Source organism: Mesorhizobium prunaredense (assembly GCF_900156895.1).
GTDB classification, from domain to species: Bacteria; Pseudomonadota; Alphaproteobacteria; order Rhizobiales; family Rhizobiaceae; genus Mesorhizobium; species Mesorhizobium prunaredense.
The window spans coordinates 101,235-201,765 of record NZ_FTPD01000067.1; the positions used below are offsets into that span (position 1 = coordinate 101,235).

The 100,531-nt window shown below is 63.8% G+C and carries 104 protein-coding genes, 1 tRNA gene and 6 pseudogenes; 69 read left to right on the forward strand and 42 right to left on the reverse strand.

Annotated elements, in window-relative coordinates; all coding sequences use genetic code 11:
* Window positions 1-103 precede the first annotated feature (103 nt).
* The 3 genes from BQ8794_RS29695 (at window position 104) to BQ8794_RS36125 (ending at window position 1,296) form a co-directional block, all read left to right on the forward strand.
* Complete coding sequence (locus BQ8794_RS29695) at window positions 104-712, forward strand: DUF6456 domain-containing protein (RefSeq protein WP_077382557.1); 609 nt, start codon at window positions 104-106, stop codon at window positions 710-712.
* Window positions 713-849: 137 nt separating this feature from the next.
* Window positions 850-1,122: a DNA -binding domain-containing protein gene (locus BQ8794_RS29700; RefSeq protein ID WP_077382560.1), complete on the forward strand. Its 273-nt coding sequence runs from the start codon at window positions 850-852 to the stop codon at window positions 1,120-1,122.
* A 15-nt stretch (window positions 1,123-1,137) separates the two neighbouring features.
* On the forward strand, window positions 1,138-1,296 hold the full coding sequence (locus BQ8794_RS36125) for a hypothetical protein (protein ID WP_210189878.1): 159 nt from the start codon (window positions 1,138-1,140) through the stop codon (window positions 1,294-1,296).
* 112 nt (window positions 1,297-1,408) lie between these two features.
* Here BQ8794_RS36125 and efp read toward each other — a convergent pair whose 3' ends face one another.
* Window positions 1,409-1,975 carry an elongation factor P gene (efp, locus tag BQ8794_RS29705; protein ID WP_077382563.1) on the reverse strand — a complete coding sequence of 189 codons (567 nt, stop codon included), beginning with the start codon at window positions 1,973-1,975 and terminating at the stop codon, window positions 1,409-1,411.
* A gap of 129 nt (window positions 1,976-2,104) precedes the next feature.
* Between efp and epmA the strand changes: the two genes are divergently transcribed.
* Window positions 2,105-3,148, forward strand: a complete 1,044-nt coding sequence (gene epmA, locus BQ8794_RS29710; RefSeq protein WP_077382566.1) for an EF-P lysine aminoacylase EpmA — start codon at window positions 2,105-2,107, stop codon at window positions 3,146-3,148.
* A 269-nt stretch (window positions 3,149-3,417) separates the two neighbouring features.
* Here the strand turns inward: epmA and BQ8794_RS29720 are convergent, their stop codons facing one another.
* Window positions 3,418-4,032, reverse strand: a complete 615-nt coding sequence (locus BQ8794_RS29720) for a DUF922 domain-containing Zn-dependent protease (protein WP_244555156.1) — start codon at window positions 4,030-4,032, stop codon at window positions 3,418-3,420.
* A gap of 233 nt (window positions 4,033-4,265) precedes the next feature.
* Here BQ8794_RS29720 and msuE point away from each other — a divergent pair, with 233 nt between their 5' ends.
* The 5 genes from msuE to BQ8794_RS29745 all read left to right on the forward strand — a co-directional run bounded on the left by msuE (window position 4,266) and on the right by BQ8794_RS29745 (window position 8,983).
* On the forward strand, window positions 4,266-4,817 hold the full coding sequence (msuE, locus tag BQ8794_RS29725) for an FMN reductase (RefSeq protein ID WP_077382575.1): 552 nt from the start codon (window positions 4,266-4,268) through the stop codon (window positions 4,815-4,817).
* Between the two features lie 59 nt (window positions 4,818-4,876).
* A complete protein-coding gene (locus BQ8794_RS29730; protein ID WP_077382578.1) occupies window positions 4,877-6,241 on the forward strand; it encodes an LLM class flavin-dependent oxidoreductase in 1,365 nt (454 codons plus the stop codon).
* 27 nt (window positions 6,242-6,268) lie between these two features.
* On the forward strand, window positions 6,269-7,117 hold the full coding sequence (locus tag BQ8794_RS29735; RefSeq protein WP_077382581.1) for an ABC transporter permease: 849 nt from the start codon (window positions 6,269-6,271) through the stop codon (window positions 7,115-7,117).
* Between the two features lie 91 nt (window positions 7,118-7,208).
* A complete protein-coding gene (locus BQ8794_RS29740) occupies window positions 7,209-8,207 on the forward strand; it encodes an ABC transporter substrate-binding protein (protein WP_077382584.1) in 999 nt (332 codons plus the stop codon).
* Window positions 8,208-8,221: 14 nt separating this feature from the next.
* Window positions 8,222-8,983 carry an ABC transporter ATP-binding protein gene (locus BQ8794_RS29745; protein WP_077382587.1) on the forward strand — a complete coding sequence of 254 codons (762 nt, stop codon included), beginning with the start codon at window positions 8,222-8,224 and terminating at the stop codon, window positions 8,981-8,983.
* Between the two features lie 31 nt (window positions 8,984-9,014).
* Here BQ8794_RS29745 and BQ8794_RS29750 read toward each other — a convergent pair whose 3' ends face one another.
* From BQ8794_RS29750 to BQ8794_RS29780, 7 genes and pseudogenes are all read right to left on the reverse strand, one after another.
* The gene (locus BQ8794_RS29750) at window positions 9,015-10,994 is read right to left on the reverse strand and encodes an acyltransferase family protein (RefSeq protein WP_077382590.1); all 1,980 of its coding nucleotides are present in this window, start codon (window positions 10,992-10,994) and stop codon (window positions 9,015-9,017) included.
* Window positions 10,995-11,351: 357 nt separating this feature from the next.
* Window positions 11,352-11,561, reverse strand: a pseudogene (locus tag BQ8794_RS29755) (SPW repeat protein); the annotation flags it as partial.
* A 53-nt stretch (window positions 11,562-11,614) separates the two neighbouring features.
* Window positions 11,615-13,585: an acyltransferase family protein gene (locus tag BQ8794_RS29760; RefSeq protein WP_077382597.1), complete on the reverse strand. Its 1,971-nt coding sequence runs from the start codon at window positions 13,583-13,585 to the stop codon at window positions 11,615-11,617.
* A 344-nt stretch (window positions 13,586-13,929) separates the two neighbouring features.
* Window positions 13,930-14,292: an SPW repeat protein gene (locus BQ8794_RS29765; RefSeq protein WP_077382599.1), complete on the reverse strand. Its 363-nt coding sequence runs from the start codon at window positions 14,290-14,292 to the stop codon at window positions 13,930-13,932.
* A 180-nt stretch (window positions 14,293-14,472) separates the two neighbouring features.
* The gene (locus tag BQ8794_RS29770) at window positions 14,473-14,694 is read right to left on the reverse strand and encodes an alkylphosphonate utilization protein (RefSeq protein WP_077383465.1); all 222 of its coding nucleotides are present in this window, start codon (window positions 14,692-14,694) and stop codon (window positions 14,473-14,475) included.
* 344 nt (window positions 14,695-15,038) lie between these two features.
* Window positions 15,039-15,260 (reverse strand): hypothetical protein, encoded by a 222-nt coding sequence (locus BQ8794_RS29775; RefSeq protein WP_077382602.1) that lies wholly within the window; start codon window positions 15,258-15,260, stop codon window positions 15,039-15,041.
* A gap of 163 nt (window positions 15,261-15,423) precedes the next feature.
* Window positions 15,424-15,681: a hypothetical protein gene (locus tag BQ8794_RS29780; protein WP_077382605.1), complete on the reverse strand. Its 258-nt coding sequence runs from the start codon at window positions 15,679-15,681 to the stop codon at window positions 15,424-15,426.
* Window positions 15,682-15,995: 314 nt separating this feature from the next.
* Here BQ8794_RS29780 and BQ8794_RS29785 point away from each other — a divergent pair, with 314 nt between their 5' ends.
* Window positions 15,996-16,934, forward strand: coding sequence for a hypothetical protein (locus BQ8794_RS29785; RefSeq protein ID WP_077382608.1), 939 nt, complete (start codon window positions 15,996-15,998; stop codon window positions 16,932-16,934).
* A 167-nt stretch (window positions 16,935-17,101) separates the two neighbouring features.
* Entirely contained in the window at window positions 17,102-19,093 is a 1,992-nt protein-coding gene (locus BQ8794_RS29790) for an AI-2E family transporter (protein ID WP_167378897.1), read from the forward strand.
* Between the two features lie 14 nt (window positions 19,094-19,107).
* Here the strand turns inward: BQ8794_RS29790 and BQ8794_RS29795 are convergent, their stop codons facing one another.
* From BQ8794_RS29795 to BQ8794_RS36905, 8 genes and pseudogenes are all read right to left on the reverse strand, one after another.
* Window positions 19,108-20,037: a phosphatidate cytidylyltransferase gene (locus BQ8794_RS29795; protein ID WP_077382616.1), complete on the reverse strand. Its 930-nt coding sequence runs from the start codon at window positions 20,035-20,037 to the stop codon at window positions 19,108-19,110.
* Window positions 20,038-20,214: 177 nt separating this feature from the next.
* Window positions 20,215-20,874 (reverse strand): annotated as a pseudogene (locus BQ8794_RS29800) (lysophospholipid acyltransferase family protein); the annotation flags it as partial.
* Window positions 20,875-20,882: 8 nt separating this feature from the next.
* A complete protein-coding gene (locus tag BQ8794_RS29805; RefSeq protein WP_077382619.1) occupies window positions 20,883-21,311 on the reverse strand; it encodes a hypothetical protein in 429 nt (142 codons plus the stop codon).
* Complete coding sequence (locus BQ8794_RS29810) at window positions 21,308-22,639, reverse strand: phosphatase PAP2/dual specificity phosphatase family protein (RefSeq protein WP_077382622.1); 1,332 nt, start codon at window positions 22,637-22,639, stop codon at window positions 21,308-21,310. The genes BQ8794_RS29805 and BQ8794_RS29810 overlap by 4 nt, the downstream gene beginning before the upstream one ends.
* Before the next feature lie 2 nt (window positions 22,640-22,641).
* Window positions 22,642-24,423, reverse strand: coding sequence for a bifunctional alpha/beta hydrolase/class I SAM-dependent methyltransferase (locus BQ8794_RS29815; RefSeq protein WP_077382625.1), 1,782 nt, complete (start codon window positions 24,421-24,423; stop codon window positions 22,642-22,644).
* A gap of 30 nt (window positions 24,424-24,453) precedes the next feature.
* A complete protein-coding gene (locus tag BQ8794_RS29820; RefSeq protein WP_077382630.1) occupies window positions 24,454-25,056 on the reverse strand; it encodes a CDP-alcohol phosphatidyltransferase family protein in 603 nt (200 codons plus the stop codon).
* Window positions 25,057-25,324: 268 nt separating this feature from the next.
* Window positions 25,325-26,158, reverse strand: coding sequence for an alpha/beta fold hydrolase (locus BQ8794_RS29825; RefSeq protein ID WP_077383467.1), 834 nt, complete (start codon window positions 26,156-26,158; stop codon window positions 25,325-25,327).
* 138 nt (window positions 26,159-26,296) lie between these two features.
* Window positions 26,297-27,859, reverse strand: coding sequence for a bifunctional AfsR/SARP family transcriptional regulator/alpha/beta hydrolase (locus BQ8794_RS36905; protein ID WP_244555157.1), 1,563 nt, complete (start codon window positions 27,857-27,859; stop codon window positions 26,297-26,299).
* Between the two features lie 300 nt (window positions 27,860-28,159).
* Here BQ8794_RS36905 and BQ8794_RS29835 point away from each other — a divergent pair, with 300 nt between their 5' ends.
* The 11 genes from BQ8794_RS29835 (at window position 28,160) to BQ8794_RS29885 (ending at window position 37,456) form a co-directional block, all read left to right on the forward strand.
* Window positions 28,160-29,149, forward strand: a complete 990-nt coding sequence (locus BQ8794_RS29835) for a TIM barrel protein (protein ID WP_077383470.1) — start codon at window positions 28,160-28,162, stop codon at window positions 29,147-29,149.
* A gap of 39 nt (window positions 29,150-29,188) precedes the next feature.
* Window positions 29,189-30,247 (forward strand): sugar ABC transporter substrate-binding protein, encoded by a 1,059-nt coding sequence (locus BQ8794_RS29840; RefSeq protein ID WP_077382633.1) that lies wholly within the window; start codon window positions 29,189-29,191, stop codon window positions 30,245-30,247.
* 59 nt (window positions 30,248-30,306) lie between these two features.
* Window positions 30,307-31,836: a sugar ABC transporter ATP-binding protein gene (locus BQ8794_RS29845; protein ID WP_077382636.1), complete on the forward strand. Its 1,530-nt coding sequence runs from the start codon at window positions 30,307-30,309 to the stop codon at window positions 31,834-31,836.
* Between the two features lie 16 nt (window positions 31,837-31,852).
* A complete protein-coding gene (locus BQ8794_RS29850) occupies window positions 31,853-32,830 on the forward strand; it encodes an ABC transporter permease (RefSeq protein ID WP_023799047.1) in 978 nt (325 codons plus the stop codon).
* Window positions 32,827-33,705 (forward strand): MurR/RpiR family transcriptional regulator, encoded by an 879-nt coding sequence (locus tag BQ8794_RS29855; protein WP_077382639.1) that lies wholly within the window; start codon window positions 32,827-32,829, stop codon window positions 33,703-33,705. Before BQ8794_RS29850 ends, BQ8794_RS29855 begins: the two co-directional genes overlap by 4 nt.
* Before the next feature lie 13 nt (window positions 33,706-33,718).
* Entirely contained in the window at window positions 33,719-34,603 is an 885-nt protein-coding gene (locus BQ8794_RS29860) for a ribokinase (RefSeq protein ID WP_077382642.1), read from the forward strand.
* Between the two features lie 431 nt (window positions 34,604-35,034).
* Window positions 35,035-35,484: an EF-hand domain-containing protein gene (locus tag BQ8794_RS29865; RefSeq protein ID WP_077383471.1), complete on the forward strand. Its 450-nt coding sequence runs from the start codon at window positions 35,035-35,037 to the stop codon at window positions 35,482-35,484.
* Between the two features lie 68 nt (window positions 35,485-35,552).
* Window positions 35,553-35,936: a hypothetical protein gene (locus BQ8794_RS29870; protein WP_077382645.1), complete on the forward strand. Its 384-nt coding sequence runs from the start codon at window positions 35,553-35,555 to the stop codon at window positions 35,934-35,936.
* Between the two features lie 22 nt (window positions 35,937-35,958).
* The gene (locus BQ8794_RS29875; protein ID WP_077383472.1) at window positions 35,959-36,567 is read left to right on the forward strand and encodes an RNA polymerase sigma factor; all 609 of its coding nucleotides are present in this window, start codon (window positions 35,959-35,961) and stop codon (window positions 36,565-36,567) included.
* Window positions 36,564-37,055, forward strand: a complete 492-nt coding sequence (locus BQ8794_RS29880) for a hypothetical protein (protein WP_174654555.1) — start codon at window positions 36,564-36,566, stop codon at window positions 37,053-37,055. The genes BQ8794_RS29875 and BQ8794_RS29880 overlap by 4 nt, the downstream gene beginning before the upstream one ends.
* The gene (locus BQ8794_RS29885; protein WP_077382648.1) at window positions 37,052-37,456 is read left to right on the forward strand and encodes a periplasmic heavy metal sensor; all 405 of its coding nucleotides are present in this window, start codon (window positions 37,052-37,054) and stop codon (window positions 37,454-37,456) included. The genes BQ8794_RS29880 and BQ8794_RS29885 overlap by 4 nt, the downstream gene beginning before the upstream one ends.
* Window positions 37,457-37,584: 128 nt before the next feature.
* On the opposite strand, the gene BQ8794_RS29890 is transcribed toward BQ8794_RS29885, so the two are convergent.
* Together BQ8794_RS29890 and BQ8794_RS29895 are read right to left on the reverse strand one after the other, a co-directional pair.
* The gene (locus tag BQ8794_RS29890; RefSeq protein ID WP_077382651.1) at window positions 37,585-38,121 is read right to left on the reverse strand and encodes an Hsp20/alpha crystallin family protein; all 537 of its coding nucleotides are present in this window, start codon (window positions 38,119-38,121) and stop codon (window positions 37,585-37,587) included.
* A 58-nt stretch (window positions 38,122-38,179) separates the two neighbouring features.
* Window positions 38,180-38,644, reverse strand: coding sequence for an Hsp20 family protein (locus BQ8794_RS29895; RefSeq protein WP_077382653.1), 465 nt, complete (start codon window positions 38,642-38,644; stop codon window positions 38,180-38,182).
* A 240-nt stretch (window positions 38,645-38,884) separates the two neighbouring features.
* Between BQ8794_RS29895 and BQ8794_RS29900 the strand changes: the two genes are divergently transcribed.
* From BQ8794_RS29900 to groL, 4 genes are all read left to right on the forward strand, one after another.
* Window positions 38,885-39,103 carry a hypothetical protein gene (locus BQ8794_RS29900; protein WP_023799042.1) on the forward strand — a complete coding sequence of 73 codons (219 nt, stop codon included), beginning with the start codon at window positions 38,885-38,887 and terminating at the stop codon, window positions 39,101-39,103.
* 164 nt (window positions 39,104-39,267) lie between these two features.
* A complete protein-coding gene (locus BQ8794_RS29905) occupies window positions 39,268-39,540 on the forward strand; it encodes a DUF982 domain-containing protein (protein WP_077382659.1) in 273 nt (90 codons plus the stop codon).
* 358 nt (window positions 39,541-39,898) lie between these two features.
* Window positions 39,899-40,207, forward strand: coding sequence for a co-chaperone GroES (locus tag BQ8794_RS29910; RefSeq protein ID WP_077383473.1), 309 nt, complete (start codon window positions 39,899-39,901; stop codon window positions 40,205-40,207).
* Between the two features lie 58 nt (window positions 40,208-40,265).
* Window positions 40,266-41,897 (forward strand): chaperonin GroEL, encoded by a 1,632-nt coding sequence (groL, locus tag BQ8794_RS29915; RefSeq protein WP_077382661.1) that lies wholly within the window; start codon window positions 40,266-40,268, stop codon window positions 41,895-41,897.
* Window positions 41,898-42,150: 253 nt separating this feature from the next.
* Here the strand turns inward: groL and BQ8794_RS29920 are convergent, their stop codons facing one another.
* From BQ8794_RS29920 to BQ8794_RS35245, 5 genes are all read right to left on the reverse strand, one after another.
* Window positions 42,151-43,167 carry an ABC transporter permease gene (locus tag BQ8794_RS29920; protein WP_077382663.1) on the reverse strand — a complete coding sequence of 339 codons (1,017 nt, stop codon included), beginning with the start codon at window positions 43,165-43,167 and terminating at the stop codon, window positions 42,151-42,153.
* A complete protein-coding gene (locus BQ8794_RS29925; protein ID WP_077382666.1) occupies window positions 43,164-44,735 on the reverse strand; it encodes a sugar ABC transporter ATP-binding protein in 1,572 nt (523 codons plus the stop codon). The genes BQ8794_RS29920 and BQ8794_RS29925 overlap by 4 nt, the downstream gene beginning before the upstream one ends.
* A 240-nt stretch (window positions 44,736-44,975) precedes the next feature.
* On the reverse strand, window positions 44,976-45,926 hold the full coding sequence (locus tag BQ8794_RS29930) for a substrate-binding domain-containing protein (protein WP_077383475.1): 951 nt from the start codon (window positions 45,924-45,926) through the stop codon (window positions 44,976-44,978).
* 284 nt (window positions 45,927-46,210) lie between these two features.
* On the reverse strand, window positions 46,211-47,092 hold the full coding sequence (locus tag BQ8794_RS29935) for a DMT family transporter (protein ID WP_077382669.1): 882 nt from the start codon (window positions 47,090-47,092) through the stop codon (window positions 46,211-46,213).
* A 48-nt stretch (window positions 47,093-47,140) separates the two neighbouring features.
* Entirely contained in the window at window positions 47,141-47,590 is a 450-nt protein-coding gene (locus BQ8794_RS35245; protein WP_143744763.1) for a hypothetical protein, read from the reverse strand.
* On the opposite strand from BQ8794_RS35245, the gene BQ8794_RS29945 reads away from it, so the two are divergent.
* Window positions 47,580-49,019 (forward strand): LuxR C-terminal-related transcriptional regulator, encoded by a 1,440-nt coding sequence (locus tag BQ8794_RS29945; protein WP_077382675.1) that lies wholly within the window; start codon window positions 47,580-47,582, stop codon window positions 49,017-49,019. The two genes, BQ8794_RS35245 and BQ8794_RS29945, sit on opposite strands and share 11 nt — an antisense overlap.
* A 7-nt stretch (window positions 49,020-49,026) precedes the next feature.
* Here BQ8794_RS29945 and BQ8794_RS29950 read toward each other — a convergent pair whose 3' ends face one another.
* The gene (locus tag BQ8794_RS29950; protein ID WP_077382677.1) at window positions 49,027-50,034 is read right to left on the reverse strand and encodes an aldo/keto reductase; all 1,008 of its coding nucleotides are present in this window, start codon (window positions 50,032-50,034) and stop codon (window positions 49,027-49,029) included.
* A gap of 241 nt (window positions 50,035-50,275) precedes the next feature.
* Between BQ8794_RS29950 and BQ8794_RS29955 the strand changes: the two genes are divergently transcribed.
* From BQ8794_RS29955 to BQ8794_RS29990, 8 genes and pseudogenes are all read left to right on the forward strand, one after another.
* Window positions 50,276-50,500 carry a hypothetical protein gene (locus BQ8794_RS29955; protein ID WP_029351283.1) on the forward strand — a complete coding sequence of 75 codons (225 nt, stop codon included), beginning with the start codon at window positions 50,276-50,278 and terminating at the stop codon, window positions 50,498-50,500.
* Window positions 50,501-50,841: 341 nt separating this feature from the next.
* Window positions 50,842-53,328, forward strand: coding sequence for a DNA ligase D (gene ligD, locus BQ8794_RS29960; RefSeq protein WP_077382680.1), 2,487 nt, complete (start codon window positions 50,842-50,844; stop codon window positions 53,326-53,328).
* Window positions 53,329-53,417: 89 nt separating this feature from the next.
* Window positions 53,418-54,332, forward strand: coding sequence for a non-homologous end joining protein Ku (ku, locus tag BQ8794_RS29965; protein ID WP_077382682.1), 915 nt, complete (start codon window positions 53,418-53,420; stop codon window positions 54,330-54,332).
* Entirely contained in the window at window positions 54,329-55,435 is a 1,107-nt protein-coding gene (locus BQ8794_RS29970) for a tetratricopeptide repeat protein (RefSeq protein WP_077382685.1), read from the forward strand. The genes ku and BQ8794_RS29970 overlap by 4 nt, the downstream gene beginning before the upstream one ends.
* 102 nt (window positions 55,436-55,537) lie before the next feature.
* Window positions 55,538-56,185, forward strand: coding sequence for an alpha/beta hydrolase family protein (locus BQ8794_RS29975; protein ID WP_077382688.1), 648 nt, complete (start codon window positions 55,538-55,540; stop codon window positions 56,183-56,185).
* 9 nt (window positions 56,186-56,194) lie between these two features.
* A complete protein-coding gene (locus BQ8794_RS29980) occupies window positions 56,195-56,965 on the forward strand; it encodes an exodeoxyribonuclease III (protein WP_077382691.1) in 771 nt (256 codons plus the stop codon).
* A 190-nt stretch (window positions 56,966-57,155) separates the two neighbouring features.
* Window positions 57,156-57,538, forward strand: a pseudogene (locus tag BQ8794_RS29985) (endonuclease domain-containing protein).
* Between the two features lie 254 nt (window positions 57,539-57,792).
* Window positions 57,793-59,811 (forward strand): amidase, encoded by a 2,019-nt coding sequence (locus tag BQ8794_RS29990; RefSeq protein ID WP_077383476.1) that lies wholly within the window; start codon window positions 57,793-57,795, stop codon window positions 59,809-59,811.
* Between the two features lie 58 nt (window positions 59,812-59,869).
* Here BQ8794_RS29990 and BQ8794_RS29995 read toward each other — a convergent pair whose 3' ends face one another.
* Window positions 59,870-60,199, reverse strand: coding sequence for a hypothetical protein (locus BQ8794_RS29995; RefSeq protein ID WP_077382694.1), 330 nt, complete (start codon window positions 60,197-60,199; stop codon window positions 59,870-59,872).
* Between the two features lie 281 nt (window positions 60,200-60,480).
* Between BQ8794_RS29995 and BQ8794_RS30000 the strand changes: the two genes are divergently transcribed.
* Window positions 60,481-60,726: an exopolysaccharide production repressor protein gene (locus tag BQ8794_RS30000; protein WP_077382697.1), complete on the forward strand. Its 246-nt coding sequence runs from the start codon at window positions 60,481-60,483 to the stop codon at window positions 60,724-60,726.
* Window positions 60,727-60,927: 201 nt separating this feature from the next.
* Window positions 60,928-62,550 (forward strand): ABC-F family ATP-binding cassette domain-containing protein, encoded by a 1,623-nt coding sequence (locus tag BQ8794_RS30005; protein ID WP_077382700.1) that lies wholly within the window; start codon window positions 60,928-60,930, stop codon window positions 62,548-62,550.
* 64 nt (window positions 62,551-62,614) lie between these two features.
* Here the strand turns inward: BQ8794_RS30005 and BQ8794_RS30010 are convergent, their stop codons facing one another.
* Window positions 62,615-63,046, reverse strand: coding sequence for an SAM-dependent methyltransferase (locus BQ8794_RS30010; protein ID WP_077382703.1), 432 nt, complete (start codon window positions 63,044-63,046; stop codon window positions 62,615-62,617).
* Between the two features lie 554 nt (window positions 63,047-63,600).
* Between BQ8794_RS30010 and BQ8794_RS30015 the strand changes: the two genes are divergently transcribed.
* The 6 genes and pseudogenes from BQ8794_RS30015 to BQ8794_RS30035 all read left to right on the forward strand — a co-directional run.
* Complete coding sequence (locus tag BQ8794_RS30015; protein WP_077382706.1) at window positions 63,601-64,905, forward strand: mechanosensitive ion channel family protein; 1,305 nt, start codon at window positions 63,601-63,603, stop codon at window positions 64,903-64,905.
* A gap of 350 nt (window positions 64,906-65,255) precedes the next feature.
* Window positions 65,256-66,374, forward strand: a complete 1,119-nt coding sequence (locus BQ8794_RS30020; RefSeq protein WP_077382709.1) for a KamA family radical SAM protein — start codon at window positions 65,256-65,258, stop codon at window positions 66,372-66,374.
* 179 nt (window positions 66,375-66,553) lie between these two features.
* Complete coding sequence (locus BQ8794_RS30025; protein ID WP_077382712.1) at window positions 66,554-67,204, forward strand: BA14K family protein; 651 nt, start codon at window positions 66,554-66,556, stop codon at window positions 67,202-67,204.
* Between the two features lie 130 nt (window positions 67,205-67,334).
* Window positions 67,335-67,664 carry a DUF2934 domain-containing protein gene (locus tag BQ8794_RS30030; protein ID WP_077382715.1) on the forward strand — a complete coding sequence of 110 codons (330 nt, stop codon included), beginning with the start codon at window positions 67,335-67,337 and terminating at the stop codon, window positions 67,662-67,664.
* A gap of 4 nt (window positions 67,665-67,668) precedes the next feature.
* Window positions 67,669-67,818, forward strand: a complete 150-nt coding sequence (locus BQ8794_RS35250) for a hypothetical protein (RefSeq protein ID WP_023677295.1) — start codon at window positions 67,669-67,671, stop codon at window positions 67,816-67,818.
* A 392-nt stretch (window positions 67,819-68,210) separates the two neighbouring features.
* Window positions 68,211-68,318, forward strand: a pseudogene (locus tag BQ8794_RS30035) (BA14K family protein); the annotation flags it as partial.
* A 393-nt stretch (window positions 68,319-68,711) separates the two neighbouring features.
* Here BQ8794_RS30035 and BQ8794_RS36910 read toward each other — a convergent pair.
* Window positions 68,712-68,924, reverse strand: coding sequence for a hypothetical protein (locus tag BQ8794_RS36910; protein ID WP_244555158.1), 213 nt, complete (start codon window positions 68,922-68,924; stop codon window positions 68,712-68,714).
* The gene (locus BQ8794_RS30040; protein WP_244555159.1) at window positions 68,921-69,658 is read right to left on the reverse strand and encodes a hypothetical protein; all 738 of its coding nucleotides are present in this window, start codon (window positions 69,656-69,658) and stop codon (window positions 68,921-68,923) included. The genes BQ8794_RS36910 and BQ8794_RS30040 overlap by 4 nt, the downstream gene beginning before the upstream one ends.
* A gap of 575 nt (window positions 69,659-70,233) precedes the next feature.
* Between BQ8794_RS30040 and BQ8794_RS30045 the strand changes: the two genes are divergently transcribed.
* From BQ8794_RS30045 to BQ8794_RS30060, 4 genes are all read left to right on the forward strand, one after another.
* Entirely contained in the window at window positions 70,234-72,015 is a 1,782-nt protein-coding gene (locus BQ8794_RS30045) for a type I secretion system permease/ATPase (protein WP_077382718.1), read from the forward strand.
* A 59-nt stretch (window positions 72,016-72,074) separates the two neighbouring features.
* Complete coding sequence (locus BQ8794_RS30050; RefSeq protein ID WP_077382721.1) at window positions 72,075-73,427, forward strand: HlyD family type I secretion periplasmic adaptor subunit; 1,353 nt, start codon at window positions 72,075-72,077, stop codon at window positions 73,425-73,427.
* A gap of 371 nt (window positions 73,428-73,798) precedes the next feature.
* Window positions 73,799-75,514, forward strand: coding sequence for a hypothetical protein (locus BQ8794_RS30055; protein WP_077383478.1), 1,716 nt, complete (start codon window positions 73,799-73,801; stop codon window positions 75,512-75,514).
* Between the two features lie 106 nt (window positions 75,515-75,620).
* A complete protein-coding gene (locus BQ8794_RS30060; protein WP_077382724.1) occupies window positions 75,621-76,226 on the forward strand; it encodes a helix-turn-helix transcriptional regulator in 606 nt (201 codons plus the stop codon).
* Between the two features lie 376 nt (window positions 76,227-76,602).
* Here the strand turns inward: BQ8794_RS30060 and BQ8794_RS30065 are convergent, their stop codons facing one another.
* Window positions 76,603-76,782 (reverse strand): hypothetical protein, encoded by a 180-nt coding sequence (locus BQ8794_RS30065; RefSeq protein WP_077382727.1) that lies wholly within the window; start codon window positions 76,780-76,782, stop codon window positions 76,603-76,605.
* Between the two features lie 135 nt (window positions 76,783-76,917).
* On the opposite strand from BQ8794_RS30065, the gene BQ8794_RS30070 reads away from it, so the two are divergent.
* Both BQ8794_RS30070 and BQ8794_RS30075 read left to right on the forward strand, forming a co-directional pair.
* On the forward strand, window positions 76,918-77,178 hold the full coding sequence (locus BQ8794_RS30070) for a hypothetical protein (RefSeq protein ID WP_077382730.1): 261 nt from the start codon (window positions 76,918-76,920) through the stop codon (window positions 77,176-77,178).
* A 3-nt stretch (window positions 77,179-77,181) separates the two neighbouring features.
* Window positions 77,182-77,442 (forward strand): hypothetical protein, encoded by a 261-nt coding sequence (locus tag BQ8794_RS30075; protein ID WP_077382733.1) that lies wholly within the window; start codon window positions 77,182-77,184, stop codon window positions 77,440-77,442.
* Here the strand turns inward: BQ8794_RS30075 and BQ8794_RS30080 are convergent.
* Window positions 77,439-78,152, reverse strand: coding sequence for an SOS response-associated peptidase (locus BQ8794_RS30080; RefSeq protein ID WP_077382736.1), 714 nt, complete (start codon window positions 78,150-78,152; stop codon window positions 77,439-77,441). The two genes, BQ8794_RS30075 and BQ8794_RS30080, sit on opposite strands and share 4 nt — an antisense overlap.
* A gap of 282 nt (window positions 78,153-78,434) precedes the next feature.
* Here BQ8794_RS30080 and BQ8794_RS30085 point away from each other — a divergent pair, with 282 nt between their 5' ends.
* The 4 genes from BQ8794_RS30085 (at window position 78,435) to minE (ending at window position 81,013) form a co-directional block, all read left to right on the forward strand.
* Entirely contained in the window at window positions 78,435-78,872 is a 438-nt protein-coding gene (locus BQ8794_RS30085) for a hypothetical protein (RefSeq protein ID WP_077382739.1), read from the forward strand.
* Between the two features lie 167 nt (window positions 78,873-79,039).
* Entirely contained in the window at window positions 79,040-79,822 is a 783-nt protein-coding gene (gene minC / locus BQ8794_RS30090) for a septum site-determining protein MinC (RefSeq protein WP_077382742.1), read from the forward strand.
* A gap of 106 nt (window positions 79,823-79,928) precedes the next feature.
* Complete coding sequence (gene minD / locus BQ8794_RS30095; RefSeq protein ID WP_023803856.1) at window positions 79,929-80,744, forward strand: septum site-determining protein MinD; 816 nt, start codon at window positions 79,929-79,931, stop codon at window positions 80,742-80,744.
* On the forward strand, window positions 80,741-81,013 hold the full coding sequence (gene minE / locus BQ8794_RS30100) for a cell division topological specificity factor MinE (protein ID WP_023803855.1): 273 nt from the start codon (window positions 80,741-80,743) through the stop codon (window positions 81,011-81,013). Before minD ends, minE begins: the two co-directional genes overlap by 4 nt.
* A gap of 154 nt (window positions 81,014-81,167) precedes the next feature.
* Here minE and BQ8794_RS30105 read toward each other — a convergent pair whose 3' ends face one another.
* Window positions 81,168-81,908, reverse strand: coding sequence for a sulfotransferase family protein (locus BQ8794_RS30105; protein ID WP_077382745.1), 741 nt, complete (start codon window positions 81,906-81,908; stop codon window positions 81,168-81,170).
* A gap of 293 nt (window positions 81,909-82,201) precedes the next feature.
* Between BQ8794_RS30105 and BQ8794_RS30110 the strand changes: the two genes are divergently transcribed.
* Window positions 82,202-82,378 carry a hypothetical protein gene (locus BQ8794_RS30110; RefSeq protein ID WP_244555161.1) on the forward strand — a complete coding sequence of 59 codons (177 nt, stop codon included), beginning with the start codon at window positions 82,202-82,204 and terminating at the stop codon, window positions 82,376-82,378.
* 279 nt (window positions 82,379-82,657) lie between these two features.
* On the opposite strand, the gene yghU is transcribed toward BQ8794_RS30110, so the two are convergent.
* Window positions 82,658-83,524, reverse strand: a complete 867-nt coding sequence (yghU, locus tag BQ8794_RS30115) for a glutathione-dependent disulfide-bond oxidoreductase (protein WP_077383480.1) — start codon at window positions 83,522-83,524, stop codon at window positions 82,658-82,660.
* A gap of 224 nt (window positions 83,525-83,748) precedes the next feature.
* Here yghU and BQ8794_RS30120 point away from each other — a divergent pair, with 224 nt between their 5' ends.
* From BQ8794_RS30120 to BQ8794_RS30130, 3 genes are all read left to right on the forward strand, one after another.
* Window positions 83,749-84,651 (forward strand): S1C family serine protease, encoded by a 903-nt coding sequence (locus tag BQ8794_RS30120; protein ID WP_077382752.1) that lies wholly within the window; start codon window positions 83,749-83,751, stop codon window positions 84,649-84,651.
* A 186-nt stretch (window positions 84,652-84,837) separates the two neighbouring features.
* Entirely contained in the window at window positions 84,838-85,437 is a 600-nt protein-coding gene (locus tag BQ8794_RS30125) for a YdeI/OmpD-associated family protein (RefSeq protein WP_077383482.1), read from the forward strand.
* Window positions 85,438-85,601: 164 nt separating this feature from the next.
* Window positions 85,602-87,719 carry an EAL domain-containing protein gene (locus tag BQ8794_RS30130; protein WP_077383484.1) on the forward strand — a complete coding sequence of 706 codons (2,118 nt, stop codon included), beginning with the start codon at window positions 85,602-85,604 and terminating at the stop codon, window positions 87,717-87,719.
* A 69-nt stretch (window positions 87,720-87,788) separates the two neighbouring features.
* On the opposite strand, the gene BQ8794_RS30135 is transcribed toward BQ8794_RS30130, so the two are convergent.
* From BQ8794_RS30135 to BQ8794_RS35260, 3 genes are all read right to left on the reverse strand, one after another.
* Window positions 87,789-88,118, reverse strand: coding sequence for a GYD domain-containing protein (locus BQ8794_RS30135; protein WP_027155386.1), 330 nt, complete (start codon window positions 88,116-88,118; stop codon window positions 87,789-87,791).
* A 159-nt stretch (window positions 88,119-88,277) separates the two neighbouring features.
* Window positions 88,278-88,460 carry a DUF3606 domain-containing protein gene (locus tag BQ8794_RS30140; RefSeq protein WP_077383486.1) on the reverse strand — a complete coding sequence of 61 codons (183 nt, stop codon included), beginning with the start codon at window positions 88,458-88,460 and terminating at the stop codon, window positions 88,278-88,280.
* A gap of 462 nt (window positions 88,461-88,922) precedes the next feature.
* Entirely contained in the window at window positions 88,923-89,204 is a 282-nt protein-coding gene (locus tag BQ8794_RS35260) for a hypothetical protein (RefSeq protein WP_143744764.1), read from the reverse strand.
* 12 nt (window positions 89,205-89,216) lie between these two features.
* Here BQ8794_RS35260 and BQ8794_RS30150 point away from each other — a divergent pair, with 12 nt between their 5' ends.
* The gene (locus tag BQ8794_RS30150; protein WP_077382755.1) at window positions 89,217-89,510 is read left to right on the forward strand and encodes a hypothetical protein; all 294 of its coding nucleotides are present in this window, start codon (window positions 89,217-89,219) and stop codon (window positions 89,508-89,510) included.
* A gap of 542 nt (window positions 89,511-90,052) precedes the next feature.
* On the opposite strand, the gene BQ8794_RS30165 is transcribed toward BQ8794_RS30150, so the two are convergent.
* Window positions 90,053-90,126: transfer RNA gene (locus tag BQ8794_RS30165), tRNA-Gln, on the reverse strand.
* Between the two features lie 126 nt (window positions 90,127-90,252).
* Here BQ8794_RS30165 and BQ8794_RS30170 point away from each other — a divergent pair.
* Window positions 90,253-90,639: an ester cyclase gene (locus tag BQ8794_RS30170; RefSeq protein ID WP_077382764.1), complete on the forward strand. Its 387-nt coding sequence runs from the start codon at window positions 90,253-90,255 to the stop codon at window positions 90,637-90,639.
* A 99-nt stretch (window positions 90,640-90,738) separates the two neighbouring features.
* Window positions 90,739-90,900 (forward strand): hypothetical protein, encoded by a 162-nt coding sequence (locus tag BQ8794_RS35860; protein ID WP_167378899.1) that lies wholly within the window; start codon window positions 90,739-90,741, stop codon window positions 90,898-90,900.
* Here BQ8794_RS35860 and BQ8794_RS30175 read toward each other — a convergent pair.
* Window positions 90,897-91,370: an Lrp/AsnC family transcriptional regulator gene (locus BQ8794_RS30175; protein ID WP_077382767.1), complete on the reverse strand. Its 474-nt coding sequence runs from the start codon at window positions 91,368-91,370 to the stop codon at window positions 90,897-90,899. The two genes, BQ8794_RS35860 and BQ8794_RS30175, sit on opposite strands and share 4 nt — an antisense overlap.
* A gap of 280 nt (window positions 91,371-91,650) precedes the next feature.
* Between BQ8794_RS30175 and BQ8794_RS30180 the strand changes: the two genes are divergently transcribed.
* The gene (locus BQ8794_RS30180) at window positions 91,651-92,085 is read left to right on the forward strand and encodes a DoxX family protein (protein ID WP_077382770.1); all 435 of its coding nucleotides are present in this window, start codon (window positions 91,651-91,653) and stop codon (window positions 92,083-92,085) included.
* A 53-nt stretch (window positions 92,086-92,138) separates the two neighbouring features.
* Here the strand turns inward: BQ8794_RS30180 and BQ8794_RS30185 are convergent, their stop codons facing one another.
* Complete coding sequence (locus BQ8794_RS30185; protein ID WP_077382773.1) at window positions 92,139-92,444, reverse strand: hypothetical protein; 306 nt, start codon at window positions 92,442-92,444, stop codon at window positions 92,139-92,141.
* Window positions 92,445-92,915: 471 nt separating this feature from the next.
* On the opposite strand from BQ8794_RS30185, the gene BQ8794_RS36915 reads away from it, so the two are divergent.
* The 3 genes and pseudogenes from BQ8794_RS36915 (at window position 92,916) to BQ8794_RS30205 (ending at window position 95,040) form a co-directional block, all read left to right on the forward strand.
* Window positions 92,916-93,341, forward strand: coding sequence for a hypothetical protein (locus BQ8794_RS36915; RefSeq protein WP_244555162.1), 426 nt, complete (start codon window positions 92,916-92,918; stop codon window positions 93,339-93,341).
* Window positions 93,301-93,939, forward strand: a pseudogene (locus tag BQ8794_RS30200) (terminase large subunit domain-containing protein); the annotation flags it as partial. The gene BQ8794_RS36915 and the pseudogene BQ8794_RS30200, both read left to right, overlap by 41 nt.
* A gap of 345 nt (window positions 93,940-94,284) precedes the next feature.
* Window positions 94,285-95,040: a phage terminase large subunit family protein gene (locus tag BQ8794_RS30205; protein WP_077382780.1), complete on the forward strand. Its 756-nt coding sequence runs from the start codon at window positions 94,285-94,287 to the stop codon at window positions 95,038-95,040.
* A gap of 101 nt (window positions 95,041-95,141) precedes the next feature.
* On the opposite strand, the gene BQ8794_RS30210 is transcribed toward BQ8794_RS30205, so the two are convergent.
* Entirely contained in the window at window positions 95,142-95,735 is a 594-nt protein-coding gene (locus BQ8794_RS30210; protein ID WP_077382783.1) for a hypothetical protein, read from the reverse strand.
* Between the two features lie 130 nt (window positions 95,736-95,865).
* Between BQ8794_RS30210 and BQ8794_RS30215 the strand changes: the two genes are divergently transcribed.
* On the forward strand, window positions 95,866-96,381 hold the full coding sequence (locus BQ8794_RS30215; RefSeq protein WP_077382786.1) for a hypothetical protein: 516 nt from the start codon (window positions 95,866-95,868) through the stop codon (window positions 96,379-96,381).
* Window positions 96,382-96,623: 242 nt separating this feature from the next.
* On the opposite strand, the pseudogene BQ8794_RS37560 reads toward BQ8794_RS30215, so the two are convergent.
* Window positions 96,624-96,821, reverse strand: a pseudogene (locus tag BQ8794_RS37560) (IS1595 family transposase); the annotation flags it as partial.
* A gap of 162 nt (window positions 96,822-96,983) precedes the next feature.
* Between BQ8794_RS37560 and BQ8794_RS30225 the strand changes: the two are divergent.
* Together BQ8794_RS30225 and BQ8794_RS37125 are read left to right on the forward strand one after the other, a co-directional pair.
* Window positions 96,984-97,553: a hypothetical protein gene (locus BQ8794_RS30225; protein WP_077382789.1), complete on the forward strand. Its 570-nt coding sequence runs from the start codon at window positions 96,984-96,986 to the stop codon at window positions 97,551-97,553.
* Window positions 97,522-97,647 (forward strand): hypothetical protein, encoded by a 126-nt coding sequence (locus BQ8794_RS37125; protein WP_280174630.1) that lies wholly within the window; start codon window positions 97,522-97,524, stop codon window positions 97,645-97,647. The genes BQ8794_RS30225 and BQ8794_RS37125 overlap by 32 nt, the downstream gene beginning before the upstream one ends.
* A gap of 12 nt (window positions 97,648-97,659) precedes the next feature.
* Here BQ8794_RS37125 and BQ8794_RS30230 read toward each other — a convergent pair whose 3' ends face one another.
* Window positions 97,660-98,277, reverse strand: a complete 618-nt coding sequence (locus BQ8794_RS30230; RefSeq protein WP_077383488.1) for a methyltransferase domain-containing protein — start codon at window positions 98,275-98,277, stop codon at window positions 97,660-97,662.
* A 126-nt stretch (window positions 98,278-98,403) separates the two neighbouring features.
* On the opposite strand from BQ8794_RS30230, the gene BQ8794_RS30235 reads away from it, so the two are divergent.
* Window positions 98,404-100,128 (forward strand): portal protein, encoded by a 1,725-nt coding sequence (locus BQ8794_RS30235; protein ID WP_077382792.1) that lies wholly within the window; start codon window positions 98,404-98,406, stop codon window positions 100,126-100,128.
* Entirely contained in the window at window positions 100,125-100,448 is a 324-nt protein-coding gene (locus tag BQ8794_RS30240; protein WP_077382795.1) for a Bbp19 family protein, read from the forward strand. Before BQ8794_RS30235 ends, BQ8794_RS30240 begins: the two co-directional genes overlap by 4 nt.
* Window positions 100,449-100,531 lie beyond the last annotated feature (83 nt).

A 100,531-nucleotide genomic window follows, 5' to 3' on the forward strand; every position in this document is an offset into this window, starting at 1 on the left:
GCGACGAAATCGCCAACGTGCGGCGCGATAGCCCCTCTCCGTCTCGGCTGCGCCGAGCCACCCAGGTTCTGCGAAGGCAGCAAATCAAACGAGGAGACTGTCCATGAGCAAGAAGACCGCCCAAAAGGCCAAACCCAAGCCGCCCAAATTGCCCACGGGCGAGGCCGAGCAGGTGCGCATCCGCAAGCAGGTCGGCCATGATTTCGGGCTGAAGGACGATGCCTTCGGCCGCAAGCGGCTGGCGACCGGCACGCTGGAGGCGAGGCGCGTCTATGAGGTGTCCAATAACGGCCACACCGCGACCGGCGGCATCGTGCGCGTGCGCAACGTCGACCCGCTGACCGGCATCACCTCGCTGTCGCGCCAGCAGCGCGAGGCGGGCATGCGCTACCGCGAGGATTTTCGCGTTTCAGGACAGGACGGCGTCAAGCCGATGGCGCTGACCGAGCGCGTCGACGGCGGACGCATCGGCGGCGGCGTTGCCGACCGCATCCTGTCCGCCGGCCGCGCCTATGCCGACGCCACCAGAGCGCTTGCGCATTGGGAGGTGTCGGTCGTAGTGCAAAAAGTCTGCTGCGCCGGCGAAACGGTGAAGAGCCTCGCCGAACAGACCGGCGAGCCGCGGGATGTGCTGTCTAAGCTGCTCAAGATCGGGTTGGACTTGCTGGCGGTGCATTACGGAATGATGCTGATGCGGCGGCCGCGGAGGTAGGGCGCGAACGGACGGGCGTGGCGCCGCATCGATGGGTGATCAGGCTGGAGGCGAAGCTCGATCCGCCAGCATCCTCCGATTGAAGGGCGCGGGTTTCCCGACCGCCTGTTACGCTGCGCCATTGCTGGTAGATCACGATGCCAAAGATGCCGCAAAACGCTCATTTCGCAGATACGGCGCCGACGTCTTCGGCGCTGACCGCGTATGACGAGCACTGCATGCTGACTTACATGCGGCTGCTCGATGCTTCGGCGGACGGCGCCGATTGGCGTGAGGTCGCCCACAGCGTTCTGCACATTGATCCGGAGCAGGAGCCGGAACGGGCATTCAGGGCCTGGGCGACGCATCTGGCGCGTGCCCGCTGGATGACCGGGGTTCGTGTCGATCGGCATGATCGTGGCACGGAATGACGCCGGAGATTTTTCGTGGAACTGCCATCCCGGTCTGCCCGTTTAGATAAGAAATCAACTGGGAAGCGCCCGATGAACTTTTGGCAAATCAACACTTTGGAGGCCTGCTGCCTGCTTGCCGTTCCGCTGTCGATGATCCTTACAGTTCTGGTGGCGGGTTTTATCCTTGGCTGAGTCTGCACCGTTTCAGTGAAGGAGAGGGCACGCATCGCGGTCCCGGCGCGAGTTGCGCCTTGGCATTCATGGCGCGCGACGCCGGCAGCGACGACAAAAATGATCCTCCCTCTTAGTCCTTGGCGCGCTCCACATAGGCGCCATCGGCCGTCATCACCACCACGCGGGTGCCGGCGGTGATGTGCGGCGGCACCAGCGTGCGCACGCCGTTGGACAGCGTCGCCGGCTTATAGGACGAGGAGGCCGTCTGGCCCTTGGTCACCGGCTCGGTCTCGACCACCTCGAAGGTGGCTCGCTGCGGCAGCACCAGCGAGATGGCGATGCCGTTGTACTGGGAAATCTGTACAGCCATGCCTTCCTTGAGATAAGGCGCCGTCTCGCCGACCACGCTTTCCGGCACCGCGACCTGGTCGTAGCTTTCCGGGTTCATGAAATGATAGCCTTCGGCGTCGTGGTAGAGGAAGGTATGCTCGCGCTCCTCGACATAGGCGCGCTCGACCTGCTCAGTGGTGCGGTAGCGCTCCGAAACCTTTACCCCGTCGGAGATGCGGCGCATGTCGAGTTGGGTCACCGGCGTGCCCTTGCCCGGATGGATGTTTTCGGCAAAGAGGATCACATAGAGCTTGCCGTCCTTTTCGACGACATTGCCTTTGCGTAGGGAACTGGCGATGACCTTCACGGGCTTTATTCCTAACGGCGTTGACTGGCCTGGGAGCGCCGACCGGCGCAAATCGGCTGCGGGAGCCGTCCGGTGCGGCCTAGCGCATCTTGGCGGCAATCGCCAGTCCTCGATGCAAATCCTGTCGTCATGACCGCCGCCTCGCCCTGGTGGACGCCTGATGTGCACGCCGACCGGCGGCCGCGGCTGATCCTGCGCAATGCCATCACTGCGGCCCTGCGCGACTGGTTTGCCCGCCGCGACTTCGTCGAGGTCGAGACGGCGGCGCTGCAGGTCTCGCCCGGCAACGAGGCGCATCTGTCGGCCTTCGCCACCGAGGCGATTGGCCCGGATGGGCGGCACCTGCCGCTCTATCTGCACACCTCGCCGGAATTCGCCTGCAAGAAGCTGCTCGCCGCCGGCGAGAGGCGCATCTTCAGCCTGAGTGCCGTCTATCGCAACCGCGAGCGCGGCCCATTGCACCATCCGTCCTTCACCATGCTCGAATGGTACCGGGCCGATGAGACCTATGAGAGCCTGATGCGCGACTGCGCCGGGCTTGTCGCGCTGGCCGCCGAACGTGCCGGCACAAGACGCTTCGCCTTTCGCGGCCGCGAGGCCGATCCGTTCGCCGAGCCGGAACAGTTGAGCGTCGTCGAGGCTTTTATCCGCTATGCCGGCATCGATCTGCTGGCCACGGTCGCCGCCGACGGCAGCACCGATCGCGAGGCGCTGCACGCGGCTCTGGTCCAGGCGGGCTTGCGCACCGCGCCCGACGACAATTGGGCCGATCTGTTCAGCCGGGTGATGGTGGAAAAGATCGAGCCGGGGCTGGGGCAGGGGCGCGCCACCATTCTTTACGGCTATCCGATTTCGGAAGCCGCCCTTGCCCGGCCGAGCGCCGATGAACCGAGGACCGCCGAGCGCTTCGAGCTCTATTGCTGCGGCGTCGAACTGGCCAATGCGTTCGGCGAACTGACCGACGCCGCCGAGCAGCGCCGGCGCTTCATCCTCGAGATGGACGAGAAGCAGCGTATCTATGGCGAGCGCTATCCGATCGACGAGGATTTCCTCGCCGCACTGGCCATCATGCCGCAGGCGAGCGGCGCCGCGCTCGGCTTCGACCGGCTGGTGATGCTGGCGACGGGGGCGGGCAGGGTCGAGGATGTGATGTGGACGCCGGTGGCGGAGTGAGGCGAGGCCCGCGCTCTACGGCGCCCCCCTCTGTCCTGCCCTCCTTGCCAAAAAACTTGGCATCTCCCCACAAGTGGGGAGATGGGCAGTTCCGCCGACAGCGCCTCTTTTTTTGAGATTGGCGATTGGCGAAATCAAAGATGACGGCCAATCTCCCCCCTTGTGGGGGAGATGTCCGGCAGGACAGAGGGTGGCGCTGTCCAGAGCGCTGTCCCGCCCACCTTGCCTTAATTTCCAGCTCCACCTCACTGCTTCTCCTCTCGGTGAACCTACCGCCCCATCAGCAAAGCGACGATGAGCTGCTGCAGATTGCCGCGTGGGGCGAATTCTACCCGGTCGAAATCGCGGCTTGCCTGCCGCTGCGCCTGGGAGAGTTCGGCAAGCCGGCTGGTCATTTCGGTCCTGATCTTTTTGCAGCCGGGATCGTCGGGGACGGACAGGCCGATGGTCGCCGTCTCGATCTTGCGGACCATGTCGACGATGATGTCGCCATGCACCTTTTCGTGGGCGGCGAGGCCAGCGGCGAAAACGTCCCAGCTCTTCTGCACGACTGCCGGCGCCGGCCCGGATATTTTGGGCAAGGTGTAGGTTATGATGAGTTTTGGGCGCGCCGACACCAGCACGCAGGCATTGCCTTGCCGCTGATAGTCCCTGACCCAGGTCAGCTTGAAATTGGTATAGGCCATGGCACGGACCCTGCTTTTGCCGATCGTCGGCCCGCGCTCGCCCATCGAGGCATGGAGCTGGGGACCGGTCTGCCCTGAAACGGCGTAGGTCTCGACTTTTTCGACCGGCTTCCAGCCCGCCTTCGCCGGCGACGCCAGCAAAATGGCCAGGAGGAGGTACGTTAGAACGGCTGTTTTCATGCGAATCCCTGTTTTCATGCGAATCCCCGGGGCGATGCCTTTGGTGCGCTGAGATCATCAACGCATGGCCGGAATGCGGTCAAGGCGCCGTTGCCGAACTCGCCGTTCGCATTTCGCGTCGAAAGAACCAATCAACGGCGATGTGCCGCAAACTCAATCCGCTTGGCGGGCTCGTTTTGAAATCTTCTCTCTCATGAAACTCTATAAACTTAGTAGAGTTAACGCACACAAGCGTTTTGCGAGGAGCCCAAATGTCGAAAAATCTGGTGGTGGGGCTGTCGGGTAACCTGACCCGTCCGTCGAAGACCAAGGCGTTCATCAGCCACATCGTTGCGGAGGTGGCGAGCAGCACCGGTGCAGCCTCGACCGTTTTCGACATCGAGGATCTCGGTCGGTCCTTTCCGCTGGCAAGGCGTATTGGCGATCTGGATCCATTGGCCAGGAACATCGTCGAGCGATTGCTGGGCGCCGACGTCCTGGTGGTTGGCTCGCCGACTTTCAAAGGCAGCTACACCGGGCTTTTCAAGCATTTCTTCGACCTGCTCGACCCGTCATCCTTGCGGGGAAAGCCGGTCATCCTTGCTGCGACCGGCGGCGGCGATCGTCATTCGCTGGTGGTCGAACATCAGCTGCGGCCGCTGTTCGGCTTCTTCGAGGCGCTGACCCTGCCGACCGCGATCTATGCCTCCGACAAGGACTTCGCCAACGGCGTGCTGGTGTCCGAAGCCATCCATGCTCGCGCCAGCCAAGCGGTCGCCGAAGCATGCCGGGCGGTGCCACGCAGCGTCGGTCTTGCCGCCTGAACACGCCACCGGCCCCGTGTCCTCAATTCGCTTCCCGCACAGCTCAGAAGGAGCCCGCAATGACCAGACCCAGCAAGTCGAGGCAGATCAAGCTTGGTGCTTTCCTGCCCGGTGGCGGACAGCATATCGCAGCCTGGCGTCATCCTGACGCGCCGGCCGACGGCGCGACGAATTTCGAGTTCCACAGGCAGCTCGCGCTGACCGCCGAGCGCGGCCTGTTCGACGCCTATTTCCTCGCCGACAATCTGACCGTCGGCCTCGGCGCCCGCGAAGGCGGCAATGCCAAGATCGCCGGGTTCGAGCCGGTGACGCTGTTTGCCGCATTGGCGCCGCTCACCACGCATCTGGGCTTCATCGCCACCGCCTCCACCACCTATGAGGAGCCCTATACGCTCGCCCGCAAGTTCGCCTCGCTCGACCTGCTGTCGAACGGCCGGGCCGGCTGGAATGTCGTAACTTCGGCGGGCGACGAGACCGCGCGCAATTTCAATCGCGAGACGCAGCCTGCCCACGCCGAGCGCTATGCCCGGGCGCATGAGCATGTCGAGACGGTCAAGGCGCTGTGGGACAGCTGGGAAGACGATGCCTTCATCCGCGACAAGAAGTCGGGCCGCTTCTACGACAAGGACAAGCTTCACGACATTGATCACAAGGGCCGGCATTTCAGCGTCAAAGGCCCGCTCAATGTGCCGCGACCGGTGCAGGGCCATCCGGTGGTGGTGCAGGCCGGGCAGTCGGAGGACGGACGCAGGCTCGCCGCCCAGTCGGCTGAGGTCATCTTCACCGCCCATCAGAACCTGGCCTCGGCGCAAGAATTCTACCGCGACATCAAGGCGCGCGTGGCGGCGGTCGGCCGCGATCCCGGGCAGGTGCTGATCATGCCGGGCGTAGCACCCTTCGTCGGCCGCACCGAAGAGGAAGCCAGCGCCAAGTACCAGCAGCTGAACGAGTTGATCCTGCCCGAGGATGGCGTGGCCCTGCTCAACGGGCTGGCTGGCCAGACGCTCGACATCAGGGGCTACCCGCTCGACGGACCGCTGCCGCCGAGCCGGGAAACCGAAGGCATGAAGAGCCGCCAGGCGCTGATCCGCCAGATTGCCGACGAGCACAACTTCACCATCCGCCAGCTCTACCAGTGGGTGGCGACGGCACGCGGCCACTACACCGTCATCGGCAGCGCGGCGCAGGTCGCCGATCAGCTGGAGGAATGGTTCGGCAACCAGGCCGCCGACGGCTTCAACATCCTGCCGCCGTGGCTGCCTGGCGCGCTCGACGATTTCGTCGACCTGGTGATCCCCGAGCTGCAGCGTCGCGGCCTGTTCCGCACCGCCTACGAAGGCAGGACGCTGCGCGAGAATCTCGGCCTCAGGCGGCCGGAAAATCCCTGGACCGCCGCCCGCTCCAAGGTGCTGGCGGCTGAATAAATTCTCTTAAGCGAAAGGGGCAAGACGATGAGTTTGCAACACATCGAGCAGCCGGTCACGATCCGTGCACGTGAAGACAGAACCGGCCTTGGCGCCGATTTCCCGCGCCTGGCCAACCGCACTGTCATCCGCATCCTGTCCCGTTACGGCATCCTGATCGCCTTCCTCGCGATCTGGCAGGTGTCGAGCCGCGCGGGATGGGTCAACGCCGCGGTATTGCCGCCGATCGACACGATCGTCTCCGCATTGTGGAACGGTCTGGCCGGCGGCACCTTGCTTGGCGACATCGCCATCAGCCTGCAGCGCGCCGGTCTCGCCTTCGCGGCGGCGGTGGCGGTTGCCATCCCGCTCGGTCTGTTCATGGGCCAGGTGCGCGCCGTCGAAACCGCGCTTGATCCGATCCTTCAGGTTTTCCGGCAGACCTCGGCGTTGGCGCTCTACCCGGTGTTCATCCTGCTGCTCGGGCTGGGGGAGGCATCAAAGGTCTTCGTCATCTTCTGGGCGACGCTGTTTCCGCTGCTGCTCAACACCATCAGCGGCGTCAAGCAAGTCGATCCGAAACTGCTCGAGATGGCCCGGGTCTATGGCGCCACGCGGCTCACCGCGTTTCGCCGGGTCGTGCTTCCAGGGGCCGTCCCGTCGATCTTCGTCGGGCTGAGGCTGAGTGCGACCACGGCGCTCTTGTTGCTGATCGCTTCCGAAATGATCGGCGCCAACAAGGGCATCGGCTTCCAGGTGATGAACGCGCAGTACAACTTCCAGATCCCGCTGATGTTTGCAGCGATCGTCATCCTTGCCGGCCTCGGCCTGATCGCCAATCAGGCGCTGGTCAGCCTGCAGCGGCGGCTCTGCCGCTGGAGCAATCCCATCGACTGACCAGCTTTCAACCATCCTCTCCAACAGGCACCATCCCCCAACAGGCCCCATCCTCCAACAGGCCCCATCGTCCAACAGGAAAGACCGGACCATGCCAATCACTCGCCGATCCCTGCTTGCGGGCGTTCCCTTTGCCGCCGGCATCATCGCCTCCGGCCTGCCTCGCTTTGCCGTTGCGCAAACCGCGCCGGTCACGTTGCGCTACCTCGCCAGCCGCGGCAGCATCTCGCCGCATGAACTGGCGGACGCGCTCGGCTATTTCAAGGAGGTCGGCGTCAAGCTTGAGAATGTCGGTTACTCCAGCGGCGGCCCGGAATCGCTGTTCGCGCTCGCCTCCGGCAGCGTCGATCTCGGCTCGGCCGCAACCGCTGCGGTGATCAATTCGATCTCCGGCGGCAACGACTTCGTCGCCGCCTATCCAAGCAACGGCATCAACGGCCGAGTGCGCAGCGTGTTTTACGTGCTGGAAGACAGTCCGATCAAATCGATCGCCGACATCGCCGGCAAGACCATTGCGGTCAACACGCTCGGCGCCCATCTCGACTACACCGTGCGCGAGGCGCTGCACGGCGTCGGCCTGCCGCCGGATGCCGCCAACCTCGTCGTCGTGCCCGGGCCGCAGCTTGAACAGACCTTGCGGTCACGCCAGGTCGATATCGCGGCACTGGGCTACTGGCAGGCGACGTTTGCCGGCGCGCTGGTCGATAAGGGCGGCGTGCGCGGCGTGTTCAACGACACTGATGTGCTGGGCGAACTGGCCGGCGGCTTCATCGTCCTGCGGCGCGACTTCATCGCAGCGCATCCGGATGGCGCCCGCAATTTCGTCGAACAGTCGGCCCGCGCCGCCGACTGGTCGCGGCAGAACCCGGACGAGGCGCGCAAGGTGCTCGCGGACATCCTCGACAAGCGCGGCGAAAATGGCGAGCTGGCGCGCTACTGGACCGGCTTCGGCCTGCGCGAAGGGGCGAAGGCTGACGACCGCGACATCGACTTCTGGGTCAGCGTGCTCGAGCGCGACGGCCGCCTGCCCAAGGGCGAGCTGAAAGCCGCTGACATCCTTTACCGGCGCGGCGAAACGAAAACCAACTGACCGGGAGACGGACCATGGCCACCACAAGCGGCGGCGAGGTCACGATACGTGACCTCTCCAAATCCTTCACCCTTGGCGGGCGCCCGCTTGCCGTGCTGAGGGCGCTCAACCTCGACATCCGCTCCGGCGAATGTCTCGTCATCGTCGGCGCCAGCGGATCGGGCAAGACCACGCTGCTGCGCATTCTTGCCGGGCTAGAGGCTGCCGACAGTGGCGGTGTCGCGATCGACGGCAGGCCGGTCCATGGCGTCGGCGCCGAGCGCGCGGTCATCTTCCAGGAACCGCGCCTGCTGCCCTGGCTGACGGTACTCGGCAACGTCGCCTTTGGCCTCGAAGTGCGGGGCGTGCCCAAGGCGGAGGCAGAGGACAAGGCCCGCTTCTACATCGCGCTCGTCGGTCTGGCCGAATTCAGCGATGCCTATCCCCGGCAGCTTTCGGGCGGCATGGCGCAGCGCGTCGGCATCGCCCGGGCCTTGACCGTGCAGCCTGAAATCCTGCTGCTCGACGAGCCGCTAGGCGCGCTCGACGCCATGACCAAGATCGGCATGCAAGAGGAACTGGCGCGCATCTGGCGCGAGGAGAACGTCACCATGGTCATGGTCACCCATGATCTGGAGGAAGCGATCTATCTTGCCGACAGGGTGCTGATCCTGCCCAGGGAGAAAGGCGGCGCAGCACGGCTGGTCGAGGTTGAACTGCCGCGCCCCCGCGATCGCAGCGAAAGCCGGTTCGTGCGCTATCGCGAAGAACTGCTGCGTGAGTTTGGCCTGCACTGAGTCGGGTGAAAAAGCGCGTCTTGCGCCGCCCTTACTTCTCCGCCGCCACCTTCGAGAACAGCGCGCGCTCGATCGGCGGCTCCAGCGTTGCCGCAAAGGGCGTTGCAAGGTGGTGGCGGTCGCGGAAGGCCAGCATGCCGTCGATGAACACATGGCAGGTGGTCTGATCGCAAAAGCGGTTCGTCATGTCGAGATAGGTGGCGTTCGGAATGCCGCGCACGATGTCGCGCTCTTCCTTGGCGATGTCGTCATTGGCGGCCATCACCCTCTGCGTGTCGCATGCGGCCGGCGTCTGGCCGCGCCACAGGGCGCGTGCCACGCATTTGTCGGCATAGCTGCTATTGAAGGGCACGTCTCTGATGACCGCGACCCTGATCCCGGCCTGACTGAACGCCCCCAGGGTCCAGCGCAGGCCGCTCCGCCACTCCTCGTTCCAATTGGCGTGCTTCAATTCATCGGGCGATTCCCGCATCATATTACCCATCGAGAATTCCGAGATCACCACCAGGCTCGGATGCAAGGCAATGATGTCCCTGATCGACTGCTCGCGCCATTGGTCGCATTCGGTGTAGTCGCGCTTCAGCCGCGAGTTCCAGGTCGTCACCCGCGAGGCGCGGCAGGAGGATTTCAGATAGGTGACAACCCGGTAGTTGTTCTTGCTGGCCGCCTCGATCAGCGGCGTCGACCAGTGGTCGGCATGCGAATCGCCGAATAGCACCACCGAGTGCTCGGCATCCTTCGCGCCAAACACGCAAGGGTTCGGCTTGATGGTTTCCAGATCGAGCACGCAGCCGGCGTTGGTCGCGCGCGCCGTGGAACTCTGCGCCGCGCTGCTTGCGATGACGCGCTGTTCGGGGCTGAGATTGTGCTCGGCAAAGCGCGCATTGCCATAGGCCACGACCACGCCCGCACCGGTCAGCATGACAGCGGGAACGAGCGCCCGCGCCGCTCCCGCCATCAGCCAGCTGTTGCGGCGAATTGGGTTTTCGATCCAGTGGTAGGTGAAGATCGACAGCGCCAGCGTCAATGCCGCGCAGGCAAGCCGCCCGGGCCAGGAGAGGTCGGGCACCATCATCGTCGCATAGACGATGACCGGCCAGTGCCAGAGATAGAGCGAGTAGGAAAGCTTGCCAAGCCATTGCAAAGGCGGCAGCGCCAGCACGCTGATCGGTAGGTTCTGCGCCGCGCTCCGGCTTGCACCGCTGCCGCTGAGCAACACCAGCACGGTGCCGGCGACCGGCACCAGCGCAATCACCCCGGGGAAGGGGGAATCCTCGCTCACCATGAGATAGGCGCCGGCGATCAGCGCCAGGCCGAGACATGACTGCGCTGCGCTGAGCCGCGGCCGGTCCCGCCAGAATCTTGCCGGGCCCATCGTCGCCAGCCCGCCGGCGGCGAATTCCCAGGCCCTGAGCGGCGAGAAATAGAAGGCCCAGGGCTGCGACACGGTGGTGAGCCAGGCGCAGACGGCGAACGACACCACGCCGGCGAGGCCGATCACCAGGATTACCGTCCGCCTGCCTGGGCGCAGCCATGCGGCCAGCAGAAGCAGCACCGGCCACACGAGATAGAACTGCTCCTCGACGGAGAGCGACCAGAAATGGATGAAGGGGTTGTTCGCCGCATCGGGGGCGAAATAGTCGAACGACCAGCGGATCAGCCAGAAATTGATCGCATAGGCCGAGGCGTACATGGCGCCTTTCGAATAGAGCGCCTGTTCGTCTGGCGACAGGATGAAGTAGCCGGCGACAAGCGTGGCGAAGATGACGAACAGCGAGGCCGGCAACAGGCGCCGGGCGCGCCTTGCGTAGAACCGCCACAGGTCCAGCCTGCCATCCTCGGCGATCTCCCGCAGCAGCTGGCCGGTGATCAGATAGCCGGAGATGACGAAGAAGATGTCGACGCCGGTGAAGCCGCCCGGCAGGTCCGACAGACCGAAATGGAACGCGACGACGCCTGACACCGCCAGCGCGCGTAAGCCCTCGATATCCGGCCGGAACGATGGCGACACGGCGATACCTCGCGTAGAGTCGTTGAAAAAAGCTACCCGTTTCGAAGACTCAACGCGATGCGCCGATATGCACTGCAAAAAATCTAAGGCAGCGCAACATAAGCAAAAAATCTAACGCGGTGCAACATAATCAAAAAATCTAACGCAGTGCAATATAAGCGGAAGTTCGCGGACTGCAGCCGCGATGTGCACGTCGGCGTGCACGTCAGGAAGCGCAGCGCCAGCGCCAGCCTGAACCCACGCGACGGCCGATTTTTGACACAGGAGGTGACTGGCCCGGCGAGCAGGCCTGCGCACCGATCTCAGGCTTTAGAGGAACCTGCCGCTCGCGCGCCGGGCTCCCCTAAGTCGTCACCATCACGCATGCGCTGGCGGATGACGACGGTGGTCCCAGACTGCCCAGACCGACGCCGCGACCACCAGCACGCCGAGAACCGCATGGGTTCCCATCGCGTTGACGTTCGCCGCGAAGCCAAGCAGCCAGGGCGAAACGATCAGCCATAGCCCGACAACAAGGTTCGCCCACTCTTCCCATTCGGCGAATGCCGAAAGCGTGGCGACAGCCAGAGGCGCCGGACGAGGAAGACCTGCCTGAGCGGGCAGTCGCCTCCCGCCTTACTTTACGGCTGTGTGGTCACAGTGTTGGAGAACAGCGCGCGCTCGACCGGCGGCTCCAGGGTTTTCGCAAAGGGCGTCGCCATGTGGTGGCGATCACGGTAGGCCAGCTTGCCGTCGATGAAGACATGGCAGGTCTTGGCGTCGCAGAACCGGTCGGTCATGTCGATATAGGTCGCGTTGGGTACGGCGCGCACGATGTCGCGCTCCAGCGCGGCCATGGTGTCGTTGGCGGCGTCGGTTCGCGGCGCGTCGCATATCGATGGCGTCTGTCCGCGCCACAGCGCGCGGGCCACGCAGGTGTCGACAAACATGCTGTTGAACGGCACATCGCGGATGAAGGCGACTTTCAGCCCGGCCTGGCTGAACGCCTCCAGCGTTGCGCGAAGGCCGGCCTGCCAGTCCTGATCCAGGCTGTCGGATTGCTGCGCGTCGGGCGACAGTTTGCGCGAGCTGGTCAGCGAGATCTCCGAGATCACCACCAGGCTCGGGCGCAGGGCGATGATCTCCTTGATCGATTGCTCGCGCCATTGATCGCACTCGGTGTAGTCGCGCTTCAGCTTCGAGCTCCAGACCGTCAGCCGCGACGCCCGGCAGGCGGCTTTCAGCCAGGTGACGACCTTGTAGTCGTTCTTCTTCGCCGCCTCGATCAGCGGCGTCGACCAGTGGTCGGCATGCGAATCGCCGAACAGCGCAATCGAGCGCTCGGCATTCTTGGCGCCGAACACGCAGGGCTTCGGCGTCACGGTCTCGTAGTCGAGAACGCAGCCCACCTTGGCGCGCGCGGTGGAGGGCTTCGCGGCAGTTTCGGCAATGATGCGTTGTGAGGGATCGAGGCCGTCCACGGCAAGCCGCGCATTGGCGTAAGTCGCCATGACGCCAGCGCCGGTCAGCATTGCGGCGGGGATTAGCGCGCGCGCCGCGTTCGCCATCAGCCAGCCATTGCGACGGATCGGGTTTTCGATGAAATTATAGGTGAAGATCGACAGCGCCAGCGTCAATGCCGCGCAGGCAAGCCGCCCGGGCCAGGACAGGTCAGGCACCATCATCGTCGCATAGACGATGACCGGCCAGTGCCAGAGATAGAGCGAGTAGGAAAGTTTCCCCACCCATTGCAAAGGCGGCAGCGCCAGCATGGCGCTCGGCCCTCTTTGGACATTGCCGGAGCCGCTGAGCAGCAGGAGCACGGTGCCGGCCACCGGCACCACCGCCGCGAAGCCAGGGAAGGGGGTGTCCCGCTCGCTGAAGGTCAGATAGGCGCCGGCGATCAGCACCAGGCCAAGCCATGCCAGTGCTGCGCCCAGTTGCGGGCGCTCGCGCCAGAATTTTGCCGGCGCCATCGTCGCCAGGCCGCCGGCGGCGAATTCCCAGGCCCTGAGCGGCGAGAAATAGAAGGCCCAGGGCTGCGCCACGGTGGTGAGCCAGGCGCAGACGGCGAACGACACCGCGCCGGTGAGGCCGATCACCAGGATCGCCGTGCGTTTGCCCGGACGCAGCCATGCGGCCAGCAGAAGCAGCCCCGGCCATACGAAATAGAACTGCTCCTCGACCGAGAGCGACCAGAAGTGGATGAAGGGGTTGTTTGCCGCGTCGGGGGCGAAATAGTCGAACGACCAGCGGATCAGCCAGAAATTTATCGCATAGGCCGAGGCGAACATTGCGCCTTTCGAATAGAGCGACTGTTCGTCCGGCGACAGGATGAAGTAGCCGGCGACCAGCGTGGCGAAGATGACGAACAGCGAGGCCGGCAGCAGGCGCCGGGCGCGCCTTGCATAGAACCGCCACAAGTCCAGCCTGCCATCCTCGGCGATTTCCCGCAGCAGCTGGCCGGTGATCAGATAGCCGGAGATGACGAAGAAGATGTCGACGCCAGTGAAGCCGCCCGGCAGGTCCGACAGACCAAAATGGAACGCGACGACGCCGGACACCGCCAACGCACGCAGCCCTTCGATATCAGGCCGAAACGATGCTGACACGGCGAATCCTCGTATAGGTCGTTGAAAAAGCCCCGTTGCGAAGACTCGACGCAATGCATTGATATTGCAATGCAACAAATCTAACGCAATGCAACATAAGCGGAAGTTCGCCAGGCCGGCATGTCGGCGAAAGGCAGCTCAGCACCGCCATCCAGGTTCTGCTGCACTGCAGACCCTGGATGACAGGGCTCTGGTTCGGAAGACGCCACACCGGCACACACCGGACAGCGGCGGCCGATTTTTGCGCACAAAGGAGTAGCCCGGCTCGCGGGCCTGCGTCCCGATCTCAGGCTCTAGAAGAGCCCGTCGCTCGCGCGCTGGGCTCCTCCCTTGGTCGTCACCGATCACGCATGCGCTGGCGGATGATGACGGTAGTCCCAGACTGCCCAGGCCGATGCCGCGACCACCAGCACGCCGAGGACCACATGGGTCCCCATCGCGTTGAAGTTCGCCACAAAGCCGAGCAACCAGGGCGAAACGATCAGCCAGAGCCCGACAACAAGGTTCACCCACTCTTCCCATTCGGCGAATGCCGAAAGCGTGGCGAGAGCCAGGGCGCCGAGCACGATGCCGGCAATCCAGGCGTTCCACGCAGGATTGGCTTCAGCAGCGAAGCCGATGATCCAGGGTGAGATGAACAGGCAGATCGCAAGGACCAGATTGATCCAATCCTGGCCCTTCTTTCCTTCCATCATTTTAATTGCCATGACAACCTCCACAGATGAAGCTTGACCAAAGCACTACGTTTCGCGTGCACCGCACGCTTAGTTATTGATATAGTTGCGTTTCAATGGCCTTCAAGGGACCTGCCCCGGCGCTGGGGCGCGGCGTCGGTTCTGCGCAGAGCATAATGGCGGCGCTGGGCTGGCATCCGGGCCATCAGGCGATCACGCCTTTTTCAGGAACTCGGTCTTCAGCACCAGGCCCTTCACCTGCTTGGTGCTGCACTCGATCTCGCCGGGATTGCCGGTAAGGCGGATGTTCTTCACCAGCGTGCCGCGCTTGATCGTCTCCGACGTGCCCTTGACCTTCAAATCCTTGATCAGGGTGACGGAATCGCCGTCGTTCAACTGGGCGCCGTTGCTGTCTCTTACGATCGCGTCTGCCATATCGGGGTCTTTCATCGGAGCCGGACAACCGACTATCCGGCGGACGGCGGCAAGGTCAAGCGTGGTGGCAAACTGTGCCATCTCCGGCGCGTGATGCGGGCAGGCCCGCGTTGCACATCTCAGGTGGGCAGCATCGCCCGTCGAAGTCGGTCCCGGCGATGCCGCGTGGTTGAGCCGATTTCAAGCGTGGAGGATCATGGCCTGGCGCCGCCGACTAAGCCTGTCGATCAGGTGGCCTGTCAATCAAGTGACCTGTCGATCAGGTGCCGCCGATCCCGGGCACCGCAAGCGCGGTGCGGTCGAAATGAAGAGATAGAGCCCCTCCATCAGGGATGGATGAAACTCTAGAAATCGAAATAGATCGCCGGCGGATACGGACTGGACACATTCTTGTCGACCGGCGCCGCCATTGCACCGGACGAAGCGGTGATCCCGCCTGTGGACTTATTGTCGAGCGGCGGCCGGCTTTTCTCGGCTGTGGCCGCGTTGGCAACGACTTTCGTTTTGGCCTCCACGGTTTGCGACAGTGCGAGCACGGCGAGAAGTGCAGACAGGGCAAGTTTCATGACGGCGTCCCTCCATGGTCAACGTAAGGTTAACCACAGCCGTCGGCTCGAACACGACCCGTGTATGGTGGAATTCTCCGGAATTCCAGGAATATCGCTTGTGGAAAAGTGCGGCGGCGAGGAACCGCCGCGCGTCAGGCTTACGCGGCCGCCGGCCGTGAGTTCAATCCTTGAAGCCGGTCGAGTCGAGCAGGGCGACCTGCTTGCCGTCGATGTAAAAGCGTATCACGTGCGCGCCGCCGTCGACTTCGATGCGGGTCGGCTCGATGACCGGAGACGCCGGCTTGCCATATGTCGCTGCCGCACGCGAGCTGGCAGCAGCACGCGACGGTCCGTCCGGCCCGAAGGTCAGCAGCAGCAGCGCGGCGGATCCAGCCGCAACCGCGGTGAACGGGATTTTGGGAGAAGCAGTCCAGGCCATCGAATTGTTCCTTCCTTGTTGAGGCAGCATCTACGCCGTTTGTGGTGGTTGCGAGAGCTCGGCTCGCCGTCGTTCAAATGACTGAGGAAGGGGGTTGGTATTCAAGCCTAGATAGCGTGAGTTTCATGTTGCCCTTGCCCTGCGCGACCTTAGCGCTGTCCGGCGGGGCGAAAAGGGCAGGCGCGTGGAGCGGCGTGGAATTCTGCGGATTTCCTGGAATATAGACTTTAGGAGAAGTCCGGCCCGCAATGAAGGCGGTGGGAGCAAGTGCTGGCACATGTTATGCCTTGTGGTGGCATAAGGGGCAGGCGGGGATGGCACAGCATATCGCGCAGAAGTTACGGCTGACTGCAGCCCTGCTGGGAACCGTCAGCCGCAAGGATCTTGCGGCGGCGTTCCGGGGCGTCAACCCGAAGACGGCGTTCGATCTCGGCCGCGCCGACAAATGGCTGCAGGGCCGCGCCCAGCCACGCCAGCTCAGCGTCTACGACGATTGGTCAAAGCTTCTTAAGCTGGAGCAGCCCGGCGCCTGGATCGCCGAGAGCGACCTGCCAGGCTTCACGGCGGCGATCTGTGCCCGCCACGGCATCGAGAGGGCCGAACTGGAACGCCGCGCCGGTGCGCATTTCGAGACGGCGTCCGGGCATGAGGAGCGAAGCCTTGGATTGGCCCTTGCCGGAACCTACGCGTGTTATTCGCGCGCCTTGTCGCCGTATTATCGCGGCCAGTTGATCAGGGGCAGCCTGTCGATAGAGGCCGGGCTGGGGGCGCACGGCCTGACTGCCGCCTATCGCGAGGTGTTGCCGACCGGACAACTGCTGGTCGGCGGACCGGTGACGCCGGCAAAACGCGGCCTTTATGCGCATCTGAAGGAAACCAACGGCGACGCCGCCCACTTCTTCCTCTGTCTGTTCCCACAGTCGCGGCCGGGAAGCGTGCTTGGCGGCTATATGTGCGGCACCACCATCATCGGCCCGGAGCCGCAGCCGTCCCTGACCAGGATCCTGATGATCCGCTTGCGCAATCCGGTGCCCGAGGCATGGGGCGGATATCTGCCGCCCGACGGGTCGATCGCCGCGGATCTGGCATCGCTTGGCCTATCCGTCGAGCAGACGGAAGCGGTTGACCGGCAGTTGGCGCAATTCCTCGTCGGAGACAGCGACGGCGGGGCCAACCAGATCCCGCCGGCCGAATTCCGGGCCATTCTCGACGTGTTCGACCGTCACTGGCTGAGCCATCCCGGCCAGGCCTGACACAGCAACAGTGAGCCGCCGTTTGGAAGAGGTTGACCTTGCGGAGCGCGGGCCGGACAAAAAGGGTATTACCCACCCTGCGGTCGGGCTCGCCGGCGCGAAGAAGCGAAAGTTGCACGCCGGCTCAACATGCCTGATCATGGTGATTGGCAGGGTGGAGGCATCAAGTGGCGGCTAATCGTCGAAACGGCATGCTCCCGTCGGAGCCCGGGCTGGTGGGCATTGTTTCCGGTGCCAGGGCCCTCCCGCGCATGTCACTGCCCACCGTCGCGACTGTCGTGGCGGCGGTTGCGGCCCTGTATTTCGGGCGCGAGGTTTTCCTGCCGATCGCAATCGCTCTGCTGCTTACCTTTGCGCTTGCACCCTTGGTTTCGGCGCTCAAACGAGTCGGCATTCCCCGTCTTCCTGCGGTCATCGCCAGTGTGCTGGGCGCATTCATGGTCCTTGCGCTGTTCTCCTTCATCGTCGCCACGCAGGTCAGCGAACTGGCGCAGAACATCCCGCTTTACCAGTCAAATATCCTGACCAAGGTGCGATCCCTGAAGGAGACCGGCGTCGGCGGAGGCATCATCGCCAGGCTGAGCGGGGTGATCGCACGCGTTGGCCAGGAACTCGACAGGCAGGAAACCTCACGGCCCGCCGCGGATCAGCCACGGCGCGAGCCGGTGCCCGTCGAGATCATCGCGCGCGAAAGGCCGCTCCAGGTTCTCCAGAACCTGATCGGCCCGCTGATCAGCCCGCTGGCATCGGCCGGTCTGATCATCGTCGTCGCCATATTCATGCTGCTCGAGCGCGAGGACCTGCGCGATCGTTTTATACGCCTCGTCGGCTATGGCGATCTTCATCGAACCACCGAAGCGCTCCAGGATGCCGGCAAGCGGGTCGGCCGGTATCTTCTCATCCAGTTGGTCGTGAATATCGTCTATGCGATACCGATTACGGCAGGGCTTTGGGTTCTTGGCATACCCAATGCACTGCTGTGGGGATTGCTGGCGCTGGCGCTGCGCTTTGTTCCCTATATCGGCCCGATCATCGGTGCGCTGCTGCCTCTGTTCCTGGCGCTTGCCGTGGCGCCCGGCTGGTCGCTCGTGCTGTGGACCGCCGGGCTGTTCGTGGTGATGGAAATGATCACCGGCAACGTCATCGAACCTTGGCTCTACGGCTCGCGCACCGGGCTTTCGCCATTGGCCATCATCGTCGCGGCTATCTTCTGGACCTGGCTCTGGGGCCCGCTGGGCCTGGTTCTGTCGACGCCGCTCACTGTCTGTCTCGTCGTGCTCGGCAGGCACGTGCCGCAGTTCGAATTCCTCGACGTCCTGTTCGGCAACGAACCGGTGCTCGAACCCCACGCCCGGCTCTACCAACGGCTGTTGGCCGGCGATCCAGAGGAAGCCACAGATCACGCCGAGGAGATCTTGGAGCAAAAGTATCTGTTCGAATTCTATGACGAGGTCGCCATTCCCGCACTTCTGCTCGGCGAGCAGGATCGCGTGCGAGGTGTCATGGGCGATGAGCAAAGACGGCGGGTGGCAGCCAGTGCGGAGACGCTGGTGGCGAACCTCGATGACAGCGCACAGGAGGAAGCGGAGGAGGACGATGATCCGGCTGCGGCCGAGCCTGCCACAGCGGATGAGGACAAGCTGGTTCAAGCGGAGGGCGAGGACGACACCGAACTGCCCGATGGCACGGACAGATCGGTGCTTTGTGCTGGCGGCCGCGGCGAACTCGACGATGCCGCCGCCGCCATGCTGGCGCAGGTGCTCGAAGTCCAGGGAGCGACGGTCTCGAAGGCTAGCTTTGCCGACATGGAACCGGCGCGCATTCGCCGGCTCGAGCTCGACGCCGTCGACACCGTGGTGGCCGGATTCCTGAACCGGGACTCCGTCAAGCACGCCCGTTTCCTGGTTCGTCGGCTGAAACGTGCCAAGCCGGCGCTGCGGGTAGGCATCGTGTTCTGGTCGAAGGACGGCGACGACAAAGAGACGGCCGGCAAATTGGCCAGTGACATCAACGCCGATTTTGTGGCGTATGGCATGGTCGAAGCCGTTCTTGGCGCGTTGTCGAGCGATCCGCCGGTTGCGCTGAAGGTCGCTGCCAAGCGCCGTATGCGCCGCCGGCCGCGCCCTGCCAAGAAAGCGCCGCTTGCCGCTGCAAAATGAGGCGTAGCTCGCCCTCACGTCCAGAAATAGCGCACCGTGTGAAAGAAAATCGGGGCGGCGAAGACCAGGCTGTCGGCGCGGTCCATCATGCCGCCATGACCCTCGATCAGGTGGCCCCAGTCCTTCACCCCCTGGTCGCGCTTGATGGCGGAGGCGACCAGCCCGCCGAGGAAGCCCATCAGGCAGGCGATGAAGGCGACGGCCGCCGCCTGGAGCGGCGAAAACGGCGTCAGGAACGACAGCAGCGCGCCAAGCAGGCTCGACGTCGCCAGCCCGCCGACCAGCCCTTCCCAGGTCTTCGACGGCGAAACCTTCGGCGACATCAGGTGCCTGCCGAACAGCTTGCCGAAGATGTATTGCAGCACGTCGCTGCCTTGCACGGTGATGATCAGGAAAGCGACCAGCAACAAGTTGCGGCCTTCGAAGCCGGGCACGTCGAGCGTCAGCAGCGCCGGCACGTGGCTGACGCAGTAGACCGAGATCATGACCGCCCATTGCTGCGCCGAGACGCGCTCGAGAAAGCGCTCGGCGTCGCCGTGCAGCGCGGTGATCGCCGGCATCAGCAGGAAACAGTAGACCGGGATGAAGATGGTGAACAGGCCGTACCAGGCGGTCCACACCAGCCAGTACTGGAACGGGATGATGATGCCGAACATGCCGAGCAGCACCCAATGGTCGCTGCGGCGGCTGTGCGTCAGCGTCACGAATTCGCGCAAGGCGGCAAACGAGATCAGCGCGAACAGGATGGTCATGCCGGCGCGGCCGAAGAAGAAGGCGACGGTGATTGCCACCACCATCACCCACCAGGCGTTGATGCGCTGGTTGAGATTGACCAGCGTCGAGGACAACGGCTTCGGCGCGCGCCACGACAGGATGCCGGCGACCAGGCTTGCCGTGGTCAGCACCGTAGCGAGGCCGACAACCATAATAAGGGTCTCGTGCATTGGCATGTTGTTCTAGTCGTCTCTTGGAACATCGTGTCTGGGAGCATCGTGTATTGGAGCATCGTGCCGGATACCGGATCCGGCACGATCTCCAGCTCTTTGGGCTCTACGTTCTTTGGGCTCGATGCTGTTTTGGTCGCATGATGTTTTTCGGAAAACCGGATTCCACTTTTCCGCATCATGCGTTGGCGGGCGGGGGTTCAGCGCCAGCAGTGTTTGGCGGGCGCGGTCGAGAAAGGCGCGGCGTTCCTCGCCGGGCGCAATGGCGATCGGCGCGCCGAAGACGACGCGGCAGAGCAGCGGCACCGGCACGAACTGGCCCTTGGGCAGCACCCGCGACATGTTCTCGATCCAGCACGGGATGAGTTCGACGCCGGGCCGCGCCATCGACAGATTGTAGAGGCCGGAGCGGAACGGCAGCAGCGGCTGGTCTGTCATGTTGCGCGTGCCTTCGGGGAAGATGATCAGCGAATGGCCCTCGTCGAGCACCGACAGCATGATCGAGATCGGATTCTGCGCCTCATCGGTCCACTGCCGGTGGATGAGCACCGAGGACAGCATGTCCTGCGCGATGAACCGGCGCAGCCGCGATTTTCCCCAATAGTCGGCGGCAGCGACGGCATGGGTGCGGGCGCGCTGCTTCTCGCTGAGGCAGGCCGACAGCAGGATGAAATCGCCGTGGCTGGCATGATTGGCGAAGTAGATGCGCTGCCGGTTCGACGGCTGGCTGCCGTTCCAGATCGGCCGCACGCCGGTCACCGCCCAGGCCAGCGCCGACAGGCCGACCGAGGTCACGGTCTGCAGCAGGGTGAAGGTCCTTGTGCCGAGCTTGCTCATCGTCGGGCTCAGAAAGACAAGGCGACGAGGGACGCCGCCACGAACAGGCCGAGCGCGATGCGCTGCTTCATCAGCAGGCGTTGCGTGCCCGCGATGCGCCGGTCGAGCGAGCGGATGCCGGCAGCGGCCGGTTTGACGCGCATGCGCGCCAGAACGTCGTCGACCGAGGCACCGCCGGCGGCCTCGCTGATGTGGCTCGCCATCAGCCAGAACAGCAGTGCGTCGAAGACAAGCAGGGCCGAGACGGCGAGAGTGACCACACCGCTCGCTGCCGCGACCAGCCAGGCCGCTGCCGCCAGCGTGGTCGCCTGTGGCTGCGCTGCCACGGCAATGACCGGCGCGGCCGCCAATGCGGCCAGCACCAAAAACAGCGGCCACACCGCCTGCGTCATCAGCCCGGCGGCGAACGTTTCGGCTTGGTCTCGATGGGCACTCATGCCGGCTCGTCCATCGCGATCCGAAGATGCACCGGCCGGCCCGATGCGGCGAGCCGCGCGTGCGCCTGCGCCGGCGTTGGCGAGCGTCCGGTGGCAACCAGCCACGCGGCGACGGCGCCGGCGCTGCGCTGGAAGCCGAGCGCGCAGCAGACCAGCACGGTGCCGTGGCTGCGCGCGTCCTCGATCGCCGCCACCGCTTGCGCTTGCGCCGCTGGCGTGGGCGGCAAAAGGTCGACCATGGCGACCGCCGTCCAGCGGCAGGTGACGCCGGGCGGCCGCTCCAGCTCGCCGGCAAGGTCGATCACCGTGCCGAATGCGCCAGCCTCGGCGACGGTGGGAAAGCGGCCGAGGAAGACACCGTCGGCAATGGCGACATGCGGCGGCAGCTTGCGCGTCCATACCCATGCATTGATCCTGGCGCCGAGCCGGTGGGGCAGCAGCAAAACACGGCTGGCCAGTGAGACGCTGCCGTCGGCCGTTTTCTGGAACACTTTGGCGCCGGCCCCGGCATAGGCGAAGGCAACGATGGCCAGCGCCAGCGCTGGCCACAGCAGGATGAGCCACAGCGCGGAGACGAAGGCGCCGGCAGCGGCGCCGGCCAGCGCCAGCGCTGCGACCAGCGCGTAGAACAGCGCCAGCCGCCGCGCGCTGGCATCAGCGGTCAGCCGGAAGCCGGCGAACGGCAATTCGCCGTTGCGCGGAAACAGCCATAGGGCGAAAAAGCCGAGCAAAGCGCCGGTCGGGATATCGATGACATGGTGCTGCCACGTCGTCAGCACCGAGGCGCCGATCAGCAAGCACCAGGCATGCCAGACGACGCCTGCAATGCCTTTGAGCCGATAGCGCCAATGATCCCAGATGATGACCAGCAGCGCGATGTGCAGTGACGGCGCCTGGTTGAACGGCTTGTCGAAGCCGCCGAGCACCGCGAACATGAAGCCCGGCAGGCCTGATGTCTGCGGCCGCACGAAGGTCGCCGTAAGCGGGAACAGGATGAAACAGGCGACGGCGACGATCTGCGCCGTGAGATAGCGGCCGGCAAGCCGGTCGACGCCGCGCTTCGTATCGTTGAGCAGCAGCGACAGGCCGTAGAACAGGTTGATCGACCAGTAGGGCACGATCGTCCAGGCGATGAACGGGATGCCGCGCTCCCAGGCAAAGACGATGCTGCCGACATCGTCGCGTTGCGACGCCAGCCAGTTGGCGAAGCCGTAGCTCGCGTAGAAGAACGGCGCCAGGAATGCGAGCCACAGGGCCGCCCGCAGCACGCTGCCGGCGTACGGCTCGCGCGCAGGGGCAGGGGCAGGGCCAAGGGCAGGCAAGACCATGCTCAGACGCGCCGCGCGACCGAGACGGTGAAGATGCCCCACTGGTCGATGCGCTGGTCGAGCTTCTCGAAGCCGGCCGCCGCCACCAACTGGTCCATCTCGCCTTGCGTGCGCCGGCGCATCACCCAGGCCTGGCCGCCGCGATGCGAGGTCAGGCTGCGGGCGATCATTTCGAGCTGCGGATGCCAGGGCTGGTTGGTGTAGACAAGCAGGCTGCCGGGCTGCATCGCCCTGGCCAGCCCGCCGAGCGAGCGGGCGATCATGGCGTTGTCGGCAAACAATTCGTAAAGCCCGGAGACGATGGCCAGGTCCGGCGCCGGCTCGAGCCGGGCAAGCATCTCGGCGTCGAAGGCGTCGGCCTGGTGGAACGAGACATTGGTCGGCAGGTGCCGCTCGGCGATCAGCCTGCAGCCGAGCGAAACGTTGAGCTCGGAAAAATCCTGCAACCGCACGCTGGCCGGCGGCTCGGTGCATTTGGCGACGGCGTCGAGCACGTAGCGGCCGTGGCCGGCAGCGATATCGACGATATGGACGGTGCGGCCGGCGGCCTTCAGCGTTTCAGTTGCGCTGCCGATCAGCTCTTCGAGATGCAGCTTGCGCTGGCGGATGCCGCGCCAGCCGATGGCGTCGAGAAAGGTGCGGTCGATCATGCGGCCGAGCGGACCGGCGCCCTGCGCCTGGTTCTCGTAGACATAGTCGAGCGTCGAGCCGGAATCGAAGCCGGTTGCAATCCCGGTCTTCATGCCTGACGACAGCCAGGCGCCCGCGCGGATCGAGGCGCGGCTCATTGCCCAGTAGAGGCCTTTCGGCGATAGCAAAGCGAGCGGCGAGGCCAGCCGGTCGGCCTCGTCGCGTGTGTAGCCGGCGCGGTCGGCCGCGGTCAGGTCGACCGGCTTCTGCGACGTCGAGAACTGGCTTTCGAGGAACGGCTTGATCAGGTCGAGTGCCTTGCGGCGGTCGCGCTCGCCAAGCGTGTCGTGGAAGAAGCCGGGCAGCACATGCCGCTCCTTGGCCGGGCTGGCGAGATTGACGAAGAATTCGTGCTGCGGTTCATGCCGCACAACCCAGTCGCTGCCGGAGATCAGCAATTGCGTCGGCACGGTGATGGCGCGGGCATCCGAGACGATGCGCGCGGCGTGGTCGTAGAGTTCGACCAGGATGTTGGAAGCGATCGGCCGCGTGATCAGCGGATCGGCCTCGAAGGAGGCGATGCGCTCGGGATCATGCGTCAGGAACTTGGCCTTGACGTAGGAATTGACGAAGAAGCGGCACTTGATCTTCTGCCACAGCGCAATGCCTTGCTTGGCGAAGGGCACGTAGAGCTTGACCGAGAAGGCCGGCGAGGCCAGCACCAGTGCGCGGATGTCGGGCGCATAATCATGCACCCAGGCGGCGGCGAGCACCGCGCCGAAAGATTGCGCAATCAGCGCGATGTCGCGCTGGGAAAAACCGTCCCTGCCGATCTCGCGCACCAAACAATCGATGTCGCGCACCAACGCGGCAAAGGACGGCGCATAGCCGCGCTCGCCGGACGAGCGGCCATTGCCGCGCGCGTCCCAGGCGTAGAAGGCATGGCCGGGCATATCGAGTTCGTCGACCAGATGCGCCATGCGGCCGCCATGCTCGTGGCCGCGGTGGAACAGCACGACCGCGCCCCTGGCGGGTTGCCCGACCGCCGGCCAGTAGCGGTAGAAGATCTCGGTGCCGTCATGGGTGCGGAAGGTGCGGTCCTGCGCCACCCGCTGCTCAACTGCGGAAGCAGCAATCGTTGGTTCATGAAGCATGTTTTTCCCCAGGCGGATGCGACCGGAATTTCAGTCGCCGCTCCCGTTAAGGCCGCTGCGTATCCGGTTGATGGCGGTCACCAGCGAGAGTGTAGCCATTGCCGGAAACACAAACGGCGTGATCGCTTCCACCCACAGGTCGCAGGCGACGAGAACGGCGACGATGCCGAGCGCCAGCGCCCGATCGCTCTTGCCGAACGGCCCGGCATAATTGCGCCCGGTGCCTGCCGCGATGCCGAGCACGCCGGCGAACTCCACCAGCACTGCTGTGACGGCAAAGGCGACGACGCCCCAGGCCGGGAAGATGACGGCAAAGGCCAGGATCAGCGCCAGGTCGGAGACGGCGTCGCAGAGCTCGTTGAGATACATGCCGAGTTTTGAGGCCTGGCCATGTTCGCGCGCAAGCATCCCGTCGATGGCGTTGAGCGCCATGCGCGCAAACAGCACCACCGGCATCAGCAGGAAGACCGCGCGATGGCCGGCAAGCGCCGCGACCACAACGCCGGTGGCAACCGACAGGGCGGCAGCCAGCAGCGTGATCTGGTTGGCGGTGACGCCGGCCGCGGCCAGCCGGTCGGCAAGCGGCCGCAGCCTGGCCTGGAAGGCCGGTTTCAGCGCATAAAGCGTCGACATGTGCGAACCCCCCGGCCGCGTTGCAACTAACGTCGGCAAGGATGATCAATTGGCGCGCAAGAAGCAAGGGTAGCGAGCGTGACCAAGCTGTTGACGGCGGGCTCGACGTTCTAGTGGAGGTGTGGTGCGGATACGCAGGCCGCGTTCATAACCCGGACGGAAATTCGCTGCGTCGAGCCCTTGCGTCCGCAATGCGCCGCCAATAGCAGACATGACGGCCTGGTCCGATTGAGCACAAGCCTTGGCGCGAAATGTCCTCTATCGTCAGCTATGATGTCGCCGCTTTGCGCACGAAGTCGGCGAGTTCGCGGTTGAAACGGGAGGAGTCCTCGATGAAGGGTGCGTGCCCGGTCTCGGGGTACCAGGAAGCGGTGCTCGTCGGACATGTCTTGAGGATGTGATCGCCCATTGCTGGGAGGATCACCGTGTCGCTGCGGCCCTGAGTCATGAGGACAGGTCTCTCTAACATGGTCAGAACGTCGTCGGAGTTGATCGCGCGCGTGACAAGCGCAGCCCGGACTGTTGGGGCCACAACGATATTCCAGCACAGGGCCACCTCGTATTCGTCTCTCGGTAGCGGTCGCGCGGTGCAGCCCTGCACGAATTCGCGAATGGCCTGGACGTTGGAGAGGAAGTCGCCTGCGGTCGCGCCCGGCACGTGATCGAGAAAGCCGGGGCCGATCAAAACGCCGAACGCGGCCCTGTCAAGCGTTACAGCCGCACCCACGAAGTTGACCCCCGCAATCGCATCCTGGCCGTAAGCGCGGACATAGTCACAGATGATGAAGCCCGCATAAGACCACCCAACGAGAACGGGCCGGTTCAGGCCGAGCTGGCCGACGATGGCCGCAATATCGTCCGCCCATGGCTTGGGCTCCGTGTACTGCTGCTGTGCCTCGGGCGCTTCCGACATGCCATGGCCGCGAAGATCGAAGGCGACGAGGCGAAACGCGTCCGCAAGCACACTCTCGTACTGCTTGCGCCAGCAAAGGTGGTTCTGCGACCACCCGTGGATGAAGAGGATGGCTGGAGCATCAGCTTTGCCCCATTCGCGCACATGCAGCTTCACGTCGCCGCCGCCGATCACAGAATGAATCTTCATCTCGATCCTCCATTTGCCGACCACGGCGCCGATGGTCACCGGTTTGCGTTGGAAGGAGTGTTGTTGCGGTCGTTAGAAAAGGGCGGCCGAAGCGTTGAAATTTGCTGGCTGGAGAGAAGAACCCGCCGAGCCGATCCGTCACTCGGGCCCGGCCATGAAGGACCTGACTTCGCGCAGGAAATCGGCGAAGGCAGGCTCGTCGTCGAGGAGGATATGATTTGCGCTGTTGAGGTCGACGAAGCGCGCCCCCGGTATGCCGGCCGCGAGCACCTTGCCTTCGTCGAATGGGACCACGGCATCGTTCCTGGCATGCAGCACCAGCGTCGGAACGGTGACCTGCGCAAGCATCGCCGAAACGTCTATGTCGCCGAAAGTGGAGTGAAGTAGGCTGGCGTTGAGCGGCGATGTGGTCTGCCTCTGGAGATCGTTGAACCAGGCCATCTGCTCGCGGCTGGCACCCGGAATGAATGCCTCGGTGAACAGTTGGCGGAACGCGGCATTGTCCTTGCCCCATCCTTCACGGATCAGCGTGGTCATAGCTTCATGGGTATCGAGTTGGTGGGTGTCGCCGCGCTTTCGCCGGCCCCTTGCATAGCCGCCGTAGAGAATGAGGCGCAACACGCGCTCGGGGTGGCGGACGACGTAGGCGATCGATATTGCGCAGCTTTGCGAGACGCCGAGCAGCGGGAACCGGTTCATGCCGCTTGCGTCGGCAACGCTTTCCAGATCCGTGACCATGGCGTCAAAGGAAAAGTCGCTGACATTCCAGTCGGAGAGACCGTTGCCGCGCTCATCGTATCGGATCAACGTGTTCCTGCTCGAAAGCGAATCGATCCAGTGTCGCCACACTGGGCTTTCCCATTCATATTGCAGATGCGACATCCAGTGCGCGGCGCGAAGAATCGGCGGGCCCTCACCCGAAACCGCGTAGGCGATCCGGACGCCGTCTGGGCTGCTGCAATAATGTATCTCCTGGAAACGCCGGTGCTCATTTTGGCCACCACCGGGAGCGGGATGGCCATCTTCATCTGATAATTGTTCCCCAAGTTCCTCGCTCGCCGATCGCGGTCGCGTTGCCCGCTGTAGAGCCGAAGCGGCGAGTGATCTCATCTCCAATGAAACTTGCTTATTGGTCGCGTCCAGAGATTGCAGCGTTTGGGCATATGAAAGGGCCCGTTCAGGTTCGCTGCGTAGCCGCTCGACAAGCGCCTGCAGGATCATCGATCTGGTGCGATCCAACGCGTCACCGTGGAATATGCGCCAAGCCTCGAACACGGGGCAACGAGGCAGTTCGAGGTCCTCGAGGAACCGCCCCCGGAACACGGTGGCCAAGGTTTCCAGGCGTGAAATGTCGAGCAAGCGCACTTCGTTCGCCGTCATGTGGGCGACTTGCAGCAAATCGACATCAAGCTTGGCGGTGTCGAAACACACGCTGTCTCGATCAGCCTTCAGGCAGTCCCCATCACCGTCCTGGTCGATGCTGTGCCTCAGCTTCGATAGGCTCCATCGCAGCGAAGCCCTTGGATCGTCTGGCACCTCCCAGAACATCTGGCACAGATGGTCGCGCCGCTGGCGCCGGTTGGTCACCACCAGGTAGGCGAGCAGCGCGCGCGTTTTCTTCGACGGTGGCAGCGCGATTTCCCGGGCGTCCCGCAGGACCACCAATTCGCCGAGCACCTTGATCGTCAGTGGGCCCTTCATTTGGGACGCCGATCGCTTGCAAGCAATTTTACCCGCGATACTGCTCTGTGTAAATTTACTTGATAGTCGGCGCCTGTCGGCTGCCAGTTCGACTGGCGGTCGACCTCTCATCACCAAGTCCGCCAGTTCGATCTCCCGATTGCCGCCCGCCATGGCGGCATCATTTGAGGCACACGGCCGGGCCGGCCATGAAATCCGCTTTCGGTGCGTTCAGTCCGGCTGAGCCCGGGACTCACGTTAAAATAAGAACTTTACAAATATTCTAAAATATGTGAAGTTATGCCCACCGAAGGGTCATCCATGACAGCCAATCGTTTCGCCACACGCCTCAATTCCTTTGCCTCGCGGCCACAGGCCGAATGGCCGGATCTTGTCGGCAAGCCGTCCATGCTGCAGATGGCGGCGCGTGCTGCGAAGGTTGCGGGGCTGACCGACCTCGACCTCAATTTTCCCGATCATGTCGATGAAAAACCTGCGGAAATGGCGCAAAAGCTCGGTGATCTCGGGCTTTCCATCAATGGCTTCGCTATGCGCTACTACTCCAATCCGGCCTTCAAGCTCGGCGCCTTCACCAATCCGGATCCGGCAGTTCGCCGCGAAGCCATCGACCTGACCAAGGCCGGTATCGACGCCGCGCGTGAGGCGGGTGCCAATCTGATGACGCTGTGGCTCGGGCAGGATGGCTTCGACTATGCCTTCCAGGCCGATTACGCGACGCTGTGGAAACACGAAATAGATGGAATTCGTGAAGTGGCAGTGCATGATCCCGACTGCCAGATCAGCCTGGAGTACAAGCCCAACGAGCCGCGTTCCTACAGCCTGATGCCCGACGCGGCGACGACATTGCTGGCGATCCGCGAGATCGGCCTGCCCAATCTCGGCGTGACGCTCGATTTCGCCCATGTGCTCTATGCCGACGAGCAGCCGGCTTTTGCCGCAGCACTGGTGGCGCGCCACAGCAAGCTCTTGGGCGTGCATCTCAACGACGGCTACGCCAAGCGCGACGACGGCCTGATGGTCGGCGCAGTGCATACGCTGCAGACGATCGAGCTGCTCCGCCAGATCCGCCGCGACGGCTACGTCGGCGCCATCTATTTCGACACCTTCCCCGACATGACCGGGCTCGATCCGGTCCACGAATGCGAAGTCAACATCGCCACCGTCAAGCGCATGCTGCGCGTCGTCGATCGACTGGAAAGGGACAACCGCCTGTCCACCGCCATCGACCGCCAGGACGCGGTCGCGTCGCAAGCCATCATCCAGGAAGCCATGCTCGGGCCGGACAGCTGAGGCTCGGCCTCAAAATCGTTCAACAAGGGAGGAAAGACCATGAAATTTCTGCTTGCCACCGCCACCGCTGCGCTGATGGCGCTGTCCATCGGCTCCGCCTTTTCGACCGACCTCGCGCCGCTCAATTCCGACACCGAGAAGGACCGCATCGACTGGTCGCAGCTCGAGGCCAAGTTCGGCGCGTTTCCCAAGCTGCCCGACGGCACCAAGGCGGGCGCCGTCTCCAAGACGCTGACCAACGAATACTGGCGCTCGCTGGGTGAGGGCTACAAGTCGTTGGGCGATCGCGTCGGCGTTCCGGTCGTCTACCAGGCGGCGCAGAGCGAGGGCGACCAGCTCGGCCAGCTGACAATCGCCGAAGGCCTGGTCACGCAAGGCTACAACGTGCTGCTCGTCTCGCCGCAGACCGACTCCAACCTGCAGCCGATCATGGAACAGGCCAAGGCCGCCAACGTGCCGGTGGTCAACGTCAATGACGCGGTCATCCCGCAGGCCGAGCACTATGTCGGCAATGTCCAGCGCGACAATGGCGTGCGCGTCGCCAAATGGTTCATCGAGAACCGGCCGGATGGCGGCAAGGTCGCCATCGTCGAAGGCCAGGCCGGCGTTTATGCCGCCGTCCAGCGCACCGATGGCTTCAAGACCACGATCACCGAGGCCGGCAAGTTCGAGGTCGTCGCCAGCGTGCCCGGCAATTGGGATCGCCAGACCTCCTACGACGCAGCCACCAACGTCCTGCAGCAGCACCCCGACCTGATCGGCTTCTATGCCAACAATGACGGCATGGCGCTGGGCATCGTCGAGGCGGTCAAGGCCGCCGGCCTGCAGGATAAGGTCGCCGTTTTCGGCACCGACGGCATTTCCGACGCCTATGCCTCGATCCGCGCCGGCGAGCTGACCGGCACCGTCGATAGTTTCCCGGTGCTGACCGGCGAGGTGGCGCTGGAATCGGCGCTGCGGCTGGTGGCCGGGCAGAAGCTGCCGCGCGTCGTCGCCACGCCGCAGGCGCTGATCACCAAGGACAATGCCGACCGCTATTCCGGCGCCGGCGACGCCGTGCGCAAGGCGCTGCTCGAGGACGCTGCGGCGGGCAATTAAGGGCAGGACTGCGGGTGCCAGCCCTTCGGCTGGCGCCCTTTGCCTGGAGAATAGAACCAATGTCTGTCCCGCGGTTGCAATTCGAGGGCATTTCCAAGGTGTTTCCGGCCGTGCGGGCGCTGAGCGATGTGTCCTTTTCGGTCGGCGCCGGCGAAATCCATGGCCTGCTCGGTGAGAACGGCGCCGGCAAATCGACGCTGCTGCGCATCCTGTCGGGGGTCTACAGGCCGACCGCCGGAAGCGTGCTGATCGACGGCAGACCGGTCACGCTGAACAATCCGGTCGCCGCGCGCGCCGCGGGCGTCGCCATGATCCACCAGGAATTGCAGCAGGTGCCGCATCTCAGCGTCGCCCAGAACATGTTCCTCGGCCATCCGCTGACGCGCGGCGGCATCTTCGTCGCCCGCCGCGAGCAGGAGCGCCGCGCTGCGGAAGCCCTCGCCGCCCTCGATCCGACGATCGATCCGGCAGTCCCGCTCGGCAGCCTGAAGGTCGCGCAGCGGCAGATCGTCGAGATCGCCCGGGCGCTGCTCGATCGGGCGCGCATCGTGGCGATGGACGAGCCGACATCGAGCCTGACGCCGAGCGAGTTCGAGCGGCTGGCCGAAGTCATTGCCGGACTGGCACGCGACGATGTCGCGGTCGTCTATGTCTCGCACAAGCTGGACGAGGTGTTCGGCATCTGCCAGCGCGCCACCATCATGCGCGACGGCGTCGTGGTCGGATCCGTCGATCTGGCGCAGGTGTCGGAAAAAGCCGTCGTTTCGATGATGGTCGGCCGGGAGCTTGCCCAGGAACAGCACCGCTCGCACGCCTCCAGCGAGGTCAGGCTGAGCGTGCGTGGCCTCGCCTCGGCAACCAAGGTCCGTGACGTCTCGTTCGACCTGCATCGCGGCGAGGTGCTGGGCATTGCCGGCCTGGTCGGCTCGGGCCGTACCGAACTGCTGCGGTTGCTGGCCGGCGCCGACCGCGCTTCGTCGGGCAGGGTCGAGATCGACGGCAAGGCGATCAAACTTTCCAGTCCGCGCGACGCCATCGCCGCCGGCATCGGCCTGGTGCCGGAGGAGCGCAAGCGCGAAGGCATCGTGCCGTTGCGGTCGATCTCCAGCAATATGGCGCTGGCCTCGATGGGCGTGTTCGCGCCGCGCGGCGTCATCGATCACGCCAGGCTGAAACGGGTCGCGGCCGAGAAGATGAAGCGGGTCAATCTCAGGCCGTTCCTGCTCGACCGGCCGATCCGGCTGTTCAGCGGCGGCAACCAGCAGAAGGCGATCATCGGCCGCTGGCTGGCGGCGGGAACGCGCATCCTTTTGTTTGACGAGCCGACGCGCGGCATCGATGTCGGCGCCAAGGCGGAGATCTACCATTTGATCGAGGAGCTCGCCGCTGAAGGCCATTCGGTCATCGTCGTGTCGTCCGAGCTTCCCGAGGTGATCCGGCTCGCCGACCGCGTGCTGGTCGTGCGCGACGGCACGGTCGCCGCCGAACTCGACCGGGCTGATCTCAGCGAACAGGCGATCGCGGCGCACGCCATACCCCAATCGGAGACTCAAGGCCGGCAAGGCGCAGGCCATCGGGTCGGTGCATAACGGACAGGACCAGCAGATGACTGATGTAACCGAACACACAGCAGCGCGCCCACGGGCTGAATTCCTGCACCGGTTTTCCCTGCGCGATGCCGGCACGCTGATCGGCCTGGTGGTGATCCTCGCCGTCTTCGGCGCGCTGGTCCCGGGCTTCTTTGCCGAGCGCAATTTGATCAACATCCTGCAGCAGTCGAGCATCAACGCCTGCCTGGCGCTGGGCATGACGCTGGTGATCATCTCAGGCGGCATCGATCTGTCGGTCGGGCCGACGGCAGCCCTTTCGGCCGTCATCTCGGCCTCGATGCTGGTTGCCGGCGTGCCGTTTCCGCTGGCCATCGCCGCCGGCTTCGCCATCGGCCTCGTCTGCGGCCTGCTCAACGGGGTGCTGGTCGCCTATGTCGGGCTGCAGCCTTTCATCGTCACGCTGGGAACGCTCAGCACCTACCGGGCACTGGCGCTGATCTATACCGGCGGCAATCCGGTGCTCGGCCTGCCTGCCGGCTTCCGCGCCATCTTCAACGGCTCGCTGTTCGGATTGCCGTTGGCGGTCATCATCGTGGCCGTGGTCGCGCTGATCGCCTGGATCATCCTCAAGAAGACGCCGTTCGGCGAATATCTGCTCGCCGTCGGCGGCAATGAAGAGGCGGCCTACATAGCCGGCGTGCCGATCGCCCGCACCAAGATCGCCGCCTACATGATCTCGGGCCTGCTGGCGGCCCTTGCCGCACAGATCCTGATCGGCCGGCTGGGTGCCGCCGAACCCATTCTCGGCAATCTCTGGGAGCTCGATGCCATCGCTGCGGCGGCCATCGGCGGCGCCTCGCTGATGGGCGGCAAGGGCAGCGTCGTCGGCACCATTCTGGGCGCCGTCATCCTCGGCACCATGCGCAACGGCCTGACGCTGATGAATGTCCAGTCCTTCTACCAGCTGCTGGCAACTGGTCTTATAATCCTCGCCGCGATGCTTATCGATCGCGTGACGAGGGGACGTGGATGACCTTGACCAGCCTGGATCTGAAAGCAGTAGGACCGCGCATCCGCATGATGATGCCGCATCTGACGCCGCTCGAGGCGAAGGTGGTGGAAACCGTCTTCGGACGGCGCGGCTTCGACGAGACCATTCCGCTCAAGCAGATCGCCGAAGAAGCCGGCGTGTCGGAGGCGATGGTGGTGAAAATCGCCAAGAAGCTGGGTTTTTCCGGCTATCGCGACTTCCGCACCGCGGTCTATGAATACAGTCGCCTGCCGACCGCCGAAATGCACCAGGAGCTGTCGGTCGACGACAGTTCGGCCGAGATCGTCCAAAAAGTGTTCCGCACCTCGATCCAGGCGCTGGAGGAGACGCTGGCGATCCTCGACATGGACGATTTCGACCGCGCCGCCGATCTTCTGTACCGCGCCAAGAACCGCGATTTCTATGGCGTCGGCGGCTCGGCGCAGATCGCGCGCGACGTCTCGCACAAATTCCTGCGCATCGGCATCCGCGCATCCGTCTACGACGATTCGCACATGATGCTGATGTCGGCCTCGCTGCTCGGCGCCGACGACATCGCCGTCGGCTTCTCGCATTCCGGCAACACCAGCGCCGTCATCGATGCCATCCATCTCGCCCGCAAGAGCGGCGCGCGGACGCTGGCCATCACCAATTACGACAACTCGCCGCTGGCCGCCATCGCTGACATCGTGCTGTGCTCGACGGCGCAGGGCTCGCCGCTGATGGGCGAGAACGCGGCGGCTCGCATCGCCCAGCTCAACATTCTCGACGCGCTGTTCGTCGCGGTGGCGCAGCGCGACTATCAGGCGGCGGAGCGCAATCTCGGCCGCACGATGTCGGCGGTGACGTCGAAACGCCGGGACAAGGGCGGCTCATGAAAGATTGGGGCACATGACAGCTCCGCTGGTCACCGTGTTCGGCAGCCTGCATTACGACATCATGGTCGAAGCGCCCGATCGCCCGCGCAAGGGTGAAACCGTGACCGGCCGTGCCTGGCAGCCGAAATGCGGCGGCAAGGGCGGCAACCAGGCGATCTCAGCGGCGCGGGCCGGCGTCCGCTCGGCAATGATTGGCGCCGTCGGCGATGACGATTTCGGCCGCGCGCTTGTCGACAATCTCGCGCGCTGCGGCGTCGACAGCCGCTTCGTGCGGGTCGCGCCTGGCGCCGGCTCGGGCATGAGCGTGGCGATCTTCGACGCCGGCGGCGATTATGGCGCGGTGATCGTCTCAGGCAGCAATCTCACCTTGGGTGAGAAGGACGCCGCGATCGAAATGGTTGCGCAAACGGCGGTGCTGCTGCTGCAGAACGAGGTGCCGGAAGCCGCCAACATTGCCGCAGCGCGGGCGGTGAGGAGACACGGTGGTCGCGTCGTGCTCAACGCCGCGCCCGCCCGCAAACTGTCAGGCGAACTGATGGCACTTACCGATATCGTCATCGTCAACGCCATCGAGGCGGAATTCCTGGCCGGCATTGCGGTCGTCGATACGCTCGAGGGTGCTGTCGAGGCGGCACGCATGCTGATCGATTTCTACCCGGCCGCGATCGTCACGGCCGGCGGGGAGGGCGTTGCCTATTGCGGCCGCGACGGTGAGGCATTTGCGATGGCGGCCATTCCGGTGAAAGTGGTCAGCACCCATGGCGCCGGCGACGAGTTCGTCGGCGCGTTCGCGGCAGGCCTTGCCCGCGGCCATCAGGTCGAGGCTGCCCTCGCCGCCGCCAACGCCGCCGCGGCCTTGCTGGTCGCCACGCCGGAACGGGAGCGCGAAGCGATCTGAGACGGATGGCTGCCTCCGCCCGCTGTTGTAACAGGCGACAAGAAGCGGATGGCGAGGACTTTTCGCTCGGCTCCGACAGGCCGATAAGTTCGACAATTGAACGAAAGCCCGCCACCCCAAGGGATGGCGGGCTCCGTTGCCTGGATGCCAGGAACGCCACGGTAGCGACGCTGCGACTCAATGCTCCGTAGATATCTCAATATGCGGCCTTCGCGCCGTCTGGCGCATCGGCCGAACAGATGAAGCCCGCGCCTTTGGCGGAGAGCGCGGGTCCGATCGGGTTGCCGCCCGATCCGCAGCAGGAACCCGGAGGTTCCGCTGCTCAGGCTGCGGGTGAGAATTTTTCGCCGGCAAGCGTAGGGGAAGCGTCCCTCCTGCGTATCGGTCAGCAGTCGCCGCTTGCGACCAATGACAGCGAAAGGACCATCACCATGCAACGTTCAGCACTCTTTGCGACCCTGCTTCTGGGGCTCGTACCGCTTTCCGCCGCGCACGGGCAAGACATTTCGGGAAAGGACATGCCGGGCAAGCGCATCCTGCAACGGGTCGACACCAATGGTGACGGCGCGATTTCAAAGGACGAGATGCTTGCGGCGCGCGAGCGCATGTTCACGAAGCTCGATCGCAATGACGACGGCGTCATCGACGAGAAGGAGATCGAAGGCGCCCGCGACACCATCATGGACCGCGCCGACGCGGCGCAAGCCAGGCTCGGCAACCGCTGGCCGCGCATGGACACGAACGGCGACGGCAAGGTCTCGGAGGACGAGTTCCGCAACCGCATGCCGCTGTTCGACCTCGCCGACCGCAATGGCGACGGCACGCTGTCGGCGGACGAGATCGCCGCCGTTCGCAAGCTCTTTGCCGATCGCGCTGGCTGACGATCTCATCACGTTCCTTCTTCAACTAGATCGATCCAATCTTTTTCAACATAATCAAGGAGTAATAAATGCTTTCTTCAGCGAAGATTCATCTGTTTTGCCTCGGCGCGATGCTTGTCGCGTCGGCTGCCGTGCCGGCCGCCGCCGAGGAATGGCAACGGCCGACATTGCATGGCGGCCAGATCGGCCGCAGCGTCAGCCGGGAGGGCGGCGTCTACACCGGCTCGACCACGCGCACCGGCCCCGATGGCGGCAGCTATACGTCGAGTTCCAAATGCGTCGCGGGCGTTGTTGACCGCTGCGCCAGAAGCTACTCTGGCACCGGGCCGGACGGGCAGTCCTTCTCCGGCAAGCGGGTGTCGGCGCGTGGGCCGTTCCGTGGCCGCTCGGCCGGCAGCTTCACCGGCCCGGACGGCAACACGGTTTTCGGGTCCCGGCGCTGGCGCCGTTGACGTTCAGGAGCCTCGCCAGTTGGTGCCCGCCGCCGTGCAGCATAAGGAACCCCGTGAGGACGACGAACTGCTGGCACGGGTGGCGGCGGGCAACCAGGGAGCGCTGTCTGAGCTCATCGCCCGCCATGGCCGCGGCTTGCGGGTGTTTGCGGCGCGCTATCTCGGCAATGCCGGCGACGCCGAGGATGTGGTGCAGGAGGTGTTCGTGACCATCTGGAAACAGGCTGCACGGTTCGACCCCACCAGGGGACGCGCCTCGACCTGGCTGTACAGGATCACCGCCAATCGCTGCATCGACCAGCGCCGGCGGCGGGCGCTGCGGACCTTCATCGGGCTCGACGATGTCCGGGATGAGGTGGCCTCGCAAGAGCCGGGTGCCGAAGCGACGACCGCCGCGCGACAGGAGCTTGCGATTGTCCGCGACGGCCTGTCGCGCCTGCCGGAGCGGCAGCGCATGGCCGTGCTGCTGCGGGCCGTCGGCGATCTCGATATCGCGGCAATCGCCGAGGTGATGGGCGGTAGCGCCGGCTCGGCGGAACAATTGCTGGTCCGCGGGCGGCGGGCGCTAAGGGACCATTTGCGGGATCATTTGGCAATGGCGGCAGAAGACCTGGAAAGGAAGTCCTCATGACACGGGACGAGTTCGAACGAAACAAGCGTCGCTTCGGCGACGATGTCGGGGCCTGGCCGGCTCCCTTCCGGCAGGAAGCACGGACCTTTGTCACGGGCGAAACGGACCGATCGCCGCAAGACGATCCGGATCGCGCGCTCGATCGCCTCGTGCTCGAGGCGGCGCTGATGGCCAGCGACGAACAGGCGCTGACACGCAAGGTGCTGGCCCGCATCGATGCCAGCCGGAGGTCAATGTGGTCGTCATTCCTGCCGAGGTTCTTGCTTGAGCCGGCCGGACTGGCGGCTTGCGCCGCGGCCATGCTCGTAGCCATGACGCTGGCAGGCTACCAGGTGGCGCGGCTGCAAGACGATCTGCAGGATTCGGAGCTTCTGGCGCTGGCTTCCGGCGTGCGGCTGTCTGACAATGGGCTGTCTGACAATAGCCTGTCTGGCGATGGCCTGTCCGGCATTGCCGCCGATCCAGCAGCAGGGGAGGATTCGCTTTGACGAGGCGTTCCCTGTTATGGACGGCGACGCTGGTGCTGCTCGGCCTTTCGCTTGCCGGCAACTTCTTCCTGCTCGGCTATGCGGCTCATGGCTTGCGCCAAGGATCGGCGGCGGGTGGGCTGATCACCGAGATCGCCGGCGCCTACTCGCCCGAGGTGAGGAAGGAGTTCCGCAGCATCCGCCGCGCAAACCGTCCGCGCACCTTGGCGGCACTGCGCGAACTGCGCGTGGCGCGGGCCAATCTGGCGGCGGCGCAACAGGTTTCGCCCTTCGACCAAGCGGCGGTCAAGGACGCGATGGCGGCAGTGCGCACCTCCACGACAAACCTTCAGGCGACGATGCAGGACTATTTGTTGACCGCGCTGAAGAACGTCAAGACCAAGCCCGCCGCCGGAAGTTGATGCTGGTTGGACTTGCCCTTCCAAGGTATCGGGCGGCCGGCGGACGGCTAGTTGCAAGCAGGAACTGGCGGCGTATCCACCGAATGAGCGCAGCCGGGCGCGGCTTGCGCGTCCGGTTGCCGATGTCGTCAGTGCTTGCTCTTGCCGGGGCTGGCGGCACTGCCACTGATGGCGATGCGCTTGGCCTTCGTCTGCGCGCGCTGGGTCTTGGGCAGCGTCACGCTGAGCACGCCGTTGTGGAAGGCGGCGTTCACCTTGTCCTCCTCGACCTCGTAGCCGAGCGGGATGCGGCGCTCGAAGCGGCCATAGAACCGCTCGGAGAAGTGCCTTTCCTTGTCCTCGGTCTCGGAGCGCTTCTCGCCGCGCAGCGTCAGCACGCCGTCGTCGAGCAGCACCTCGATGTCCTTCTCGTCCATGCCGGGGATTTCCGCGGTCACGCGGATCTCCTTCTCGCCGTCGGCGATTTCGACGCTCGGCCAATTGGCGCGCGGCGACGAAAACCCGCTGAGCATCGGCATGCGCGTTTCGAAACCGCGGAACGCGTCGTCGATCATGCGGTTCATCTCGCGATGCAACGCCATGAACGGGTCGCGGTCCTCGTCACGATAGAAGCTGGGAACTGGACTGTTCTCCCGGCCCCAGGGTATGAGATCACGAATAGCCATTGCTGTTCTCCTTTCTCGACTGGTTGTGCAAAAGGCGAACGCCAGAGATCGCCTTCGCTCAGGCGGCCTGCTTCGGCTTCTCGACTTGTCCGGCCTTCGGCGCGCCGTCTTGCTTGGCGATCGTGATGCGACGCGGCTTCATCTCTTCGGGCACTTGGCGCACGAGGTCGATCGTCAGCAGGCCGTTGTTGAGCGAGGCGCCGGTGACCGTCATGTGATCGGCAAGCTCGAAGCGCCGTGTGAACGGGCGCACCGGAAGGCCGCGATGGAGATATTCCACCTCGTCCTGTTCCTTGCGCTCGCCCGAGACGATGAGAAAGTTCGGCTCGTGGCTAATGTCGAGTTCGTTCTCGGAAAAGCCGGCGACGGCGATCCTCACGCGATAGGTGTTCTCGTCGCTTCGCTCGATGTCATAGGGCGGCCAGGTTTCGACTGCCTGAGGCGCGTTTTCCAGCAGGTTGAAGATACGGTCGAAACCGATGCTCGACCGATACAGCGGGGAAAAGTCGAATGCGGTTCTCATAGCTACATCCTCCATGGAGCAACATAGTACGAGGGACGCCAAGACGCCAAAGAGCTTGGCGCTCCCTGGGTTCTGCCGGTCCCATTCGGCAACCGGCAATTTTCATTTGGTTATTGTCAGGCCGAAATCAAGACCCAGATTCTGTCCCGCTGCCAGAATTTTTTGTTGCCAGATTGTATTGGCAATGCCGGATTCAACCGTCGTTTGAGGGTCGCGCCGGCACGCCGCATGGAGGATATCATGACCATGACACGCGACGACATCATTTCGGTGCTGGGCCCGGTGGACGACGCCGTCATCGCTGACATCGCCTCGACCGGCGCGACGATCGAAGAGTTGCGCGAGGCCTTTGCCTGGGTCGGCGCCGATGAGGCGCTGGTCAACGAGGGCCGCCCGCTGCCGTCGGCAAGGGTAGCGACGCTGATCGGGCTTCTCGAACCGCCGGACGACGACATATAGCTGGCCGTTACGTCGGGGCAGGGGGCGCCGGGTTGGGGCACGGGAGGTCTTGAAGCGCGTAGCCAGACGAACCATCTCGTCAGTCGGGCGCCGATCGGGCCGCCTTCCTGGTTATTCTCAAAAAGAAAAAAGGAGGAAGTTCAAAAAGAAAAAAGGAGGAAGTGATGAACGACGTCCCATTCTCCGAGCCGATGACGCTCAAGCTGCAATCCATCGGAGAGCGCAAGGTCGCCAGCAGCTGGGAAGCCATCGAATGCATGCAGCAATGGCCGGACCGGGCGCGCGGCCGGAACTGGCGCGCAGCCTATCGCGCCTGCCGCGACGCGCTCGACGGCTGGCGCACCGCCCGCGAGGCGCGCACGGCTTTCGTCAAGGCAGCGCACACGGCCGACTGCTGGTCACGGGACGCCAATCCACCTGAACGCCAATCCAGCTGAAATCGGCCCGCGCTCCATCGCCATTCTCCGCATCCAAAAACGCCTCCGCTTCCTCATCGGTTCCGGCCGCCGCCAGGCGGTGCCGGATCGATGACGATGTCGGAAGCTTGCGCCGCGATTTCAAGCTGCATCCGTCGCTTCAAACCCTTGGAATAGTGCTGATATCATCGGGTTTTGGCACTCGACCACGGCGAGTGCTAAAATTTTTTCGGCATCCCCTTGAAAGCCTGAACCGGCAGACTAACTCGATAAGCGCGCGATGCCTGAGCAGGGGTCGCGCACCGTCGCATCGACCCTTGTACCGATCGGCTGCGAAGGGAGGTCCAAGAAAATCTGTTTGTCCTATGAGGAGAACGACATGGCGTTCCGTCCATTGCATGACCGTATCCTGGTCCGCCGCATCGAGGTCGACGAGAAGACCGCGGGCGGCATCATCATTCCTGACACAGCCAAGGAGAAGCCGCAGGAAGGCGAGGTCATCGCCGCCGGCCCCGGGGCGCGCGACGATAGCGGACAGTTGCAGCCGCTCGACGTCAAGGTCGGCGACCGCATCCTGTTCGGCAAATGGTCGGGCACCGAGATCAAGCTCAACGGCGAGGACCTGCTCATCATGAAGGAAAGTGACGTGCTGGGCGTGATCGAATTGAAGATGCAGAAGGCCGCCTGAGCGGGGCCTGAACAAGCAATCAGTCAACGAAAAGCTGCCTATTTGAAGGAGTTATCCAATGGCTGCCAAGGATGTGAAATTCCATACCGAAGCCCGCGAGAAGATGTTGCGCGGTGTCAACATCCTCGCCGACGCGGTGAAGGTGACGCTCGGTCCCAAGGGCCGCAATGTCATCCTCGACAAGTCGTTCGGCGCCCCGCGCATCACCAAAGACGGCGTTACCGTCGCCAAGGAAATCGAACTTGAGGACAAGTTCGAGAACATGGGCGCGCAGATGGTGCGCGAGGTCGCGTCGAAGACCAGCGACGTCGCCGGCGACGGCACCACGACCGCGACCGTTCTGGCGCAGTCGATCGTCCAGGAAGGCGCCAAAGCGGTTGCCGCCGGCATGAACCCGATGGACCTGAAGCGCGGCATCGACAAGGCGGTCGACGCCATCGTCGCTGAACTCAAGGCCAATGCCCGCAAGGTGACCCGGAACGACGAGATCGCCCAGGTCGGCGCCATCTCGGCCAATGGCGATGCCGAGATTGGCCGCTTCCTCGCCGAAGCGATGGAAAAGGTCGGCAATGAGGGCGTCATCACGGTCGAGGAGGCCAAGACCGCCGAGACTGAGCTCGAAGTGGTCGAGGGCATGCAGTTCGATCGCGGCTATCTCAGCCCCTATTTCATCACCAACCAGGACAAGATGCGCGTCGAGCTCGAAGAGCCCTATGTGCTGATCCACGAGAAGAAGCTGTCCAACCTGCAGGCCATGCTGCCGGTGCTCGAAGCCGCAGTGCAATCGAGCAAGCCGCTGCTGATCATCGCCGAGGATGTCGAAGGCGAGGCGCTGGCGACGCTGGTCGTCAACAAGCTGCGCGGTGGCCTGAAGGTTGCCGCCGTCAAGGCGCCGGGTTTTGGTGACCGCCGCAAGGCGATGCTGGAAGACATCGCCATCCTGACCGGCGGCACGGCAATCAGCGAGGATCTCGGCATCAAGCTCGAAAACGTCACGCTGGAGATGCTCGGCCGCGCCAAGAAGGTGCTGATCGAGAAGGAGAACACCACCATCGTCGACGGCGCCGGCCGCAAGGATGAGATCCAGGCGCGCATCAGCCAGATCAAGGCGCAGATCGAGGAGACCACCTCCGACTATGACCGCGAGAAGCTGCAGGAACGGCTGGCCAAGCTCGCCGGCGGCGTCGCTGTCATCCGCGTCGGCGGCTCGACCGAGGTCGAGGTCAAGGAGCGCAAGGACCGCGTCGACGACGCCATGCACGCCACCCGCGCTGCGGTCGAGGAAGGCATACTGCCCGGCGGCGGCGTGGCGCTGCTCAGGGCGGCGAAGGCGCTCGACAATGTCGCCGTCGACAATCCCGACCAGAAGACCGGCGTCGAGATCGTGCGTCGCGCCGTCGAACAGCCGGTGCGCCAGATCGCCGAGAATGCCGGTGCGGAAGGTTCGATCATCGTCGGCAAGCTGCGCGAGAAGACCGAATTCGGCTATGGCTGGAACGCCCAGACCAACGAGTTCGGCGATCTCTACGCGCAAGGCGTGATCGACCCGGCCAAGGTGGTGCGCGCCGCTCTCCAGGACGCCGCGTCGGTGGCCGGCCTGCTCGTCACCACCGAGGCGATGGTGGCCGAGAAGCCGAAGAAGGAAGCTGCCGCGCCGGCAATGCCCGGCGGTGGCGGTATGGACTACTGATGAGCGAAAGCAGTGGTGACGGCCGATCTCCCCCCTTGTGGGGGAGATGTCCGGCAGGACAGAGGGGGGCACTGTCCCGCCAGCCCCTCAGCCTATTGCAATCACACACTCCTGCTTGTCAGCCCGTTGCAATCAAACACTTAAGTGGTTCGTGCGTTCGTGCCTGGTCATAGATGGGTCAAACGCCGGCGCTCTACGGCGCCCCCCTCTGCCCTGCCGGGCATCTCCCCCACAAGGGGGGAGATTGGCAGCTTCACCGCCTTACCCGCGATTTCAGCCAGCGGTCGAAGGCCACGGCGAGGATCAGAATCAGGCCGATGACGATGCTTTGCGTGTAGGACGAGACGTTGTTGAACTGCAGCCCGTTCTGCAGCACGCCGATCAGTGCTGCACCCACCACAGTGCCGCCGACCGAGCCAATGCCGCCGAACAGCGAGGTGCCGCCGATGACCACCGCCGAGATCACCGTCAGCTCGTAGCCGATGCCGGCGACGGCTTCCGAGGAATTGAGCCTGGCCGACAGCACGAAGGCGGCAAGGCCGGCGAAGAAGCCGACGATGACGTAGACCGAGATCAGGATGCGGTCGACGCGCAGGCCGGAGAGCCGCGCCGCCTCGGCATTGCCGCCGACGGCGTAGACGGCGCGGCCGTAGCGCGTGTAGCGCAGGACGATGTGGCAGAGGATCGCCGCCGCCGCGAAGATGATCGCCGGCACCGGCACCGGGCCGATCAGCCCGGTGCCGAACCAGCGCATCGAGGCGTCGAAGCCGGAGATCGGGCCGCCGTTGGAGATCGTCAGCGTCAGGCCGCGAAACACGGTGAGGCCGCCGAGCGTGACGACGAAGGGCGGCACCTTCAGCCGGGTGATGGCAAAGCCCTGGACGCCGCCGGCCAGGGCGCCGACGACGACAGCGGCCAGAAGGGCTGCGAACCAGCCAAAGCCTTGCGCGCCGGACGTCGACAGCGACAGCGTGTTGGCGGTGCCGCCCTTGGCCACCACCGCCGCGACCATGCCGCAGAAAGCCAGCAGCGAACCGACCGACAGGTCGATGCCGGCGGTGAGGATGACGAAGGTCATGCCGAGCGCGATCAGCCCGGTGATCGAGATCTGCCGCATGATGTTGAAGATGTTGATGGGATCGATGAAGCTCGGCTTCAGCACGGTGAAGACGACGATCAGCAGCGCCAGGAACATCAGCGGGCCGAAGCTCATCAGCAGGCGCGCGACATTGATGCCGCTGCGCTCGCTCTGTTCGGTCGTGCTGGTCATTGCGTCGCTTCCTGCGTTTGATCGAGCGCCATCAGTTCCATCAGTTTTTCCTCTGTCGCCTCGATGCCGGGCATCTCGCCGGTGATGCGGCCGCGCCGCATGGTGACGATCCTGTCCGACACCGCAAGCACTTCGGGCAATTCCGACGAGATCATCATGATGGCGATGCCGCGCGCGGCGAGCTGCACCAGGATCTGGTGCACCTCGGCCTTGGCGCCGACATCGACGCCGCGCGTCGGTTCGTCGACGATCAGCACCTTGGGGTCGCGCGCCAGCCAGCGGGCGAGGATGACCTTCTGCTGGTTGCCGCCGGACAGCCCCTCGATCGGCTGCTCGGGCGAGGCCATGCGGATCGACAGCGCTTTTCTGTAGCTCGCCAGCGCCTGGCGCTCACGGCGCTCGGCCATGAAGCCGAGAGCGTTGGAGTAGCGGCCCAGCGCTGCAACGGAAAAGTTGGTCAGGATGCCGAGCGCGGCGAAGATCGCCTGATGCTTGCGGTCTTCCGGAACCAGGCCGATGCCGAGCGCGATGGCGTCGGCGGGTGTTTCAGGTGCGATCGTCTTGCCGTCGAGGGTGATGGTGCCGGCGGCGATGCGGTCGGCGCCGAAGATGGCGCGGGCAAGTTCGGTGCGGCCGGAGCCGACGAGGCCGGCAACGCCGAGGATCTCGCCCGCCTTGAGGTCGAGGTCGATGCCTTCGAGCACGATGGCGTGCGGCGCCTGCGGATCGCGCACCGTGCGCAGGCCGCGCACGGAAAGCCTGACGTCGCCGGCGACATCGCGCAGCGTCGGCCTGGCATAAAGCTCGGACGCGGCGCGGCCGACCATTTTTTCAATGATTTTCGGCAGCTTGATTGGCCCGCCATCACGGTCGAGATGGCCGGCCAGCCTGCCGTCGCGCAGCACCGTCATGCGGTCGCAGATCGCGGAGGCCTCTTCCAGCCTATGGGTGACGAACATGATGGCGACGCCGTCCTTGCGCAGCCGGCCCATGATCGACATCAGTTTTTGCACTTCGGTTTCGGTCAGCGCCGAGGTCGGCTCGTCCATGATGATGAGCCGGCTCTTCAGCGACAGCGCGCGGGCGATCTCGACCAGCTGCTGCTCGGCCACCGACAGCGCCGACACCGGCGTCGCCGGGTCGAGGTCCAGGCCGACGCGGGCGATGATCGCGCGCGAGTCTACCTCCATCTTCCGCCAGCTGACCAGGCCGAAGCGCCCGAGCGGCGCGCGGCCGATAAAGATATTTTCCGCCACGGTCAGCGTCGGGATCAGGCTCAGTTCCTGGTAGATGGTGACGATGCCGAGGCGCTTGGCATCCTGCGGATTGTGCGGATTGAATTCGACGCCGTCGAAGACGATGCGGCCGCTGGACGGCGGCATCACGCCGGACAGGATCTTGAGCAGCGTCGACTTGCCGGCGCCGTTCTCGCCGAGCAGGCCGAGGATTTCGCCGGGCCGAACCTCGAGCGAGACATCGCTCAGCGCAGTCACGCCGGCAAAGCGCTTGGTCACGCCTTCGACGGCGAGGAGGGGGGGAGATGGCGCGATGGCTTCGGCTGTGGGCAAAGGTTTCTCCCTGATTGCGATTGGCCGCGGGACAGCCCCCCTCTGTCCTGCCGGACATCTCCCCCACAAGGGCCCACAAGGGGGGAGATTGGATGTCCACCAATCTCCTACGCTGCAGAAGAGGCGCCATCGGCGAAGCTGCCAATCTCCCCCCAAGTGGGGGAGATGCCCGGCAGGGCAGAGGGGGGCGCGACAGAACGCTACTTTTGCCGCTATGCGCCCTCGGCCTTACCAATTGGCCTACTTCGTCTCGCCCAGCCTTTCCGCCTTGTCGAGATTGTCCTTGCCGATGACGATCGGCGTCAGCAGCACGAGCTTTTCCTTCGGCTCGGTCTTGTCCTTGGCGTAGGCGACGGCGATCTGCACCGCGGTGCGCGACTGCTCGCCGGGGAACTGTTCGACGGTGCCGGCCAGCTTGCCGTCACGCACGGCGACCAGCGCTTCGGGAAGCGCATCGAAGCCGTAGATCTTGACGTCGGTGAAGTTGCGCGCCGCGCAGGCTTCGACCGCGCCCAGCGCCATGTCGTCATTGGCGCAGATGATCGCGTCGGGCTTGCCGTTGGCGGCAAGGCCGGCCTCGGTGACCGAGAGCGCCTCGGCGCGGGCGAAATTGGCGGTCTGCTCGAAGATGATCTGGTACTTGTCCTTCATAGGGTCGAGGACGTTGTGCACGCCCTTGTTGCGGTCGATCGCGGGCCCGGCACCTGGCTGGCCCTGCAGATGGAAGATCTTGGCGCCGTCCGGGAAGGCCGCCACCATGGCCTGCGCTTCGGCCTCGCCGCCCTTGACGTTGTCGGCGCCGACATGGGCGAGGATGCCTTCGACCCCGTCAACGCGGCGGTCGATGGTGACGACGGGGACGCCGGCCTGGATCGCCTGCTCGATGGCCGGGGCCAGCGCGTTGACGTCGAGTGGCGAGATGACGATGGCGTTGACCTTCTGCACGAGCGCTGCCTCTATATCGGCGGTCTGCTTGGGCGCCGAGTTCTGGCCGTCGCTTTCGACAAGATTGACGCCCTGCGCCTGAGCTTCCGCCTTGATCTGGTTCAGCATGTGCACGAAGAACGGAAAGCCGAGGCTCGGCACCGAACCAAGGATGGTCAGCTTGTCCTGGGCGAAAGCCAGTTGCGGAGCGGCCAGCGCCATCGTGCCCATCGCCACGGACGAAAGCAGGAATTCACGTCTGTTGATCAATTTAGTCTCCTCCCACATGAGCGCATGAACCCGAAAACCGGTTCCGGTTTTCCGAAAATTCCTGCGTCGATCCAGAAATGGAGTGTCCTTGAGCGCCCAAGGGGACGCAACGGCGCTCCAGTCGGTCCACCGCGACGTTCTCCTCCGCTCGGCGCCGGCGGGTGGATGCTAGCCAAGGCCGGAGATTTGCGCAAGAACGGGCGGGATTCGGTTTCGGTCGGGTCCCCTGCTTGTTTCTTGGCGGCTTGGCGGGGTTCGCCGGACTGCCCGGGGAAGATCTCTCAGTCTGCCACCGCCGGCTTGCTGATTTTGTCGGTTGTCAGCGACAGCAAGGTGATTGATGCAAATATGACCGCAGCACCGATTGCTCCGGTCGGCGACAGCCGCTCGCCTAGAAATATGGCAGCACCAATCGCTCCGAACACGCTCTCTGCGCTGACGACCACCGCGGCATGGCTGGCCGACGTGAAGCGTTGAGCGATCGTCTGGATGCCAAAGGCGGCCCCGGTCGAAAAGATGCCGAGCACGGCGAGTTCCGGGCCGGCATCGCTGATGGCTGCCAGCGACAGATTACCCAGAAGGGCGCCGAGCGGCAGGGTGAGCACGGCGGCGCCGAGAAATTGCCCGGCAGCCGCCGCGACCGGCGCGCCATGGGTCTGCATGTGACGGCCAAGCTCCACCATCCACAGCGCGTAGCACGCGGCCGAAAGTATCGCAGCGAGATCGCCCTGGCTGAAGCTGGCGGTCAAGCCTCCGGACAGCAGCAGGACACCGGCCAATGTCATGGCAGCCGCAAGCCCGCCGACAGCAGTCGGGCGCTCCCCTATCAGCAACCAGGCCGCGAGCGGTGTCATCACCGTAGCGGTGCTCACCAGGAAACTGGCATTGGTAACCGAAGTGTCTAGGTAGGAGACCTGCTGGATGATAATGGAAATCGAGAACAGAACGCTGACTTTGGTGAGGCTCATCCAGTAGCCTGGCCCGGATTTCGTTCCCCATTCGAGCACCGTCAGCGGCGCGACCATGAGCCCCGCGATCAGACAGCGCATGCCCACGGCGCTGAGCGGATCGAGATGATCCAGCACAGTCTTCTGCGCAACGTTGCCGAAGCCCCAAAAGGCAGCGGCAAGCAGAAGCAGACAGTTGGCCTGCACCTTCGACATATCGATGTCTCGGCAAAGCTTGCGCCGCAAGGGGCGGATCGCTGGTTGCTAGCGGGCGGCGAGCTTGTCCCACCGCTTGCAATACAGGTGGACGCCGACGGGCATGATCTCATAGCCGGCGTCATTCAACTGGAGCTTCATCTCCTCGAAATGCCGCTTTGAGCCGCTGACGATCGATTCAGGCGTGTAGTCCCAGCCGTTGCGGGCGGCATTGGCCAGGATGTCGGCATAGAGGCGCATGCTCGTGATTTTCACATCCGATTCCAGCACCTGCCTGCATCCTCTTGCGAACGACGGCGACTGGGCGGCGGAAAAACTCAAGATCGTGCATGCCAGCATTATCGAAACAGGACGCATGGAAACCTCCCCCTGATTGCCGCTTTTTGCGGCAAACGATTTTGCAATTTGTGCGCCTGCGACGGGATCGGGCAGATGCAGTATTCGGCCTCCTGCATTTGTAGTATTCTGTCCTGGGACGGGTTCCACCATGACGGTCAATGACGGTTCGAAGGCGCAGACGCTCGATGCCTTGTCGGGTCGCGAGCGCGCGGTCGCGGAAAAATTCGCAGCCGGCATGACCTATCGCGAAATCGGCAATGCACTTTTCATTGCCCCAACCACTGTTCGCACCCACCTTGCGGCCATCTACGAAAAACTTGGCGTGCGCACCAAGATCGGGCTCGCGGCGTATTTTGCCGGCGCTTCCGGCGTTCGGCCGGGCGGGCAGTCACCTCCGTCGGACGCTCCGCCGGTGCTCGCCATATTTCCGATCGAATGCCTGAATTCCGAAGAGCGCTGGCACCGCTTTGCCGACGGCCTGTCGTCAGACATCACCATCAACCTGGCGCGATACGCGGGCTTGCCTGTCATCGCCTTCCACACGATGAAATCGCTGGGCAGCAAGCCGGCCGATTTCGCGGCGGACGGCAAGGCGCTCGGCGCCACCTATTTCGTATCGGGCCAGTTGCGTGCGGACGACCAGAGGATTCGCTTGACGATAGAGCTTGCCGATGCCCGTAGCGGCGTCGACCTGTGGAGGGAGCGCTACGATCGCCCGGCCGAGGACATTTTCGCGCTGCAGGACAGCCTGACCGAAAGCATCATCAACGTGTTCGCCGGCAGTTACGGAACGCTGGCCACGGTCGGCCGCAATGCGGCTCGCCGCAAGCCGCCGGCCAGCTTGCGGGCCTATGATTTTTATCTGCTTGCCCTCGAACAGCACACCACGTTCAGCCGCGCCGGCAATGCCGAGGCGATCCGCCTGTTTTTGCGCGCGCTGGAGCTTGATCCTGCTTTCGCCAACTGCTGGGCCGAACTCGCCTACGCCTATTCGATCGAGGCCTGCAACGGCTTTGGCGATGACCTGCTGACGTCGATCGAGAACTGGCGGATCACGGCCGAAAACGCCTTGCGGCTCGACCCGACGGACGGCTGCGCCCACGCTTGCCTTGGCAATGTCAGGGCATGCCTTGGCGATCTCGAAGGAGCGGAGCGCGCGCACCAGCGGGCTCTCGAATACGGCTCCAACCACGCCGGCATACTGCCGCTGCTGGCCGGCAGCAAAGCGCTTGTCGCCGGCAATCCAGCCGAGGCGATCCCGCTCATCGAGCGTGCCATGCGCCTCAATCCATTGGCTCCGCCCTGGTATTTCGGCATGCAAGGCCGCATCCTGTTTGCCGCCGGCAGGCATCGGGAAGCTGTCGCGGCGCTCCGCAGGAGTTCGCCGGAGTCGCCGGACGTGCTGATGTTCCTGGCGCTTTCGCATGCGGCCATAGGCGAGACCGGCGAGGCGGCGCGCGCCGCGGCCCGCTTGAGAGCCGAATTTCCAGGCTTTTCGGTGGAACGCTTCATCGCAGGCTATCCGGTGACCAACCGGGACGCTTTGCTTGCCATCCGCCACGCTGCCGAGCTGGCGAAGCTGCCGTAGATGCAACCTACCGGTCGATCGTCACCATGACGCGTTCGTTGTAGCGCTCACCGGCGACCTTGCCCGGCGCCAGCGCATCGTCGAGCGCCTGCATTGCGGCGGCGTCGAGCTTGATCGCGGCGGCGGCGACATTCTCCTCGAGGTACTTTCTGCGCTTGGTGCCGGGGATCGGCACGATGTCCAGCCGCAAGTCGCTGCCCTTGTGCAGCAGCCAGGCCAGCGCGATCTGGCCGGGCTTGACGTCCTTGGCCGCCGCGATGTCGCGGACAATACCGGCGGCCTGCACATTGGCGTCGTAGTTTGCGCCTTGGTAGCGCGGGTCGCCGCGCCGGAAGTCGCCTTCCGGATAGTCTTCGGCGCGCTTGACGTCGCCGGTGAGAAAGCCGCGGCCAAGCGGCGCGAACGGCACCAGGCCGATGCCGAGTTCGCTGAGCAACGGGATGATCTCCGGTTCCAGATTGCGTTCCCACAGCGAATATTCGCTCTGCACCGCCGACACCGGATGCACGACATGCGCGCGGCCGATGTTGGCCGCACCCGCCTCCGACAGGCCGAAGAAGCGCACCTTGCCTTCAGTGATTAGTTTGCTGACAGCACCCGCCATATCCTCGATCGGCACCGCCGGGTCGACGCGGTGCTGGTAGAGCAGGTCGATATGGTCGGTGGCGAGCCGGCTGAGCGAGCCGTCCACCGCCTCACGGATATGCTCCGGCCGGCTGTTGCGGTCAGTGCCGATCTGCTTGCCGTTTTCGATACGGAAGCCGAATTTGGTGGCGATCGTCACCTCGTCGCGCCGGCCCTTCAGCGCGCGGCCGAGCAGTGCCTCATTGGTGTGCGGGCCATAGACTTCCGCCGTATCGAAGAAGGTGCAGCCGAGCTCGATCGCGCGATGCAGTGTGGCAATCGATTCCGCCTCGTCGGCCGGGCCGTAGGACTGGCTCATGCCCATGCAGCCGAGGCCGATCACCGATACCCGCAGCCCTTGGCTGCCCAGCTTGCGTGTGCTCAAGGTCATGGATGAGATCTCCGGATAAGCGTCAGGGTTCGTGGGCGTCAGGACTATTGCGTCAGGACCATATAGAGCGCTCGCTCGGTTTCCACAGTCGCTCGGTCGAGGCTGATCGCACGATCGTGTGAGCTTTTCTCCTAAGCGCCTTGCCCAGTGTTGCCCAGTGCCTGGAAATTGACAGAACACCCGGTCTCGGCCATCCTTATACCAGCCGCCTTTTCCTGCGGCGGCGTGTATGAGCGAGTCCATGGCCAGTTCCGTCACCAGCCAGAATTCCAAGCGTGCCGCGGTGCGCAAGGCGCTCGACCGCCACAAGGTCTACATCACCGCGCAGAGCTTTTCCGCCGGCGCCTACAAGGCGCGTGTCCTCGTCGACGGCGAGGCCTATTGGGTCGACGAATTCCGGCTGAGCCAGCTCCAGCAGGGTCTGTCGCCGGCCGAGCTCGAACTGACGCCGGCCACCGACGATTGAGCCCGTGACATCCATCCCTTCGTCATCCAAGGGCGGAGCAGGAGCGAAGCGACGTCGCGGAGACTTTGCCGTGATCTGTGAACGCCGCTGCGATGGAATTTTGATGCTGGCGGGACAGCGCCCCCCTCCGTCCTGCCGGACATCTCCCCCACGAGGGGGGAGATTGGCAGCGTCACTGCGGGCGCCCTCTTTGCAACGTCGGAGATTGGCGAAAGAGGTCGCGACATCCGATCTCCCCCCGTGTGGGGGAGATGCCAAGTTTTGGCAAAGAGGGCAGGACAGAGGGGGCCGCGAAGGAATGAGACGCTGGTTGCTGACTGCCGCGCGCTTCGGTCTTTGACATGCCAGCTCCCTCCAAACTCAAGGCCTATCGCGCCAAGCGCGAATTCAGCAAGACGCCGGAGCCCGCCGGCGGACTGGTTGCCGCAGAAGGCAATCGCTTCGTCGTGCACAAGCATCACGCTACTGCCGACCATTACGATCTTCGCCTGCAGGTCGGCGATGTGCTGAAGAGCTGGGCGGTGCCTCGCGGCCCGTCGCTCAATCCGGCCGACAAGCGGCTGGCGGTCGAGACCGAGGACCATCCGCTCGAATATATCGACTTCGAAGGCGTCATTCCCGAGGGCGAATATGGCGGCGGGCCGATGATCGTCTGGGACACCGGCGTCTGGGCGCCGATGGACGATGTCGAAAAGAGCCTGCGCACCGGCTCCTTCAAATTTCGTCTCGCCGGCGAGAAACTGAATGGCGGCTGGATGCTGACCAGGCTGAAACCGAAGCCCGGCGAGGATGAGGGCAAAAAGAACTGGCTGCTGTTCAAGGAGCGCGACCTCGCCGCCGACGCCAGGCTCGACATACTGGAAGCCCGGCCGGAAAGCGTCAAATCCGGCCGCCGCATCGAGGAGCTGGTGGCAACCCCGAAGCCTGCCGCAAGGCCTGCTAAACCGGTGGCATTGAAACCCGGTGCGCTGCCGGGTGCGGTCAAGGCGCCGCTGCCTTCCCGGATCGAGCCGCAGCTCGCCACGCAGGTTCCGAAGCCGCCGGGCGGCGAAGGCCCTGCGGAAAAAACGCTGGAAATCTGGCTGCACGAGATAAAATTCGACGGCTACCGCACCATGGCGCATCTGGCCGACGGCGCGGTCAAATTGATCACCCGCGCCGGCCTCGATTGGACCAGGCGCTATGGCGACCTGCCGCTCGCCTTTGCCAGGCTGCCCTGCCGCGATGCAACCGTCGACGGCGAGGTCGTCGTGCTCGACGCCGAGGGCATCAGCCGCTTTGCCCTTTTGCAGGAGGCGCTGGCCGAGGGCGCCGGCAACAAGCTCCACTTCTATGCCTTCGACCTGTTGTATCTCGACGGCTGGGACCTGAGAAAAGCGCCGCTCGGCCGGCGCAAGGCGCTGCTGTCGCAATTGCTGTCCGGCCTGGGCGCCAACTCCGCCATCCAGTTCTCAGACCACGTCGAAGGCGATGGCCAGGCGCTCTACGACCAGGCCTCCGAGATGGGGCTGGAAGGCATCGTCTCCAAGCGCGCCACCGCGATCTACCAGAGCGGCCGCACCAAGACCTGGACCAAGACCAAGGCGCTGAAGACCGGCGATTTCGTCATCGCCGGCTACACCACCTCCGCCGCAGCCGAGGGGCTGGCCGCACTCGGGCTCGGCGAATTCGAGGATGGCGAGCTGCACTATCGCGGCAAGGTCGGCACCGGCTTCGACGCCGCCACCGCCACCGCGTTGCTGGCCCGGCTGGAGCCGCTGCGCGCCGGCGCCACTGCACCCGAAGGGGTTCCACGCGAAATCATGCGCGAGATGAACTGGGTGCGGCCGCTGCTTTCGGCGCATATCCACTATGCCAACCGGACCACCGATAATGCGCTGCGCCATGCCGTGTTCCGCGGGCTGCGCGACGTCGGCCTGTCGACGCCTGTATCGGCCAGGCGCAAGCGGCTGATCGCCGAGGCCGACCTCGCCACGATCTGGGTGACCAACCCGACGCGGCGGCTGTTCGGCAGAACCGGACCGACCAAGCTCGATATCGCCGTCTATTACGCGCTGGTCGGCGACTTCATGCTGCCGCACATTTTGGGCCGCCCGGTATCACTGGTGCGCTGCCCGACCGGCAAGCCGCAGGACTGCTTCTTCCAGCGCCATGCCTTCACCGGCATGCCGAAATCGGTGGCGACTTTCGAGGCGACCAATTCCGAGGGCGAGACCAAATTCTACCTGTCGGTCGAGGACGCCAAGGGCTATCTGGCGCTGGCGCAGTTCGGCGTCGTCGAGTTCCACACCTGGGGCACCCACCGCACGCGCCTCGACAAACCCGACCTGATCGTCTTCGACCTCGATCCGGGCGAGGGGGTTAGCTGGCGCGAGGTGGTCGAGGCGGCGGTGCATATCCGCGCTGAACTGGAGGCGATCGGGCTGGTGCCGTTTGCCAAAACCTCGGGCGGCAAGGGCATCCACATATCAGTGCCGGTGACGCAAAAACAGAACTGGAAGAAGCTGCACCAGGCGACCAGCGCCATCTCCTCGGCGTTGGCTGCCACCGCGCCCGACACCTTCACCACCACGATGGGCAAGGACAAACGCAAGCGGCGTATCTTCATCGACTACCATCGCAACGCGCGCGGCCACACTTCGGCGGCACCCTACTCGCTGCGCGCCCGCACCAACCTGCCGGCCTCGACGCCGGTGAGCTGGTCCGATCTGGAATCCATCGACGCTCCGGAAGATTTGAATTATTCTTCGCTGCCGGGCCTTCTGGCCACCTCCGGCGATCCCTGGGCCGACATGGAAGATTTCGCTAGGGATTTGCCGGTATTGTGAGGGCGATGTAGGTTTTGCGCAGCGCCGTTCGTCCTTTGGACGAAGCGCTGCGAACAGTTCGACGGTGCACGGCCGCGTAGGAGAGTTTCATGGCGCCCAGGGCAAGTTGGAAAGGTTACCTCAAGCTCAGTCTCGTCAGCTGTCCGGTCCGGCTGTATCCGGCGACGAGTGCCAGTGAGCGGATCAGCTTCAACCAGCTACACAAGGACACCCACAACCGCATCAACATGAAGCCGGTCGATCCCGAGCTCGGGCTGGTCGAGCGCTCGGACCTGGTCAAGGGTTACGAATACGAGGACAAGCAGTACATCATCATCGAAGATGCCGACCTCGAGGCGGTGCGCATCGAATCCAACCACACGATGAACATCGAAGCCTTCGTCGACGAGCATTCGGTCGACGTCATCTATCAGGACGCGCCCTATTTTCTGGCGCCGGATGGCGCGATGGCCGAGGAGACTTTCGCGGTGCTGCGCGAAGCCATGCGCAAATCCGGCAAGCTGGCGATCGCCCGCCTGGTGCTGTCCAGCCGCGAGCGCGTGGTGACGATCGGCGCGCGCGAGAACGGCATGTTCGTCTGCACCTTGAGGAACCCGAACGAAGTGCGCGGCACGGCTGAATATTTCGGCAACATCCCGGCCGGCAAGCCCGACCCCGAAATGCTGCAGCTCGCCGAAGCGCTGATCAAGCAGAAGGAAACCACCTTCGATCCGAAGAACTATGAGGACCGCTATGAGATCGCGCTGATGGCGATGATCCGCGAGAAGCTCAAGGGCCACAAGCCGATCATTGCCGCCGCCCCCGAGCGCGGCAATGTCATCAACCTGATGGATGCGCTGAAGGCCAGCCTGTCGCAATCGGCCAAGCCGCCGGCCAAGAGCAAGAGCAAGGCCGATGAAGCGGCGAAACCGGCAACGAAATCCGCCAAGGGCGGCGCCGGCGCGGCCAAGGAAAATCCGCTCAAGGCCAATCTGCTCAAGGCCGTCGGCAAGAGCAAAGGGTGACGGCGCCCTCCGGTATAATTTCCGGCAGCGTCTTCGGAGCGATCGGCGCGCTGGCGGCGTTCCCGCTGAGGCTGGCGGCGCGTGAAGTCGAGCGCCGGCAGGGCCAGTTGCGGCGCGGCGTTAACAGGCGCACCAGCCATGTCGTGTTCGGCCGCACACTTCTGGCCAAGGCCGGGGATGCCGAGATCGAGCGCCGCGTCGCCGCCGAGCGTGCGGCCGGGCGCAAGCTGATCAGCGAAAACGGTTTTTTGCGCCTGCTCGGGCTGATCAAGGCGCCGGAGGCCTCGGCGCTGTCGCGGCTGTCGCTTCTCGATCAATCGCGATTGGCCGCATCCGACCTCGACCTGTTGTCGCTGTTCGATGCCTTCGAGCATGATTGCGAACCCTATTCGTTTCGCGATTTGATCCTGGCCCGCAAATATGCCGGGCTGATTGCCGGTGGCGCCTCGTGGGGGGCGATCGCGCGCTCGGTGCACCGCTCCGGTCCGGTCGCCTCGCTGACCGCCAAGTCGCTGAATGTCGGCTCGCAGCATGGTCGTGCCAATGCGATCTACCTCGAAGGCGGACAGAGCGAACTCGACGGCCAGTTGCTGTTCGATTTGGGATCGCCGGATGACGACACGCTGGAAGAACTGTTCGCTGATGCCGAAGCCGCGGAAGAGGCTGAAGACCACGAGCAGGCGGCGGTACTCTACCAGCGCTGCCTGGCCATCGACCCGAGCGACGCCATCGCCGCCTTCAACCGCGCCAACTGCCTGCGCGGCGCCGGCCGTGTGAATGAGGCGGCGCATGACTATGCCCGCGCCATCAAGTGCGACCCGGGCTTTGTCGAGGCCTGGTTCAATCTGGCCGGGCTGATGAGCGATGAGGGCCGCGACGCCTCGGCGCGACGGCATCTGCAAAAGGCGATCGCGCTCGATGCCAATTATGCCGATGCGGTGTTCAACCTGGCAAGGTTGGAGTTCGACGCCGGCAACCTCGCCGAGGCGCGGCGAAACTGGGCGCGCTATCTCGAGCTCGACGCCAGCTCCGAATGGGCGCGCATGGCGGCCAAGGGTATTCAGTTCATCGATTTGCAACTGGCGCGGATGTCGGCGGGGTGACCATGATTCGCGAAAGCCGAGATGACAGCCAATCTCCCCCCTTGTGGGGGAGATTGGCAGCGTCACGGTCGGCTCTCTTCCTGCTCCGACCTACCCACCGTTATGACCACAGCCTTCCTCTTTGACGGCCCAGACACCGCCCCCATCACCATCCTGCTCGCCCATGGCGCCGGCGCGCCGATGGACTCTGCCTCGATGATCGCCACGGCGAAAGCGCTGGCCGAAGCCGGGTTCCGCGTTGCGCGCTTCGAGTTCCACTACATGGCGGCCCGCCGCTACGGCCATCGCAAGCCGCCGCCGCGCGCCGAGACGGTGAACCCGGAATACGTCAAGGCGATCGCCGACCTCAGGGCGAAGGGCGTGAAGGGGCCGCTCATCATCGGCGGCAAGTCGATGGGCGGCCGCGTCGCTTCGATGATCGCCGACGAGATGTTTTCGAAGGACGAGATTTCAGGGCTGCTTTGCCTCGGTTACCCCTTCCATCCGCCAGGGAAACCGACGCAGCTTCGGACAAAACACCTCGCCGATCTCAAGACGCCAACATTGATCTTCCAGGGCACACGCGACGAATTCGGCACCAGGGACGAGGTCGCGACCTACGATCTTTCCGACACCATCGAAATCCTCTGGCTGGAAGACGGCGACCACGATTTGAAGCCGCGCAAGAGCATCTCCGGTTTTTCGGCCGCCGATCATCTGAAGACACTCGCTGATGCGGTGAAGGCGTGGACCGAGCGCATCGTGCGCTGAAGCAGGCCGATGAAGATCGCCACCTTCAACGTCAACAACATCAACGGCCGGCTGCAGAACCTGCTCGCCTGGCTGACTGTCGCCAAGCCCGACATCGTCTGCCTGCAGGAACTGAAGGCAAGACAGACGCAGTTTCCGCGCACAGCACTCGCCGCGGCCGGCTATGGCGCGGTGTGGGTGGGGCAGCCGACCTGGAACGGCGTCGCCATACTGGCGCGGGGTTCAGAACCCGTTCTGACCCGCGAGGCGCTGCCCGGCGACGACAGCGATAACCAGGCCCGCTACATCGAGGCGGCGGTCAGCGGCATCGTCGTCGCCTGCCTCTATGCGCCGAACGGCAATCCGCAGCCCGGCCCGAAATTCCAGTACAAACTTGCCTGGCACCAGCGGCTGAACGCGCATGCGGCGGAATTGTTCGACACCGGCCTGCCGGTGGTGCTGGCCGGCGACTACAACGTCGTGCCCGAGCCGCGCGACATCTATCCGACCCGCTCCTATGACGACAATGCGCTGGTGCAGCCGGAAAGCGGCGCCGCCTTCGCAGCGCTGCTCGACCAGGGCTGGACCGACGCGCTGCGCAAGAAGCACCCGAAGGAGACGCTCTACACATTCTGGGATTATCGCCGCAACCGCTGGCCGCGTGACGCCGGCCTGCGGCTCGACCATATATTGCTGTCCAAGAAACTGGCGCGCCGGCTGGCCGGGGCAGGCATCGACCGCGACGTCCGCGGCGAGCCCGGCGCCAGCGACCACGCCCCGGTTTGGGTGGAATTGCGGTGAGGGCGGAGAGCCAATCTCCCCCACAAGGGACCCACAAGGGGGAGTTCCGCCGACTGCGCCTCTTTTTCAAGGTTGGCGATTGGCGAAATCAAAGATGACGGCCGATCTCCCCCCAAGTGGGGGAGATGTCCGGCAGGACAGAGGGGGGCGCCGTAGAGCGCCAACCTCAATAACGACCGAGCATCGACCGATGCCTCACACGCCACTGCCTCCGCGAAATCGCGCAAATGCCAAGTCGATGCGCAAAGCCATGACCGACGCCGAATTGAAGCTTTGGCACGAGCTTCGTGCGCATCGGCTGATGGGGCTTGGCTTCCGCCGACAATTTCCGATCGCTGATTACATTGTCGACTTCGCTTGCCCGGACAAGAAGCTCGTCGTCGAAGTCGATGGTTCGCAGCATGCCGACGCCAATACAGGCGATGAGGCAAGGACAAAGCGTCTTGAACAAGATGGCTGGACCATCCTGCGCTTCTGGCCATCCTGCGCTTCTGGAATGACGACGTCATTCGCGACATCGACAATGTCTGCCAACATATTGTGATCGAGTCAGGACTCGCAGGTGCGACTTGATACGCCGGCGGGACAGCGCCCCCCTCTGTCCTGCCGGACATCTCCCCCACAAGGGGGGAGATCGGCTGTCACTTCGGCTTTCGCCAATCTCCCGCGTTGAAAAGTTGGCGCCGTCGCCGACGCTGCCGATCTCCCCCTTGTGGGGAAGATGCAAAGTTTTGGCAAAGAGGGCCAGGGCAGAGGGGGGCGTGAAGGATCGCGACCTGTACAAAAGCGGCGCGAGGCCGCATCGTCGCCCGATGCAGGGACCGAAGATGACGACCAATCTCCACATCGTCGAGGCATCGATCGCACAGCTGCGGCAAGCGCTGGAGGCCGGCACCGTCACCAGCGTCGAGCTGGTCGGCGCGTATCTCAGGCGCATCGCCAGGTACGACCGCCATGGCATCACCCTCAACGCCGTTCCCGTGCTCAATCCCAGAATGTTCGAGGAGGCGGCCGCGTCCGACTGGCGCCGCAGGAACGGTGCTGCGCTCGGGCCGCTGGACGGCATCCCCTACACCGCCAAGGACAGCTACAAGGTATCAGGCCTGACAGTGGCCGCCGGCTCGCCGGCCTTCGAGCATCTCGTCGCCAACGAGGACGCCTTCACCATAAGGCGGCTGCGGGCCGGCGGCGCGGTGCTGATCGGGCTGACCAACATGCCGCCGATGGCCAATGGCGGCATGCAGCGCGGCGTCTACGGCCGGGCGGAAAGCCCCTACAATGCCGATTACCTGACCGCCGCCTTCGCGTCGGGCTCGTCGAATGGTTCCGGCACCGCGACCGCCGCCAGCTTCGCCGCCTTCGGGCTTGGCGAGGAGACATGGTCGTCGGGCCGCGCGCCGGCGTCGAACAACGCGCTGGTCGCCTACACGCCGTCGCGCGGCGTCATTTCGGTGCGCGGCAACTGGCCGCTGGTGCCGACAATGGACGTTGTGGTGCCGCATACGCGCAGCGTGCCCGACATACTCGAACTGCTCGACGTGATCGTCGCTGACGACCCGAACACAAGCGGCGATTTCTGGCGCGCGCAGCCCTGGGTGGCGCTGCCGAAGAGCTCGGACGTACGGCCGTCGCGCTACACCGGCCTCGAACTGGAGGGAGCGCTGCGAGGCAGGCGGCTCGGCGTGCCGCGCATGTATATCGGCCGCGATACGGAGGCCGACAATGCGATCCAGACCCGCGCGTCGGTGCTGGAACTGTGGCAGCAGGCGGCCGCCGATCTGCGGCGGCTCGGCGCAACTGTGGTCGAGGTCGATTTTCCCGTCGTCTCCAACTACGAGCGCGACCGGCCGGGCACAAAAAACATGGTCGATCGCCGGCTGGTTCCCAAAGAATTCGCCGAACGCGAGATATGGGACCTGTGCGTCTTCGCCTGGGACGATTTCCTGCGCGCCAATGCCGATCCCGCGATCCCCTATCTTTCCTCGGTCGACGGCGCAAAAATCTTTCCGCGGCCGCCGGGCACGCTGCCGGACCGCTATGGCGACAGTTTTGATCTGGCGGAATATGTCGAGCGGGCCAAGCGCGGCGTCACGCCATTCCTGGCCATTCCCGAGCTGGAGGCTGGCGTGAAAGGCCTGGAGGCGACGCGGCGCATCGATTTCGAGGATTGGCTCGACGCGCAAGAGCTCGACGCAGTGGTGTTTCCCGCCGTCGCCGATGTCGGGCCGGCCGATGCGGATGTCAACGAGGCCTCCGCTGCGCTGGCCTGGCGCAACGGCACCTGGGTCGCCAACGGCAATCTGGTGTGGCGCCATCTCGGCATTCCGACCGTCACCGTGCCGATGGGCGCGATGGCCGATATCGGCATGCCGGTCGGCCTCAGCTTCGCCGGCAAGGCCTATGAGGATACGAAGCTGCTGCGGCTGGCCGGCGACTTCGAGCGTTTTGGCCAGCGCCGCAGCCGCCCGCCGCGCACGCCGGAACTTCCCGACGATGTTTTTTTCGCCCGACACAACGCTAGCATGCCCGGCCAGACGCCGTCGCTGACCGTCGCGCTTGCCGCCGAGACGCGTCATGCCGGTGATCAGGATGAGATAACCATCATGCTCGACATCGATGGCGAGGCCGGAACCGACACTCGTGTGAAGGTGCATGTCAACGGCGAGCCTGTCACCATGCAGCGGACCGGCGCGCGCTTCACCGGGCGTGCAGTCGTACCGGCCAAAGAGCACGAGAGAATCCACAGCGTCTGGCGTAGCTCGTACGGCTCTATCGTCACCGCCGTCGTGCGTCTTGAAGACGGACGCGCCGCCGGCGCCTACATGGTGACCGGCGGGATCGGGTGACCATCGCGCTTCGCCTTGTGCTACGGCGCGCCGTCTGCAACCGGCTTTTCAATTCGCGTCAATCCGGCTTGCAGGGGTCGGCCTTGGCCGCTGCTGTCTTTTCACCCTCCTGCTGCGCCTCGACCTCCTGCTGCGAGGTGGCAAGGTTTTTATCGCCACCGCCTTCCTGGTTGGCAAGCGGCATGGTGTTGCCGGTCTTGTTGGCCGGGCCGCCCTCGACCCTGCTGCCGGCATTCGCATCAGTTTCGAGGGGTGCACGCGTTCCGTCTTTTGCGACGCCTGATTGAGCTTCGATCGATGCAGTCGTATCATGGCAGGTGGCGCTTGCCGTGCCGGCCGTCAGGCCGATCATTGAGGTGGCGAGCAAAATAGCGGTAAACGTCTTCATCTCATCCTCCTTTCGGTGTTTGAGGCTGTCTTTCTAAACTGCCGGCACTATCCGAGGTTCCGCTAATTCAGTTCGAACCTCGAATCTGAACGCCAGCGGACCTTCCGGGACGGAGCCAGGTAACCCGTAAACCATAAGTTGCACCATGGCAGCCGCTGCTCGACATGGTACTTGCGCCGCCCCTAAAATAATGGGATCCTGCTTCCGGGTATTGAGGTAACGAGTGTTTTGGGGGGAAGGCGTCTCGGCTGTTGTAAGTTCCCGGACGGCTTTGAGAGTTCATGAATGTTCTGCGGTTCCTGGTGGGCATGCTCACCATGTCGTTCATCGTGGCCATCTCGACTTATTGGGCAACGGGTTCAATCTGGAAGGCGACCGGCGGAACGGTCATTGCCTTGATCGTTTTGCAACTTGGGTACTTTCTCTACCTCCTCTGGGCGGCCAATAGGCTCGACGCGGAGGCCGCAGAAGATGGCCATTCCGAGAGCACTACCTGGCTCGACCATGGAGCTGGTATCTGGCCCTAGCGCATGACCCGAACCGAAGAATTGTCGGTTCGAGACCGGATGGCTCCGGAATGTGCGTGGACATTCCGCTGGATTAGCCAACCAATATATCTCAGCCCGGTTCGGACAATTTGGCACGCAACCTCATGCTTTGCGGGCTTCCGCAGGCGCCGCCTATCGCGTATTGGCGCGGGGAAACTCCCTTGGGCGCGCGTGAAAAGCATGATTCGACTGGAAAGCATCAGCAAGCAGAACGGCCGGCAGATCGTCTTCATCGAGGCCTCCGCCTCCTTGCAGAAGGGCGAGAAGGTCGGGCTGGTCGGCCCCAACGGCGCCGGCAAGACGACGCTGTTTCGCATGATCAACGGCGAGGAGCAGCCCGACGAGGGCCAGGTCTCGGTCGATCGCGGCGTCACCATCGGCTATTTCAGCCAGGATGTCGGCGACATGGCGGGCCGCAGCGCGGTTGCAGAAGTGATGGACGGCGCCGGGCCGGTGAGCGAAGTGGCGGCCGAGATGGGCGTGCTCGAAGCGGCCATGGGCGATCCCGATCGCGCCGACGAGATGGACGCGATCATCGCCCGCTATGGCGACCTGCAGGCGCGTTTCGAGGAGCTCGACGGCTATGCGCTGGATGGCCGCGCCCGCGAAGTGCTGGACGGTCTCGGCTTCAGCCAGGAGATGATGGACGGCGACGTCGAAAAACTTTCCGGCGGCTGGAAGATGCGCGTGGCGCTGGCCAGGATCCTGCTGATGCGGCCCGACGCCATGCTGCTTGACGAGCCGAGCAACCATCTCGACCTGGAAAGCCTGATCTGGCTGGAGCAGTTCCTGAACAACTATGACGGCGCGCTGCTGATGACCTCGCACGACCGCGAGTTCATGAACCGCATCGTCGACAAGGTGGTGGAGATCGATGGCGGATCGCTGACCGCTTACTCCGGCAACTATGAATTCTACCAGCAGCAGCGGGCGATCGCCGACCGGCAGCAGCAGGCGCAGTTCGAGCGCCAGCAGGCGATGCTGGCCAAGGAGATCGCCTTCATCGAGCGCTTCAAGGCGCGCGCGTCACATGCTGCCCAGGTGCAGAGCCGGGTGAAGAAGCTTGAGAAGATCGACCGCGTCGAGCCGCCCAAGCGCCGCCAAAAGGTGTCGTTCGACTTCCAGCCGGCGCCGCGCTGCGGCGAGGACGTGGTGACGCTGAGGAACGTCCACAAGGGCTATGGCAGCCGCCCGATCTATCAGGGGCTGGATTTCCAGGTGCGCCGCCGCGAGCGCTGGTGCGTGATGGGCATCAACGGCGCCGGCAAGTCGACGCTGCTGAAGCTGGTCGCCGGCGCGTCCGAGCCGGACAATGGCACGGTGGCGCGCGGGCCCAGCGTCAAGATGGGCTATTTCGCCCAGCACGCCATGGAAGTGCTGGAGGGCGAACGCAGCGTGTTCCAGACGCTGGAGGGCGCCTTTCCGCAGGCAGGCCAGGCGCCGCTCAGGGCGCTGGCCGGCTGCTTCGGCTTTTCCGGCGACGAGATCGAGAAGAAATGCCGGGTGCTGTCGGGCGGCGAGAAGGCGCGGCTGGTGATGGCGCTGATGCTGTTCGACCCGCCTAACCTGCTGGTGCTGGACGAGCCGACCAACCACCTCGACATCGCCACCAAAGAAATGCTGATCACGGCACTTTCGCAGTATGAGGGCACCATGCTGTTCGTCTCGCACGATCGGCATTTTCTGGCGGCGCTGTCGAACCGCGTGCTGGAACTGACGCCCGAGGGGATTCATACCTATGGCGGGGGCTATACGGAGTATGTCGAGAGAACGGGGCAGGAGGCGCCTGGGCTGCGGGTATAGGGTAGGCAGGCCCGGCGCTGCCGCTCACCGTCACCCAATGCTCGGAGAGGAAGCCACGGGCTGCTCAGCCATGCAGAACAATTTCGCGCAGCGGATCGCCGCCGTCGATGAACAGCCGGCCTTGCGCCGTCAACGCGCTCTTGAGCCGTTGCAGGGCGATTTTTCCTGCCTCGGGATGACGCCCGTCCAACGCGCCGACGCGCACCGCAACGGCAATGTCGAAATGCTTCTCGTCCGCCGCCAACTGGAAATCCTCGATGGCGACCTGACGCAGGCTCAGCCGGCCCGCTGCAATCTCGGCGCGCGAGGCGGCCCTGGCCTGCGTGATGGCCTTGGCCGAGCGGTCGATCGCCAGCACGTGGCCGTCGCCAATCCGGCGCGCGATCTCGCGCGCCGCAGCACCCGGTCCGCAGCCGATCTCCAGCACCCGCATGCCCTGCCGCAAAGGCAACGCATCGACGATCGCCAAGAGTCTTGGCGACAGCCCATTCGTCATTCCCTCGTCTCCAGCCTCTTCCGGGATCCGAGATTAGCGGGCGTGGCTGGCGGCGGGAAGGCCGACTACCTGAGGGGATAGTCGATGTGTTCACCGGCCTCGACGACCGGCAGCCGGCGAAAGCGAACAGTAGGAGGTACTTAAACAGTGGGAGGCACTTAAAAAGCTCTTCCCGGATTGAGCGATAAACCCCGAGCGGCCCGGCGTCGTTGGCCTGAGGGGGGCGGGACTGGCGCCGAGCCTAACCGGTTGGGGGGTAGATCACCGGCCACCTGCACACATACGCTCAATCTAATTTAAGTGCAAGCTAATGTAACAGTGATTCAATGTTGCACGTTGGCGATTTTCCAGCGGTTGTTTCCAATCAGTTGATGTTTCTGGCGGCCGCTTCCTGGCCGCGCGCGTCACTCCTATGGCGGCGGCTATACCTGAGATGTTGAGCGCACCGGCCAAGAGGCGCCGGGGGCGCGGGGATGAAGCGCAGAGCGCCGGCTTGACCCTGCACCAGGCCGGCGACATTGTGCTGGTCGCCAGTCCAAAACGGTCGTGTGGGAATGGATCTTCGCAACGCCATCGATGAATCGCTGGCCTGGGCCAGCCGATGGTTCGACTACGCCGTCACGCCGTGGTTTTTCTATCAGGCTGCCATCATCGTCACGCTCTTCCTGGTCGCGAAGCTCGCGGCGCAGCGCATCGAACCGCTCGTGGAGAACCGGGCACGCCAGATCAAGGGGCATCCCGGACTGTTGAGGGTCGTCGTCGCCCTTTTGCGGCGCACCGACTGGATCCTGTTCACGGTCTTCCTGCTTGCCGCGCTCATTCTCTTGCGCGCCGTCACCTGGCCAAGCCGGAGCCACTTCATCTATATCGCGCTCTCGCTATCGCTTGCGTGGCTGTTTGCGTCGGTGCTGTCGCGCATCGTCCGCAACCGCTTTGTCGCGCGGGCTCTCGCCTGGCTGACCTGGATCTATGCGGCCCTTGTCATCCTGGGCATCGATGACGACGCCGCGGCTTTCTTGGACGGCCTCGCAATACCTTTGGGCGCGGTGCGCCTTTCGGCGCTCATGGTGCTGAAAGCGGCGCTGCTGCTGATCGCCACGGTCTGGCTTGCGGTTGTCGTCGGCAAGTATATCGACGAGCGCGTCCGCATCTCCGAAGAGCTGACGCCTTCGATCCGCGTCCTCGTCGGCAAGGTCGCAAAGGTCGCTCTTGTGCTGGTGGCGGGTGCCATCGCCCTGTCTTCCGTCGGACTCGACCTGACGGCCCTGACAATATTCTCCGGCGCCGTCGGCGTCGGCCTGGCTTTCGGGCTGCAAAAGGTGGTTTCGAATTTCGTCTCCGGCATCATCATCCTGCTCGACAAGTCGATCAAGCCGGGCGACACCATTTCGCTCGAAGGCACGTTCGGCTGGGTGCGCGAATTGCGGGCGCGGTTTGTCTCGGTGGTGACTCGCGACGGCCGCGAGTACCTGATCCCGAACGAGGACTTCATCACCCAAAGGGTCATCAACTGGTCGTTCAGCGACAACCTCGTGCGGCTCGACGTGAATTTCGGGGTCTCTTACGACGCCGATCCGCATAAGGTCAGTGAACTGGCGATCAAGGCCGCCATGAGCGTCGGCCGGGTCGAAGCGGACCGGCGGCCGGTCTGCTGGCTCACCGACTTCGGCGAATCCTCGCTCAATTTCGTCCTGCGCTTCTGGATCCACGACCCTCAGCAAGGCCTGACCAACGTGCGCGGCAGGGTGCTTTTGGCGCTGTGGGACACTTTTAGGGAAAACGGCATCGACATCCCCTATCCGCATCGCGAGATCATCATGAAGCCGGATGGCGGCGCCGAGAAATCAGGCGGGCGTTGAAGCTGACAATCTCCCCCCTCGTGGGGGTTGAGGAGTGGTCCGCGCAGCGGACGGAAAGCCAATTGCTTGGCTTTCCGAACGACGAACGCCCGGCAGGGCAGAGGGGGGCGCGAAGGATCGCCAACCTTGCTCGTCCGGAGCCCTTCTGAACCGCAAGGACGTTCTGAGCTAATCTGCGCAAAGCAGATTGCCATCGATTGAGAGAGGTCGGCGGGACAGCGCCCCCCTCTGCCCTGCCGGGCATCTCCCCCACAAGGGGGGAGATTGGCAGCTTCGGCGCCGAGTACATCCGGCAAGGGTTCGCACCTCGGCTCCAATGCTGTATCCAGCCCGAATTCAAGGAGCCTGCGATGATCTCACACCTCGACACCACCGACGCCGGCATGGCGGCCGACGACGACGCCGCGTGGCAGGGCGATGTTCGCGCTGGCGTGCGACAGGTGCGCGATCTGGATTCCCTGCCGCTGTCGGCAGCCGAGCGCGCGGCGGCTCAAGCCGCCGCCACGCGCCACAAGGTTCGCATCCCAAAAGCCTATCTCGACCTGATCGACTGGAGCGACCCCGCCGATCCGATCCGGCTTCAGGTCATCCCGTCGCCCGAAGAGCTGGACGAGCAGGAAGGGGAGCTCGACGATCCGATCGCGGACCACGCCTTCAGCCCGGTGCCGCGACTGACGCATCGCCATGCCGACCGGGTTCTGCTGTTTGCGACCTACCAGTGCGCGGTCTATTGCCGGTTCTGCTTTCGCAAGGAATCGCTGACCTCGATCGGCCGGGGTTTTTCGCGCGAGGCGCTGGAGCCGGCATTCGCCTATATCGAGGCCCACCCCGAAATCCGCGAGGTGATCCTGACCGGCGGCGATCCGCTGTCGCTGCCGGACAAGGCGCTGGCGGAAATCCGCGCCCGCATCGAGGCGGTTGCGCATGTGCGGCTCTTGCGAATCCACACGCGCGTGCCCGTGGCGCTGCCCTCGCGCGTCACGTCAGGGCTGGTTCGCTCGCTGCAGGGCCGGCTGATGGTCACAGTCGTCACCCATTTCAACCACGCGCGGGAGATCACGCCGGCCACCGAAGAATCCTGCCGCGCCTTGCGGCAAGGCGGCTTCGTGCTGCTCAACCAGAGCGTCCTGCTGAAAGGCGTCAACGACACGGTCGAGGCGCTGGAGGAGCTGTGCCGCGAGCTGATGTACCGCCTCGGCGTGAAACCCTATTACCTGCATCACGGCGACCTCGCGCGCGGCATGGCGCATCGGCGCACCACCATTGCCGAGGGACGGGCGCTGGTCAGCGCCTTGCGGGCGCGCCTGTCGGGCATCTGCAACCCCGTCTACGTGCTCGACCTGCCGGACGGCGGCGGCAAGGTGCCGCTCGGCCCATCCTATGTCGAGGCGCAGAACGGAGAGACTTGGCGAATTCGCGGGCAGGATGGTGAGGTGAGGGCGTATAGGGAGCTTGTCGGCGATCCTTGAAAGCTTGGTTCCTCGCCCCGCGAAGCGGGGAGAGGTGGCTCGGCGAAGCTGAGACGGAGAGGGGTCCTTCGAGAAATGGAGACCTTCCTTTCAGCGCCGGAAGCTCCTGCTGCCGCGCCTGGTTGGAACCGGATCCAATGCCTCGCATTTCTAGAGATGACGGGGCAAAGGAGCGCAGGGTGAAAGCTTTATCGGCGGTACTTGGCGGCTTCGTGCTGACGCTTGCGGTTTTCGCCAGCGGATTGGCCTTCGCTGTCTGGATTCTTTCCGCCGAGCCGGTGCGGCAGGCCGCCCCGACCTCCAGCGTCGCCGAACTGTGGCCGAGGGAGCCGCGGAAGGTGGACCCTGCTTCGCAGCGTCTTGAGCGCCTTCCCGCGCGCGAGGTCCCGGAGATCCCGGTTGATCGCACCTCGAAACCTGCCGATGCCGCAGCTTCGGCGCCCATCGTTACCGGCGCTATCCAGCCGGCAGCGGACGAGCAGCACGCGGTGCCCGCCGCCCATGTGGAATGGTGCGCAAGCCGCTACCGCTCCTACAGGCCAAGCGACGACCACTACACATCCTACAGCGGAGAGCAGCGTCCCTGCATCTCGCCCTATTTCGCTGCCGGCGCGGCCGAGCGCATCTCGTCGCTCCCCGACGATGGCGGCGACTACGTCGAGGCGAGCGACACGTGGCCAATGGATGGGGACGTTCCGTCGGATGAAACCGGCGCCGCCTGGCTTCCGCCCGACCACGTGGAATATTGCTTCAGCCGCTACCGCTCCTATCGGCCGGAAGACAACAGCTACCAGCCCTATTCCGGCGGCCCGCGGAGGCAGTGCGAGTAGGCAGGGCGGGAGGCGGGCTGGCGGCCGCAATGCATGGCGCCTTGTGCGACCCCCACCCAACGATCACGCAGATTTCTTGGATCGTTCGGGTTGGCGCGGCGTTCATCCGAGACCCAAAGGAGGAATCAACATGGGCGACGACCGGGAAGACAAGATTCGTGAGCGCGCATACCAGATCTGGGAACGCGAAGGTGGGATCCATGGCGATTCCGAGCGGCACTGGCACCGGGCCGAGGCCGAGATCGACAGGGAGGCAGCCCTGCCGCTGACGGCAGGCGATGCCCTGCCGGAAACCCGCGAGGTCGCGAGCTCCGACGTCTTGACGGTGGAGGCCCTGGCGGTGCGCACCGGCATATCGGGCGAACAGGCGCAGGAACTGATCGACAGGCTGGGAAACGACCGGGCGGCGATCGAACAAGCCGCGCGCAACCTCAAGGGGAAGCAGCGGCTCGGGGAGTGAACAGATGATCAGAAAACTCAAAGACGGAAAATACCGCCTCTATTCGCGCAAGAAAGACGAAAAGACCGGCAAGCGCCGCAATCTCGGCACATTCGATACCCGCGAGGCTGCGGAGAAGCACGAACGCGAGGTGCAGTATTTCAAGAGGCATTGAGGCGGCGTGCCGTCGCTTGCCAGGCAGCCGCCTGGCATGCCTCGCGGAAACCTGAGCCTGCGAAGACGGCGGCCACGCATCTCTGCTCCGGACAGTTTTCGAGAACATGGTGCGTCCACCAAGCCTTGGTCCGGAAGCAGGGAGCGACGCCCATGGCGGTTGCCCGCGGATTTTAGCACGGTACGCAAATTGTTCAGAACCGTACCTGATGCACCTCGCGCAAGCGGCATCAAACTTTCAGTGACGAAGCGTTTGCCTGCAACGTGGCCGAACGGACTTTTGTACTCTCTAAATGCATCACCGCGCCGCTCCCGACGATGGCTATGTCGAGGGCGAGCGACACGTGGCCAATGGACGGCGACGTTCCGTCGGATGAAACCGGCACCGCCGAGCTTCCGCCCGAGCACGTGCAATGTTGCTTCAGCCGCTACCGCTCGTATCGGCCGGAAGACAACAGCTACCAACCCTATTCCGGCGGCCCACGCAGGCAGTGCGAGTAGGCAGGCGCCTCGCACGCCTGTCGGGCATAGGCAAACTACGTGCTGGACTTGCCGGAAGGCGGAGGGAAGGCGCCGCTCGGGACGTGCTATGTCGAGGCGCGGGACGGTGAGGCGTGGCGGATTTGCGAGATCGAGAAGAAATGCCTCGGTTAAGGACTGTCTTTATTCAAGCCACGGCATGCAGAGAAATCGGATATCCGTGAACGGCCTGTTTTGACCCGAAGGCGACGCCCGCACGTCAGAGTCTGAATGACAGCTTTGCGCCGATGTCCGCCATTGAGGTCTCCTTCGTCGTTTCCCGAAAGCAGACATTCGGCTTAGACGGCATGCCGACCGGGTTTGATCCCAACCGGGGGGTCGAAGCGCTGACGGCCCTGCCGGGATTCGCGCGGCCTACCTGCCGAACTCCACACCTCCGCCGAAATCGAACACTGCGCGCATGCTGAAAAGGTGAGCGTTCTCGCCTTCGGCGCTGCGCACGAACGTATAGGCAGCGCCTAGGTGTTTGATCCCGGACTTTAATGGCGCATCTTCGCCGTACGTATCAATCATTTCGAAATCGGCCAGGTGCTCGTAAGTGTTCGGGCCTCCGGCGACAAGATTCATCTGCTGCGTATAGGTTGCGATGTAAGTCCACGGCTCCACTTCCAAGACCGCGGAGCCTGTGAGGACCAGGGCATCGTTCGGGCCGCCGTCGAAATGCCAGAGATAGGCCTCTTGGTCGCGGCGGCGAGGTACGCCCGTTCGCTGCCAAGTGTCAGCTCTTCTTCGATGGCCTCATCGGTAGGCTGGCCTGCCTTCTGGTGCCGAAAACCGAGTCTGTAGCCGAATTCACCGTCCATGTAGCAATCGACCGTTTCCGATCCCTTGCAGCCATCAAGGACGATCGAGAACGAGGACAGGCCGTCCGTGTTGCCGGCGCCACCATCCGACAGGCTTGTTCGGCCCCGACTAGTGAAGAGCGAATTGCTGAGGATCGTGCGGTCAGTGAACGCAGTCGCCGCCAAAGCATGGTTTAGTCCGAGGCTTTCGAAGCCGAGGATAATCTCGCCGCCCAGGCGTTCGTCAGCGTCGAAGTCCGACACAAGGTCGGTGGCATTGATCCCTGGCGCAATTTCGCTGGCGACGCTGAAGATCGTATCAAATTTTCCGACCCTCAAGGTGGCCGGATCTGCTTCGACGGTGCCGTAGAGTTCTGCCACATATGTGCCGATTCCTTCAAAAATCGCATTCTCGCCGGGCTCTGGGTCTATTACAGGCTCGGTGATGATGGACGTCGCCAGCTGTAGATAATCCGTCGGCGCGAAGAAAAGATCGACCGTGAGCGTCGGTTGAAGCACGTCGGATTTCAGAAAAGCCCGGATCGGCGGCAAAAATCCAGTCGTTCTGAAGTTCCGCGGAAATTTCGTATCCCGGGCACGGCGCCGTGCAGCCTTCGATGAGCACCGGCACCGGATCTTCGGCCAGTGCTGGAGTCGAGGTCGCCAGCAACTCCAAGACAGTCAGAGCGAGGGCAAAAACACGCATGGCCGACCACCCACTGGATGCACTGCACGTGATAGTAGCCCAGGCTCCATGTCCGACACGGTAGCGAAGGAAAGATGGGAAGAATACAAAAGCTACAAGGCACGTTTCACGAAAATTGGTGAAACAGACACGAGAATGGGCCTACCGCCATGCAGCTGTCGCTAGCAGGGCATCTCACATCCGTAGGATGGGTCCTCCAAGGCTTTGAAAGGGCGAGTCTTTTTCGACCTCACGCCTGCCGGATTTTCGGTGAGGCGAGAACCACCCATGCTCGGCGTCGCCGTGCGGCGGCTGGCCCCGGCGCCCCGATCTCGGAGGATATCCCCATGGTCAGCTTGCCAAACTTTGGTGCCGCGACCTTTATTCCCGGTGCGCCGATCGATAGATCATGCGCAAGACAATGACTCCGGGCAACGAACTGAGGACAGCGTTCCGGCGGTGTGCCGGCGCGCTGCTCAGCGTCGGTATCTTTTCGGGCATCATCAACATCCTAGGTCTTACGGGCTCGCTCTATATGCTGCAGGTGTACGACCGCGTTCTGCCGTCCAGTAGCGTGCCCACGCTCGTCGGGCTGACGGTGGTCATGGTCGGGCTATACGCGGCCTATGGGCTGCTCGATTTCGTGCGTTTGCGGCTTCTCGTCCGCATCGGCAACCGACTTGACCGGAGTCTGCGCCAACAGGTTTTTGCCATGTCCCTGCTGCTGCCGCTGAAGACGGGGCACGAGGGGAACCGCATCCAGCCGATCCGCGATCTCGACCAGATTCGGAGCTTTGTCTCCGGGACAGGGCCGACTGCGTTGTTCGACTTGCCATGGATTCCGGTCTACCTCGTCATCATCTACATGCTGCATCAGTCGCTCGGTATCCTCGCGACACTCGGGGCTGCATCCATCGTGTTCCTCACGTTACTAGCCGAGATCCTTGGCCGCACCCCGGCAAGACGCGCGATGGAATCAGCGATCGCCCGTTCGTCCTATGCCGATGCCGGACGACGCAATGCCGAAGTCATCCGGGCCATGGGCCTCTCCAACCGGTTCGGCAGGCTGTGGGGTGAACAGAGCCGGCACTTCCTCAGAGATCAGCGGAAGATTTCAGACGTCGTTGGCTTTACCGGAGCAATGTCGCGGTCGTTGAGGATGGTGCTGCAGTCCTTGATGCTCGGGTTAGGAGCCTATCTCGCCATCATCGGCGAGGCATCCGCGGGCGTGATCATCGCTTCCTCGATCATGCTCGCCCGGTCGCTCGCTCCGGTCGACATCGCGATCGCCAACTGGAGGGGTTTCAACTCGGCCCGCCACTGCCATGCGCAACTCAAAAGGACCTTTCAGTCCTTTGCGAGCATCCGGGAACCGATGTCGTTGCCGCGCCCGCGACACAGCCTCTTGGTCGAAGGGCTGACGGTCGCCGTACCTGGCCAGCAGAAGCCGATCATCAACAATGTGACTTTCCAGCTTGCGGCAGGCGCAGGACTCGGAGTGATCGGTCCCTGCGCCTCGGGCAAGTCCACTCTGGTCAGGGCACTGGTCGGCGTATGGAGCCCGCTACGGGGCGCGGTCCGGCTCGACCATGCGGCCCTCGACCAATGGGACATCGAGGATCTCGGCCGCGACATCGGCTATCTTCCCCAGGATGTCGAACTGTTCGACGGCACGGTCGCCGAGAACATTTGCCGTTTTGACGAGGACGCCGAGCCCAAGGCCATCCTCGCTGCCGCGGAAACTGCAGGTGTCCACCATATGATTCTTCGGCTGCCCAACGGTTTCCAGACCAGGGTGGGAGAGGCCGGCACTGCGCTCTCGGCGGGGCAGCGTCAACTCGTCGGGCTGGCCCGCGCGCTCTACGGCGAACCGTTCCTCGTGGTGCTCGATGAACCCAATTCCAATCTGGATTCCGACGGCGACGTGGCCCTGGCAACTGCGATCCACGCGATCAGGCAGCGAGGCGGGATTGCCGTTGTGGTGGCCCACCGTCCGTCGGCACTTGCCAATCTCGACCAGCTGCTTGTCATGGCCGGGGGAACAGTGCAGGCCTTCGGCCCCAAAAACGCGGTGCTCGCCGACGTAACGAGGCGGGCGGCGGAAGCGACCGCCCAATCCCAGCGCAAGCCAGATGTGCCGTTAGCCAAGGACGGCACTTCGACGGTCGTGCCGCTTCACGACCGACGGTGAGTGAGATGCCAGCCGTCTTCATGCAAAGACTTGCTACCCGACACGGATGAGCCGTCTAAATGCTTGAACCGGCCCAATCCTCTAGACCGACGCACTCCGCGCTTCGCAAGTCCGCACCAACCTCCGGAGAGAACGACGGTATAGGCGCCAACGTCTTGCTCGGACTTTCGGTTTCTGCACTGCTCGTCGGAGGTGTAGGCGTGTGGGCAGCCAAGACGACACTTGCCGGGGCCGTCATCGCCGCGGGAACTGTGGTCGTGGAAAGCAATGTTAAGAAGGTACAGCATCAGGAGGGCGGTATCGTCGGCGAAATCTTGGTCCGCGAAGGTGACCGCGTCAAAGCAGGTGAGGTTGTGCTCCGCCTTGATGGGACGATGACGCGCGCTAATCTGCAGATCATCCGCAAGCAGCTCGACCGCACAGTCGCACGCCTGGCGCGGCTCGATGCCGAGCGTCTGGGTCTGTCTGAGATGAAACTGCCGGCAAGCCTCGAGATGCGAGTGAGCGAGCCGGAAATGGCGGTTCTGGCGGCTGGCGAGCGGGCGCTGTTCGAGAGCCGGTCAAGGTCCCTGGCCAGCCGGAAAGGACAGATCGAGACGCGCGCCGGACAGTTCGAGCGGCAGATCGAAGGTCTCAAGGCGCAGCAGCGGTCAGTGGAAAAATCACTTGCGCTGGTAAGGGACGACCTGGTTGCCATCGAAGGGCTGCACGAGAAGAAGATCGTCTCGATGGAACGCCTCACCAATCTGCGGCTCGAGGTGTCCCGCCTCGAAGGCGAAGGCGGGCGTCTTGCGGCGGCCATCGCCGAGATCGCAGGCAAGATCAGCGAGACCAGGCTGCAGATCCTGACGCTCGAAGAGGAGACGCGCAAGGAGGCGACCACCGACCTGCGCGAAGCCGAAGGCGAGGAAGCCGAACTGGTCGAACGCAAGATCGTGGCAGAGGACCAGCTGGCCCGCATCGATGTCCGCGCGCCGCAGTCCGGCATTGTCCAGGAACTGGCGGTGCATACAGTGGGCGGCGTGATTGGTACGGGCGAAACCGTCATGCTGATCGTTCCCGCCGCCGACGGGCTTGTCGTCGACGCGCGGATCGCGCCGGCCAGCATCGACGATGTCGAACCCGGCCATCCCGTATCGATCAGATTCTCGGCATTCGACGCCAATACCACTCCGGAATGCAAGGGGATCGTCAAGCGGGTGTCGGCCGACCTCATCAAGGACGTTGATGCGAAACTGGACTACTTCATCGCAAGGGTCGCCATCCACGACGAGAAAGCCTGCTTGCCGGGGCCAAGGCGTCTGTCGCCAGGCATGCCGGCCGAGGTCCACATCCAGACGGGCGAACGCAGCGTATGGTCCTATTTGATGAAGCCGCTGTCGGACCAGTTTTCCCGAACGTTCAGAGAATAGCCGCGAATTTCTCGGCGGCGGATGCTGCTGCAGCAAAGTAAGACTGCCGATGGCTGGCCGAGAGCCCCGGCATGCCCGTCATTCGGCCAAGCTCAGTTCGTTGTGCAAAGACCACACGCTGTTCCCGGCACACACTGAAGCCGCGATGAAAGAGGCGGAGCCGCGGCGCGGTGGCCCCGCCCCGCAGCTGCCGCTGGCAGGGCATCTCACATCCGTAGGACGGGCCGTCCAGGGCTCTGAAAGGCCTAGTCTTTTTCCACGTCACGCCTGCCGGATTTTCTGTGGGCGGGAACCACCGCATGTTCGGGGTCGCGGCGGGAGCGGCCGACCCACGGCGCGCCCGCGACGCGATCCATCTCGGAGGACATCCCATGGCCATCCTGCCCAACTTCGGTGCCGCGACCTTTATTCCTGGTGCACCGATCAACAACCCGTACCTCCCGCTGATCCCCGGCCACGTGTTGAGCTATCAGGGCGACGAAACCGACCCCGTGACCGGCGAGGTCACGACAGAGCGTAACGACCTCTTCACCACCTCTGCGACCTTTGAGGTCCGGGGGGTCGCGACCACGGTGATCCGCGATACGGTCTACGAGAACGACCTGCTCATCGAGGACACCTTCGACTGGTACGCCCAGGACACTGCGGGAAACGTCTGGTACTTCGGCGAAATCGTGATCAACTATGAATACGACGACGAGGGCAATTTTATCGGCGTCAATCACGACGGCGAATGGTCGGCCGATGATCCGGGCAACCAACCGGGCTGGGCCATGAAGGCGACCCCGGAGTTCGGCCCGGCCTACTACCTCGAACATGCGCCGGGCATCGCCGAGGACGAGAGCATCATCGCCGAGACGGGGCTCAGCATCGATACGCCCTTCGACCACTATGACAACGCGATCAAGATCATCGACAGCTCCGCCCTCTCCACCGGCATCGAGAACAAGTTCTACGCCCCCGGCGTGGGCGAGATCACCGAGGTTGCGTTGGCGCCGGACGGAAGCATCAAGACAAAAGTCGACCTCTATCGCACTGGCGATGTCGGTGCGCAGGATCCCGATGACTCGGACGACGTCGTGCCAGAGCTGTCCAAGCTTCACGAGGGCAAGGCAGTGAAGAATCTGGCCGAGGTGCGCGACCTCGACGCCGACGATTTCACCGGGACAGGTGCTGCGAAACAGGTCACGGTGATCGGCGGCGAGACTGACAGCGCCGACGCGCTCGGGGCCTATTTCTTCGATGCGGCGACCGGAGCGATCAGCGAGGCCCGAATTCTGTTCACGGATCTCTCTGCGGCAGCGCCCGGCGCCTCGATCGCCGTCGAAGTGCCGGAAGGCCAGACGCTCGGCCTGTTCCTGGTGCGCGGCGTCGACGAGATCGGCGTCGATCTGGAGCAGTTCACCGACGGTGGTTTGCATCTCACAAACCTCCTGACGGGAGCGCCGGGCAGTATCACCGATCTTTTTGCCCCCACTGTCATGGACGATGAAGGGAACATCCTGCCGATCCAACCATTGAGCGCGTTCGGGGCCGATGACGGCACCAACCTGCTGAACCCAGCCGGCAGCCTGCAGGCGATCGGACTTTCCTCGAAAGCGCAAGAGGCGAGCGGGATCGAGATCATCGGCTTCGAGGACCGGCTGAACACCAGCCCCGACTACGATGGCGATTTCAATGACGCGATCGTCGCGGTGAGCGAGGCGCCGATCGCGGCCACCACGCTCGGCCATCTTCGCCGTGAGGCCCATGGCACCGAACGAGTTGCACTGGACGACGACCGGCCGGGTCGCGGCGGCGGGGACGGCCTTGACGCCGGCGGATGGGGCGCAGACTGGTTCGAAGGCAGGAACGGCGCCGATACCTTCCGGTTTTCCGCCACGGCGTTCGGGGCCGACCGGCTCGCGGATTTCGACGCTGTCGAGCCCGCCGATTTCGCGGCAGGCTTCGATTGCGCCGCGCTCGATACGAACAATGATGACGGCTTCGCGGAGGGCGACCCTGACGTGACCGTCGGCGGGGGCGTGGAGAACCTGCTTGCGAGTGTAGCGTCGCTCGGCGCCAATGCCGACTTCTTCATCACCTGACCGATACCCGCCGCCCGTCCGTTGCGCTGCGCGGCGGACGGGCGCAAAATGGAGGCGACATGGGGAGCGGGGGTGCCTCGCCGCAACGCGAGCTCGGGAGACAACCATGGACTGGACCAAGGGACGCGGCCGGTTGATGCTGATAGCGGGTGCAGTGGGAGCCTTCGCGCTGCTGCTAGGCCTAGAGGCGTTGAACGAAGAGGAGTTGATGGTCACGGACCTCTTGAAGGAGGCTGTGGGCATCGCCCTTCTCGTCGGCTGCTCGACCTGCGTTGCGCTCCTGTCCTCGCGCCTGCGGGAGCAGCAGGCGGAAAGCTTCGACCTGCGCGACGAGATCGCGCGCATCCGCGAGCGCGACACGCACTGGCGGGCCGACCTCGCCCACCATTTCCAGGAGCTCGGCGCCGCCATTCAGCGCCAGTTCGCTGCCTGGGGTTGCACACAGGCGGAACAGGAGGTCGGGCTCCTGCTGCTTAAGGGCTTCAGCCACAAGGAGATCGCGCGAATCCGGGAAGCCAGCGAGGCGACTATTCGTCAGCAAGCGACCGCCCTCTACCACAAGGCTGAGCTCTCGGGCCGCGCGGCGCTCTCCGCCTATTTCCTGGAGGACTTGCTGTCGCCGCCAGGGCCGGCGCCGCAGTCCCGGGTCCGCGGCAACGGCCCTGACCATCTCGAGATGTCCAAGGTGGCTGGGCGCATCGTTTCAGGCTGAGTGACGGCCGCCTGGACGTTGGTGTTCACGTCCTAACCGCACGACCGGAGCAGCAATGGTCGGCACTGCAGTAGGGCTGGCGATAGTGGCGCCGGTCACCGCGATCGAGAACACCTGAGATACCTTGCCTGCCATGTTGAATCGCTTGGCTTCCATGTCCGGAAGGTCACAGGCAGCAAGTCAGCAATAATTGAGGAACGCCACCGGCGGCACATCGTAACGACCCCATCGTGCCCGAAACTGGCCCGTCGAACGAGCGAGCTGGAAGGACTGAAGTTGCGCGAAGCGGACTTTCACAGACGACCGTTTCTGGCGCAAAGCCGACCTTCGAACGGCACGATTGAACACGCGTCCTGCTGCCGTCATCTCTGGGCGCTTAGCGCGTCGCTCGGCGTGGTGACGACAGGGCATCAAGCCGATCCTGCAGATGCCCGTTCAGCACGATCATCTCCTTGAGCGCCTTCACCGCATCGCCCTTGTGCTGGGCGATGAACTTGTCGGCGATGGCGTGAAGGGCGGCTTCCTGGCGGCTGTCCAGCGTCACGATGTTGTCCATGGCTATGCCTCCAACAGTTTCTGTTCAAATTGAACAAAACGGGAACAAAAATGTCAAGCGTGAATTGACTCGGCGAGGAATGTCTTCCTATTTGTCAGAGGTGGGGCGGTTGCTCACAAATTGAGGAGAGCCGCGATGGGCAGACGAAATAGCCGGTTCGACAGGCTGTCGGCGAGGCATGCCGAGGCGATCATCAGCGACGCTCTCAGCCTGCGCAAGACGGTGCTTTCGTCGCAGCTGCATCTGAAAGCGCATGGCCAGCTGTTTTGGCAGCTTTGCGGGCTTGTCGAAAAATTGCATGAGGTGATGGCCAGCGTAGCGGAGAAGGAGCCCGATTATCGGATGCCGGATCTCGGCCTGCTTCCGCTTCCCGAGGATTATTTGACTCGGAAATGAGCCATGGCCGGGCCGATGGACAGCGTTGGACGTGCCGCGAAGGCCAACATGCTGCTGATCGTCGAGTGCGGCCACTGCTACCATGTCGGACGTTTTCGGGCCAACGACGTGGCCAAGGTGGTGGGCTGGAACAAGCCGCTGGAGACCATCCGGTTCAGGTGCAAACGATGCAGCCGCAAGGACACCACCGTGCGCACGCAGTTCGTCGACCAGGATCATCCGCCGAAGGGCTACATCTGGGTGCTGCAAAAATTCAAGCTTTAGAACAGCGAACCCTGTAGCGGCGCCTGTGGCGCCTGCGGCGGAAACTTTATCTGCGTCGCCGGCTTGTCGACAATCACCAGCGCGTCGTCTGGTGCCGTGCGCTGCAGGTGCCTGGCTTGCGACCACGGCGCGCTCAGCCAGGTCTCGGTTTCCTCCTGCGTGGTCAGGATCACGGGCATCGCCTTCTCGTGGATCGGCGCGATCAGGGCGTTGGGCCTGGTCGTCAGAAAACCGTAGAGCTCGAACTCGCCGGGGCCGTCCTTGACCTTGCGCACGCCTTGCCAGCGCGTCCACAGGCCGGCGAAGAAGAACAGCGGCCGCGCCTCGTTCAGCGCAAACCAGTAGTTTTTCTGGATACCGGTATCCGGGTCCTTGTCGCCCGGCGTTGGGCTCGGTTCGGCAAAACTGGTGAGCGGCACCACGCAGCGGTTCTCGACGCCGAGATATTGCTGCCAGTGGCCATATTGCGGGTTGCGGATGTTGGTGGTGCCGTAGTCGGCCTTGCCCTTCACGCGCTCGATCGGCGTCGGCATGCCCCACAGCAGGTTGGCCAGTTCCCGCTCACCGTCCGGCGCATTGCGCACCACCGGGCCGGGCTGGTTGGGGTAGATGTCGATGGAGGGCTCGAGATTGCCGAGACTATCGCGCAAGGCGCGGGTCCACTGGCGGATCGCTTCCTGGCTGGTGGTGATGTTGTAGAGGTTGCACATGTCGAGCCCTCAGCGATGTTCAGGCATCTTGTGGGAAAGGGCAGGTAATTTCCAGCGCTGTCCGCTCGGCTGCTGACACGCTACCCCAGCCACCACCAAAGCGCCGCGATCACCGCCGCCATCCCCGGCGATCGATCGCGGCAGAAGGATACTTCCGTGCGCAGCGGCGAACCGCGGGCTCGGCTTACGCAACGCAGACCGCTTGCGCGCGTTCTACCCATTAGGAGGAGCATGGCGATCTGACAGCGGGTCTCATGCGCTCACAATTGGAGGCAAATCACGATGTCCAAGTTCAAAGATGCCCTTGACCGCGGCAAGGAAGCTCGCCGTGAGCAGGAGGAGAAGGTCGGCAATCAGAAGGCCGAGGCGGTGGACTTCGGCGCGCAAGCCAGGGCCTGGCTAAACGACGTCGTGGTTGCGTCGCTGGAAACGGCCAGGGCTGACGTGGCAGGCGAGGTGGCGGTCGAGATGGACACCGCGCCACGCCGCCAAGCCAAAGCATCAACACCATCTATTCGGTTCAGAATCTACAGGAAGCGGGGAACGGAAAAGGAGGTGGCTGGAAGGGCGTTCACGGTCAACGTTCAGCTGAGTGGACAGGTGTCGGTCTCTTCGCCCGGGATGGTGGCGAGAGAAGTGGGAAACATCGGGGATAGGGCTGACGAGCGGTTCTCTAGCTTGCTGGCGGAACTGATCGAGGACGCAGCGAAGGGTATTTAGTCAGCAAGGTGTCGAGGAAGGGCAGGCAATTTCCAACGCTGTCCGCTGGCTGCTGACACGCCGGGCCTGTCAGTAACAGCTTTCCGGATGCCGCAAGCACCCCCTCCGTTAACCTTTCGTTAACCATGGCTGGCTAGCGTTTACCTATCAGTAAGGAATCGCTGTCCGTGACCTTCGCCGCCCCCGTCGAGACCAAATCCATTCGCTTTCGCGCCCGCTCCTTCGTCGCTTTCACACTCACCCCGGAGACGCCGCTTTCGGAGTGGCTGGAAAGCCTCGACCGCTGGATCGGCAATTCTCCCGGCTATTTTGCCGGCCGCCCGGTGGTGCTCAACCTCAACACGTTGAAGCCCGCGGTCAGCCAGATCGAAGCGCTGGTTGCCGAGCTTGGCCTGCGCGGCATCCGCATCTATGCCATCGAGCTCGACGGCAACACGGTGCTTGAGCCCAGTCTGCCGCCTGTGCTGATCGGCGCCAAGGAGGCCACAGCCGGGCTGCTGATGCAGGCCGATCAAAAGGCTGCCGGCAGGCCGGAAGAGGCGGGCAGGGCGGAAGAAGGCAGGGCGGAACCGGGCAAGCAGTCAGAAGACAGGCAGCCAGAAGACAGGGTGCCGGACGCGCCGGCCACGCTGATGGTCAAGACGCCGATCCGCTCGGGCCAGTCGATCTTCCACGCGCATGGCGATGTCATCGTGCTGGGCTCCGTCGCCTCCGGTTCCGAGATCGTCGCCGCCGGCTCGATCCACGTCTACGGCACGCTGCGCGGGCGGGCGTCGGCGGGTGTGCTCGGCCATTCGGCGGCGCGCATCTTCTGCCGCAAAAACGAGGCCGAACTGCTGTCGGTCGACGGCTGGTATTGCACCGCCGAGGAGATGGAGCCGGCCTTGCGTGGCAAAGCGGTGCAGGCGTTTCTGGAAAAAGACACGCTGCGCATCGCGCCGTTCAGCTAATGCTGTTACCCGAAAGTACGCAGTTATTTTGGAATAAAAACAAAGACTTAAGCGCATAACATAAATCGAACGATTAGACAATACCAACAACAATAAGGAGGCATAGATGGGCAAAGTTGTGGTGGTCACCTCGGGCAAGGGGGGCGTCGGCAAGACGACCTCGACGGCCGCCCTTGGCGCCGCCGTCGCGAGAACCGGCAAGAGGGTGGCGCTGGTCGACTTCGACGTGGGTTTGAGGAATCTCGATCTGATCATGGGCGCCGAGCGGCGGGTGGTGTTCGACCTGGTCAACGTCATCCAGGGAACGGCCAAGCTGTCGCAGGCGCTGATCCGCGACAAGCGGGTCGAGACGCTGTTCCTGCTGCCGGCCTCGCAGACGCGCGACAAGGATGCGCTGACCGAGGAGGGCGTCGGCGAGGTGATCGAAAAGCTGAGCTCGGTGTTCGACTACGTCTTCTGCGACAGCCCGGCCGGCATCGAGCGCGGCGCGCAGCTTGCCATGCGCTTTGCCGACGAGGCGGTCATCGTCACCAACCCGGAAGTCAGCTCGGTGCGCGATTCCGATCGCATCATCGGCCTGCTCGACGCCAGGACCGTCAAGGCCGAGCGGGGCGAGCAGATCGCCAAGCATGTGCTGGTGACGCGGTATGATGCGGCGCGCGCGGCGCGCGGCGAAATGCTCTCGATCGACGACGTGCTCGAGATCCTGTCGACGCCGCTGCTGGGCATCATTCCCGAGAGCCAGGACGTGCTCAAGGCCTCCAACCTCGGGTCGCCGGTGACACTCAGCGATCCGACCAATTCAGCCGCCCGCGCCTATATCGAGGCGGCCAAACGGCTTGAGGGCGAGGACCTGCCGGTCGTCGTGCCGTTCGAGCGCAAGGGCTTTCTCGACCGGCTTTTTGGAAGGAGGGCAGCATGAGCCTGTTAGACCTCTTCAAGCGGCGCGGCAGCGCGCCGGTGGCGCGCGAGCGGCTGCAGGTGCTGCTCGCCTATGAGCGCCGCAACCGCAGCCAGCCCGATCTCGTCTCGGTGCTGCGCGAGGAGATCATGGCCGTCATCGCCAGGCATGTGCAGATCGACCAGGATTATCTGCAGGTCTCGATGGATCGCGGCGAGACGATGTCGACACTGGAGATCGACATCCAAATCCCCAACAAGAGCGCAAGGCCGCTGGCGATGTCGGCCTGAGCGGCGGTGAGGTGTCCTTTCTCCCCGTCACTATACGGGGAGAAATGCCCGGCAGGGCAATGAGGGGCGGCGCCGACATCGACAGTGGTCATCCCAACACCCGGTTGGAGCCATTTTTTGTCTGAAGCGATTGCCTGGCGTTATCTCCTGGCCACTACCCCAGCCACCACAAAACCCCGCCCAGCACCGCCACCACCCCCGCGATCGACAGCCCGAGCATGATGTAGGATCCCTTGATGACGTCGCGGATCACCTTCTTGACGCTTGAGCGGTCATTGAGGTTCGGGAACGGCTCCTGCGGTTCCGCCACGCCGAGAAAGCGGCACAACGGCCCCCAGCCTTCGGTCACCGTGAACACCAGGAGCTTTTCCGGCGGAACGGCTGCCTTCACCTCATCGGTGTAGGCGTTGTAGCGTGCGATCGCGCGCTCGCGGTCGTCCATCACGCCGGCCAGCACGCGGCCCCAGATCAGCTTGCGCGACATGTCGCCGAATTTTCGGCCGAACGGCGTCAGCCACTCCAAAATCTTGAACTGCCAGAGATTCTCGGTGAAGTAGATCGTGTCGATCGTGCTGTCGTACCAGCCTTCGGCGCCGCGCGGGTGGAGCGTCAGCAGCACCTTGGCGTCAGGGTATTCGGCCAGCAACTCCCGCCACACGCAGCAGCCGGGATTGTCGACCGTCGCCGTGTAGTTGGCAAACACCCGGTCCCAGTCGTGCGGCGTGCCGGGCTTGCTGTTCGCTACCTTGCGCCAGAAATCGAGGTGGCCCTTGTTGGCCTTGTTGAGGATCACTTCCTGCATGTGATAGCAGGGAAGGCCGAGCCTGTTCAGCGCGGCAAAGGTCGACCATGTGCCGGTGCGTCCGAACCCCGCGCCGATTACCTTGAGCGCCATGTCATCCCCCATTCCCCTTGGACTGATATTCTTGTTTTATCGCAGTCCGTAGCGCCTACGTTGCGCCTGGAGCGCCCGGCACGCAACAAATTTCCATCGTGTCTTCCCTCGCTAGATCAGCTCTTTCGAATGGAACAGCACCAGCCAGGAAGCGTCTCAATCATAGGTTGTGTTAAGCATGGGCACATTTCCGATCCATTGCTACTTGCGCAACCATCAAAAGGGTGAAAACGTTGGTCCGGGGTAAATGGGCAAGGGTGGTCGTCGCTGCTGTTAGAGGCTCCGGGGCGGCCTTGAAAAACGATGAATTTTCCACAGTTCCTGGTGGCGATGACGGCCGCGTCATTCGTCGTGGCGCTCTCGACTTTTTTGGCAACGGGTTCAATCTGGAAGGCGCTGGGCTGGGCGGTCGTTGCCTTGATCGTTCTGCAGGTTGGATATTTTTTGTCCGTCGTCCGGCTGATCTATAGGGCCGAACGAAAGACACACAGGTGACCGCGACCCGCGAGTACTGGACCGTCGAGACGGCATGCGGTTTCGAGATTCAGGTCGGCCAGCACCAATATAAACATGCCTAGACCATAATGTTCATAGATAGACAGTATGGTCTAAACCGCTTGAAAGCGGACATGTTCGGTTCTGGAAATGTGCCTTGGACGTTCCATTACTTTAGTCAATCAGTATATATGTTCGTGTGCATATGCCTGATACTGCGCAGCGCGTCATCCGCTCCAGCTCGGTCGCTCTGATCACTCCGCCGCCAGTCTGTCCTGCGTCCTGGTGTCGAAATCGCTGGCCTCGTGGCGCTCGTGCAATTGCATCGCCGGCTCGCCGAAGGCGCGGTTGACCATGCGGCCGCGCTGCACCGCCGGCCGTGCGTCGATCGCGTCGGCCCAGCGCTGCACGTGCTTGTATTCCTGCACCGACAGGAACTCGCCGGCGTCGTTGTACATGCGGCCCTTGGCCAGCCCGCCATACCAGGGCCACACGGCGATGTCGGCAATCGTGTAGGCGTCGCCGCCGAGATATTCGCTTACCGCCAGCCGCCGGTCGAGCACATCCATCTGGCGCTTCACCTCCATGGCGAAGCGGTCGATGGCATATTCGAACTTTTCCGGAGCATAGGCGTAGAAATGGCCGAAGCCGCCGCCGAGATAGGGCGCCGAGCCCATTTGCCAAAACAGCCACGACAGGGTTTCTGCGCGCGCCGGCTGCTCGGTCGGCAGGAATTCGCCGAATTTTTCGGCCAGATGCAGCAGGATCGAGCCGGATTCGAAGACGCGGATCGGCTTCGGTCCGCTGCGGTCCATCAGCGCCGGGATCTTGGAGTTGGGGTTGACCTCGACGAAGCCGCTGCCGAACTGGTCGCCGTCGTTGATCCTGATCAGCCAGGCGTCATATTCGGCGCCTTTGTGGCCGCGCGCCAACAGCTCCTCCAGCATGATCGTCACCTTCACGCCATTTGGTGTCGCCTGCGAGTAAAGCTGCAGCGGATGCTTGCCGACCGGCAGCTCCTTGTCATGCGTCGGGCCCGCGATCGGCCGGTTGATGCTGGCGAAGGCGCCGCCATTTTCCTTGTTCCAGGTCCATACTTTCGGCGGTGTGTAGTCGTTCATCTCGGGAGGCCTTTTGATGTGAGCGGGGAGGGTCTTCGGGAGCATCAGCATAGATACAGGTAGTGCACGCTGCGGGAAGTTCAACTTGTGTTGAACTATTGTCGATGTCGGCAGCGCAAGCCTGCGCGATTGCATCCGGCCCTTGCGCCTCGTCGCATGCGCCATAGCTATAGAAGATACCGGCCCTCTGAACGGTCGTCGTGAATATGGCCAGGATTGAGAGCATGACCATCGATACGATTTTGCGGTCCATCGTGACGGTGCGCGCCTCGATCCCGGATGATGCCTTCACCGCGAATGCGCTGGGCACCAGCCGGGAAGGCAGCGGCGTGGTCATTCGCGATAACGGTCTGGTGCTCACCATCGGCTACCTCATCACCGAGGCGGAAGAAGTCTGGCTGACCGACCACAACGGGCGCGTGGTTCCCGCGCACGCGCTCGCCTACGACCAGGAAACGGGCTTCGGCCTGGTGCAGGCGCTGGCGCCGCTCGGCCTGCCCGCGGTGGCTTTCGGCGACGCGGGCAGGGCGATGGCCGGCGACCCGGTGGTGCTCGCCGACGGCATCGGCCAGGCGGTCAGTGCGCACATCGTCACCAAGCAGGAATTCGCCGGCTATTGGGAGTATCTGCTGGACGAGGCGATCTTCACCGCGCCCGCTCACCCGTCATGGGGAGGTGCGGCACTCATCGGGCAGGACGGCAGGCTGCTCGGCATCGGTTCGCTGCGCCTGCAGATGAGCCGCGCCGGCGAGATCGCCGATATCAACATGGTGGTGCCGATCGACCTGCTGCCGCCCATCCTCGACGATCTGCTGACACGCGGCCAGGTTGCCAAGCCACCGCGCCCGTGGCTCGGCGCCTTCTCCGCCGAAAGCAATGGCGAGGTCGTGGTGATGAGCGTCGCCGAAGGCAGCCCGGCCGCCGAAGCCGGCTTGCGCCAGGGCGACATCATCTCGGATGTGCGCGACGGCGAAGTCGACGGGCTCGCCGATTTCTACCGCAAGCTGTGGCAGAACCCGGCGGGGGCGGAGATCCCGCTGCGGGTTGTGCGCGACGGCCGCGAAACCTGGCTGCGCGTCAAGTCGGCCGACCGCAACAGCTTTCTCAAGAAACCGCAGCTGCAGTGAAGCTCCCCCCTTCTCGGATCCTTCTCGGGCGGGGACAGCGACGTTGCCAATCTCCCCCACAAGGGGGGAGATCGGCAGCTTCGCTGTCCTGCAAGCCTTGCAACGAGGTTGCCGTTGCTCCATTCGATCGGCGCTAAGCAGCGACGAGGAGGAAACGATGATGACCGCAAAAAGCGAGACCCGCTGATGGCGCCGGTCGAGGTCGACCCCGCCAAGGTCCGCGAATTCAGCGATGGCGAAAGCTTCTACACCTGGCTCGGCAAGCATCACGACACCGAGACAGAAGTCTGGATCAAGATCCACAAGGTCGGTTCGGGACTGCCTTCGATCACGCCCAAGGAGGCCATCGACGTCGTGCTGTGCTGGGGCTGGATCGATGCCGTGCGCAAGGGCCTCGACGACAAGAGCTATTTGCAGCGCTACACGCCGCGCGGCAGGAAGAGCACCTGGAGCCAGATCAACGTCGACAACGTCGCCCGGCTGATCGAGGCGGGCCGGATGACCGAGCATGGGCTCAAACAGGTCGATGCGGCGAAGGCCGACGGGCGCTGGGTGCGCGCCTATGGAAGCGGCAAGGACATGAAAATCCCCGCGGATTTGCAGGCGGCCATCGACGCCGAGCCCAAGGCCAAGGCGATGCTGGCAAGTCTCAGCGCGCAGAACCGCTTCGCGCTCGCCTTCCGCATCCACAACATGAAGACCGAGGCTGGGCGCAAGAAGAAGATCGCTGCCTTCGTCGAGATGCTGAAGCGCGGTGAGACGATCTACCCGCAAGGGAAGAAATGAGGGCTGGCGCCGTCGCGGCTGTGGCTGCTATTGCCGCAAAGTTCCCCTCCCTGTTGTGGGAGGGGTTAGGGGTGGGGTCCTCTTCGCAAAGCCGCTGCGCAGTAACGGTTTCTTCTTTGCTTTTGCCGCACAATGGCCGCGATGGGGCAGGCGAAGTCCAGGACATGGCCGACAACAAGGATCGCAACGGAGAGTTCTGGGAGCTGGCGCTCGAGCGCGCGCATCTTGGCGTCTGGGACTGGGATCTCAGGAGCGGCGACTGTTTCTACTCGGCGATGTGGTTGCAGATGCTCGGCTATGGCGAGGGTGAGCTTGCCGAGACAAGCGATCTCTGGTTGCAGCTGACGCATCCCGACGATCGCGAACGGGCGGTGGCCAGCGGCGAACGTCACATTGCCGGCCTGACCGATTCGATCGAGACCGAGCTCAGGCTGAAGCACAAATCCGGTCACTGGGTATGGGTTCTCGATCGCGGCGGAGTGGTCGAACGCGACGCGGAAGGGCGGCCGGTCAGACTGATGGGCGTCCAGACCGACATCACCAAGCAGAAGCAAGCGGAAGCAGAGCTCGAACAGGTCAACGTCCGCTTTCGCCTGGCATTGGCGGCCAGCGGCACCGGCATCTGGCACCACGATCTCGCCGCACGCAAAAGCTACTGGGACAAGCGCACGCGAGACATCTACGGGCTTGTCGCCGACACCGACGAGGTGTCGCAAGACCTCTGGCACAGCTACCTGCATCCGGACGACCGGGCCGACGCCGAGCGGGCCCACCTGGCACCGCTGCAAAGCCAAAAGGTCGTCGCCGTGCAGTACCGCATCATCAAGCGGGACGGCGAAATCCGACATCTCGAATCGCTGATACGGTTCGCCGACGCCCAGTCGTCGGGCCAGATCCTGGGCACGGTGCGCGACATCACCGAGGCGAAGCAACGCGAGCAGGAACTTGCCCATGCGGCCCGCCATGACGCGCTGACCGGCCTTTTGAACCGCGCCGCATTCGACCGGCTGCTGGCCGAGCACATCGCAACGGCGCGCCGGCTCGCGGTGTTCTACGTCGATCTCGACTACTTCAAGGCACTGAACGACTTCGCCGGCCACGCCGCCGGCGACCTTGCCCTGAAGCGCGTCGCCGAGGGCATTCTGGGCTGTCTGCCGCCGTCGGTGCATGCCGCGCGCCTCGGTGGCGACGAGTTCGCGCTGCTGGTGCCTGATTGCGACGCAGCGCAAGCCGAGCGTCTCGCCGGCGCCGTTCTCGCGGCGGTTCGCGACGCCGACCTCGGCTCGACGGCGACGTCGCGCAAGCTCGCGGCCAGCATCGGCATCGCCTTTGTCGCCGATGCGAATACCGCCGTGGCCGACGCGCTCGCCTGCGCCGACGACGCCTGCTATGCGGCCAAAGCCGCCGGGCGCAATCGCTTCGCGGTGTTCTCGCCCGAGACGACATCCGGTTCCAGTGGCCTCAATGCGGCGCGGCTGGCCGCCGACACCGTCGACGCCATGGCGGACGGAAGGCTGAAACTGTTCGGCCAGGAAATCCACCAGCTCGGAAAACCCTGGCAAGAAAGCCGCCATGTCGAGGTCCTGGCGCGGCTCGCCGGCCGCAACGGGCGGCTGATCCCGCCGGGCGAGTTCATCCCGGCGGCGGAGCGGTTCGGCGTCGCCTCGCGGCTCGACCGCTGGATCATCAGGACGGCGCTGTCGCTTCATGGTCCGGCGCTGAAGTCCGGGGCACTCACGCTCGGCTTCAACCTGTCGGCGCAGACGCTGAGCGACCCGCAGCTTTGGGATTTCGTCGACGCCGTCATCGCTGAGACCGGGGCGCCGCATTCCGGCATCGGCTTCGAGATCACCGAAACCGCCGCGGTCACCAATTTCGCAGCTGCCGAACAGTTCGTCGGCAAGGCGCGCGAGCGGCGCTGCCGCGTCAGCCTCGACGATTTCGGGGCGGGCATGAGCTCGTTCGAATATCTCCGGCGCTTTCCCGTCGACACGATCAAGATCGACGGTGCGTTCATCGAGCATATTGCCGATAGCCGCTTCGACCGCGAAATCGTCTCAGCCATATCCGGCATCGCCAGGAGCCTCGGTTGCTCCGTGGTGGCGGAGAAGATCGAAGCGCAGGATGCGCTCGACATCCTCGCGGATATGGGCATTGCCTTCGGCCAGGGATTTCTGCTGCACCGGCCCGAGCCGCTGCAAGCGATCGTGGCGCGGGCGTGCGAGACCCGGGTGAGCGCGACACGGGCGAGCGCGCAGGCGCCAGCCGGACGGCGAGCCTAGCCCGGGTCTCTCCGGGCTAGCCGGGCGAAAAGTCCGCAAAACCGGTCCGGCGCCTTGATGCGCGACTGGTCAGGACTTTCCCGGCGGGCGATAGCGGACCGACTTCGCCTTGCCAAGGGCTTGCATCGTCTCTTCGACACTCAGGAGAACGGTGGTCTCGTACGAGCTGAGCGCTCCTCCCGCACCAATGGCAAGCATGACAGATGCCATCGAAACGTTGTCGGGCGCCTCCCACAGGTTCCAGCCATCGTGCTCTCCGAAGCCGTACCAGAACCCGTGCAGCTTTCCGCCCACCGATTCGATGTAGGTGCGGGCTGCCTCGCGTCTATCCTCGGGGTTTTCGATCAGGCGCGCCCAGGTCTCGGGCGTATAGCTGAATCGTGAGAGATACATGGGCATGGTTCGCCTCCAGAGCCGCCGATCCCCAGCGGCTCGGCGTCGAGGGGATCGAGGGAGGGGCTGGCGCCGAGCCTGACCGGCTTAGTTCACCGGCTGACAAAATATGCGCTCAGGCTAATATAATCGCAACTCCTATCCTGCAGCCGCCGCCGATGCGGATCAGGCGTTGCGGCTCGCCATATGCGCGTCGAGCTTCTTTCTCGAAGGCCCGTACCGCTTGATGATGGTCGCGGCCTCGCTCGGCGGTATGCCGTATTTTTTCGCAAACGCCGCTACATCGTAAGGCTCCTCGCCGGCGGCCGGTTTGCGGTCCTGCTTGCTCTTGGATTTGTCGTCGGCCATGTGGTCCTCCGTCATATCTGGTGGTTATAGGGTCGCTTGGTCGCCCGGCCATCCTTGCCAGCGTCAACCGTGAAGGCGAGGCTCTGTTCCATCAAAGTCTAACGACTGGGAAAGCGCACTGGAAAGCACGTGCGGTAACAGTTGGTTCAACCATTGCTGGTATTTTAGAGGAGTGTGGTAGCGGCTCCGACAGTGGTGCGGGGAGACGAATTGCCGGAGCCGCCTGCGCAGCCCTTGGGGTTGACCGCGCTGTCCCAGAATAGGACGGCGCGGTCAACGGTTCGTTAAAATGTTCCGGAACTAATTAAGAGCGTGCTAATTGCGTCGCGGGTTTGCGAGTCAATGCATGCGTTTGAAGTTTGTCCCGCCCTAATGCCGACCTTGGTTGAGAAGCCTCCCGAGGGTGACAACTGGCTTCACGAGGTCAAGTTCGACGGGTATAGAACGCAGATCGTCAAGTCCCTAGGCGCTGCCGTCCGTCTCGCTTTCCTCGTCGATCGTTCGGACTGGCAGATAGGCGTTTGTCTCCAGCCATTCGCGGAGCACGATTTGAATGAGATCCGCCCGGCCAATTTTCATTTCAGCCGCGATGGAGTTGAGAGCGTCCTCGGTTGCGGGCTCCAGCGGCACGCCGTCAGTTCGCACGGGGCGGGCGGTTTGCTCCAGTCCGGAATTCCGATTTGGAGGCCGCCATTGCACAGCTGCCCTGCGACATGCGAGTTTGTCAACCAAATGGCTCATCATGGGAGTCTCGTCATGTCCATTCGCCGGATTGCGTTGACCTCGGCAGCGGTCACGCTTGCCTTCACAACCCTCGCCCAGGCCAGGCCGGACACCCGCGCCATGACCTGCCAACAGACGCAGGCGCTAATCCAGAGCCATGGCTCGGCGGTGCTGACCACCGGCCCGAACACCTATGCCCTCTACGTCCGCCGGTACAGCAATGCGTGCGACTGGTCGGAAATCCCAGCGGTAGGGTTTGTGCCGACGCGCGATGGCCAGTGCTTGGTTCATCGATGCAGAGAGCCGCTCTACACTCCTCCCGGCTGACGGTGACGAGCATAGCTATTCTGCTGCGCCTTTCGGCAGGTAGCCCTTTTCCCGCAGATACGTGGTCAGGATCTTCTCGACTATCGATGACACAGACCGCATGTCATCCTTCGCCGCTTCCTCCAGAGCATTTTTCAACCCCTGTTCGATGCGGAGCGAAATCGGAGCCGTCCTGACCATGGTGTGCGAAGCTCAAATTCGACTGCAGCCGCTGCAAACCGACGGTGATAATCACGCTGCTCGAAGTGCATCCCGAGCACCTGGCAAACAGAAAGGTTCCTCGGGCGGAACTTCTACGACCACGACAACGACCACGCCCAGCACTGATCAGGAAACTGACACAACCACCACCAGCGGCACGAACCCGAACTCGGCCAAGGATTGCGCACCTGGCCAGCAGACCGGCAGCGCGCAGGAGGCCGCCCCTGGTCAGCAGGACACGGACGCCAAGACCGCCGCCCCCGTCATCATAGCTTAGGAGCTTGCGGTAGGCCAAATATTGGACAGTTTGGCGAGAAAATCATCTAAGTTATTGAAATTCCTGGTTCCCGCTCATGGGCTCGAACCACGATTCACGCCTTCAAAGGGCGCTGTCCTACCATTAGACGAAGCGGGAATAGAGGAAGTGAACGCTGTCTAACACTTTCTCATCCGCGCATGAAGCCGCTTCATGCCGTCATCTGCTTGAGCATGTGAGACACTGCCCTTTCAGCAGGGCCTTGTAGAGATAGGAGCAATCGCCGTGATTAAAACCGACCTCTCCGACGTCTACCGAGACTACATCGCCTGCCTGAATAAGCAGGACTGGCCGAAGCTGGGGCAGTTCGTTGATGATGAGGTGATCCACAACGGCCGGCGGCTCGGGTTGTCAGGTTATCTCGAAATGCTGGAGAGAGACTTTGCTGACATTCCGGACCTTTATTTCAACGTCCAGATGCTGATTTCCGATCCGCCTTATATAGCGAGCCGGCTCGGGTTCGACTGCACGCCGAAAGAAAGGTTCCTCGGCCTCCCTGTAAATGGGAGGAGAGTTTCCTTTGCCGAGAATGTTATCTATGAATTTCGCAACGAAACAATTGTAGAAGTATGGTCTGTTATAGACAAGGCTGCCATCGAAGCTCAGCTTTAGCGCAAGCATGCTCGGCCATGAGTGTCGTTCCACGTTCCGATATGAACCACGATATGAACAATGGCAGCTGCCTGTCCACCGCCGGTCAAGGACCCGGCCTTGACGCCTGAACACGCTGCCCCAGATTACGCGGCGGAGTTTTTAGAAATGCGATACGACTGGCAGGGGCGCAAATTCCTGGAACGGCATTTCGGCATTGTTATCGCAATTGGCCTGGCTGCAGGGCTGTCGGCCCTGGCCGCGCTGGGCTACACGCCTTAAGCTTCCTGCTGCGCATGCCCCACGGCATTGGCGAAAGAAATGTCATCCTTGATCTCGCGCATCGCCATCGAGGTGATCGTGCGGCGCACGCCGGGCAGGCGGCTGAGCTCGACGCGCAGCATCCTGTCCAGCGCCATCATGTCGACCGTCACGATCTGCAGGAGATAGTCGGCCTCGCCTGTGGTAGCGTGGCAGCGCCGGATCAGCGGATGCGCCTGGACGGCGGCCTCGAAGGCTTCGGAGAGTTCGAAATCGATCGACACCTGGATGGAGGCTTCGATGCCGAAGCCGAGCTTGGCCGGGTCGACCCGCGTCGAGTAGCCGCGGATGATGCCGGCGTCCTCCAGCGCCTTGACCCGCTTCCAGCACGGTGTCTTGCTTAAGCCGACCTCGTCGGCAAGCACTGCGAAGGAGGTGCGCGCATCGCGCTCCAGCGCCGCGACGATCTTCCGGTCGACGGCATCCAGCATGACCGACCGCTGGAGCAGCCAGTATGGGGCTGTGCGGGCACCGATCAGCCACCACGCGGCCGAGTAGATCCAGGCTTGGTTCCTCGCCCCGCGCGAAGCGGGGGGAGAGGTGGCCGCCCACGGGTCTTGCCTTTGGCAAGCCCGAGGACAGGCTCCGCGGCCGGAGAGGGGCCTTTTCTTTGCAGGCGCTGTCTCAGCCAGTATTCTCAGGGGATGATGTCGGGTTTGCGGCTGGTGTAACGTCCTTGGGGCGAAACCGGTCGCAACCCTGGAGGACGTCATGTCGTTGGAACCCGCTCAATCACCGGCTCAACCGCCGTGGCAGATCGCGGCAATCCTGATTGGCCGCTTGATCTTCGCGGCCGTCTTCCTGATGGCGGTGACCTTCAAATTCATCGACATGGGCGCCACCGCGGGCTACATCGCCGCCGCCGGATTTCCGTTCCCGCTGGTTCTGGCCTGGTGCGCGGCGGTGCTCGAAGTGGTGCTGGTGCTGTGCTTCCTGACCGGCGCCTTCTTCTCGCAGGCCGCTCTTGTCGCCGGCGCCTATGTGCTGTTCCTCGCCTTTGCCTTCCACGGGCCGTCGCACTGGGCCGGAAACCAGGCCGAGTTCGGCTTTTTCGTCGATCATTTCACCTTCCTGGCCGGGCTGCTGTTTGCAGCCGTGCATGGCCCGGGCCGTGTGCTGACCTGGAAGCCTGCACCGGCCAGATGATCGTAGTTCGGCTGGCAAGCGGCGTTCCGACCGGACGGTGGGCGATCGCGACGTCACATCTGGTCGTTGTAGGGTTCCTTCATCCGGCCGACCATGCGCGCCAGTTTGGAGAAGGACGGCATGTCCGCCTCCGGCTGACACTGGTTCGCCAGTTCCAGCAGCCGGATCGGGAAGTTGACGGCATCGCGGCTCGACGCCGACATGCCTTCGGAGCGCTCCTCGCTGGTCTCGCTGGCTTCGGCCTTGCGCAAGGCGATGTCTATCTCTTCGACTGTCAGCACGCCCTTGCGGACAAGCACCTGATTGATCGATGCGACGGCCATCAGCAGGCCCTCGAGTTGCAGATTGGCGACATTCATGGCTTTGCTCCCATTGGCAAAATTGCAAACGCGCGAGCGCCGGTTCCGATCCGGACAGCCTGCACCATATCGCGGCGGGCGGCCGAATTTTAGGCCGGCCCGAGATTTCGCTTGCTTTGTGACGGCAGCTATGCTAGGAATATAGTCATGGTGCTGATTTGCGCCAACGACCCGCCCGACCGAGGCGGGTTTTTTATATCAAGCCTTCTCGAACGTTTGTGCCTGTGTTGCCGATATCAATGTCGGCGGGACAGCGCCCCCCTCTGTCCTGCCCTCTTTGCCAAAACTTGGCATCTCCCCCACTTGGGGGGAGATCGGCTGTTGCATCGTTTCGCCAATCGTCTGCCTTGCAGGACGAGCGCGGCGAGTGAAGCTGCCAATCTCCCCCCTTGTGGGGGAGATGGCCGGCAGGCCAGAGGGGGGCGCGAAGGAACGCGACGCGCGATGTCGGCCGGGACGGCGGGGTAGGGCATGGCCGAGAATCCTTTCGACGACGAACCGGCTGATGTGACCGAACCCAGGCCTTCCCGCCGGCCGAAGCGAGCGAAAAAAACGCTGGCCGATGGTTTTCTGGAAGCCATCCGCGCCGATTTCCGGGCGCATGGCGCCGGTGTCATCGCCGAGGTCCGCACCGAAAAGCCCGATCAGTATCTGAAGATCGTGCTGTCGGTGCTGCCCAAGGACCTGCATCTCAACATCAACAGTCTGGAAGCACTGAGCGATGACGAAATCAGGCAGCGCATCCGCGGCCTCGAAGCCGTCCTGCGGCCGTTTCTCGAAAAGTCTGGCGTCGCAAGACAGGGTCTCGCAAGACCAGGCCTCGCAAAGCCGGGCCGCGACGGCGAAGACCGAGTATCTGAGCCTGCTCAGGGAATTGGACCGGAGGCGGCGCACTAACCAGCTTGCCGGCTACCGGCCTTACCCGCGACAGGCCGAGTTCCATGCGGCTGGCGCTGCCAACCGAGAACGCCTGTTCATGGCCGGCAACCAGCTCGGCAAGACAAGGGCCGGCGGCGCCGAATGGGCGATGCACCTCACCGGCCGTTATCCCGAGTGGTGGCAAGGCAAGGTTTTTGACACGGCCGTGCGGCTGTGGGCGGCCGGCGTCACCGCCGAGGGCACGCGCGACAACCCGCAGCGCATCCTGATCGGCCCGCCGCAGCAGCCGGCGGCGTGGGGCACCGGCATGATCCCGGCCGACGCCCTTGTCAGCACCATCATGGGGCGCGGCGCGCCGCATGGGCTGGACAGCGTCGTCGTGCGCCATGGCGGCGGCGGCGATGTGCAGGCCGACGAATCGGTGCTGTCGTTCAAGAGTTTTGAGAAGGGCCGCGAAAAGTGGCAGGGCGAAACGCTGCACGGCGTCTGGTTCGACGAGGAACCACCGCTCGACATCTATTCCGAAGGCCTGACCCGCACCAACGCCACCGGCGGCATCACCATCGTCACCTTCACGCCTTTGCTCGGCATGTCGGAAGTGGTGTTGTTGTTTCTGTCGGCGGAAGAGGTGGCGGGAATGGGGAGGTGAGCTGGTTTTTGGGAAGGAAAGCTTTCGCTTCCGCTCACCCGTTGCGTTCCTTCGCGCCCCCCTCTGTCCTGCCGGACATCTCCCCCACTTGGGGGGAGATTGGCAGCTTCCGCGCCCCGATTGCCTACAACCGTTGGAGATTGGCGAAAGCCAATGCGACATCCAATCTCCCCCCTCGTGGGGGAGATGCCAAGTTCTTGGCAAAGAGGGCAGGACAGAGGGGGGCGCTGTCCCGCCACCCAAAAAGTCCTTGCTAAAACAACACCATACGTCCGGCGCCTGCCAACATGATTCAAGTGCGAGGGCGAAGAAATGACCCGCCACGTCACCTTCATGACCATCGACGATGCCGAGCATTACACGCCGCAGCAGCGCGCCGCGATCATATCGGCCTATCCGGCGCATGAGCGCGAGGCGCGGGCCAGGGGCATTCCGGTGCTGGGTTCCGGCCGCATCTTTCCGGTGGCGGAGGAGCTGATTGCCTGCGAGCCGTTCCGGCTGCCGCGCTACTGGCCGCGGCTCGGGGCGCTGGATTTCGGCTGGGATCACCCTTCCGCTGCTGTCGAGCTCGCCTATGATACCGAAGCCGACGTCGTCTATGTCGCAAAAGCCTGCCGCGCCTCGCAGCAAACGCCGGCCATGCAGGCGCTGACCCTAAAACCGTGGGGCGAATGGCTGCCCTGGGCGTGGCCGCGCGACGGCCGCCGCGAGACGCTGGAAGGTGCGGGCGTGGCACTTGCCCGGCAATATGCCGCGCATGGGCTAAACATGCTTTCCAGCCATGCGCAGTTCGCCGACGGTTCGGTGTCTGTCGAGGCCGGGCTGATGGAGATGCTCGACCGCATGCAGAGCGGCCGCTTCAAGGTGTTCTCGACGCTTCTGCCCTGGTTCGAGGAGTTTCGGCTCTACCACCGCAAAGACGGCCAGGTGGTGAAGCTGCGCGACGACCTGATGGCGGCGACACGCTATGGTGTGATGATGCTAAGGGAAGCGGTGGTCGACCCGGCCGAGTTCAAGACGGCACGGCGAAAGGCAGGACAGAGCGATCCGCTGGGGGCGTTCCGGTGAGGGGAAGGTCGGTCTATTCGAATGGTTCGGCACGAGCTGGTTGAGAGTTCTGACGAACCAGTTGTTGAAGAGCTTGCGCGACTTCTGGAACGGCGACTAACTCAGCGCGTGGTTCTGCGCGCAGTGTCGCAGAAACCCCTAATGATCAGCAGAGCATTCGACATCTTGGTTCGGGCGGCTTCCAAGTCCTTCTCATTGTAGACCATGATTTTTGATCGTTGGAAGGAACTGCGCTTCTCGCTCCGATGCTGTTGGGTCAACTCAACCGGCTCCTCCATATCCGCCATGAAATCGGTCGTCACGATGGGATCGATAAGCAGGAGAACATCTGGGCTTTGAATGGTGTCAGCCCACAGGTGATGGCAGAATTCGTTCCGAATACGAGTGTAGCCCTTGGTCGCCATTTTTACGGCCTCATGCAAAAGCTTGCTGTCGTCTGATAAGCGAACTGCCGCAACGGCCTCAAAGGCTGCCATCTGTGCAGCTGTGCTGTTTAAGGCTCTATGCATGACAACAGCTGCACGGGGGTCGGCTTTCGCAATATAGCAAAGCATAATCGCCCACTGATGTTCGATCATTGATGAGATCGCCACCACTTGTGCGATGTAAGGGGAGAGCGTCGGGTGGTCGGCCAGGACGCTTTCATCCTCTCGCCATTGCGTGATTTTCGGTTTGGTGGACAAAGACTGAGGCATTGCTAAATCCCCGGAATACAAAGACCAGGAAAAATGGCGACGGTGTATTGCGGCGCATGCTGAAAACACCTCAAAATCCAAAGACCGGAAACGTCAATCGAATCGGCACCCAGAACAAAGGATTCAGAGAATGGCAAACTTGCCCGACTGGAAAAACGCGAGTCATGAAGTCACCCGTTTCGTTTTCGATCAAGCGGACAAGTATCTTTCTACCCAAATAACCGCCGGTATTGCGGCTGATCAACGAGCCACATCAGCCGCCGCGACCTTCAGCGGGTTCTCTGGCGCTATTTTGGCCGCGTCGGTCGGGTACTACGCCGCAAAGCCGGATCTTCCGATGCTCTCAGCTGGCATCGCCACTGGAATTGCTTTTGGCATTGCAGCTGGTTGTAGTTTCTATTCGGCCCGCCCCGTCGATTTCAACTACCCTGGAAACGAACCGGAGAAATGGTATGGAAGCCTTTCCCAGCCGCTTGACGAGTCAATTGGCATAGAAGCCGAAAACTATTCGGCTGGCATCGCTGAAAATGCAGAAATACTGGCCGGCAACGCAATGTGGCTAACTGTTGCATTTTGGGCGGCGGCAATTGCACCGCTTGCCGGCCTAGCACTGTACGGAATTGCTAGCCTTTTTTCCCACGGCTAGACCGTCCCGGTCCCTTGTCCTTTGCCTGAGTCAAAGCTGATGCCGCAACGCTTTTCTCTGCTTTTGTTGACTTAGGATTGCTTAGGATTTTGGACGCCGCGCTAGCGACGCCCTTAGATGTGGTTTCGTTTTTTGCCATTTCTCTCCCCACCTTAGTTGGTGCGTGAGAACAATGGCCCGGCGTTTAGTCTGAGTCGAGTCGACGTTTTTTTCGCCTGTGGAGAAACTTTCGCGCCTTTTGTTCAGGCGATACCGGCTTCGCCAATCCGCCGACATGTAAGGCGCTTATCGCGGGCTATGTGAAGCAAATCTTCGGCCCGTTCTGCATCTGAGACTTTGAACGCGGCGCAGCGGTTGTAGCGGAAATCGAACTCGGCCAAGTAGCGGTGCAGATGCGCCTTGCCGCAATGCTGATAGACCCCGAACACGCCGCGCTTCATTCTCAATCGTGTTGGTGTGGATTCCGCTGCACGCATATTCGTTGCAGGAAACGAGTAGCGTTTTCGAAGACGAAGAAATTCTTGGAACTTCTGCTTCGCCAATCCGCAGATAGCAATGCGTTTGTCGCGGGCCGCGAGAGAACCGCACGCCATGGCCTCTTCATGACCGTCCGTATCATCCCCGCAACCCTGCGCGACCTCAGCTACATCGCCGCCAATCTGCGGCCAGAAGACCGGGCCGAGATCGATTGCCAGTTCGACGAATGGTCGCCGGCGCTGCTGGCGCTGACGGCGCTGCAGCGGTTTGCCTATGTCGCCGAGCTGGACGGCAATCCGGAGGCCGGCTTTGGCGCCGCCGAACAGCGCGGCGGATTATGGATCGCCTGGAGCTGGGGCACACGCCGCATGAAGCGCTGCGTGCCTGGCATTACCGAGTTCTTTCGCGCCGTGCTCGGTCCGCAGGTTGCCGCGCATGGCGCCTGGCGGGTTGAGGCGCGGGCGCTGGCCACCAATGAATTGGCGCTGCGCTGGCTGGCCCGGCTTGGCGCCACGCAACGCTGCCGCCTGCCGGGCTACGGCCGCAACGGCGAGGATTTTTTGCTCTACGACTGGACACGAGAAAGCTGGAACCATGTGCCTATTTCAAAAGCCGCCGGCGCTGAAGCCGCTGCCACCGACACCGACCATTGCCGACAAGGACGTGCAGGCGCGCGAAGCCGCACTCAGGGCTGAGCTCGAGCAGCGCCAGGGAACGCTGAGCACCGTCAAGACCGATCTGTCGCCGAGCGAGGTCACCGGTCAGCGCCGCGTGCTGCTGGGGGTGTGATGTGGCGCGCTGTCACCCCGGCTTGCGCGCGAACGCCCAGACCATCAGCGGATATTCCTCGTCGTTGCTGAGGTCGCGCCATAGGCCGTAGGCGCGCACCGGGCCGCCGATATGGGCTTTGGCGCAGGCTCTGTTGCCCCAGCCGAACACTTCTATCCCAGATTCCGGGAAGCCGCCTTCGACCAGCAGCTGCTTCAGGCCGGCGGGGGTCCAGCGGTTGTAGTCGTGCGGCCTGGCATGCACCCTGAACAGGAATGGCGTCGCCACCATCGCCCAGCCGCCCGGCCGGGTCATGGCGTGGATATTCTGTGCCGCGGCAAACGGGCGCTGCACATGCTCCAGCACCTGGTCGGCGATGACCACGGAATATTGCCGGTCGGTGCGGTCCTTGCAGATGTCGAAGTCGGGGAAATCGACGGAGGTGTAGTTGGAGCACATCGTTTTCCAGTGGCGGTTCCAGCCGGGCGAGATCTCGACCACGTCTGAGGATTTGCGGCCGTCGGCCTCAAGAAACGCGGTGAACGCCTCGATCTGCCTGATGCGCAGCCAGTTGCGGGAATCGTAGCCGATCAGCCGCTTTGCAACCTGCTTGCTGCGCCTCTTCAGGGCGCCGGGTAGGCTTTCCGTCATCGTCAAATCGATCTCCTTGAGTCGCCGCCGCGCCCCCTTGAACATCGCAAAAGCGAACAAAATTCGACCTGGCCTTGGCAATATCTGGGCTTCGAACAAGCTGGTACCACCGAAGGAGGACATGCCATGGCGAGCGATTCCCGTGCCCACGATATCCTGTCGCGACAGGCGGAACTGGAGAGCGAGCGCAGCCGGTATGAGGCGATCTGGGAGGCGGTGTCGGAATTCTGCGACCCCGACGCGCCCGATGTCTGGAGTGGGCGCCGGGGCGCGGAACCGCAGGCCGAGCGGCACGAGCGGCGCGGCGCCCGTGTCTACGCCAACACCATCAACTCGGCCGCCAACCGGCTGGCTGCGGGGCTGGAAAGCCTGATCATTCCGCAGTCGGAAAAATGGCACGGGCTGTCGACCGCCGCTGTGAACGACGAGGAGAGCGAGGAGGAGAAGGAATGGGCGGAGGCGCTTCGCGACTTCCTGTTTGCGCTGCGCTATTCGGCCAATTCGAATTTCGTGCCGGCGACGCAGGCCTGCCTGCGCAACGTCGTGCGCTATGGCCCGGCCTATCTCTACGCCGAGGAGGGCTTTGGCGGCACGCTGATCCGCTATGCCTCGATCCCGGTGGTCGAGGGCTATCTCTGCCGCAACCGCTGGGGCCAGGTCGACATTTTCCACCGCCGCTATGAGCGCACGGCACGGCAGGCGGCGCAGCTGCTCGGCTATGACAAGCTGCCGGCGCGGATCAAAATGCTGGTCGACGACCCGGCCAAGTGCGAGACCAAAATTTCGCTGATCCAGTGCATCCAGCCGCGCGACGAGCGCAAGATGTACCGGCTCTCCGGCACCTACCAGTATCTCGACACGGCGTTCGCCTCCTATCACGTCGTCGAGGACGAGGAGGTCATCGTCAGGGAAAGCGGTTTCCGCTCGTTCCCGGTGTCATCCTTCAACTGGCGCCGCTATGAGGGCGACCCCTATGGCATCTCGCCGACCATCGAGGCGCTGACCACGGTGCGCGAGGAAAACGCCGTGCGCCGCTCGGGCCTCAGGGCGCTGCAGCAGATCACCGATCCGGCGACCGCGTCGAAGGCACGGCTCGACTATGTGCCGGTGCTCAATCCCGGCGAGAATTATCCCGGCCTGATCGACGACAATGGCCGGCCGCTGATTGCGCCGATCGCTGTGGGCCAGAACCCGACCTATGCATTCGACTACGCGGAAAGCCGGGCCGAGGAGATCCGCGACATGATGTTCGTCAACCTGTTCCAGACGCTGGTGCAGAACCCGCAGATGACGGCCACCGAAGCGTTGATCCGGCAGGAGGAGAAGGGCGCGCTGCTCGGGCCCTCCGGCTCGATCATCCAGGCCGGCTTTGCCGCCAATCTCGACCGCGAGCTCGCTATCCTCGAGGACAAAGGACTTTATGAGGAAGACAGCCGGTTCCTGCCGCCGGCGAGCCTCGCCGGCAAGGCGGTGCGGCCGACCTTCACCGGGCCGCTCGACGTGCTGCGCCGCTCGGCCGAGGCGCGCGACACCATCCAGGTGGTGACCACGGCCATGCAGATGGCGCAGTTCGACCCCGGCGTGATGGACAATATCGACGGCGACGAGGCGCTGAAGATCGTGCAGAGCGCCGGCCGCAGCCCGCAGCGCATCTTTCGCCGCCAGGACGAGGTGGCTGATATTCGCGACGCCAGAGCCAAGGCTCAACAAGCGCAGGCCGGCATGGCGGCGATCGCCGCCGCCGGCAGGGTTGCCAGGGATGCCGTGCCGGCGGTGGTCCAGGCGCGCGATAGCGGCCTGCTCGACAGTCTCAGCGGGCTGATGCCGCAGGGCGGCGAGGGCGGCGCATGAGCGGCAAACGCTTCGCCCATTCGCGCCAGGCCGGCGGCGCGGCCAAGGCGCAGGATGCGCTGACCAGGGCCTATCTCAGGGTGTTTTCGGGCCAGGACGGCGAGATGGTGCTGGCCGACCTGACGGCGACGACCGGCTATTACCGCCGCCCGTCCTATGGCGAGTGGCTGGCCAAGACCAGGACGCCGAACGGCTTCGAGCTGCACAGCGCGCTGAGCAACGCGCGCGCCGAAGTGGTGCAGCACATCATGGGGTTTCTGACACTGGACGAAGCGCAACTGGCGGCGCTGGAGAAGGCGGCAAGGTTGGAAGGGAGGTAGGGTTAAGAAGGGGTGCGGTGTCGGCGAAGCTGCCAATCTCCCCCCTTGTGGGGGAGATGTCCGGCAGGACAGAGGGGGGCGCT

Bases quoted from the DNA above. Each gene is read 5' to 3' on its own strand.
- BQ8794_RS29870 (WP_077382645.1), top strand. From the start codon at position 35,553: ATGCTTTCTTCAGCGAAGATTCATCTGTTTTGCCTCGGCGCGATGCTT.
- BQ8794_RS29920 (WP_077382663.1), bottom strand. From the start codon at position 43,167: ATGACCAGCACGACCGAACAGAGCGAGCGCAGCGGCATCAATGTCGCG.
- BQ8794_RS29825 (WP_077383467.1), bottom strand. From the start codon at position 26,158: ATGAAGATTCATTCTGTGATCGGCGGCGGCGACGTGAAGCTGCATGTG.
- BQ8794_RS29840 (WP_077382633.1), top strand. From the start codon at position 29,189: ATGAAATTTCTGCTTGCCACCGCCACCGCTGCGCTGATGGCGCTGTCC.
- BQ8794_RS30240 (WP_077382795.1), top strand. From the start codon at position 100,125: ATGAGCGGCAAACGCTTCGCCCATTCGCGCCAGGCCGGCGGCGCGGCC.
- minE (WP_023803855.1), top strand. From the start codon at position 80,741: ATGAGCCTGTTAGACCTCTTCAAGCGGCGCGGCAGCGCGCCGGTGGCG.
- BQ8794_RS29810 (WP_077382622.1), bottom strand. From the start codon at position 22,639: ATGGTCTTGCCTGCCCTTGGCCCTGCCCCTGCCCCTGCGCGCGAGCCG.
- BQ8794_RS30015 (WP_077382706.1), top strand. From the start codon at position 63,601: ATGGATCTTCGCAACGCCATCGATGAATCGCTGGCCTGGGCCAGCCGA.
- BQ8794_RS29775 (WP_077382602.1), bottom strand. From the start codon at position 15,260: ATGAAACTTGCCCTGTCTGCACTTCTCGCCGTGCTCGCACTGTCGCAA.
- BQ8794_RS30225 (WP_077382789.1), top strand. From the start codon at position 96,984: ATGACCGTCCGTATCATCCCCGCAACCCTGCGCGACCTCAGCTACATC.
- BQ8794_RS30070 (WP_077382730.1), top strand. From the start codon at position 76,918: ATGGGCAGACGAAATAGCCGGTTCGACAGGCTGTCGGCGAGGCATGCC.
- BQ8794_RS29780 (WP_077382605.1), bottom strand. From the start codon at position 15,681: ATGGCCTGGACTGCTTCTCCCAAAATCCCGTTCACCGCGGTTGCGGCT.
- BQ8794_RS35250 (WP_023677295.1), top strand. From the start codon at position 67,669: ATGATCAGAAAACTCAAAGACGGAAAATACCGCCTCTATTCGCGCAAG.
- BQ8794_RS30050 (WP_077382721.1), top strand. From the start codon at position 72,075: ATGCTTGAACCGGCCCAATCCTCTAGACCGACGCACTCCGCGCTTCGC.
- BQ8794_RS30130 (WP_077383484.1), top strand. From the start codon at position 85,602: ATGGCCGACAACAAGGATCGCAACGGAGAGTTCTGGGAGCTGGCGCTC.
- BQ8794_RS30000 (WP_077382697.1), top strand. From the start codon at position 60,481: ATGAATGTTCTGCGGTTCCTGGTGGGCATGCTCACCATGTCGTTCATC.
- BQ8794_RS35260 (WP_143744764.1), bottom strand. From the start codon at position 89,204: ATGATGAGCCATTTGGTTGACAAACTCGCATGTCGCAGGGCAGCTGTG.
- BQ8794_RS29945 (WP_077382675.1), top strand. From the start codon at position 47,580: ATGACGGTCAATGACGGTTCGAAGGCGCAGACGCTCGATGCCTTGTCG.
- BQ8794_RS29770 (WP_077383465.1), bottom strand. From the start codon at position 14,694: ATGGCAGACGCGATCGTAAGAGACAGCAACGGCGCCCAGTTGAACGAC.
- BQ8794_RS29865 (WP_077383471.1), top strand. From the start codon at position 35,035: ATGCAACGTTCAGCACTCTTTGCGACCCTGCTTCTGGGGCTCGTACCG.
- BQ8794_RS29895 (WP_077382653.1), bottom strand. From the start codon at position 38,644: ATGAGAACCGCATTCGACTTTTCCCCGCTGTATCGGTCGAGCATCGGT.
- BQ8794_RS29745 (WP_077382587.1), top strand. From the start codon at position 8,222: ATGGCCACCACAAGCGGCGGCGAGGTCACGATACGTGACCTCTCCAAA.
- BQ8794_RS29850 (WP_023799047.1), top strand. From the start codon at position 31,853: ATGACTGATGTAACCGAACACACAGCAGCGCGCCCACGGGCTGAATTC.
- BQ8794_RS29880 (WP_174654555.1), top strand. From the start codon at position 36,564: ATGACACGGGACGAGTTCGAACGAAACAAGCGTCGCTTCGGCGACGAT.
- BQ8794_RS29785 (WP_077382608.1), top strand. From the start codon at position 15,996: ATGGCACAGCATATCGCGCAGAAGTTACGGCTGACTGCAGCCCTGCTG.
- BQ8794_RS30150 (WP_077382755.1), top strand. From the start codon at position 89,217: ATGTCCATTCGCCGGATTGCGTTGACCTCGGCAGCGGTCACGCTTGCC.
- BQ8794_RS30075 (WP_077382733.1), top strand. From the start codon at position 77,182: ATGGCCGGGCCGATGGACAGCGTTGGACGTGCCGCGAAGGCCAACATG.
- msuE (WP_077382575.1), top strand. From the start codon at position 4,266: ATGTCGAAAAATCTGGTGGTGGGGCTGTCGGGTAACCTGACCCGTCCG.
- BQ8794_RS30180 (WP_077382770.1), top strand. From the start codon at position 91,651: ATGTCGTTGGAACCCGCTCAATCACCGGCTCAACCGCCGTGGCAGATC.
- BQ8794_RS29700 (WP_077382560.1), top strand. From the start codon at position 850: ATGCCAAAGATGCCGCAAAACGCTCATTTCGCAGATACGGCGCCGACG.
- BQ8794_RS29855 (WP_077382639.1), top strand. From the start codon at position 32,827: ATGACCTTGACCAGCCTGGATCTGAAAGCAGTAGGACCGCGCATCCGC.
- yghU (WP_077383480.1), bottom strand. From the start codon at position 83,524: ATGAACGACTACACACCGCCGAAAGTATGGACCTGGAACAAGGAAAAT.
- BQ8794_RS36910 (WP_244555158.1), bottom strand. From the start codon at position 68,924: ATGAATCTTGTCGCCGGAGGCCCGAACACTTACGAGCACCTGGCCGAT.
- BQ8794_RS29695 (WP_077382557.1), top strand. From the start codon at position 104: ATGAGCAAGAAGACCGCCCAAAAGGCCAAACCCAAGCCGCCCAAATTG.
- BQ8794_RS29730 (WP_077382578.1), top strand. From the start codon at position 4,877: ATGACCAGACCCAGCAAGTCGAGGCAGATCAAGCTTGGTGCTTTCCTG.
- BQ8794_RS29805 (WP_077382619.1), bottom strand. From the start codon at position 21,311: ATGAGTGCCCATCGAGACCAAGCCGAAACGTTCGCCGCCGGGCTGATG.
- BQ8794_RS30210 (WP_077382783.1), bottom strand. From the start codon at position 95,735: ATGCCTCAGTCTTTGTCCACCAAACCGAAAATCACGCAATGGCGAGAG.
- groL (WP_077382661.1), top strand. From the start codon at position 40,266: ATGGCTGCCAAGGATGTGAAATTCCATACCGAAGCCCGCGAGAAGATG.
- BQ8794_RS30215 (WP_077382786.1), top strand. From the start codon at position 95,866: ATGGCAAACTTGCCCGACTGGAAAAACGCGAGTCATGAAGTCACCCGT.
- BQ8794_RS29990 (WP_077383476.1), top strand. From the start codon at position 57,793: ATGACGACCAATCTCCACATCGTCGAGGCATCGATCGCACAGCTGCGG.
- BQ8794_RS30120 (WP_077382752.1), top strand. From the start codon at position 83,749: ATGACCATCGATACGATTTTGCGGTCCATCGTGACGGTGCGCGCCTCG.
- BQ8794_RS30065 (WP_077382727.1), bottom strand. From the start codon at position 76,782: ATGGACAACATCGTGACGCTGGACAGCCGCCAGGAAGCCGCCCTTCAC.
- ku (WP_077382682.1), top strand. From the start codon at position 53,418: ATGGCGCCCAGGGCAAGTTGGAAAGGTTACCTCAAGCTCAGTCTCGTC.
- BQ8794_RS30105 (WP_077382745.1), bottom strand. From the start codon at position 81,908: ATGGCGCTCAAGGTAATCGGCGCGGGGTTCGGACGCACCGGCACATGG.
- epmA (WP_077382566.1), top strand. From the start codon at position 2,105: ATGACCGCCGCCTCGCCCTGGTGGACGCCTGATGTGCACGCCGACCGG.
- BQ8794_RS29740 (WP_077382584.1), top strand. From the start codon at position 7,209: ATGCCAATCACTCGCCGATCCCTGCTTGCGGGCGTTCCCTTTGCCGCC.
- BQ8794_RS30005 (WP_077382700.1), top strand. From the start codon at position 60,928: ATGATTCGACTGGAAAGCATCAGCAAGCAGAACGGCCGGCAGATCGTC.
- BQ8794_RS30055 (WP_077383478.1), top strand. From the start codon at position 73,799: ATGGCCATCCTGCCCAACTTCGGTGCCGCGACCTTTATTCCTGGTGCA.
- BQ8794_RS30010 (WP_077382703.1), bottom strand. From the start codon at position 63,046: ATGACGAATGGGCTGTCGCCAAGACTCTTGGCGATCGTCGATGCGTTG.
- BQ8794_RS29900 (WP_023799042.1), top strand. From the start codon at position 38,885: ATGACCATGACACGCGACGACATCATTTCGGTGCTGGGCCCGGTGGAC.
- BQ8794_RS29815 (WP_077382625.1), bottom strand. From the start codon at position 24,423: ATGCTTCATGAACCAACGATTGCTGCTTCCGCAGTTGAGCAGCGGGTG.
- ligD (WP_077382680.1), top strand. From the start codon at position 50,842: ATGCCAGCTCCCTCCAAACTCAAGGCCTATCGCGCCAAGCGCGAATTC.
- BQ8794_RS30080 (WP_077382736.1), bottom strand. From the start codon at position 78,152: ATGTGCAACCTCTACAACATCACCACCAGCCAGGAAGCGATCCGCCAG.
- BQ8794_RS29820 (WP_077382630.1), bottom strand. From the start codon at position 25,056: ATGTCGACGCTTTATGCGCTGAAACCGGCCTTCCAGGCCAGGCTGCGG.
- BQ8794_RS30020 (WP_077382709.1), top strand. From the start codon at position 65,256: ATGATCTCACACCTCGACACCACCGACGCCGGCATGGCGGCCGACGAC.
- BQ8794_RS29890 (WP_077382651.1), bottom strand. From the start codon at position 38,121: ATGGCTATTCGTGATCTCATACCCTGGGGCCGGGAGAACAGTCCAGTT.
- BQ8794_RS29955 (WP_029351283.1), top strand. From the start codon at position 50,276: ATGGCCAGTTCCGTCACCAGCCAGAATTCCAAGCGTGCCGCGGTGCGC.
- minD (WP_023803856.1), top strand. From the start codon at position 79,929: ATGGGCAAAGTTGTGGTGGTCACCTCGGGCAAGGGGGGCGTCGGCAAG.
- BQ8794_RS30135 (WP_027155386.1), bottom strand. From the start codon at position 88,118: ATGCCCATGTATCTCTCACGATTCAGCTATACGCCCGAGACCTGGGCG.
- BQ8794_RS29905 (WP_077382659.1), top strand. From the start codon at position 39,268: ATGAACGACGTCCCATTCTCCGAGCCGATGACGCTCAAGCTGCAATCC.
- BQ8794_RS30175 (WP_077382767.1), bottom strand. From the start codon at position 91,370: ATGCTGGATGCCGTCGACCGGAAGATCGTCGCGGCGCTGGAGCGCGAT.
- BQ8794_RS29980 (WP_077382691.1), top strand. From the start codon at position 56,195: ATGAAGATCGCCACCTTCAACGTCAACAACATCAACGGCCGGCTGCAG.
- BQ8794_RS36915 (WP_244555162.1), top strand. From the start codon at position 92,916: ATGGCCGAGAATCCTTTCGACGACGAACCGGCTGATGTGACCGAACCC.
- BQ8794_RS29765 (WP_077382599.1), bottom strand. From the start codon at position 14,292: ATGGCAATTAAAATGATGGAAGGAAAGAAGGGCCAGGATTGGATCAAT.
- BQ8794_RS29720 (WP_244555156.1), bottom strand. From the start codon at position 4,032: ATGAAAACAGGGATTCGCATGAAAACAGCCGTTCTAACGTACCTCCTC.
- BQ8794_RS29950 (WP_077382677.1), bottom strand. From the start codon at position 50,034: ATGACCTTGAGCACACGCAAGCTGGGCAGCCAAGGGCTGCGGGTATCG.
- BQ8794_RS30030 (WP_077382715.1), top strand. From the start codon at position 67,335: ATGGGCGACGACCGGGAAGACAAGATTCGTGAGCGCGCATACCAGATC.
- BQ8794_RS30235 (WP_077382792.1), top strand. From the start codon at position 98,404: ATGGCGAGCGATTCCCGTGCCCACGATATCCTGTCGCGACAGGCGGAA.
- BQ8794_RS30205 (WP_077382780.1), top strand. From the start codon at position 94,285: ATGACCCGCCACGTCACCTTCATGACCATCGACGATGCCGAGCATTAC.
- BQ8794_RS29995 (WP_077382694.1), bottom strand. From the start codon at position 60,199: ATGAAGACGTTTACCGCTATTTTGCTCGCCACCTCAATGATCGGCCTG.
- BQ8794_RS29860 (WP_077382642.1), top strand. From the start codon at position 33,719: ATGACAGCTCCGCTGGTCACCGTGTTCGGCAGCCTGCATTACGACATC.
- BQ8794_RS29910 (WP_077383473.1), top strand. From the start codon at position 39,899: ATGGCGTTCCGTCCATTGCATGACCGTATCCTGGTCCGCCGCATCGAG.
- BQ8794_RS30230 (WP_077383488.1), bottom strand. From the start codon at position 98,277: ATGACGGAAAGCCTACCCGGCGCCCTGAAGAGGCGCAGCAAGCAGGTT.
- BQ8794_RS29935 (WP_077382669.1), bottom strand. From the start codon at position 47,092: ATGTCGAAGGTGCAGGCCAACTGTCTGCTTCTGCTTGCCGCTGCCTTT.
- BQ8794_RS30085 (WP_077382739.1), top strand. From the start codon at position 78,435: ATGTCCAAGTTCAAAGATGCCCTTGACCGCGGCAAGGAAGCTCGCCGT.
- BQ8794_RS30060 (WP_077382724.1), top strand. From the start codon at position 75,621: ATGGACTGGACCAAGGGACGCGGCCGGTTGATGCTGATAGCGGGTGCA.
- BQ8794_RS30185 (WP_077382773.1), bottom strand. From the start codon at position 92,444: ATGAATGTCGCCAATCTGCAACTCGAGGGCCTGCTGATGGCCGTCGCA.
- BQ8794_RS30125 (WP_077383482.1), top strand. From the start codon at position 84,838: ATGGCGCCGGTCGAGGTCGACCCCGCCAAGGTCCGCGAATTCAGCGAT.
- BQ8794_RS30140 (WP_077383486.1), bottom strand. From the start codon at position 88,460: ATGGCCGACGACAAATCCAAGAGCAAGCAGGACCGCAAACCGGCCGCC.
- BQ8794_RS29835 (WP_077383470.1), top strand. From the start codon at position 28,160: ATGACAGCCAATCGTTTCGCCACACGCCTCAATTCCTTTGCCTCGCGG.
- BQ8794_RS36905 (WP_244555157.1), bottom strand. From the start codon at position 27,859: ATGAAGGGCCCACTGACGATCAAGGTGCTCGGCGAATTGGTGGTCCTG.
- BQ8794_RS29795 (WP_077382616.1), bottom strand. From the start codon at position 20,037: ATGCACGAGACCCTTATTATGGTTGTCGGCCTCGCTACGGTGCTGACC.
- BQ8794_RS29845 (WP_077382636.1), top strand. From the start codon at position 30,307: ATGTCTGTCCCGCGGTTGCAATTCGAGGGCATTTCCAAGGTGTTTCCG.
- BQ8794_RS29975 (WP_077382688.1), top strand. From the start codon at position 55,538: ATGACCACAGCCTTCCTCTTTGACGGCCCAGACACCGCCCCCATCACC.
- BQ8794_RS30045 (WP_077382718.1), top strand. From the start codon at position 70,234: ATGCGCAAGACAATGACTCCGGGCAACGAACTGAGGACAGCGTTCCGG.
- BQ8794_RS29735 (WP_077382581.1), top strand. From the start codon at position 6,269: ATGAGTTTGCAACACATCGAGCAGCCGGTCACGATCCGTGCACGTGAA.